108 protein-coding genes and 1 pseudogene are annotated in these 115,343 nt (G+C 45.8%); 17 read left to right on the top strand and 92 right to left on the bottom strand.

Going from position 1 to position 115,343, the window contains the following annotated elements; all coding sequences use genetic code 11:
- Positions 1 to 100: 100 nt before the first annotated feature.
- Positions 101 to 1,465: a DNA glycosylase AlkZ-like family protein gene (locus C3B52_RS16095; RefSeq protein ID WP_103107424.1), complete on the bottom strand. Its 1,365-nt coding sequence runs from the start codon at positions 1,463 to 1,465 to the stop codon at positions 101 to 103.
- Positions 1,466 to 1,527: 62 nt separating this feature from the next.
- Positions 1,528 to 2,070, bottom strand: a complete 543-nt coding sequence (locus tag C3B52_RS16090; protein WP_103107423.1) for a cupin domain-containing protein — start codon at positions 2,068 to 2,070, stop codon at positions 1,528 to 1,530.
- A gap of 405 nt (positions 2,071 to 2,475) precedes the next feature.
- On the opposite strand from C3B52_RS16090, the gene C3B52_RS16085 reads away from it, so the two are divergent.
- The 3 genes from C3B52_RS16085 to C3B52_RS16075 all read left to right on the top strand — a co-directional run bounded on the left by C3B52_RS16085 (position 2,476) and on the right by C3B52_RS16075 (position 4,028).
- Complete coding sequence (locus C3B52_RS16085) at positions 2,476 to 2,853, top strand: YmaF family protein (protein WP_103107422.1); 378 nt, start codon at positions 2,476 to 2,478, stop codon at positions 2,851 to 2,853.
- A 283-nt stretch (positions 2,854 to 3,136) separates the two neighbouring features.
- Positions 3,137 to 3,556, top strand: a complete 420-nt coding sequence (locus C3B52_RS16080) for a DUF1259 domain-containing protein (RefSeq protein ID WP_103107421.1) — start codon at positions 3,137 to 3,139, stop codon at positions 3,554 to 3,556.
- A gap of 43 nt (positions 3,557 to 3,599) precedes the next feature.
- Positions 3,600 to 4,028, top strand: a complete 429-nt coding sequence (locus C3B52_RS16075; protein WP_373419730.1) for a DUF1259 domain-containing protein — start codon at positions 3,600 to 3,602, stop codon at positions 4,026 to 4,028.
- A 180-nt stretch (positions 4,029 to 4,208) separates the two neighbouring features.
- Here the strand turns inward: C3B52_RS16075 and C3B52_RS16070 are convergent, their stop codons facing one another.
- The 29 genes from C3B52_RS16070 to C3B52_RS15935 form a co-directional block, all read right to left on the bottom strand.
- Complete coding sequence (locus C3B52_RS16070; RefSeq protein ID WP_103107419.1) at positions 4,209 to 5,810, bottom strand: GMC family oxidoreductase; 1,602 nt, start codon at positions 5,808 to 5,810, stop codon at positions 4,209 to 4,211.
- Between the two features lie 138 nt (positions 5,811 to 5,948).
- The gene (locus C3B52_RS16065; RefSeq protein WP_103107418.1) at positions 5,949 to 6,782 is read right to left on the bottom strand and encodes a TIM barrel protein; all 834 of its coding nucleotides are present in this window, start codon (positions 6,780 to 6,782) and stop codon (positions 5,949 to 5,951) included.
- A gap of 164 nt (positions 6,783 to 6,946) precedes the next feature.
- Complete coding sequence (locus C3B52_RS16060) at positions 6,947 to 8,710, bottom strand: M28 family peptidase (protein WP_103107417.1); 1,764 nt, start codon at positions 8,708 to 8,710, stop codon at positions 6,947 to 6,949.
- Between the two features lie 22 nt (positions 8,711 to 8,732).
- Entirely contained in the window at positions 8,733 to 9,452 is a 720-nt protein-coding gene (locus C3B52_RS16055; protein ID WP_103107416.1) for an aspartate/glutamate racemase family protein, read from the bottom strand.
- Positions 9,449 to 10,204: an aspartate/glutamate racemase family protein gene (locus C3B52_RS16050; RefSeq protein WP_103107415.1), complete on the bottom strand. Its 756-nt coding sequence runs from the start codon at positions 10,202 to 10,204 to the stop codon at positions 9,449 to 9,451. Before C3B52_RS16050 ends, C3B52_RS16055 begins: the two co-directional genes overlap by 4 nt.
- Positions 10,201 to 11,232, bottom strand: coding sequence for an ABC transporter ATP-binding protein (locus C3B52_RS16045; protein WP_103107414.1), 1,032 nt, complete (start codon positions 11,230 to 11,232; stop codon positions 10,201 to 10,203). The genes C3B52_RS16050 and C3B52_RS16045 overlap by 4 nt, the downstream gene beginning before the upstream one ends.
- Positions 11,211 to 12,233, bottom strand: a complete 1,023-nt coding sequence (locus tag C3B52_RS16040; RefSeq protein ID WP_235615743.1) for an ABC transporter ATP-binding protein — start codon at positions 12,231 to 12,233, stop codon at positions 11,211 to 11,213. Before C3B52_RS16040 ends, C3B52_RS16045 begins: the two co-directional genes overlap by 22 nt.
- Positions 12,234 to 12,240: 7 nt before the next feature.
- Positions 12,241 to 13,176: an ABC transporter permease gene (locus tag C3B52_RS16035; protein ID WP_235615742.1), complete on the bottom strand. Its 936-nt coding sequence runs from the start codon at positions 13,174 to 13,176 to the stop codon at positions 12,241 to 12,243.
- A gap of 5 nt (positions 13,177 to 13,181) precedes the next feature.
- Positions 13,182 to 14,171 (bottom strand): ABC transporter permease, encoded by a 990-nt coding sequence (locus C3B52_RS16030; RefSeq protein ID WP_235615741.1) that lies wholly within the window; start codon positions 14,169 to 14,171, stop codon positions 13,182 to 13,184.
- A gap of 103 nt (positions 14,172 to 14,274) precedes the next feature.
- Positions 14,275 to 15,999, bottom strand: a complete 1,725-nt coding sequence (locus C3B52_RS16025; RefSeq protein ID WP_235615740.1) for an ABC transporter substrate-binding protein — start codon at positions 15,997 to 15,999, stop codon at positions 14,275 to 14,277.
- A gap of 12 nt (positions 16,000 to 16,011) precedes the next feature.
- Entirely contained in the window at positions 16,012 to 17,781 is a 1,770-nt protein-coding gene (locus C3B52_RS16020; RefSeq protein WP_235615739.1) for a M28 family peptidase, read from the bottom strand.
- 270 nt (positions 17,782 to 18,051) lie between these two features.
- A complete protein-coding gene (locus C3B52_RS16015) occupies positions 18,052 to 19,278 on the bottom strand; it encodes a M28 family metallopeptidase (RefSeq protein WP_235615738.1) in 1,227 nt (408 codons plus the stop codon).
- A complete protein-coding gene (locus C3B52_RS37345) occupies positions 19,259 to 19,819 on the bottom strand; it encodes a PA domain-containing protein (RefSeq protein ID WP_235615737.1) in 561 nt (186 codons plus the stop codon). The genes C3B52_RS16015 and C3B52_RS37345 overlap by 20 nt, the downstream gene beginning before the upstream one ends.
- Positions 19,820 to 19,831: 12 nt before the next feature.
- A complete protein-coding gene (locus C3B52_RS16010; protein WP_103107412.1) occupies positions 19,832 to 20,161 on the bottom strand; it encodes a hypothetical protein in 330 nt (109 codons plus the stop codon).
- A 48-nt stretch (positions 20,162 to 20,209) separates the two neighbouring features.
- A complete protein-coding gene (locus C3B52_RS16005) occupies positions 20,210 to 21,640 on the bottom strand; it encodes a M20/M25/M40 family metallo-hydrolase (protein ID WP_103107411.1) in 1,431 nt (476 codons plus the stop codon).
- Between the two features lie 44 nt (positions 21,641 to 21,684).
- Positions 21,685 to 22,512, bottom strand: a complete 828-nt coding sequence (locus tag C3B52_RS16000) for an alpha/beta fold hydrolase (RefSeq protein ID WP_103107410.1) — start codon at positions 22,510 to 22,512, stop codon at positions 21,685 to 21,687.
- A gap of 10 nt (positions 22,513 to 22,522) precedes the next feature.
- Complete coding sequence (locus C3B52_RS15995) at positions 22,523 to 23,683, bottom strand: M24 family metallopeptidase (protein WP_103107409.1); 1,161 nt, start codon at positions 23,681 to 23,683, stop codon at positions 22,523 to 22,525.
- A gap of 19 nt (positions 23,684 to 23,702) precedes the next feature.
- Positions 23,703 to 24,617, bottom strand: a complete 915-nt coding sequence (locus C3B52_RS15990) for an ABC transporter permease (RefSeq protein ID WP_103107408.1) — start codon at positions 24,615 to 24,617, stop codon at positions 23,703 to 23,705.
- A 13-nt stretch (positions 24,618 to 24,630) separates the two neighbouring features.
- The gene (locus tag C3B52_RS15985; RefSeq protein ID WP_103107407.1) at positions 24,631 to 25,590 is read right to left on the bottom strand and encodes an ABC transporter permease; all 960 of its coding nucleotides are present in this window, start codon (positions 25,588 to 25,590) and stop codon (positions 24,631 to 24,633) included.
- A 71-nt stretch (positions 25,591 to 25,661) separates the two neighbouring features.
- Positions 25,662 to 27,374 carry an ABC transporter substrate-binding protein gene (locus tag C3B52_RS15980; RefSeq protein WP_103107406.1) on the bottom strand — a complete coding sequence of 571 codons (1,713 nt, stop codon included), beginning with the start codon at positions 27,372 to 27,374 and terminating at the stop codon, positions 25,662 to 25,664.
- A gap of 47 nt (positions 27,375 to 27,421) precedes the next feature.
- Positions 27,422 to 28,393 carry an ABC transporter ATP-binding protein gene (locus C3B52_RS15975; protein ID WP_103107405.1) on the bottom strand — a complete coding sequence of 324 codons (972 nt, stop codon included), beginning with the start codon at positions 28,391 to 28,393 and terminating at the stop codon, positions 27,422 to 27,424.
- Complete coding sequence (locus tag C3B52_RS15970) at positions 28,390 to 29,385, bottom strand: ABC transporter ATP-binding protein (protein ID WP_103107404.1); 996 nt, start codon at positions 29,383 to 29,385, stop codon at positions 28,390 to 28,392. Before C3B52_RS15970 ends, C3B52_RS15975 begins: the two co-directional genes overlap by 4 nt.
- 264 nt (positions 29,386 to 29,649) lie before the next feature.
- Complete coding sequence (locus C3B52_RS15965) at positions 29,650 to 31,392, bottom strand: M28 family metallopeptidase (protein ID WP_103107403.1); 1,743 nt, start codon at positions 31,390 to 31,392, stop codon at positions 29,650 to 29,652.
- Between the two features lie 46 nt (positions 31,393 to 31,438).
- Entirely contained in the window at positions 31,439 to 32,674 is a 1,236-nt protein-coding gene (locus C3B52_RS15960; RefSeq protein ID WP_103107402.1) for a M20 family metallopeptidase, read from the bottom strand.
- Between the two features lie 120 nt (positions 32,675 to 32,794).
- Entirely contained in the window at positions 32,795 to 33,373 is a 579-nt protein-coding gene (locus C3B52_RS15955) for a nitroreductase family protein (protein ID WP_103107401.1), read from the bottom strand.
- 15 nt (positions 33,374 to 33,388) lie between these two features.
- A complete protein-coding gene (locus tag C3B52_RS15950) occupies positions 33,389 to 33,943 on the bottom strand; it encodes a nitroreductase family protein (RefSeq protein WP_164684801.1) in 555 nt (184 codons plus the stop codon).
- A 67-nt stretch (positions 33,944 to 34,010) separates the two neighbouring features.
- On the bottom strand, positions 34,011 to 36,062 hold the full coding sequence (locus C3B52_RS15945; protein ID WP_164684800.1) for a sigma-54 interaction domain-containing protein: 2,052 nt from the start codon (positions 36,060 to 36,062) through the stop codon (positions 34,011 to 34,013).
- 212 nt (positions 36,063 to 36,274) lie between these two features.
- A complete protein-coding gene (locus C3B52_RS15940) occupies positions 36,275 to 37,540 on the bottom strand; it encodes a dipeptidase (RefSeq protein WP_103107398.1) in 1,266 nt (421 codons plus the stop codon).
- A gap of 350 nt (positions 37,541 to 37,890) precedes the next feature.
- Positions 37,891 to 39,096 (bottom strand): MFS transporter, encoded by a 1,206-nt coding sequence (locus tag C3B52_RS15935; protein WP_103107397.1) that lies wholly within the window; start codon positions 39,094 to 39,096, stop codon positions 37,891 to 37,893.
- Between the two features lie 189 nt (positions 39,097 to 39,285).
- Between C3B52_RS15935 and C3B52_RS15930 the strand changes: the two genes are divergently transcribed.
- Positions 39,286 to 40,104 (top strand): MerR family transcriptional regulator, encoded by an 819-nt coding sequence (locus tag C3B52_RS15930; RefSeq protein WP_103107396.1) that lies wholly within the window; start codon positions 39,286 to 39,288, stop codon positions 40,102 to 40,104.
- 367 nt (positions 40,105 to 40,471) lie between these two features.
- On the opposite strand, the gene C3B52_RS15925 is transcribed toward C3B52_RS15930, so the two are convergent.
- From C3B52_RS15925 to C3B52_RS15900, 8 genes are all read right to left on the bottom strand, one after another.
- Positions 40,472 to 41,557, bottom strand: a complete 1,086-nt coding sequence (locus C3B52_RS15925) for a serine hydrolase domain-containing protein (RefSeq protein ID WP_103107395.1) — start codon at positions 41,555 to 41,557, stop codon at positions 40,472 to 40,474.
- A gap of 88 nt (positions 41,558 to 41,645) precedes the next feature.
- Positions 41,646 to 42,752, bottom strand: a complete 1,107-nt coding sequence (menC, locus tag C3B52_RS15920; RefSeq protein WP_103107394.1) for an o-succinylbenzoate synthase — start codon at positions 42,750 to 42,752, stop codon at positions 41,646 to 41,648.
- Between the two features lie 18 nt (positions 42,753 to 42,770).
- Positions 42,771 to 43,733 carry a MurR/RpiR family transcriptional regulator gene (locus tag C3B52_RS15915; RefSeq protein WP_235615736.1) on the bottom strand — a complete coding sequence of 321 codons (963 nt, stop codon included), beginning with the start codon at positions 43,731 to 43,733 and terminating at the stop codon, positions 42,771 to 42,773.
- On the bottom strand, positions 43,711 to 44,586 hold the full coding sequence (locus tag C3B52_RS15910; protein ID WP_103107393.1) for a GNAT family N-acetyltransferase: 876 nt from the start codon (positions 44,584 to 44,586) through the stop codon (positions 43,711 to 43,713). The genes C3B52_RS15915 and C3B52_RS15910 overlap by 23 nt, the downstream gene beginning before the upstream one ends.
- 304 nt (positions 44,587 to 44,890) lie before the next feature.
- Complete coding sequence (locus C3B52_RS38090; protein ID WP_306418817.1) at positions 44,891 to 45,451, bottom strand: NAD(P)/FAD-dependent oxidoreductase; 561 nt, start codon at positions 45,449 to 45,451, stop codon at positions 44,891 to 44,893.
- 44 nt (positions 45,452 to 45,495) lie between these two features.
- Positions 45,496 to 45,648, bottom strand: coding sequence for a hypothetical protein (locus C3B52_RS38085; protein WP_306418816.1), 153 nt, complete (start codon positions 45,646 to 45,648; stop codon positions 45,496 to 45,498).
- Between the two features lie 140 nt (positions 45,649 to 45,788).
- Positions 45,789 to 45,941 (bottom strand): FAD-dependent oxidoreductase, encoded by a 153-nt coding sequence (locus tag C3B52_RS38080; protein WP_306418815.1) that lies wholly within the window; start codon positions 45,939 to 45,941, stop codon positions 45,789 to 45,791.
- A gap of 93 nt (positions 45,942 to 46,034) precedes the next feature.
- Positions 46,035 to 46,280 (bottom strand): YokU family protein, encoded by a 246-nt coding sequence (locus tag C3B52_RS15900; RefSeq protein ID WP_164684799.1) that lies wholly within the window; start codon positions 46,278 to 46,280, stop codon positions 46,035 to 46,037.
- A gap of 290 nt (positions 46,281 to 46,570) precedes the next feature.
- Here C3B52_RS15900 and C3B52_RS36470 point away from each other — a divergent pair, with 290 nt between their 5' ends.
- Positions 46,571 to 46,729: a hypothetical protein gene (locus C3B52_RS36470; RefSeq protein WP_164684798.1), complete on the top strand. Its 159-nt coding sequence runs from the start codon at positions 46,571 to 46,573 to the stop codon at positions 46,727 to 46,729.
- Between the two features lie 88 nt (positions 46,730 to 46,817).
- Here C3B52_RS36470 and katG read toward each other — a convergent pair whose 3' ends face one another.
- The 28 genes from katG to C3B52_RS15750 form a co-directional block, all read right to left on the bottom strand.
- The gene (gene katG / locus C3B52_RS15895) at positions 46,818 to 49,001 is read right to left on the bottom strand and encodes a catalase/peroxidase HPI (RefSeq protein WP_103107391.1); all 2,184 of its coding nucleotides are present in this window, start codon (positions 48,999 to 49,001) and stop codon (positions 46,818 to 46,820) included.
- Between the two features lie 456 nt (positions 49,002 to 49,457).
- On the bottom strand, positions 49,458 to 50,696 hold the full coding sequence (cntE, locus tag C3B52_RS15885) for a staphylopine family metallophore export MFS transporter CntE (protein ID WP_103107388.1): 1,239 nt from the start codon (positions 50,694 to 50,696) through the stop codon (positions 49,458 to 49,460).
- A gap of 31 nt (positions 50,697 to 50,727) precedes the next feature.
- Positions 50,728 to 51,471 carry an ABC transporter ATP-binding protein gene (locus tag C3B52_RS15880; protein WP_103107542.1) on the bottom strand — a complete coding sequence of 248 codons (744 nt, stop codon included), beginning with the start codon at positions 51,469 to 51,471 and terminating at the stop codon, positions 50,728 to 50,730.
- Positions 51,458 to 52,282: a staphylopine uptake ABC transporter ATP-binding protein CntD gene (cntD, locus tag C3B52_RS15875; RefSeq protein WP_103107386.1), complete on the bottom strand. Its 825-nt coding sequence runs from the start codon at positions 52,280 to 52,282 to the stop codon at positions 51,458 to 51,460. The genes C3B52_RS15880 and cntD overlap by 14 nt, the downstream gene beginning before the upstream one ends.
- A gap of 6 nt (positions 52,283 to 52,288) precedes the next feature.
- On the bottom strand, positions 52,289 to 53,182 hold the full coding sequence (cntC, locus tag C3B52_RS15870) for a staphylopine uptake ABC transporter permease subunit CntC (RefSeq protein WP_103107384.1): 894 nt from the start codon (positions 53,180 to 53,182) through the stop codon (positions 52,289 to 52,291).
- Positions 53,183 to 54,115, bottom strand: coding sequence for a nickel/cobalt ABC transporter permease (opp1B, locus tag C3B52_RS15865; RefSeq protein WP_103107382.1), 933 nt, complete (start codon positions 54,113 to 54,115; stop codon positions 53,183 to 53,185).
- 47 nt (positions 54,116 to 54,162) lie between these two features.
- Positions 54,163 to 55,770: a staphylopine-dependent metal ABC transporter substrate-binding lipoprotein gene (gene cntA, locus C3B52_RS15860; protein WP_103107380.1), complete on the bottom strand. Its 1,608-nt coding sequence runs from the start codon at positions 55,768 to 55,770 to the stop codon at positions 54,163 to 54,165.
- Between the two features lie 626 nt (positions 55,771 to 56,396).
- Complete coding sequence (locus C3B52_RS15855; protein WP_103107378.1) at positions 56,397 to 57,194, bottom strand: fumarylacetoacetate hydrolase family protein; 798 nt, start codon at positions 57,192 to 57,194, stop codon at positions 56,397 to 56,399.
- A gap of 826 nt (positions 57,195 to 58,020) precedes the next feature.
- On the bottom strand, positions 58,021 to 59,400 hold the full coding sequence (lpdA, locus tag C3B52_RS15845) for a dihydrolipoyl dehydrogenase (protein ID WP_103107374.1): 1,380 nt from the start codon (positions 59,398 to 59,400) through the stop codon (positions 58,021 to 58,023).
- 12 nt (positions 59,401 to 59,412) lie between these two features.
- Positions 59,413 to 60,735, bottom strand: a complete 1,323-nt coding sequence (locus tag C3B52_RS15840) for a dihydrolipoamide acetyltransferase family protein (RefSeq protein WP_103107372.1) — start codon at positions 60,733 to 60,735, stop codon at positions 59,413 to 59,415.
- Positions 60,736 to 60,831: 96 nt separating this feature from the next.
- A complete protein-coding gene (locus C3B52_RS15835) occupies positions 60,832 to 61,869 on the bottom strand; it encodes an alpha-ketoacid dehydrogenase subunit beta (RefSeq protein WP_103107370.1) in 1,038 nt (345 codons plus the stop codon).
- A gap of 18 nt (positions 61,870 to 61,887) precedes the next feature.
- Positions 61,888 to 62,880, bottom strand: a complete 993-nt coding sequence (locus C3B52_RS15830) for a thiamine pyrophosphate-dependent dehydrogenase E1 component subunit alpha (protein WP_123058859.1) — start codon at positions 62,878 to 62,880, stop codon at positions 61,888 to 61,890.
- Positions 62,881 to 63,246: 366 nt separating this feature from the next.
- Positions 63,247 to 64,077 carry a lipoate--protein ligase family protein gene (locus C3B52_RS15825; protein ID WP_103107368.1) on the bottom strand — a complete coding sequence of 277 codons (831 nt, stop codon included), beginning with the start codon at positions 64,075 to 64,077 and terminating at the stop codon, positions 63,247 to 63,249.
- A gap of 26 nt (positions 64,078 to 64,103) precedes the next feature.
- The gene (locus C3B52_RS15820) at positions 64,104 to 65,990 is read right to left on the bottom strand and encodes a sigma-54-dependent Fis family transcriptional regulator (RefSeq protein WP_103107366.1); all 1,887 of its coding nucleotides are present in this window, start codon (positions 65,988 to 65,990) and stop codon (positions 64,104 to 64,106) included.
- A gap of 195 nt (positions 65,991 to 66,185) precedes the next feature.
- Positions 66,186 to 67,313, bottom strand: a complete 1,128-nt coding sequence (locus C3B52_RS15815) for a hypothetical protein (protein ID WP_103107364.1) — start codon at positions 67,311 to 67,313, stop codon at positions 66,186 to 66,188.
- A gap of 21 nt (positions 67,314 to 67,334) precedes the next feature.
- Entirely contained in the window at positions 67,335 to 69,140 is a 1,806-nt protein-coding gene (locus C3B52_RS15810; RefSeq protein ID WP_103107362.1) for a vWA domain-containing protein, read from the bottom strand.
- Between the two features lie 3 nt (positions 69,141 to 69,143).
- A complete protein-coding gene (locus tag C3B52_RS15805) occupies positions 69,144 to 70,208 on the bottom strand; it encodes an AAA family ATPase (protein ID WP_103107360.1) in 1,065 nt (354 codons plus the stop codon).
- Positions 70,209 to 70,393: 185 nt separating this feature from the next.
- Positions 70,394 to 71,038, bottom strand: a complete 645-nt coding sequence (locus C3B52_RS15800; protein WP_103107358.1) for a uridine kinase family protein — start codon at positions 71,036 to 71,038, stop codon at positions 70,394 to 70,396.
- Between the two features lie 34 nt (positions 71,039 to 71,072).
- Complete coding sequence (locus tag C3B52_RS15795) at positions 71,073 to 72,050, bottom strand: NADPH:quinone reductase (protein WP_103107356.1); 978 nt, start codon at positions 72,048 to 72,050, stop codon at positions 71,073 to 71,075.
- 178 nt (positions 72,051 to 72,228) lie between these two features.
- Positions 72,229 to 72,882, bottom strand: a complete 654-nt coding sequence (locus tag C3B52_RS15790; protein ID WP_103107354.1) for a YczE/YyaS/YitT family protein — start codon at positions 72,880 to 72,882, stop codon at positions 72,229 to 72,231.
- A gap of 277 nt (positions 72,883 to 73,159) precedes the next feature.
- Positions 73,160 to 74,476 (bottom strand): D-alanyl-D-alanine carboxypeptidase family protein, encoded by a 1,317-nt coding sequence (locus C3B52_RS15785; protein WP_235615734.1) that lies wholly within the window; start codon positions 74,474 to 74,476, stop codon positions 73,160 to 73,162.
- Positions 74,477 to 74,631: 155 nt separating this feature from the next.
- Positions 74,632 to 75,012 (bottom strand): penicillinase repressor BlaI, encoded by a 381-nt coding sequence (blaI, locus tag C3B52_RS15780; protein ID WP_103107352.1) that lies wholly within the window; start codon positions 75,010 to 75,012, stop codon positions 74,632 to 74,634.
- Positions 75,013 to 75,028: 16 nt separating this feature from the next.
- Complete coding sequence (locus C3B52_RS15775) at positions 75,029 to 76,810, bottom strand: BlaR1 family beta-lactam sensor/signal transducer (RefSeq protein WP_103107350.1); 1,782 nt, start codon at positions 76,808 to 76,810, stop codon at positions 75,029 to 75,031.
- 235 nt (positions 76,811 to 77,045) lie between these two features.
- Positions 77,046 to 77,963 carry a class A beta-lactamase gene (gene bla, locus C3B52_RS15770; RefSeq protein ID WP_103107348.1) on the bottom strand — a complete coding sequence of 306 codons (918 nt, stop codon included), beginning with the start codon at positions 77,961 to 77,963 and terminating at the stop codon, positions 77,046 to 77,048.
- 102 nt (positions 77,964 to 78,065) lie between these two features.
- Positions 78,066 to 80,096 (bottom strand): peptidoglycan D,D-transpeptidase FtsI family protein, encoded by a 2,031-nt coding sequence (locus C3B52_RS15765; protein WP_235615733.1) that lies wholly within the window; start codon positions 80,094 to 80,096, stop codon positions 78,066 to 78,068.
- 549 nt (positions 80,097 to 80,645) lie between these two features.
- Entirely contained in the window at positions 80,646 to 81,173 is a 528-nt protein-coding gene (locus C3B52_RS15760; protein WP_103107346.1) for a hypothetical protein, read from the bottom strand.
- A 308-nt stretch (positions 81,174 to 81,481) separates the two neighbouring features.
- Positions 81,482 to 82,369: a YitT family protein gene (locus C3B52_RS15755; RefSeq protein ID WP_103107344.1), complete on the bottom strand. Its 888-nt coding sequence runs from the start codon at positions 82,367 to 82,369 to the stop codon at positions 81,482 to 81,484.
- A 50-nt stretch (positions 82,370 to 82,419) separates the two neighbouring features.
- Entirely contained in the window at positions 82,420 to 82,908 is a 489-nt protein-coding gene (locus C3B52_RS15750; RefSeq protein ID WP_103107342.1) for an Lrp/AsnC family transcriptional regulator, read from the bottom strand.
- A gap of 190 nt (positions 82,909 to 83,098) precedes the next feature.
- Between C3B52_RS15750 and C3B52_RS15745 the strand changes: the two genes are divergently transcribed.
- On the top strand, positions 83,099 to 84,028 hold the full coding sequence (locus C3B52_RS15745; RefSeq protein ID WP_103107340.1) for a DMT family transporter: 930 nt from the start codon (positions 83,099 to 83,101) through the stop codon (positions 84,026 to 84,028).
- Positions 84,029 to 84,101: 73 nt separating this feature from the next.
- Here C3B52_RS15745 and C3B52_RS15740 read toward each other — a convergent pair whose 3' ends face one another.
- The 4 genes and pseudogenes from C3B52_RS15740 to C3B52_RS15730 all read right to left on the bottom strand — a co-directional run bounded on the left by C3B52_RS15740 (position 84,102) and on the right by C3B52_RS15730 (position 86,756).
- A complete protein-coding gene (locus C3B52_RS15740; protein WP_103107338.1) occupies positions 84,102 to 85,214 on the bottom strand; it encodes an NADH:flavin oxidoreductase in 1,113 nt (370 codons plus the stop codon).
- 93 nt (positions 85,215 to 85,307) lie between these two features.
- Positions 85,308 to 85,471 (bottom strand): annotated as a pseudogene (locus C3B52_RS37340) (NADPH dehydrogenase); the annotation flags it as partial.
- A gap of 193 nt (positions 85,472 to 85,664) precedes the next feature.
- Entirely contained in the window at positions 85,665 to 86,114 is a 450-nt protein-coding gene (locus tag C3B52_RS15735; protein ID WP_103107336.1) for a MarR family winged helix-turn-helix transcriptional regulator, read from the bottom strand.
- 75 nt (positions 86,115 to 86,189) lie between these two features.
- Positions 86,190 to 86,756, bottom strand: a complete 567-nt coding sequence (locus C3B52_RS15730; RefSeq protein ID WP_103107334.1) for a sugar O-acetyltransferase — start codon at positions 86,754 to 86,756, stop codon at positions 86,190 to 86,192.
- A gap of 197 nt (positions 86,757 to 86,953) precedes the next feature.
- Here C3B52_RS15730 and C3B52_RS15725 point away from each other — a divergent pair, with 197 nt between their 5' ends.
- Positions 86,954 to 87,529 carry a hypothetical protein gene (locus C3B52_RS15725; protein ID WP_164684797.1) on the top strand — a complete coding sequence of 192 codons (576 nt, stop codon included), beginning with the start codon at positions 86,954 to 86,956 and terminating at the stop codon, positions 87,527 to 87,529.
- A 170-nt stretch (positions 87,530 to 87,699) separates the two neighbouring features.
- Here the strand turns inward: C3B52_RS15725 and C3B52_RS15720 are convergent, their stop codons facing one another.
- Together C3B52_RS15720 and C3B52_RS15715 are read right to left on the bottom strand one after the other, a co-directional pair.
- Positions 87,700 to 88,830 carry a sensor histidine kinase gene (locus C3B52_RS15720; RefSeq protein WP_103107330.1) on the bottom strand — a complete coding sequence of 377 codons (1,131 nt, stop codon included), beginning with the start codon at positions 88,828 to 88,830 and terminating at the stop codon, positions 87,700 to 87,702.
- Positions 88,827 to 89,513 carry a response regulator transcription factor gene (locus C3B52_RS15715; protein WP_103107328.1) on the bottom strand — a complete coding sequence of 229 codons (687 nt, stop codon included), beginning with the start codon at positions 89,511 to 89,513 and terminating at the stop codon, positions 88,827 to 88,829. Before C3B52_RS15715 ends, C3B52_RS15720 begins: the two co-directional genes overlap by 4 nt.
- 198 nt (positions 89,514 to 89,711) lie before the next feature.
- Here C3B52_RS15715 and C3B52_RS15710 point away from each other — a divergent pair, with 198 nt between their 5' ends.
- The 4 genes from C3B52_RS15710 (at position 89,712) to C3B52_RS15695 (ending at position 92,716) form a co-directional block, all read left to right on the top strand.
- On the top strand, positions 89,712 to 90,116 hold the full coding sequence (locus tag C3B52_RS15710; protein WP_103107326.1) for a DUF6223 family protein: 405 nt from the start codon (positions 89,712 to 89,714) through the stop codon (positions 90,114 to 90,116).
- A gap of 1,091 nt (positions 90,117 to 91,207) precedes the next feature.
- A complete protein-coding gene (locus C3B52_RS15705; protein ID WP_235615732.1) occupies positions 91,208 to 91,546 on the top strand; it encodes a hypothetical protein in 339 nt (112 codons plus the stop codon).
- Between the two features lie 463 nt (positions 91,547 to 92,009).
- Positions 92,010 to 92,438: a DUF3888 domain-containing protein gene (locus C3B52_RS15700; RefSeq protein WP_103107322.1), complete on the top strand. Its 429-nt coding sequence runs from the start codon at positions 92,010 to 92,012 to the stop codon at positions 92,436 to 92,438.
- 68 nt (positions 92,439 to 92,506) lie between these two features.
- On the top strand, positions 92,507 to 92,716 hold the full coding sequence (locus C3B52_RS15695; protein WP_103107320.1) for a hypothetical protein: 210 nt from the start codon (positions 92,507 to 92,509) through the stop codon (positions 92,714 to 92,716).
- A 213-nt stretch (positions 92,717 to 92,929) separates the two neighbouring features.
- Here the strand turns inward: C3B52_RS15695 and C3B52_RS15690 are convergent, their stop codons facing one another.
- Positions 92,930 to 93,325: a hypothetical protein gene (locus tag C3B52_RS15690; RefSeq protein ID WP_103107318.1), complete on the bottom strand. Its 396-nt coding sequence runs from the start codon at positions 93,323 to 93,325 to the stop codon at positions 92,930 to 92,932.
- A gap of 202 nt (positions 93,326 to 93,527) precedes the next feature.
- Between C3B52_RS15690 and C3B52_RS15685 the strand changes: the two genes are divergently transcribed.
- Positions 93,528 to 93,815 carry a hypothetical protein gene (locus C3B52_RS15685; protein WP_103107316.1) on the top strand — a complete coding sequence of 96 codons (288 nt, stop codon included), beginning with the start codon at positions 93,528 to 93,530 and terminating at the stop codon, positions 93,813 to 93,815.
- A gap of 108 nt (positions 93,816 to 93,923) precedes the next feature.
- Positions 93,924 to 94,103: a hypothetical protein gene (locus C3B52_RS15680; RefSeq protein WP_103107314.1), complete on the top strand. Its 180-nt coding sequence runs from the start codon at positions 93,924 to 93,926 to the stop codon at positions 94,101 to 94,103.
- A 95-nt stretch (positions 94,104 to 94,198) separates the two neighbouring features.
- Here C3B52_RS15680 and C3B52_RS15675 read toward each other — a convergent pair whose 3' ends face one another.
- Positions 94,199 to 94,429, bottom strand: a complete 231-nt coding sequence (locus C3B52_RS15675) for a YopX family protein (protein WP_103107312.1) — start codon at positions 94,427 to 94,429, stop codon at positions 94,199 to 94,201.
- A 556-nt stretch (positions 94,430 to 94,985) separates the two neighbouring features.
- Here C3B52_RS15675 and C3B52_RS38205 point away from each other — a divergent pair.
- Complete coding sequence (locus C3B52_RS38205; RefSeq protein ID WP_164684819.1) at positions 94,986 to 95,279, top strand: Ig-like domain-containing protein; 294 nt, start codon at positions 94,986 to 94,988, stop codon at positions 95,277 to 95,279.
- A gap of 188 nt (positions 95,280 to 95,467) precedes the next feature.
- Positions 95,468 to 95,791 (top strand): hypothetical protein, encoded by a 324-nt coding sequence (locus tag C3B52_RS15670; RefSeq protein ID WP_103107310.1) that lies wholly within the window; start codon positions 95,468 to 95,470, stop codon positions 95,789 to 95,791.
- Positions 95,792 to 95,798: 7 nt separating this feature from the next.
- Here the strand turns inward: C3B52_RS15670 and C3B52_RS15665 are convergent, their stop codons facing one another.
- Positions 95,799 to 96,068: a hypothetical protein gene (locus tag C3B52_RS15665; protein ID WP_164684796.1), complete on the bottom strand. Its 270-nt coding sequence runs from the start codon at positions 96,066 to 96,068 to the stop codon at positions 95,799 to 95,801.
- A 130-nt stretch (positions 96,069 to 96,198) separates the two neighbouring features.
- On the opposite strand from C3B52_RS15665, the gene C3B52_RS15660 reads away from it, so the two are divergent.
- Positions 96,199 to 97,083 (top strand): alpha/beta hydrolase, encoded by an 885-nt coding sequence (locus C3B52_RS15660; RefSeq protein WP_103107306.1) that lies wholly within the window; start codon positions 96,199 to 96,201, stop codon positions 97,081 to 97,083.
- 525 nt (positions 97,084 to 97,608) lie between these two features.
- Entirely contained in the window at positions 97,609 to 98,112 is a 504-nt protein-coding gene (locus tag C3B52_RS15655) for a hypothetical protein (RefSeq protein ID WP_103107304.1), read from the top strand.
- Between the two features lie 791 nt (positions 98,113 to 98,903).
- Here the strand turns inward: C3B52_RS15655 and C3B52_RS15650 are convergent.
- The 16 genes from C3B52_RS15650 to C3B52_RS15575 all read right to left on the bottom strand — a co-directional run.
- On the bottom strand, positions 98,904 to 100,220 hold the full coding sequence (locus C3B52_RS15650; RefSeq protein ID WP_103107302.1) for an MFS transporter: 1,317 nt from the start codon (positions 100,218 to 100,220) through the stop codon (positions 98,904 to 98,906).
- Between the two features lie 326 nt (positions 100,221 to 100,546).
- Positions 100,547 to 101,530 (bottom strand): TAXI family TRAP transporter solute-binding subunit, encoded by a 984-nt coding sequence (locus C3B52_RS15645; protein ID WP_103107300.1) that lies wholly within the window; start codon positions 101,528 to 101,530, stop codon positions 100,547 to 100,549.
- Complete coding sequence (locus C3B52_RS15640; RefSeq protein ID WP_103107298.1) at positions 101,527 to 102,894, bottom strand: sigma-54-dependent transcriptional regulator; 1,368 nt, start codon at positions 102,892 to 102,894, stop codon at positions 101,527 to 101,529. The genes C3B52_RS15645 and C3B52_RS15640 overlap by 4 nt, the downstream gene beginning before the upstream one ends.
- Positions 102,894 to 104,816: a transporter substrate-binding domain-containing protein gene (locus tag C3B52_RS15635; RefSeq protein ID WP_235615731.1), complete on the bottom strand. Its 1,923-nt coding sequence runs from the start codon at positions 104,814 to 104,816 to the stop codon at positions 102,894 to 102,896. Before C3B52_RS15635 ends, C3B52_RS15640 begins: the two co-directional genes overlap by 1 nt.
- A gap of 199 nt (positions 104,817 to 105,015) precedes the next feature.
- The gene (locus tag C3B52_RS15630; RefSeq protein WP_103107296.1) at positions 105,016 to 106,296 is read right to left on the bottom strand and encodes an erythromycin esterase family protein; all 1,281 of its coding nucleotides are present in this window, start codon (positions 106,294 to 106,296) and stop codon (positions 105,016 to 105,018) included.
- A 186-nt stretch (positions 106,297 to 106,482) separates the two neighbouring features.
- Positions 106,483 to 107,493, bottom strand: a complete 1,011-nt coding sequence (locus C3B52_RS15625; RefSeq protein ID WP_103107294.1) for a S41 family peptidase — start codon at positions 107,491 to 107,493, stop codon at positions 106,483 to 106,485.
- Positions 107,493 to 108,188: a hypothetical protein gene (locus C3B52_RS15620; protein ID WP_103107292.1), complete on the bottom strand. Its 696-nt coding sequence runs from the start codon at positions 108,186 to 108,188 to the stop codon at positions 107,493 to 107,495. The genes C3B52_RS15625 and C3B52_RS15620 overlap by 1 nt, the downstream gene beginning before the upstream one ends.
- A 78-nt stretch (positions 108,189 to 108,266) precedes the next feature.
- A complete protein-coding gene (locus tag C3B52_RS15615) occupies positions 108,267 to 109,619 on the bottom strand; it encodes a HAMP domain-containing sensor histidine kinase (RefSeq protein WP_103107290.1) in 1,353 nt (450 codons plus the stop codon).
- Positions 109,616 to 110,293: a response regulator transcription factor gene (locus C3B52_RS15610; RefSeq protein ID WP_103107288.1), complete on the bottom strand. Its 678-nt coding sequence runs from the start codon at positions 110,291 to 110,293 to the stop codon at positions 109,616 to 109,618. Before C3B52_RS15610 ends, C3B52_RS15615 begins: the two co-directional genes overlap by 4 nt.
- A 117-nt stretch (positions 110,294 to 110,410) precedes the next feature.
- Positions 110,411 to 110,704, bottom strand: coding sequence for a spore coat protein (locus C3B52_RS15605; protein ID WP_103107286.1), 294 nt, complete (start codon positions 110,702 to 110,704; stop codon positions 110,411 to 110,413).
- An 18-nt stretch (positions 110,705 to 110,722) separates the two neighbouring features.
- A complete protein-coding gene (locus C3B52_RS15600; protein ID WP_103107284.1) occupies positions 110,723 to 110,917 on the bottom strand; it encodes a hypothetical protein in 195 nt (64 codons plus the stop codon).
- Between the two features lie 31 nt (positions 110,918 to 110,948).
- The gene (locus C3B52_RS15595; protein WP_103107282.1) at positions 110,949 to 112,085 is read right to left on the bottom strand and encodes a zinc-dependent alcohol dehydrogenase; all 1,137 of its coding nucleotides are present in this window, start codon (positions 112,083 to 112,085) and stop codon (positions 110,949 to 110,951) included.
- An 18-nt stretch (positions 112,086 to 112,103) separates the two neighbouring features.
- On the bottom strand, positions 112,104 to 112,472 hold the full coding sequence (locus tag C3B52_RS15590; protein WP_103107280.1) for a spore coat protein: 369 nt from the start codon (positions 112,470 to 112,472) through the stop codon (positions 112,104 to 112,106).
- Between the two features lie 13 nt (positions 112,473 to 112,485).
- Positions 112,486 to 112,731, bottom strand: coding sequence for a spore gernimation protein GerQ (locus C3B52_RS15585; RefSeq protein WP_103107278.1), 246 nt, complete (start codon positions 112,729 to 112,731; stop codon positions 112,486 to 112,488).
- A 148-nt stretch (positions 112,732 to 112,879) separates the two neighbouring features.
- Positions 112,880 to 114,520, bottom strand: a complete 1,641-nt coding sequence (locus C3B52_RS15580; RefSeq protein WP_103107277.1) for an ABC transporter substrate-binding protein — start codon at positions 114,518 to 114,520, stop codon at positions 112,880 to 112,882.
- Positions 114,521 to 114,633: 113 nt separating this feature from the next.
- Positions 114,634 to 115,343 (bottom strand): dipeptidase (locus tag C3B52_RS15575; RefSeq protein ID WP_103107275.1); only part of this gene is annotated, 710 nt, incomplete at its 5' end.

Here is a 115,343-nt window from a genome sequence, read left to right as displayed (position 1 = left end):
TATTTTCATTTATATTCACATTGTACCATTCCTCAGGCTTTGGAAGTCGGTCAGTGCGAACCTTGCTTCCGCTGTAATTACTTGTTTTTCTTTTTACGAACTACAGCTTAATTGATATCGTTTCAGGTAACTTTACATGATCTGCCCCAAGCTGTTTTGCAAATATATGTAATGCTTCCATGATACGAGTTTTACGATTGTTTGACCAAAAGACATCCGATTCAAAAGAGAGTAATTGAACTTGCAAAGTTCCTTTTCCTCTATCAAAGAGAGGATCAATCCGTCCTATCAAATTCCCATCTTCCAAAATTGGCATTACATATGCCCCATACATTCTTTTTTGTTTGGGCGTATAGATCTCCCAGCGATAATAGAAATCATACAAGTCTTCCAGTCGTTCTCTATACCATAACAGTGAATCAAGAGGCGAAATAAAATGGATTCCTTCTGGTATCTCCAAAGATTGGCATTTTACGAGTTCAGGTAAATCCTCGGTTAATATGGCATACGAGCGTTTAACACCCTCAATACTCACTTCTGTGAAGGTGTTGTTTGCTAGGAATTCCTGATGCATTTTTTTGCGGCTTGCCGCCGTACTTTTGTGTTGCCAACCATACCGAGCATCGTCTGCACTAAATATTCTGTAGGCTCGTGCATACTTTTTTAACAGAGCATGAGAGCGTTCTTCGCTGCTTTGTTCATGCTCTTGCTGTAGTAAGGAAAGAGGGATTGCATCTTCTGTTCGGGCAAAAAAACGAGTTGCTCCTTCTCGCCCCACTACTTGAATTTGTCCGGTTTGAAACAGCATCGCTAGAACATGGGAGGATTCCTTGGTCTTTTCTTCCGTTGTATCCCATCCTGCTCGAACTTTATTTTCACTTGCAAACGCATTTGATGGAAGCGGCCCATCACTTGCTAATTTTGATAAAATATCGGCTGCAGTTGAAGCATACCGATTCAATTCTACTTGAGCTCTCAATCTCATTTGTGTTCGGACGTCTGCAAATAGTGGGTAATCATTCATGGGCAAAATACAAGCTGCCTGTGCAAAGTACTCGAAAGCTTGACCATTCGTAAGTGTATTGTTCAAATCAGGAGGAGTAAATGATGGTAAGCGTAATCCTGCCACCAGATGATGATTGCGCTCAACCGTATTAACTGGATCTAGTTGAATCGCTTCCAAACATTGCAGAAGTTCATAAAAGCTGGCTTGTTTTAATTCTGGATAAATGAGTCGACGTAATAAAAAATGTTTAGCCGTTTGCTTCGTTATTTTTATCATCAAATCAAGCCCCGCTTTTTCAAATTGGTCTGGCAATTTCTTTCGATAAGCTGGAATGGAAAAATCACTCTGTTTTCCTGAGTATAAACCAAAGCTGTCCGACTTAATAGAATGATCAAAAACTGCTAGAGGAATTTCATGACGATTGAGCAACTGCGAGGCAATTAGTGATTCTGTGCTCACAGCAAAAAAACCACCTCAATGGCAAAGTGGTTTTTTTGCTTTATTTTTACCTATCCGTCTTGTTAGGTGTGTTCTGACATCGCATCAGCTTTTGTTACGTGCACCGTTCCAAAAGGATGATGAGGAGGGGCATAGATAACGTATACCTTGAGCGGTGTGTTGCCCGTGTTGATTACATTATGCCAAGTTCCTGCAGGCACCATAATTGCGTATCCATCATATGCCATTTCTTGAAAATTTAAAGAATCCTTTCGAGGTCCCATTTGAACAAGTCCCTGACCTTCTTCAATTCGTATAAATTGATCCGTTTCTGGATGAACTTCCAAGCCAATGTCATCTCCAACATTGATGCTCATAAGGGTAACTTGGAAGTATTTACCTGTCCATAATGTGGTTCTATAGTTGTTGTTCTGCTTAGCAGCTTGGTCGATATCTATCACCAAAGGTTTGGGGCCATAATCCTGTAGAGGAATGTGGGTACTCTCACCCCATCTGTTATTCCAATTTATTTGATAAGGGTTCCAATAATTATCCCAATTGTAGCGAAGCCATTGTCCATACATAGGATGATTCCACTCATAATAATGATTTGTATGTCGATACATGTCGATACTCCCCTCTGTATTGTTTTACAGTGTATCCTATGTAGACGCCTACTTTTGGGGAAGTAAAGTACTCAACAATGGGCAACTCAATATGGTGTCCATAATATAGCACAATAAAAGCAGTGGCAGTCTAGGTGTTTCGGTCCTAGTCCGTCACTGCTTTATTAAAAGAAACTTTCCCGTTCTAGGTTATCCTTTATCCCCTCTTTTCAAAATAGGCTTACCCAACTTTGCTGTTTAGGCTTATGCCTATTTCAAGCAGCTGTTTAAATACATAGGCATACATCATCATGTGAAATCTCCAGAAGTCGAATCTTGGGCAGCTCTTACTTAAAAGGTCCAATTCATTTTTACTCCCCTATCTCCCTAAACTCATGAAAATTCATTTAGAAAAGAGGAGCATCAATGCGAATACCTGTAACAGGATTTGTAATCGAATCAAGTGGATTGGGTTCTGAACACTCTCACACATTGTATATTTCGTCCTGGGACGGTAGACCTGTCCACACTCACGCTTTCTCGGGATGTACTTCATGTGACGATGGTCACTCGCACTATTATGCAGGAATGACGGAGCCAGCCCCGACAGGAGTTCCCCACGTTCATAAGTATTATACAGTGACAGACATAAGTGATGGTCATACTCATCGAATCAAAGGAACAACCGGTCCTGCCATCCCATTACCAAGTGGTGGTCATTATCATTATTTCGAGGGGTACACGACCGTAGATGGAAGGCATCCACACTCCCATATGTATCGGGGAAAAACGAGTGGAGACTAATAGCTTTCTTTAATGCAAACGGCTTCGATGAGAATTCATCAAAGCCGTTTGTTTGCATGTCCATGTGAAAATAGCTGCATCTTCGTTTGCAAGAGATTGCTAGTTTTTATTCCTGATACTTTTATACATGGTTTTCTATGTAATCTAGTGCTATTAAGAACAAGTTAACCAGGAGCTCGAATGAAAACTGGGTCCTTTTCCATTAAAAAAGCAGGTTTTTAACCATGTCCCTTTTTGCCGTTCATCATAAGATAATTCGGAATTGACAAAAAGGAGGATTACTATGGCAAATAACGTGAAGGCTAGCCCGCAATTTAGAAGACTCTGCACCCAATTTGGAAGAATATTAGGTGGCGAATCGGAAATTGACCAAGGACCAGTTTGTTTCGTCATGCGACTTGCGAATCTTCGGGAAACAATCCTGGGAAGACGAACCCTTTCCCCTTTGGTTCGGGCTCAAATGTTTTCGTTTGAATCCTTAGATAAGTCTGGTCGTGCACTTTGTTTGGGCGAGACTGCCGTTCACCAAAATCAGGTGAACCGTTTGATGTCAAATCTTCGTAAACGTGGGATAAAAGTGACGGCAGTTCACAATCACTGGCTGAAAGAAAACCCGCGCTTAATGTATATGCATTGGGAAGCGATAGAGAATCCTATCGTATTCGCCAGGAAAACGAAAGCTTCCATTGCATTCCTAGGTTAACTTGGTGGCGTCACGAAGTTAAATTCTCATCATAATCGAAAGGATGACGGATATGGCCAAAGTGAATACAACTCCTCAATTTAGAAGGCTGTGTAACCGATTTTCAGCCATTTTAGGTGGAACAGAGCATGAAATTACAAAAGGTCCCGTTTGTTTCGTCTCCAGAAATAGAAAATTTAATGCATCCATTTTAGGTAGAAAAACCACCTCCCCATTGGTCCGTTACCAACTATTCTCATTCGAATCGCTAAATAGTTCAGGACGTGCACTATGTTTAGGGGAAACGGCTCTCTTCCAAAACCAAGTAAATCGTTTGCTAACAAATCTTCGAAAAAACGGGATTAAAGTAACAGCAGTCCATAATCACTGGCTCTTTGACAACCCGCGTCTTATGTATATTCACTGGGAGTCAATCGATAATCCCATTGCATTCGCTAGGAAAGTGAAGCGTTCCATCGCTTTCTTGGGTTAATCATTAGGATTTCTGAGTTGAAGTCTGATCCAGAAGCAAAAAGCAGCGGCAGAAGTAGACGTCATAATATCGTCGTCCTAGACTGCCGCTCGGTTTTGACCGCTAACAACTTTCAGGTGATAGTGTTAGAAAATTGGTTTAGGCATTCCCATGGGAATGCCTTGTTTTACCTCTTCTCATTCATGCGCGAGTTTTTTTCATTAGCTGTTGTGCAATTGTATGTCCGATAAGGTAGGCTGGTGCAGACGTGTTACCATCCACCGTGAATGGAATAATCGAATCGTCAGCAACGATTAGATCTTTTACTCCATGGACTTGACCGTGGCTATCAACCACTCCCCCCTTGTTAAGGGGCGCCATGCGAAGCGCACCTTGTTCATGATGATTATGATCAAAATTATTTTTGATAAACTCTTCCAGCTTGCGATTATTATTGATGATGTCTAGTGTCGGAGAAATAAGCTGGTATGATCGGTCGATCAAGGCTAACTGTGCAGCTATCTTCTTGATATAGATTTTATAACAGTTTTTAACTGCTTCAAGATCAGCTGGATTCGTGAGATAGCCTTCATCAGCCAGCACAATTTTCAACGGATCATTGCTTTGTATTTTTATGGAACCACGGCTTTTTGGTTTCAGGAAAAGGATAGCTATTTGCAGTTTCCCTTTGGAGCCGATTCCGATTAGTTGCACGGCACGACGAGTCTTGTTTGAGCCTGGCGTGGGATCTGGTAAAAAGGCCCCACCTGAATAAAGCGCATTTGGATCATCCTCAGGTAATGGGTTATCTTTCGGATTGGCACTGAATACTGCAAAGTTGAGCGTGTGGTTTCTAATGCCTTTGCCCACGTTGGAGTTAGCAAAAACAATAGGAATTTTTGCGTCCTTTAGCATTTTCGCCGGACCGATTCCAGAAAGCATTAAAAGCTGAGAACTGTTGATGCCTGCTGATATGATTACTTTTTTCCGAGTGTAGGCTCGCACGCGTTTACCCTCTTGAAGAAATTCTACGCCAATCGCTCGCTTATTCCTAAATAAAACCCGCAGAGCTGTAGATTTAAAGGAAACACTCAATTTTCGACCATTGACTCCTTGACCTCCAGCAGTCATGATATCTGATGATAGGAAGGCAGTGGAAGCACTCTCGCGCCGTCCATTGGGCTGTTGAAATAATTGCCAACGCGTAAATGGCCCAAGAGGGGTTTTCGGGTCGTTGTAGTCGAGAATTTTTCGAAATCCTGTTGCTTTCTCGATGGCTGACACTAACTTTTTTGACATTGTTGTTGGGTTTTCCGGTGCTTGCCGAATGTCGATCCTTCCCTTATAGCCATGTACATTACTATTATTTGTCTTCCCATTGTAATTTTCCATTTTTCGGAACCCGTTTATTGCGTTCTTTGGTGACCAGAGGGGTCCCAGTAGCTTTTCCCATTGCCGAAAAACGGCTGACGTGGGTCTTACATACTGCTGTGTGTTAATGGAAGAGCCTCCACCCAATAATCGACCGGTCGTCCATTCAAAGGTTCGTTCATTTACTTCTTCCTGTGGTATTCCTTCCCCTTGCCAAAAATATTGAGGAAAATAATGCTCCTCAAGCTCTAAGGCATACGTTGAGTTGCTAATTGGCGTGTCCTTATCATTATTTTCTCCTGCTTCCAATACGAGAACAGATGTTTTTTTATCGTCCGTTAGTTTCTTTGCGATAACAGACCCTGCAGGTCCAGTACCTACAACGATGTAATCATAAATTAATTTCGCATTCTTCTGCTTATTTTCACTCATTCGATACTCCCCTACATGAACAGTTTGGTTCCCATTAAAGACATACTAGAAGGATAGAAATTGGGTTAATGTAGGGTATTATTCATTCGTCTCGGTGGTGAATGTTGGTGGACTCAGGGTACCATTCATGATCGTCTATCAGTTAGCTCCACTAGACATCACCATATTTTTCGTCCAGGTATATCCCTCATAAATGAACTCTCTGCTTGGGTTGCTGTGTGGCGTATGTTCAAAAATGAAATTTACTTCTTTGCACTGTGATAAAAAATGTAGAATAGGTGCTAGCTTGTATTGCTTTCCGTTATTTTCATGACTTGGATGTACCGGAATCCAGATGTATTTATCGCCCTGATACGCTACATTGTGCAAATGGACGATTTTGATGTGTTCCTTCCACTTCTCAACATATTTTACGAATTCCTCACCTGTTGCAATCAGATAATCCCCTATGTCTATGCAGAGCTTCAAGGAATACTTTTCCCATACTTCTAGCGGGAAAGAATCAAGATATTGAATTCCTTTCGGAGAACGTCCAAGTCCTAATTTCGGTTCACAAATAATCGGTATGGCGTATTCGTTTTGTATACGACTCAATTCTTGCAATCCCTCTTCAATTAAGTCGGTTACTTTTTCAGTGGATTCACCTAGGAAGTACGGAAAATGCACCAACATATATTCAGCACCTAAACGTGACAATAACGCGGCTTCTTCCTCTACTTGCTTCCGAGCGGCCAGAGGCTCAAATGAAACCTTTTCGAGCAAGTCGTATTTGCTTCCATTTCGAAGTAACGGTGAATGAACGCCAAAGGGAGTTTGTTTTTCTTTACAAAGATCTAAGAAAGCATGGAAAGCTGATTCACTCGGAAATTCCCCAATTTCAATGAGGTCAATATCGTCCCAAAATAGCTCAAGATACTGCTCGGGATTCGTTAAAATGGTACTTCCAGATACACCAAATCTGTGCTTGTTCAAATTTTAATCCTCCCTAGTCCCAATCCTCTTCCCTGATTCTACCATACCTACCTAATTTTCTTCCCTATCATTCTGAACGGGTAGAGGTCGAAAAGAAAGCAAAAAAGACCCGATCATGAATGCTCTCGGGTCTTCGTTACCTTCTCTTTTCTTGAATCTCGTAATTAGCTGCGAATGATTCGCTTCGCTTCTTTTAAAGCCCACGCCACGCGGTTTTGACCACGTCTTAGGTGATTAATCGTTACATTGTACAGATGAGAATCCGGTGTGAGAGTTTTCAATGTCGCAGCTGGTGCGATATCTGGTAGCTTGGGAACATCCAGAGCCGGGTCATGGCGGAATTTGCCACGACGAGAGAAGTTGATGGTAATCAGCGTCCGTCCAAGCTCCTGCAGCTGTTCATTCACTTTTCTAACCTGTGAATCGCTCACTTCCACATTTAGCAACCCTTCTAACTGTTGGTAATACGAATCGAGCTCTGCACGCAGATTTTGTGCCTCCGAAAGCGCTATTTCAAAGCTGAAATGACTACCTGCTGCTTCCTGATAGGTTTGAATGGTTTCCATAAATTCGTCTATCGTATTGCGGAAATTGTACGGGAGAATCGAGGAATTGACCACACGCAGGATAGAAGCCGTGTATATCTTGATGTCCTTGAGCAAAATGTCTAAATCTGCCACATGCAGCAAATCCTCTTCAGTATGCCACTCGATGTTTGCACCGCAGCCGCCAACAGGGTAATATCCTTTTTCCTTCAGTAGCTCCTCCGGCATGCTTGAGGAGAGCATGTAGAAAGAAGTAATCCCGATGTTATTGAACGAGTAGTCTCCAGCACGAGAAGGTCTGCTGCCTTTCGAGCCCTGTTGCACCGTATCCCGGATTGCTCCCTTGCACAGTTCATCTACCTCGCTCATCCATTCACTGTAGTCGTACGAAGTAGCCCAACGGCAGCCTGGCGAATCGCAGTTTACTTGAGCAACACAATTAGCATCCAGATCGAGACCGTATGTGTCTGCAAACCAAGTAGAACCTGCATAGCGTCCTGTAGAATGACCTGGCCAAATCGCAATACGCAGGCTACGCTTCAGTTTGTCGCGATGCTTGAAGAAAACGCGTGCCATTTCCAGCATCGCTGCGTCCCCGGTGGTATTGTCACCGATCCCAACATGCCACGAATCAAGGTGTCCATGAAGCAAGACGTATTTTTCTGGCTCTTCTGTCCCTTCGATGAAAATGTCGATGAGCGGGCAGGCAAACCAACCTTTTTTGTGAACCGTTTGGAATTCGACCTGGACACTGCCTTGCTTGCACAGTTCGATCAGCTCATCTCCATCTGCTCGGTTGACGGCAAGTGCAGGTATTTTTGGCTCTTGATCAATCGTATCCAGATCAGGGGCTCCCCAAATTGTTGTGCAAATTCCATCATGGATGTTTTTACCCGGATTAACGAAGATTGCACCAAGTACCCCAAGCTTGTCAAATGAGGCTACTTTTCCTGGCATAGCGAGACCTTCAGTAATGACTACTTTCCCTCTCAGATCACTCGAATCTACACTGACCTGGGAGTGAAACACTTCCTGCATGTCTGCTGCATGACCGGATGGGACGTAAACAAGCTCTCCGCTTACCCATTGATCGCCCGTGGAAACAGCGAATGCTGGAGTTTTTGCGCAAATTTCCTTGACCGCAGGGCTTGTCACTTTGACCCCTGCGTGTACTGGAACACTCAGATATAGCTCTGGATGATGAACCTTATGCGGTACTCCCCATTTCTCTAAAAAGCTGACGAGATGACCAAAGGCAGTACGCTCATCTTCACTGGATGATTCACGAACAAGAGTGCTGAATTTCTCCAGGATAACCTTAGAAGCATCCAGATTGATTTCATCTAGGAGTGTTTTTTCCGTATCTTTATAAGTAGTTGTCATTTAACTCTCTCCTAACGTGAATTTATTTACCTGTGGATAGCTTTGGCGGTACGTAAGATGCTGCTTTTGATTGCTTCCAGCCGCAGGAGGCCAGGGATTCAGCGAGCTTTAGTGCAGCTTTTGCCGGATTGATCACAGGGATGCCAAGCAGCTTCTGCATCTCCTCTGCGACTTGCAAAAATGCCATAGACATGCAGCCCAGAACAAGTACGTCCGCAAAGTCTCTATCGATGGCTTCCCGTCCGATGCCAACGAGCTTTTCCAGTGTTTCCTCCCGATTCAAAGCCAGTTCCAATACGGGTATGTTAACCGCACGAACGGACGCGACCTTACTCGCCAGCCCGGATTTGTGAATTAACTCATAGCTGCTGACGATCATGCTGTCGGCTACTGTCAGTAGGGTAAATTTCCGCCCGAGCAGGGCAGCAGCATGGAAACTGCTCATTCCTGGCCCAACAACAAGCATGTTTGTACAAAGCTCTCGATAGGCATCAATGCCCGGGTCACCTGCACAGCCGACGATCGCGGCGTCAAAGCCTTCGCTTTCCAAGCGGACCATGTTCTTCGCATACCCAGAAATCGCGAGGTACTCTTCATACATGGATTCGATCGATGCAGGACCTTCTTTCGCATACGCCATTTCAATCGTTGTGCCGGGAGCTGCCCATTTTTGCAGCAGATTCCTCCGCCTCTCTACCTCTCCTGGCGATTTTGGCGCTGCGCCGACATAGGCTATCTTCACGAACGGCTTACCAACAGCTCATCGAGTGATTTTACTTTTCCGCTGGACAGCTTCGGCGGTAAAGCAAATGCCTTCTTGGAATGAACCAGCTCGATCGATCCCAGGGCTTCTGTCATTTTTAAAGAGATTTTGGCTGGGTTGACCACAGGAATGCCAAGGGCTACTTGCATTTCTTCTGCCACATTCAAAAAGCCCATGGACATGCAGCCGAGAACAAGTACATCAGCATGATCCTTCTCGATGGCCTCCCGTCCGATACGAACGAGCTTTTCCAGTGTCTCTTCCCGATTAGTGGCCAGCTCCAGTACGGGGATGTTGACAGCGCGTACGGAGGCCAGCTTGTCAGTCAATCCTGATCTGGCGACTAACTCATGACTCGAGCCTATCATGCTGTCTGCAACCGTGAGCAAGGTGAATTGATGTCCAAGCATGGCGGCTGCATGAAAGCTGCTTGCAGCAGGACCAACGACAAGCATACGTGTGGTAATCTCCCTAAATGCATCGAGGCCCGGATCTCCTGCACAACCGAGGATGGCGGCATCATACCCTTCCTGTTCTAGCTGATACATGATCTTGGCAACGGGAGGAATGGACAAATATTCCTCATACATCGATTCGATGGACGCTGGTCCCTCTTGTACCGTGACGATTTCCACCTTCGTCCCGGGAGCTGCCCAGAGCCTCAGCAGCTCGCCTCTGCGAGTGGCTTCCGCTTGATCCATCGGGCCAGGCACGACATACATGATCTTCATATCACATGCTCCTCTCTTTCTGCCTTGCTTTCCAAATAAGGCGTAACCATGTGGCAAGCAACGATCTGACCAGTATCAGCTTGTCGTAGCTCAGGTGTCTTCTCTCGGCAGATCGCCTCGGTATACGGGCATCTGTCCTGGAAATGACAACCTTTAGGCATGTTAATCGGGCTTGGCACATGATTTTTTATGCGAACCTCCTCCGGCTCCTCGTCTGGATCGGGAGAGGGTACTGCTGCTAGCAGAGCCTGGGTATACGGATGCTTGGGCTTGTGCAAGACGCTCATGGTATCTCCGATCTCAACGACTTTTCCTAGGTACATAATTGCCGTTTGCTCGCACATATAAGAAATGAGCGATAGATCGTGGGAGATATAGACCGTCGTGAGCTGCAGGCGTTCTGTCAAAGCTTTCATCAAGTTGAGAACGCCCGCACGTACGGAGACATCCAGCATGGATACTGGCTCATCCGCTACAAGAAAGATCGGATCTACGATCAGTGCCCGTGCCAATACGACTCGCTGGAGTTGCCCCCCGCTCATTTGGTGGGGATACTTCTCAAAAAAGGTTTCCGCGGGAATCAAATTGACTTGCTCAAGTGCCTGCTTGATATGGAGTACCCGCTCCTCCTTTGTACCGATGTTGTGGACAATCAGTGGCTCCAGCAAAGAGCGGAAAATCGTGAATCGAGGGTTTAAGGCCTCAAATGGATTTTGAAACATCAATTGCGCTTGCTTGCGGAACAGCTTGAGCTCTTCCCTCCCTTTTAGATGAGTGATGTCTTTGCCGTTGAATAAAAAGGTTCCAGAAGTGGGCTCATACAGCTTCAAGAGCATTTTGGCAGTCGTGGTTTTCCCGCAGCCGCTTTCACCGGCAATGCCTAAGGAATGCCCTTTGGGAATACGAAAGCTCACATCGTCAACTGCCTTTAACACCCCACCCCCCACACCGCTTTTGCCAAACAAATGCTGCCTTGCTTCAAAATGCTTGGAAAGCCCACGGACTTCTACGATGGGATTTTCTGCCATGTAGTCACCTCCTTGGCCATCTCCTGCAAGACTGCGATTTCGTCTAAACGGTGGCAGGCTGCAAGATGTCCATCACCCACCAGAACAAGCGATGGCTCTTCATGAGAACACGCTTCGAGTTTAAATGGACATCGTGCAGCAAATCGGCATCCTTTGGGTGGATCAACCAAATCTGGCGGAGAACCCTCAATCGAAATCAATGTGTTTTCTGTTTTCTTCAAGTTAGGGAATGCATTGGCTAGTCCCATCGTGTACGGATGCATCGAGTTTTTCAGTACTTGGGAAACAGGACCGATCTCAATGATCTTCCCAGCGTACATCACCGCCACATCATCACAGGTCTCCGCTACGACAGAGATATCATGAGTAATCATCACCAGCGTGAGGCCAAGCTCCTTTTTCAAAGTTTTCAGAACCCGGAGCACTTGATTTTGTACAATCACATCAAGTGCAGTAACGGGCTCATCCGCGATGACAAGCTTGGGGCTTAGTGCGAGCGCGAGTGCGATCATCGCCCGCTGCTTCATTCCTCCTGAGAATTCATGCGGATAGTAGCGTAGACGCTTTGTATCCAGGCCAACCATGGTGAACAGTTCATGTGCTCTTTTTGTTGCCTCCGCGCGAGATAGCTTGCCCTTTAGCATTAAAATTTCCAAGAATGAATCGATGACAGGATATACGGGATTGAGTGAGTCCATCGCAGCCTGGGGTATGAGGGATAAATCCTCCCAGCGAACCTGTCGTATGCTGGATTCGGTCATTTGAGTCAAATCATTCCCATCAAAAGTGACGGAACCTCCGGCAATGCTCCCATTTCCAGCGAGCACGCGAATAATTCCTTTCACCAGGGTGCTTTTGCCACAGCCGCTTTCCCCCACAAGCCCTAGGCTTTTGCCTTGATCAACTGCGAAGGAAACGCCATCGACTGCCTTGCTCATTCCACGCGACGTTTTGTAATAAATTTTCAAGTCGTTTACTTCCAATAACGCCAATGATTTCACCCCTTGGTTATTGATTCTTCAACCGAGGATACAAGATTTTTTCAGAGCCTCTTCCGATATAGAATCCTGCCATGACCGTCAGCATGATAAAGATGCCAGACGGAATAATCCACCAGTACGCCTCACGACTCAATGCCTGGGAAGCATACGCATCATTGAGCATGAAGCCCCAGCTCATCATGGCTGGATCACCAAAGCCGAGAAAGCTGACTGCCGCCTCCGTCAAGATTGCCCAGCCCATGGCAAGCGATCCGTACAAAAAGGATAGAGGAAGGATGTTGGGGGCTACTTGTACGAATAAAATACGCAAATCAGAAGCGCCCGAAATTCTTGCGGCTTCCACAAAGCTTCGCTCGCGTACCGTGAGAACCTGAGAGCGTATGACACGAGCCGTGTCCCGCCATAACAGAAGCCCCATCGCTAGGACGATATTCCAGACACTCGGTCCTAAGAAAGCGACCAAGACGATGACGAATGGTTCAAACGGAATTCCGAATGCGATATCCGTAACCCGCATGAGCAAACCGTCAACACGTCCTCTATAGTAGCCTGCGAACAGGCCGACCAGAGTGCCTACGATTACAACAAAGAATGCAGCCGTCAGCCCTACCATCATCGCGGGCTTCGCGCCATAGATGAGCTGGGAAAAAATATCTCGCCCCATATTCGTCGTCCCCAGCCAGTGCTCAGCAGAAGGTGGTTGGTTGAACGCTAGCTTTCCGTTGTGCTTGATCATTTCATGTGGATCATATGGAGCAATGAGTGGCGCGAACAGCGCGATCAAGATAAAAAACAGGTAAATGACTGCACCCGTCATGCTAAATGGATCGTTTTTCAAAAAACGGTAGGTACCCGCAAAATTCTTTGCAAGGATCGTCAGCACACTTGTTTTCCGATAAGCGACTTGTACGGAGCTTTGCCCCATTCTTACGTCCGTGTTCATTCCACTCACCTCCCTTTGCCAAATGTGACCCTCGGATCCAAAAAGCTGTACAGGATATCTGCCACAAAGTTCATCATGACCATGACACCTGCGCTCAAGATAAACGCTCCTTGGGCCAATGCGTAATCACTTGCCGAAACCGCATTGACGAGAAGACGCCCCAACCCCGGCCAGCTAAACACCATTTCAATGACGACATTTCCTCCAAGCGCGTACCCGATTCCCACTGCCATAGCTGTGACAACTGGCAGTGCTGCATTTCGCGCGGCGTATTTAAGCATGATTCTGCGCTCACTTAGTCCCCTCATTCTGGCGACTTCCACGTAGGATTCACCCATCACGTCCAGCATGTTGGACCTCATCAACAGCAGAGGAAGTCCCATCAGATAGATAGCCGCGGTCAACGCTGGCAGAAATAGATGCTTCAGAAATGAAAGCGAAGTAAGCTTCTCCCATTCGGATGCATAGACGACACCAGTCGCGGAAGCTCCCCCTGAAGGAAACCAGTGCAGCTTGAAGGAAAAGATCACAAGCACGATCATACCGACCCACATTTGAGGCGCGGATCTCGTAAACAAAGTGACGATAATGCCGACTGTCTCGAATTTGGTTTTGCGCTTCCACGCGAGTAGTACACCACCGAATATCCCCACGAGGTAGGCGATCACAAATGAAAAGAGCATCAGGTACAGTGTGTTGGGCAGTACGCCCCAGATCACGTCCATGACAGGCGCTCGAAATTTAAATGAATCGCCAAGCTCTCCTTGGACCAGGTTGGCCAGATAGATCAAATATTGCATCCACAGCGGTTTATCCAAGCCAAACTGTGCCATCAAAATGTCTTGCTGCTCCTTGGTAAACGTGGGGTCAATGTAGGCAACCAGCGGATTACCAGGCATCAGTCGAAAGATAAAAAACAGGATCGTCGCTATGATCCAGAGGGTGAGGATCATCTGCGCGAGTCGACTCAAAATGAATTTCGATCGGTTCCCCAATACGTTCTCTCCTTTCTCGGAAGGCTTCAAAGACGAGGAATGCAAGCAGTCACAGTGCAGCCAGCATTCCTCAGACCTGGCACATTTGAAGGAGATTCAGCCCTTATTTTCCGAGCTCTTCTTTTTTGCCTGCCGGATAGAGCAGCTTGCCCGCTGCATCCCATTCGTAACCAGCTTCTTGTAAAAGCTTTTTCGCTTCTTCCACCCCACCTGTGGGATATGGTAGATTTGGATTTTTCCAGATGGATAGGGCTGGCGAGATGACGGAATCGCCCGGCTCTGCGAATTCCTTGTATACGACTTGTGCCATCATGTCCCGGTCGATGGCTGCAGCCAAGGCGCGCCGGAAAGCCACGTCATTGAATGGTGGTCTGCGGTGATTCACTGCAAAGAATTGAAAGCCAAGATCGGTCGTTGTTACCATCGTGAGGTTTGGACTCGCTTCTACCTTTTGCTGGAGCAGCTGTCCATCTCCCGGGAACACTGCCAGGAAGTTGATTTCTCCATTTTCGATCATGCCAAGAGACGCCTCGGTATTGGGAATCTCCTTCATGATCCACTTCTCGATTTTCGGAGGTGAAAAATGCTCTTTGTTGGTCGTTAAGACGACCTCCTCTTTAAATTTCCAGTTCTCGTACTTGAAAGGTCCAGAACCGATAGGCATTTTTTCCTGATAGCTCTCCGCATTCTCCGGTTTGTTCTTCAAATCATCAATGATCGGTCCCCATATATGTTTGGGAACGAGATTCAATTTGGATAAGCTGGCCGTTTCGAATGCTGCCCACGGCCTTTTCAGCGTAAACTCTAGGGTGAGCAGATCTTTGATATCGATCTTATCGATGATTTCGACAAACGGCTTATACATCGGCACTTCACCCGTCATTGGAGCCTCATAGGAGAACTTCACGTCTTCGGCGGTAACAGGCTTGCCGTCATGCCATTTCATGCCTGCACGGAGCTTGATTTCAACCTGCGTATCGGTTTTCCAGGTGACAGATTCGGCAGCCCAAGGCTTCGGAAGACCGTCTTTGTCGATTCGCATCAGACGATCCCAAATCAGCTCGGTTACCCATGAATCAAAGGAGCCGCTAATGTAAAATGGATTGATAGCCTGAACGGAGTCGTTGCTGTTTAAGATCATATTTTTTTGCTGTCCGATCGGCGTTGCATTCAGATAAGTCCAAATGTTGCGGATACCCATTCCCGCCATCTCAACGATGGAGTTTTTATCAAACACTTGGTGGTTGTATACGTATTTTAATTTGGGGTGGACGTTGAAAAGATAGGCGACGTCGCTTGCGATAAGTTCCTGCGCTTTGAAAATCAGATTTTTCCGCTCTTCCCGATCCACTGTGATCCGCTGCTGCTCTGCAATCTTGTCGTACTCAGGGTTGTTGTACCCTACGAAGTTGTAACCGTCCTTTGCCGTGCTGGAATGAAACAGGTTATAAATAAATTCATCCGGATCTAATCTCTCTGGACGTGCTGCCATTTGCCAGCCGGTCATATCCCACTCGTCACGTTTGTACCAGACAATATCGGATTGCTGTTCATAGGGCATCGGCTTTAACTCGACACTGATGCCCAGCTCCTTCATGGCTCCTGCAATCAGGTTGGCCCGCTCGTATTCATCAGGTGAGGAGGCCTGCGGTCTGGTCAGAATTTGCAGAGTGCGAATCTCCCTGCTCTTGGCATCCACAGGCTCTGTTTTCGGCGTATCATTGGTTTTGGGCTGCGTCTGGGTCTCGCTGGTGCATGCAGAAAGCACGCTTCCCAGAAGCACGGTTGTTGCCAACATACCAAACTTCCACTTTCTTGCTTTTTTCACTCGATTTCCCCCCTAAAAGATGGATGATCTGAGAACGAGGTGCTTGGCTTGATGCAACGTCAAGGCAAGTCGATTCTGTCCCCTCATCAAGTGCGTCAGAGTCACCCTGTAATGATGGGAACCTTCCTCGAGCTGAGGCAGTGTCGTGGCAGGCGCGATATCAGGAAGAGGCGGAATATCAATGGCTGGATCATGCCAGAACTTGCCACGGCGTGTAAAATTGATGGGTACGAGCGCCCTACTCAAGTCTCTTAGTACCTGGTTAACCTGCTTCACTTGTGGATCGCTTACGTCCTTCGTGTAAAGCTGTACGTGCTCAATTCGATTGTAGAAATCAATCAATGTCGAACGAAGCTCTCTTGCCTCACCAAGTGCCAGCTCGAAAGAGAAATGCTTGCCTGCTGACTCCTGATACGTCACGATGGTCTGAATAAACTCATCGGCGGTGTTTACAAATTGGAAAGGGTGCAAGGTGGCATTCACGATCCGATAAAGAGAAGCGGTATAGACCCGTATATCTCGCTCTAGGATTTCGTAATCGATGATGTGAATTAGGTCCTCTTCCGTATGCCATTCAATATTTGAGCCGCAGCCGCCAACAGGATAGTAGCCTTTTTCCTGCAGCATCTCATCAGGAATGCTGGAGGATAACATATAGAAGGCAGTCAATCCGATGTTGTGGAACGAATAATCACCTGCACGCGGTGGTCGATGTCCAACGGATTCCTCCCCGATCGCTTCCTGAATGGTTGTTTTACAGAACCGATCGACTTCGCTCATCCAGCTCATCTCGTGGTAGGACGTCGCCCATCGACATCCGGGAGAATCACAGTTGACCTGGGCAATGCAATTTTCATCTAGATCCAAGCCAAACGTATCCGCAAACCACGTCGATCCTGCATAACGACCCGTGGAGTGACCTGGCCATATCGCGATCCGTAGGCTACGTTTTAGCAGGTGACGATTTTGGTAGAAAACTCGTGCCATTTCAATTATGGCGGCATTGCCAGTAGCGTTATCTCCCAAGCCTTGATGCCATGAATCCATGTGCCCGTGCAGCAGTACATATTTATCCGGTTCTTCCGTGCCCTCGATGAAGATGTCGATTAGTGGACAAGTAAACCAGCCTTGATCCAAATGGGTTTGGAATTGCACCTCCACGGTTCCCTCAGCGATTCTATCAATCAGTTCTTGTCCATCCGTGCGATTGATCATCAGTACAGGCAGCTTCGGGACGTTTTCGTGCGTATCCAGGTCTGGCGCTCCCCAGATCGGTGTGCAAATGCTCTCGTGAATGTTTTTGCCTGGGTGGATGAAGATGGCTCCAACAATTCCTTGCTCGTTTAGTTCCCTGATTCTAGCCGGTCTCGGAAAGCCCTCGGTCAAGACGATTTTTCCCGACAGGCTAGATGCTGGATCGAATGACGCATCCTTTTGGTTGTCCCACTTCTTCTTGAAGCCCGTGGGGACATAGACCAGTTCCCCGCCTCTCCATTCATTACCAGTAATCACGGAAAAGGCCGGATTCTTTGCTCGTATTTCTTTTTCCACAGGCAATAGCAGCTTGAGCTTTGCAGGTCTTGGTACACTCAGGTAAAGATTCGGGCGATGCACCTGATGAGGTACACCCCACTGATTCAACAGACTGGATAAAAACTGAGCAGCGATTCTCTCATCTTCACTTCCCGATTCTCTCACCAGGCTGCCAAAGCGCTCCAGGATCGCCTTTGGCGTCTCCATACTGATCTCATCCAGCAGCCTTTTCATGGCTTCCACCAACACTCATCTACCCCCTTTTGTCGTCCAAGTGCGTCGTCTATGGATATACGCAAGTCCCGTGCCACTCACTAAAAGGGCATGCAAAAGCCTATCTTGCTGTCGAATTGTGGAAAACGTCTTGCTTGAAGGTGAATTTAGGGTCGGAATGCCAGGTAGTAAGGACCCTAAAAACCTAAGATTCAGAAAATTGACTCCACTGTGAGATCATGAAATGGAGAACAACAAAAAGGCAGCCACCGACTCGAAAGCTAGTCGTTGACTGCCAAATTGTTACTATTGAACCCGAATGATCTTTTGCGCTTCCTTCATCGTCCATACAACACGATTTTGACCACGAAGCAAGTGATTTTGCGTAACGCGATAGCGGTGAGAGCCTGGCTCTAATCCCGCCAACTGAAGTGCAGGAGCGATATCGGGCAATGCGGGTATTTGAACGGCAGGATCATGGTGGAATTTGCCGCGGCGAGTAAAGTTGATCGGAATAAGTGTCCTGCCTAGTTGCAAAAGCTTTTCATTTGCTTCTCTGACAGCTGGCGAAGATAGGTTTTCCATTTGCAGTAATTGTAATTCACTATAAAATTCCTCTAAAGAACGACGAAGAACCGTGGCCTCGCTTGCAGCTAGTTCAAAGGAAAAATGCGCACCAGCTGCTTCCTGATACTGACGGATCGTTTCCATGAACTCATCGGCAGTCTTGCGGAAATCATACGGAAGTAAATTCGCCTGTAGCACGCGATAGATTGAGGTCATATACACCCGCAAGTCTCTGCGCAAAATCTCGTAATCAGCTACATGCATCAAGTCGTCTTCTGTATGCCACTCAATATTGGAACCGCAGCCGCCTACCGGATAGTAGCCTTTTTCCTTTAACTGCTCTTGCGGAATACTGGAAGATAGCTTATAGAAGGATGTGATCCCGATATTGTGGAACGAATAATCGCCAGCACGATTCGGACGTTTTCCCTTGGCTTCTTCTTGGACGGCATCGTAAATTGCCTGTTTGCAATGATCCTCCACTTCATTCGTCCAGTCCATTTTTTCGTAGGAGGTAGCCTGACGGCAGCCGGGAGAGTCACAATTTACTTGCGCGATGCAATTTGCATCCAGATCCAATGCAAATTGGTCAGCGAACCATGTCGATCCAGCATAGCGTCCAGTTGAATGTCCCGGCCAGATGGCAATTCGCAAGCTCCGTTTCAGCTTGTCGCGATGCTTGTAGAAAATCCGTGCCATTTCCATCAATGCTGCATCACCTGTCGTATTATCACCAATCCCCACATGCCATGAATCCAGATGACCGTGCAAGAGAACATACTTCTCCGGCTCCTCGGTTCCCTCGATAAACACGTCAATCAGAGGGCATTCGAACCAGCCCTTTTCCAGTCTGGTAGACAGTTCTACCATAGTTATTCCAGTCTGGCACATCGCCTTTAGCTCTTCCCCATCTGTTTTGTTGATGGCGACGACAGGAATTTTTGGCTCATTGTCGATCGTATCCAAATCTTGGCGCCCCCCAAATCGTGGTGCAAATCCCATCATGGATGTTCTTGCCTGGATTGATGAATATGGCACCCAGAACTCCTTTGTCGTGGAAGGTAGCAACCTTTTCGGGCATCGCCAGTCCTTCACTGATGACGATTTTTCCAGTGAGATCGTTCACTTCTTCCTTCACCTTGGCGTCGAATATATCGTAGCGGTCCGTTACTTGGGCTGATGGGACATAAACCAGCTCCCCTACCAATGGTATGCCATTTGTCGAGACGGAGAAGGAAGGAGTTTTTGCACGGAACGACTTGGGTTCAGGCGTAACCGTCTTTACTGAAGCTGTTTTGGGAACGCTCAAGTAAATAGTAGGATTGTGTACAGTATGTGGAACACCCCATGCTTTCAAGAGCGATGCTAGAAAGTCGGCGGCAGTGCGTTCGTCCTCACTGCCAGACTCCCGGATCAACCCGCTGAATGTTTGCAAAATCCGTTTGGGGAGCTCCATGCTGATTTCATCAAGCAGCAGCTTTTCATGCTCTTTTACGAGACTCGTCATGGCACCCTCCGATTAGGTTGTGGCTTTTTCTCTTTTAGATAAGTTTATTTTCAGCAACTTACGTACACACGACGGCGTTTTGGCTCTGATTTCTCGAGATACAGGCTCGGTGACGATGAGGGTAGCCTTTTTAGGAACACTTAAGTGAATATTCGGGTAATGGACCTGATGCGGGATTTGCCAATCCTCCAGAAACTGGGCCAAGAAATGAGCAGCGATTCTTTCGTCTTCACTCCCTGATTCACGCGTCAAAGTGACGAATCGGTCCAGAATCGCTTTCGGAACATCCGTTGAGATATCGTTTACTATCGTCTTTTCTACCTGATCTATCTCGAAAGTCACGGATAAGCCTCCTATCCAACGAAGATCTTGTACTCAGACTGGCTTGTATTACTTGGAAATCGTTTCTTCTTGATCCTGTTTACCAGAGACTCGCTGGCAATAGTGGTCAAAAAAGATCGCCATTGACTTCTCAAAATCAAGCACGCCTTGTACCGTGCAGTATTCGTCGCTGGAATGCTGTCTGGCCCCGTGCCCCATGCCTCCTGTCACATATGGAATTTGCAGATAGCGCTCAAATACATAGTAGGGCGCGCTACCAGGGTTCAGCGGCTGTATTTGTGGTTCTTTGCCCATCGTCCGGTAAGTGTCGATCATTGCCTGAACAACATGCTCATCGACAGATACTTTCGACCAATAGTATTTATTGGCGACGTTCATTTCGATGTCAGCAAAGCCGTGTTTATCCAAATGCGCGCGAATGAGGCGAACCACTTCATCCGGCTCCATATGAGGCACCATGCGGACATCGACTTTGGCCGTCGCGATATGTGGCAATAGCGTTTTGGTTCCCGGTCCTGTGTAGCCAGAGTATATCCCGTCGATGTTCAGCTGAGGCCGGCTATACAGCTTCTCCCAAACATCCATCCCTGTACCGTCATACTTCAAGCGTTTCACATCATAGTTTTCGAGAAACACTTTTTCGTCATAGATGCCTTCCTCGATCTGTTGTTCCAAAATGTCTCTCTCTTTTGCAGGAATCTCTGAGACATCATTCAGGAGACCCTCTATTAAAATGTTTTCATCCACATCTACCATGGTTGAGAGTGCTTGGACGAGCCGCCAGGCAGGGTTTTTTACCCAAGCGTTAAAGGAGCCGTGAATACCGCGAGAAGTAGGTCCGCCCCAATCGCCGCCTTGACATACCAGTTCAAAATAGAGCAAGCCTTTCGTACCTAGCACGAGTCCAGGCGTACCTACCTCATCCTGCTCGAAGAAAGGAAATAGCACGGCTTCAGCTTTTTCTAGTTTCTCCTTATACTGCTCGAGGAAAGCAGGGAAATTGCGGCTCCCCATTTCCTCTTCTCCCTCGACAGCAAAGATCAGGTTAACGGGTAGCTTGCCATCGACTTCTTTTATGGCGCGAATCGTATTGAAGAAAGCTCCCAGTGGTCCTTTTGTATTGACTGCACCCCGGTTGATAATGCACGGACCGAATTTGGGCAGTTCTTTGATTTCTGCGCCCCAAGGATCTACTGTCCAGCCCTCTTCGTCCGTCGGCATCACGTCGTACATTCCATAGACCAGAAGAGTATGCTCTTGTCCTTCATCAAACTCTCCAAATACGATCGGATGCCCTTTTGTCGGAACCACTTCCGCTGTTCCTCCCAGCTCTTCGATAACCTCTTTCAACTTGCTTGCTGTCTCTCGTATCCCTTCGCCCGTGTAGCTAATACTCGGCATCCGTAGAAATTCTCGAACACGCTCCAAATCTTCATCGAAGTTTTTCTCCAAATGCGTAAGAACATCATTCAAATTCATTTTGGTACCCTCCTTAAGCTTTTCTCGTTCAGTTGAAAGCTGCACTATTTAGAAAGAAATTGCCTGACGCGGCTCAAGTACTTCTCATTTTCTTCAAGATGTGGCGAGTGTCCGCTATTTTCATAGATAACCAGCTCGGATAGCGGAATCAGGCTGGCGATTTCCTCTGATGCATCTACTGGAGTAATCCAATCGTGTCTGCCAACAGAAACAAGAACAGGCACATCAATGGCTGGCAGCTTGTCACGGAGGTTAAACGTCGGTTGATTCACACGAAAGGCGAAGTTATGCGTTTCATAATGATAGTAGATAGCATCAATTTTTTCTTTCGCTATTACAGGATCGTACTCCACCGTATACAAAGGCTGGAGAGCGAAAAAGACGGATTTTAGCTCTTCGTTTGAACGCATCTCGCCAGCAAACATGCGGACCAGCTCATCTTCTGTAAGCCCGTGAAGATTGGCTTCGAGTGCCCTCTTTGTAGCGCCATCCTGGCGATCTGAGCCGGGCTTTGTATCTCGCAGCATGACTTGTGAGACATGCTGCGGATAGCGAGTGACGTATTCCAATGCCATGTACCCACCATAGGAGCCGCCATGAATCACGATTTTGTCCACCTGCAGCAGCTTGCGCAATTCATCGATATCAGCTGCCCATTGCTCATGCGTATAAGGTGGCTTTTCTTCCGATCTGCCAGAGCCCCGCATATCCAAAAATACGAGCTTATGCGTCTCTTCCAAAGGAGCAAATGCTTTGCGGTCTGCGCGGCAATCTCCCAGACCAGGTGCTCCATGGATGAAGAAAATAGCATCCCCATCCTCTTTTCCATGGACCTCATAGTAAATTTCGCAATCATTTATAGTCGTGTACATGCTATCCCTCCTATACTTTGATGATTAATTGATCGAGTGTCTTTGGAAATTGCGTAACAACAAGTGGCTCGTCGTCTGTGACGATGATCGTATCCGAATGGCGGAAGCCTGAGAATCCCTCGATGTAAATGCCCGGCTCGCTTGAGAGCACCATACCTGGACGCAGTATGGTATGGTCTCCCACCTCGATCCACGGCGCTTCATGCTCCTCCAAGCCTTTTCCATGACCTGTGCGATGGAGCAGGTACTGACCGTAGCCAGCTTTTCGGATGTAATCGAGTGCGATTGCATCAATATCTGCGCATTTATTGCCAGGGCGCATGGCTTCGATCGCCATCTGTTGTGCGGTTGCCATGACTTCCAGCACTTTTGCCTGCTCATCGCTCACATCCCCGATAAAGCAGGTGCGTTCACATTCGGCCCGATAACCGCCTACATTTGCACCGCAGCTAAGAATCAACGTCTCTCCCTTCTCCATGCGCTTCGCACTTGGCAGAGCATGTGGCATCGCCGTGCGGAGGCCGCTAGGCACGAGTCCACCAGCAGGACCACCGGGGACGTACACGACCTCGCCCAAATCTTCAATCATTTTGTTCAAGGTATCCCCCGAGATCGTTTGCAGCATCTCCAGCTCTGACATGCCTGGTGCGGCTACCTCTGTTCCTCGCTTGACGATATAGTCGGAGTAGTATCCAGCCGAACGCAGTAATTCGACCTCGTAGGAATCCTTGGTCAACCGCATTTCGTGAATGAGGTTATTCACTGACAAAGAGGTGGGCGCAATCAATTCTTTCACGCGGAGAAAAAGCTCGCGACTCCCACCATCGATGCTTACCTGTGTTAGATTCGGATAGGTTTGCTTGATGCTGCCTATCATCCAATCGATCGGATGCACGACTCCCGGGTATTCAAAATAGTCGCGTATGTCTTGAAAGATAGTCGCATGCTTTGCCTCTTGTAGCTCCATCACGGGAACGAACAGGATGGATTCGCCTGACGCTGGAACGAACAAGGCAACAGGTCGTTCATTTGGAAAGTGAAACAGCCCAGTCGTGTAAAAAATATTGTACGTATTCGTGACGAGAAGTCCGCTGATGGCGTTCTTTTGCAAATACTCTTGAATACGGGCAATCCTCTCTGTGTAAGCTTCTTTCGGAATCTTGGTCAGCATTTTTCGTCCCTCCAGAAAATTATCTTTTTCTCAAGCGCGGATTTAGTGCTTCATTGATGCCAATTCCAAGGAAGTTAAAGGACAGCACAAGAACCACGATGGCAATGCTCGGAAACAATGCCAGCCACCACGCATGGATAATGACACCGGTGGAATGTGCATTTTGCAAAATGGTTCCCCAGCTCCAGCTCATTGGGTCGCCCAAACCGAGGAAGCTCAGCCCTGCCTCGGAAAGCACGGACGTCCCCATAATGATGGTCATATTGACGAGAATCGGGGGAAAGGCATTTAAGAGCACGTGGCGGAAGATGATTTTAGACTCCTTCGTCCCAATTGCTCTCGCTGCTTCGATGTATTGCTTCTCGCGAATCGCAAGCGCTTCTGCGCGTGTCACCCGTGCAATCTGCGGCCAGCTAAACAAGCCGATGATGATCGCAATATTGCTGATGCCTGTACCAAGTACAGCTGCCATGATAATCATCAGAGGAAGTACAGGCAGCGTCAGAAAAATATCCGTAATCGCCATGCCGATATGCGAGACTCTCCCTCCGTAATAACCGGATATCAGGCCAATTGGCACCCCGATCACGATTGAGATTACGGCAGCAGTCAAGCCAACATACAAAGAAACACGCGTTCCCCAGATGACCTGATCGAAAATACTTAAGCCAACTGAATCCGTGCCAAACCAATACTGGGCACTCGGCGGTTGGAGCATGTTTGCTACGTCGCCGTATCCCGTGGGGCGATCGCTGAAGACTGGGGCGAGTATGGCCAGAAGCAGCAAAACGAGAATGCCATACAGACCGATGACTCCTAAGCGGTTCCGCCGAAAGTACTTGATGAACTCCCGCAAAGGGGATGTTCTCGGCTGTTGGATCGATAAAGGCAACGAACTAGGGACTTTTTCTTCGATCAACGTAGTATTTTCCAATCGCTTTCACCCCCTAGTTGTTCGTAATTTTGGGATCTAGGTACGAATAGACGAGATCAGTCAAAATATTCACTACAACAACGGTTACCGCCAAGATCAAAAAGGTGCCTTGCAGGATCGGGTAATCATGTTCTTTGACTGCTTCATAGATCAGCCTGCCGAGACCTGGATAGGCAAACACGGTTTCAGTCAGGATGGCACCGCCGACAATGGCACCGAGCTGCACCCCCATCATGGTAACGGTAGAGAGCAAGGAATTTCGTACGGCATGCCGCCAGAGTACCACTCTTTCTTTCAAGCCTTTGGCCCGAGCGGTGCGGATGTACTCCTCGTTCAAAACATCAATGGTGCTTGCCCGCATATACAGCACATAGCTGGCCAGATGCACAATCGTCAATGACACGACTGGCAAAACGAGATGATGGGTGGCATCCCAGATATAATCCCAGCCTTCGACACCTACCGTCACAGCTCCACCTATGGGGAACCAGGGAATTTTCAATCCGAGGAAATATAGCAGGATAATCCCCAGCCAAGGAATAAACAGCGCAATCCCCAAGATCGATAAAGCATTGATCGCCTGATCGAGAAATGATCCTTTGCGATAGGCGGCGATGACGCCCAAAGGTATGCCAATCAATGCTGTAATGAGCATGGAGACAGACATCAAAATCAGGGTCCATGGCAGTCTCGATAAAATTACATCCATCACGGGCACCCTCTGCACAAATGAGGTCCCCAGATCGAACTGAAGGAACAGCTGCTTGAGAAAGATGATGTACTGTGTAAACAAATCCTTGTCCAAGCCAAAGTCCTTTAACAACTGCTGCCTTATTTCCTCAGGAACACGATTGTCCAGCATCATCGTTGTCGGGTCGCCGGGCATTACACGCAGGATTAAAAAAGTGGCAGTCACAGCAACGAGCACGGTAACTACGCCGCGCAGCAGCCGAGCAATCAGAAAATGCGTCATGAGCGGCACTCCCTTACGTAGATCACGCTTCCCAAGCAGTCAGGCTGCAACTGCTCGGGAAGATGTCCGATTTACTTTTTGTACACGCCAACGAGAGAGTTCGGATCTACCAAGCCTTGCAGGTCGCCAGGGAACAAGGTGAAGCCAGCAAATTTATCTGCGTTGTAGGCCAGATTGAATTTTTGCACATAGATCGGCACGACCGGGAACTCTTTAACAAACTGCGCTTGGGCTGCTTTTACATCATCTCTGGCAATTTGTTCGGTTTTGGCGTATTTCGCTCCATCTGCCAGGCGATCCATCTCTGGATTGTTGTAGGTAGCCATGTTGTTTTTAGCTTTCGAATGGTACAGATTGGCAAAGGTCTCGCTTGGCTCGTCCAGAACGCCCCATTTTCCGATGTGCATTTGGAAATCGTGCTCGTTAAACACTTTCGCGACCAGCGTGTTGTATTCGACCGGCTTCAAGATCAGCTTCACGCCAATATCGGCTGCATTTTTCTCCAGAATTTTCGCAACCTTTTGGTGAAACACGTTCGATCCGTCGTAGATGACCTCTGGCTCTACGTTTTTCCCGCCGAAGCTGCTTGGTGCATTCAGGATGCCATCACCGTCAGTGTCACTGTAGCCAGCACTCGCGAGGATTTCTTTTGCCTTTGCAGAATCATACGCGGGTGCTTTTGCGTCAGGATTGATCCAATCTGCAAACAGCGGGGAAATTGGCGTGTCTATTTGCATGCCTGCCCCTTCCAATGCCACATTTAGAATGGTGCTGCGGTCAGTCGCAGTCGCCATCGCCAGGCGGAAATTTACATCTTGCGTCGGAGAAATACCTTTGGATGCATCCGTATTAAAGCTGTAGTACGCAAAGCCCAGGCTCGCTGTTTGCTCCACCTTAATGGAAGCATTGGTTTCCAGCAGCTTGGCAGCAGAGGTCGGCAAATCGGACGATGTCACATCCACTTCCCCTTTTTGCAGCGCCAGCGTCATCGTATTGGCGTCCGGGTAAATCTTAAAAATCACCTTATCCAAATAAGCGCGTCCACCTGGTGCTGCAAACCATTTGTCGATCGCAGCAAGCTCGATATACTGGCCTTTTTCATACTTGACGAGCTTAAACGGACCTGCTCCAACAGGATCTTGGTTTTCAAAGGCTTTAGGATCGTCAACCTTTTCCCAAATATGCTTCGGAACGATTCGCACCCAGTAACCAATTGCCCCCGAGAATGCGGGGTATGGACCCTTTAACGTGTACACTACTGTCAGCTTGTCTGGAGTTTCGACCTTTTCAACCTGATCGAAAATCTCCGCTGTCCATTGGAGCTTTTTGTCGTGCAACAGTTGTCCTGTAAAGGCAACGTCCTCCGAGGTAATCGGCTGTCCATCCTGCCAGGTTACCCCATCCCGGAGCTTGATGGTGATTGTAAGACCGTCATCAGATGTCGTGACCGATTCAGCCAAATAAGGCTCTTTTTTCCCACTCGGATTCATCTGCATCAAATGCGGGTACAAATTGTTGACGATCCAGCTGCCAGGTGTAGTATTGGAGACAAGCGGATTCAAGGTATCAGGTCCAGATAGTGTTCCCACCACCAGTGTTCCACCGACAGCAGGCTGCCCGTTCGCTGGTGCTGGCTGAGTGGTCGAGGCTGCAGGAGTGCTGGTGCCAGATGGGCTTGCTGCATTTTGACTACCACTACTCGTCGTCTGTGATGAGCAGGCTGCAAGCATACTGGCAGACAGCAGGAGTGAGAGCATAACATTCTTTCGGTTGATTCGCTTCACGTTGATTTCCCCCTGTACTTGTTTGGTTTGAAACTACCGGTGAGACGCTATTCGTTGTATAAATGGCAGGCAACCGCTTCTCCTGCTGCTGTCTGTTTCAAGGCTGGCCGCACCTGCCTGCACACGTCCATACATGACGGACAACGCGGATGGAACGTGCAGCCTGTCGGAGGATTGGATGGGCTAGGAACATCACCTGTCAGGATGATTCGATCCTTCTTGCGTTTTGGATCGGGGCTTGGGACAGCAGACAAGAGCGCCTGCGAGTACGGATGGAGAGGCTTTTCAAACAAGCTCTTTTTCGTGCTGATTTCGACAACACGCCCCAAATACATGACCAGAATGCGGTCGCAAAAATGATTGACGACACTTAAATCATGGGAGATGAAAATAAAGGTAAGAGAAAATTGCTGTTGCAAATCCTTCAGTAGATTCAATACCTGTGATTGGATGGAGACATCCAAAGCAGACACGGGCTCGTCAGCAATGATCAGCTCGGGACCCAGCATCAAAGCGCGTGCAATGCCGATCCGCTGTCGCTGTCCTCCACTAAACTCGTGTGGGAATCGATGGATCGCTTGCTCTCCTAGCCCCACCACGTGAAGCAGCTCGAGAATCTTACTCTGCCATTCTTTTTTTGGATACAAATGATAGTTTGCGAGTGGTTCCTCAAGAATCTGCCCTACTGTCAATCTGGGGTTCAGTGACGAGTACGGGTCTTGGAATACCATTTGCAATTCCTTTCGCAGCTCCCGCATCTCTTCTTTTTGCGTGTGTAGGATGTTTTTACCCTTGTAGATCACCTCACCTTCTGTTGCTTCCAAGAGGCGAATTAACAGTCTGCCTGTCGTTGATTTTCCGCAGCCTGATTCGCCGACGATTCCCAAGGTTTCTCCTTTAATAACGTGAAAGGATAAATCATCCACTGCCTTCACATAGGAGGTAGTACGCCGCAAAAATCCCTTCTTTATGGGAAAATACTTTTTTAAGCCCTTTGCTTCCAATAAAATCTCATTCATACAGACACCCCACTTGTTTTCGGATATAACCAGCAGCGGCATCTGACATGCTCGGAAATCTCAACCAGTGGCGGCGATTCTCGCATACAGCGCTCTGTCACCTCCGAGCAGCGTGTGGAGAAGCGACATCCGCTTGGCATTGCGGACAGCTGAGGAACGGTTCCCTCGATGGTATGTAAGCGCTCCTTCTCGTCCCCGATTTTTGGCGTAGATGCGATCAAGCCTTTCGTATATGGATGGCTGGGGGTTTCAAACAGGGTGAGAACGGGTGCTTCCTCCACGATTTGTCCTGCGTACATCACAATGACTCGATCACAAACCTCCGCGACGACACCCAAGTCATGTGTAATCAGTAATATCGCCATGTCAAACTGTTCCTGAAGTTTTTTCATCAACTCAAGAATCTGCGCCTGAATCGTCACATCCAATGCCGTTGTGGGTTCATCTGCAATCAAAATATCTGGATTGCAGGCAAGTCCCATGGCAATCATCACCCGTTGCCTCATCCCGCCCGACAGCTGATGTGGATATTCGTTAATCACCTCATGTGGCCTGGGAATTCCAACGGTTTGGAGCATTTCGATCGCTTTCTTTTTTGCCTGTGACTTGCTCATGATCGTGTGCTCTCGTAATAGCTCGATTAATTGAAAGCCAATCGTATACACCGGATTCAGGGAGGACATCGGCTCTTGAAAAATCATCGACATTTCTTTTCCGCGTTTTTTTCGATAAGCGTCTTTACTAATGGATAACAAGTTGGCTCCCTGTAAGCGTATTTCTCCCTCGCTGACAATCGCGTTTTCTGGCAGAAGACCCATAATCGACAGGGCGGTCATGCTTTTCCCGCAACCTGATTCCCCGACAATCCCTACCGTTTCTTTGCTGTCGACGTGGAAATCGATATCCTCGATGATGGCGTACTCTCTGTTCTCCATTTTGATCCGAGTTTTCACGTTTCTGACTTCCAACACTTTTGGTTTGTCTCGTGACATGACTTCCCCCCTGTGAATCGACATCTTCCTTCCTTTACAAGAGTTAGTAGCAAGGACTATGCCAGCTCGGATGAGTGCGTAAAGACAGGAAAATTCCTTATTATTACGCTTCTTGCACAACGCTTCCGGCTCATTAGGTTGGGGCACACCTTATTGGATGACCCCAAGTGACCCTAAGTCATCGTGAGTCGAATCCTGGGAGAAATAGAAAAGAGCTGCCCCCAGGAACCTTTGCAGATGGGAACAGCTTCGTTTTTCACCTATTCATTCTTGCAGGAATTTTAGTGTGTGCTGCACGAGGTGATTTGCCTGTTTGAGCGCATAATTGACTTCATTTCGTTTTCTTTGCAGCGCGGTAATCAGGAAATAGTACTCTTGCTGCTCCGGTGTCGTTTGAACCAACAGCTCGATGTCAGTGAATTTCGGTACGGCTGGTTGCTTTAAAGCCAAATCATGTTCAAAATTGCTGCCCTTCACGTAGTTGAGCGGCACCAGGTAGCTGGACAGCTCCAGCAAGCAGTGATTGATCGCCGTCAGCTTTTCCTCATCTGTTACTGTCCCTATTACATTCTGTAGCTCCACCAAACTGGATTTAAGGCTCCCAATTCGTTCGAGTGTGGACGACAAATCGAAACGATTTCCTGCCTTCTCCTGCCACTGTGTGACGCTTTGCTCAATCTCCTTGATCGCCTCCAGCTGGTCAATCGGATAGATCGGATTCGTCAACGAACGCCAAATAATGGACAGGTAGATTTGGCAATCCCGGACCAAGAGCTCGGGGTCGATTTTATCGATAGTATCTTCCGTTGTGTGCCACCACCAGCCAAACCCTCCCGATTTTCCTGACCCGAAAAGCTGGCTGAATGCTTTTGCTGCAGGATCGTTAGATGGCTCTTGTTCGGATAGACCCATGAAAAGGGAGGGAGTTCCCGTCCCCCAAAACGACTGATCTCCAGAACGTCCGAAACGTGATCCTGTGAATTCCTGTTTAGTTACTGCACATATGACTTCGTTTGCCAGCCTTCTTGTTTCTTGCATCGTGTTGGCTTCAGTCAAGACAGTTGATTCTATTGCCCCTACAGAATCGATATTGATGTGTAAGAGGCAATTCTCCCGTAAATCTTCCCAATGCGTGTCACAATACCAAGCAGAGCCCGCATAGCGACCGTGCGAATGGCCGGACCAAAAAGCGAGGCGCAGCGTCCGTTTTAATAGATGGCGCTGTCCGGAAAGAATGCGCGCAACCTCCAGCATGGCAGCATTTGCTGTACCGTTGTCCATCGCTCCATAATGCCAGGAGTCGATGTGGCCGCTGAACAGCACGAATTTCTCCGGCTCTGCTTGCCCTTTGATTTCCGCGATGAGAGTAGGAATGGTGCGAATTCCTGTTTCTACAACTGTCGAGATCGTACATTCATTTTGTCCGTCTGACAGACTGTTCTTGATTGACTCTCCTGCCTCAATGGTGACAGATACAACTGGAATGCTCGGAAGTAGCCCTTTGTTCTCGAGCGTAGGAGTTCCCCATATGGTCGAGACGATCATTTCATGAGTGTGGGTCGCATTGATAAAGACCGCCCCAATCGCCCCCTGCTCCTCCGCCGTTTTTACTGCAAGCGGTGTAGCCAGTCCATCAAGAAGTACGATTTTACCAACAACCTGCAAGTCTTTGTAATGAAGCGTTTTTCCGGAATCCACATACACCAGCTCTGCCTGCAAATGATTGACGGATTGCCCCATCGAATGCGTAATCGATGGAATCAATTGATCTGCCACGACGAGTTGAGATTTCACTGGCAAGCTGATATAGGCGTCGTGAAAATGCAGCTCGGACTCCACACCGAACTCTGCTAATGTTTCTCGCGCAAATTGAAAAGCGCGCAGCTCTTCTTCCGAGCCGGACAGACGCACCTCTTTGGAAATGGTCTGCGTATACGCCATCAGCTTACTTTTCGACACCTGCTGCAAGAGGTGTTCTTCTGGAACGAGCGTCTGCCATTGGTTCATGTCACGGTCCTCTTTCCTTTTCGTTTTTTGATAGGGGTATGAGCGATTAACCGACGATATTTTTCGTGAGGACAGCCAAGATTTTCGTCGTCTGAATCAAGTCTTCGATCTCCATGCACTCGTTAAAGCCATGGATGTTATTCTCACTAGTGCCAGGCCCGAAATTGATTCCCGGTATCCCATTCCGGATGAACCAGCGTGTGTCTGATTGAGCCAATATTCCTACAACAGGCAAGGTGCGGCCAGTTACCTCCTGTACAGCATCCTGCAGCTCGGAAATGAGCGGTGAGCTTTCATCGACGATCGTCGGTTCCGTCTGAAAATCCTTGATCCGTGTCAGCTTGGCTTTAAATGTGGGGTCCTTTTGCTCCAACCGCTGTAGAATCGACACGACACGGTTATAGATTTGATCGAGGCTGTGCTCGGGTATGACGCGAAAATCCACTTCGATCTCACATGTTGCTGGAACGACATTGACCTTTGTTCCCCCATGTATGGTTCCGACATTGACCGTAGTGTATTTCATCCCTGGAATGGAAGAAGGCTCTCGCTCCAGCTCTTCCTGTAACTCTGCTAATCCTTGCACCACTTTCGCCATCTTCTCTACCGCATTCAAGCCCTTCCATTTGTAGCCTGCATGGGCGGGGATTCCTTCCGTGACGATTCGCAGCTGCAAGACGCCTGCCATCGCCCGTACGATGTGATTGCTGTATCCTTCGACGATCACCATATCGCCATGAACATACCCATTCTGATTGATATAGCCTGCGCCCAGAATACCGCCCGTCTCCTCATCGCATGTGGCGGCAATGATGACGTCTCCCTTCTGTGAAATGGTGGACTGAGCTACTGCCACTGCCGACATGATATATGCGGTTAAACGTCCTTTGGAATCTGTGGCTCCTCTCCCATAAATGCGCCCATCCGCAATCGCCCCAGAAAAGGGCGGATACTTCCACTGATCTGGATCTCCCGCAGGTACCGTATCGAGATGCGAATTGAAAATCAGGTTTCTTCCCCCACCCGATCCCCGCAGAGTTGCTACGACATTTTTTCGCGGGGTCGCAAGTCCTGCTGCATGTGTCATCTCATCCGGTACGGAGATGACCTGCACCTCAAAGCCAAGCTGCGTTAGGCCTTTTTGTAAGAAATCACATATTTCAATGTAGTTTCCCGGCGGATTTTCACTTGGAATTTGAATGAGGCGCTGAAGGAATTCAATGATCTGCGGTCGCATTTCCTCGACCACCAGGAATAGTTCCTGTGTTTTCGTTTCATTCATGAGTTACCCCTCCTCGAGGATGAACAGTAGCAAAGTCTATGCCAATCAAAACACGTGGAAATGTACCTGATTTCGGTCTCTTGGAGGGGGATTATGGTGTCTTAGGGTGTGAGCGACAACCTAATCATAAAAAGGAACGTTATAGGCATTATGATGCGTAACCCATTTCAATGGCAGGCGGCTTTTCGGTGTGGCATCTTCCACTGAATAGCCGATCGGAACCAACCCGATAATCCGAACGTAGTCAGGAATAAGAAGGCTTGCTTTGATCGCCTGTTCATTGATTCCCCCTACCCAGCAGCCTGACAAGCCCAATGCCGTGGCGGTTAGCAGCAGATTTTGGACAGCAGCAGCTGAGTCAATAAGTGCCCATTCTTTTCCTGCGGGGCCATAGCGAGCAACAGTTCGTTTCACGTTGGTGCAAGCGACAATCACGACGGCGGCATCCGCGATCCAATATTGATAGTTCTTTCCTTTAGAAAAGTAGCCACTGTAGGTCGAGCGCACAATTTCTTGTTTCTTGTCGGGCTCGTCAATGACAATAAACTCCCAGGGCTGCATATTGCCACTCGAGGGGGCACGGGTGGCTGCGAGTAAAAGCTGTTCAAGTATTTCGGGTGCAATAGGTTGCTCAGTGAACTTGCGCTTGCTGACCCTTTCAAAAATCGCAGGAATAGCATAGTCGGAGTTTGAATTCATCTTGTCCACCTCCTTTTACGAAATGATCTCGGCCACGGTAAGGCGCGGCGGGATTTCCTTTTCTTCCTCGCTGTAGCCGATGGTAAGAATGGCAACTGGTTTTATGTACCATGGGAGTTCCAGATTTTTTTGTAAAATGTGCGAGTCAAATTCTCGGATGACGGACGTACTGAGTCCATGTAGCGCCGCAGTCAGACGTGCGTTTTGTATGGCACAAAAAGTATCCTGGATCGCAAATATCTCCCCTTGCTCTCCAAGTCGTACCAAAGCTCTTCGCTTTTCAATCAACACGACGACGATGACTGGCGCGCTCTTTATCCATGCTTGTGCACCAAAACTGCCAGGCGACAGAAATGGGTCTAGTGTGGAGGCTGTCAATTTCTCTCTCTCGTCTAATCCTTTCACCATCAGCAGTTCCCAAGGCTGTGTATTTGCAAGTGAAGGTCCCAATGAAAAAGCGTAAAGCACATCCTCTAAGGCTAGCTCTGGGACAGGGGTCTCCTGGTAACTGCGGACATTTATGATCGTATTCATGATTTCTGGCCATTCGGCTCGCTCAGTATGGCTCACGTAACATACTCCCTTTCCAGAATAATGGTAAATCAGCATTTAATCTTTTGAATATTCCGAACTAAATTCACGCGCGTAATTCCATCGTCTGCTTCATCATGGACAGCATGTGCAAACCTTTGTCAGTGATGCGGCTGCCTTGACCACGACGTCCAGAATAGATGTATCCCAAATCTTTTAAGCTATCCATACGGTGTCGAACTTGCTGGTCCGTAATCGGAACGCCTTTTCGTGAGGCAAATTCGACAATTTTCCCCCTGCCGACACATTCCAATCTGGTTTTCGCTTGCTCCAGACATTCCAGGATGACAAAGAAGCTAAATAGCTCTCCTTTTGTCTCTAGTTCCTCCAAATCCCCTTTCTTGGTTTTATGCTGCTGTTGCTCCACCTCCCGAAACTGTTCAGGCAAATCCAGCTCTGTGATTGTGTTTCCGCTCATGACACTAGTCATGTACTGTACGACGCTGTTTAGCTCCCGCACATTTCCTGGCCAGTCGTAAGTGAGTAGCCGATTCATGACAGCGGGCTCCATATTCACCTTGATAACGGTATTCTCTTTTATAAAATGCTCGATGAGTAGAGGTATATCTTCCCTACGCTCCCGCAAGGATGGAACACGCAACGGAAGAACAAACAAGCGATAGTACAAGTCTTGGCGAAACTTCCCTTCCTCGACTAGATCTTTCAAACTGCGATTAGTTGCCGCGATGATCCGAACATCGATGGGGATAATTTGCTGTCCCCCGATTCGCATGACTTGCTTCTCTTGGAGCACACGGAGCAAGAGTGCTTGCAGGGAAGGAGAAGCGTCTCCGATTTCGTCCAGAAAAAGAGTCCCATTATGAGCAAGCTCGAACAAGCCAGGCTTTCCATTCTTTTTCGCTCCGGTAAAGGATCCGCCTTCGTAGCCAAACAGCTCACTTTCTGCTAGCGATTCGGGCAAGCCGGCGAAATTGACAGGCAAAAAAGGACCGTTTCTACGCTTCGACAAGCTATGGATGGAATGCGCAAATAGTTCCTTTCCTGTGCCATTCTCACCAAGGATCAAGACTGTTTTATCGGTAGCAGAAATTTTTTGGAGCACACCGAGTGTTGAAGTAAGGCGCTCGCTTTTTCCAATGATGTCCTTGATTGTGTATTTGGAGGACAGTCCCTTCCCTTGTAACTCTTTTCGTACTTCCTGTTCTACCTTTTGGAGGTTGGTAACATCTTGAAAGGCCGTCACCACACCAATCTTTTCGTCTTCGATGGTGATCGGTATATTATTTACGACCAGATTCAGATGATTGACGGCTTGCACTATATTGACCTCCCCTTGCTCTTTTCCTTCGGGGAGAGCCAGCCAGGGAAGCACTTCGTCAACGGGTTTCCCTACCAGGTCTTTACTTAAACCAGAGATGCCGAGAATGTTCTTTGCAGCCTGGTTGATTTGAATGATCGTTTTGCTCTGATCAGTCGTAATTATACCTTCATGAACGGTATTGAGGATCGTATCCAGATGCTTGTTCAATTCCTTCATTTGATTCAATGTCCGGAAAAAACGTTTGTTGTGCTCGATGATTTCCCGGAGGTACCTTGCGGAATACAGATTGGCCCGATCCACGTTGGCATTCAGTCGGACAGCCAGCTCGATAATCGTAGACACATCGAGTGGCCGTATTCCGATATTCACGACCTTTTGCATACCACGAGGCAGCAATTCTGCTCCTTCTGCGTAAATCGCGGTATGTATGCCATCAATCGGCTGCTTGCATCCCGGATAGTATGGGACCATATCAAACTGAAACCCGAGATTCCGTAATAATTCAATTGTTTCGTACGACGTTTCCAGCATGTTGTTGACGACGAGGCAACGGACGTCCGTGGGGAGGGTCACCAACTCTTCCATTTTGGCGATGTTAATAGCTCTTCTTGCGATGATCAGCTTCTCGCTTGGTATTTTCCATCCCTCAATGACTTTTGCTGATGATGCGAGTACGAAGTCAACCTCATCCGTATTGGAGACTTTCGACTCATGGAGGATCGTAATGCGATTTTGGAAAAAATCATGGATTTGACTAGCAAAAACAGTGTGTGTTCGATGATCTTTTGCCACAACCAGAAGTGTTCGCTTATCCACAGTATCCCTCCCCAGATATTCATACTGATATTTCTCTATCATCTTAGTATGGGAACCCCTCTGGTTAATAGAGGCTAAAATTTTTTTGATCTAGCTGGAATTTATTAGGAATCGATGGTACAGATAAAAAGAAAGATAGGTCTCCTATTAGCGAGAAAAAATGCTAAGCGAGAACTATCTTGAGCGTATCAAATTGCTCTTTTTTGCGTTTTCTAGTTGGGCATGTCGAGATCAGACAGTAGCTTTTTCGTCTTTTTTTCTACACCCATCGTTTTCGGGTGATACCATACTTCATCGAGGACCCGCATGATATTGCCGCCTATCACTTTTGCAATATCTTCATCAGAATAACCGCGTGTGATCAACCAACGGACGATATTCGGAAACGCTTCGGTCGGATTTTCGATCCCCTCGACATAATCGACTTCCTCAAAATCTTTTTTGCCATGAGCCGCTGATATCGATAAGGCACTTGCGAAAACGCGATGGATGCCGACATGGTCACCGAACAATACATCTGGTCCAAAAGCGACATGATCAATACCAACCAGGTTCGCACAATACTCGAAATGCTCCATGAAAGAATCAAGATTGTGCCTCGGCTGATTTTTTGTCATCGTTGTATGGGGAGCTGCCTCAATGCCAATAACACCGCCGCGCTCCGCGCAAGCTCGAATGACGTGATCCGGCTTCAAGCGATTGGAGTCCCAAAGTGCCCTAGCACCTGCATGAGTAATGAAAATCGGTTTTTCGCTCGTCTCAATCGTATCCAGCGAGGTTTTGTCCCCGGAGTGAGAGATATCGATGGCAATTCCGAGCTTGTTCATACGGCGCACAGCCTGTCTGCCGAACTCAGTTAGGCCGCCGTCGTTTTTCTCCTTTAATCCGTATCCGAGTGAATTGCCTTCACTGTAAGCGATCCCCATGCAGCGAACACCGAAGCCATATAGAATATCCAATCGATCAAGCTCATTCTCGATCATCGTAGATGCTTCCAAAGAAGCGACGAAGGCAATCTTTCTATTTTTCTTTGCCTGACGAATATCATCCGTGGTGAGTCCGAGAACAACCATGTCCTGATGAGCGATATCACACAAACGCATGCCCAAGTCAAACAGGATATCATCCCATTTCCACCCCGCGCGAGAGGTGATCATTGCGGTTCCATTCATGAGATTATCAAAAACGCAATCCAGACCAGACTTGCTCAACCCTTCATACCCCATGCTGTCCCTGCCCCACCGACGAAACTCGAAGAATTCATTCAGATTCTCAGGCGCAACAAACATGTGGTCATGAAGAGAGATTACCAAATTTTCTTCAAATAGCCGTTTTGCCCGCTCTTCTTGTGCCTCTGTCAACGGGATCGTGTACGGTGGGAATAAGCCCGTTTCTTTTGATAGCTTAAACTCTTTGAAATCGACACCTGGCTCTAAATACTGATATGCACGATACCCTTTGTAATCCTTTTTTTGCATGAAAATCACACCTTTCTTTGCTTACTCGATTGGACTTCGGGTGGAGTTGTGGGGGCGGACAACATGTGGAAGCTCTAGCATGATCTTTCCCAGATGATCCACTTGCATGTTCGGTGCCAAGATAAGTTGGAGAGAATTTAGAAGAATAAGGACGTTTTATAACGGAATTTACATACATGGACAAAAACAAGAACGGTCGAATTGGAACCAGCTACACCCTAATGGAGTACCCTAAGGAACCTCAAGATTTTTATGAACTCCTGATCGAGAAACGCGGCAGATTGTTTGGGAAAAAGAAAAAATCCCGATACAAGATATCGGGATTTTGCATAGTTTGTCGAATTTTTGTATTAGGCTGCTCCTGCCTTCAGCTGTTTACGCTTCTTACCTCTCAGCGATAAGCCAAAACAGATAAACAGGATGATCGATGCGAGCATGTAAGGTGAGTTGAGATTCACATCAAACATATACCCAGCCACTACTGGCCCGGCAATATTGCCAAGACTAGTAAAGGATGAGTTAAGTCCAGCAACGTATCCTTGTTGATCCTCGGCAACCATCGACATTTGCGTACCGATAGCTGGACGCAAAATATCAATCGCTAAAAAGATAATGAAGGTCACTGCAAAAATAGCCCAGAATTTGTGGACGAACAGCGTCAGGAGAATAAACAAACCTGCAAAAAATAAGCAGACCGAGATGACTCGCTTCTCGCCAAACCTGTTCAAAATCCAGCTAAAGCAAGTAGCTTGAACCACCGCCCCCGCAATCGAGCCGAATGTAATGATAAAGGCAATATCTTTTGGACCGAATCCGAATTTATGATCGACGAACAGTCCGAAGACCGTTTCAAAATTGGCCAGTCCGAAAGACATTACAAACACAATTATCAAGCTTAAAAAATACGGCTCTCGATAGATCTGCCCTAGCTGTGAGAAAAGTCCTGGTCTCTGTTTTACAATTGTTGAAGATTTAGATGGTGCTTCTTTGACCGAGCGCGACTCCGGCAGGAAAAGCAGTGTAAACCCTGCTGCAATCATCCCCGCAACCGCTGCGGAATAAAAGGGTACGCGAATCCCAAATTCGGCGATATATCCGCCAATACCTGGTCCGATAATAAAGCCAGTTGTAATCGCCGCGTTTATATAGCCCATCCCAGCAGCACGTTCTTCATTCGTCGTGACGTCCGCCACACAAGCCATTACAGCTGGCATAATCATGGCTGCACTAATACCTCCGAGCAGCCTCGAGAGGAACAGCAGCTCCGAGTTTGTCGCTATCCCAAACAGCCATTCAGTGAATGCGAATATGATTAAGCCAATGACAATCATTCGTTTTCTTCCAAAAGAATCCGCCAAACGACCCGCAATTGGTGAGAAAAGAAGCTGTGTCAGCGAAAAAGCTGCAACCAATAAGCCGACTGTGCTTCCGCTAATACCCAATTCCGTAATGAACTTAGGCATGATCGGTATGATAAGGCCGATCCCAGTAAAAACGAGGAAAATATTGAACATCAGAATCAATACGGAGCCCCGATTTTTTAATAGTAATGTCATGCTTTTTTCCTCCAAACGCAAACATACGGAATGTTCATTCTAGATCGTAGAGAATTTCACGTTGTTGCTAAATTTTGTACGATTACGAATTTAAACTATCGGGTAACCCTATAGTCAAGGATAAATCATTCATTATATAATTTATTTATCATAAAAGTATGGAATGAAAATTATTGGGAGTGGTAATCCATGTCGAAAATCCAGCAAAAGTATTTTACTACTAGTGAAATGGCCAAAACCTGCGGCGTTACGAAACACACCCTTTTTCACTACGACGAGATCGGGCTTTTAAAGCCTGACTTTGTTAACGAAAAGGGCTATCGATTTTACTCTTTTAAACAATGCTACGCGCTCGATATCATCAATGTACTCAAAAAGGCAGGCAGTTCTTTGCAGGAGATCAAGGATTTTTTTCAGAACCATAATTCAACGATGTTCGTTAACCTGATTCAACAGAAACAACGAGACTTGGAAGTGGAGCATCTTCGAATCCAAAGAATGCAGTATTTTTTGAAGGGCGCTGTCGAGATGACCGAAACAGCCATGAATGACTTGAGGGATACTCCGATGATTGAGGAATGTGAAGCGCAATACTTCATTACTACGCAGATCGAGCATTGTCTGGATGAGCAAGAATATGCCAAAAAGTTGAGTGAGCATCGAGATTATTCCGAAAAACACCTCATCCTTCATGAGTTTCCGCTTTGGTCGATTTTGAGTAAAGAACGTTTTCAATCTGAACATTACTTTCCAAACTATATTGCCTATAAACTTATCGACCCTATTCAAACAGAAAAAATGGTTACAAGACCAAAAGGAAAGTACGCTGTCTTGGATCATATTGGATCGTATGAAAGTATGCCGTCCACATACGCGACGCTGAAAAAGTACATTAACAGCAAGGGATTACATGTCAGTACCGATGTGTATGAAGTGGAAATGCTTAATTACCTTACTGAAAAGGACCCTGATAACTTCATTATTCGGATTTCAGTTGGTGTGTCGTAGCGCCTTCCACTCTTTAGGAGATGTCAGCAGTAAAAAAGGGAGTGTTAGTTTTGAACGAAAAAACGCCCACTACTATCACTTCCCTATATAAGTAGTCCTTTAAAAGGATGTCGTGCAAATGGTCAACAGTATTTGGAAGCTTTATTGGGGTGGAATCACGCAATCAGCGTAAGCGTAGCCTAGAGAATCAAATCATAGAATTTTATTAATATAGCTTTGATAATTTTCCTTATCGTTTATCAAAGCTTTTTTTGTTCGTAACAATCCCCATGGCTAAGTCGTGGGATCGCGCCGCTTACCTACCTTTTCTGAATGAAAATAAGCCGGATTCCCCGGCTATTCTTAAAGAAATAATGGTGTTCTTTCCTTACTCCGGAATCTGATAGGGCCGATTAAAAATAATATTTTCTACAGCTTCAATAGTCGCTTGTGTCCGTGCTTGGTCCTGTTCCATATTTGAAAGATAAATCAGCGTTTTATCTTTATCGATATAACGGCCCAACCAGGTTTGATATCCTGGCCAGCCACCTCCATGGCAAACAACCTTTCCCACACCCGGCTCATTGCGAATCCGCCAGCCATAACCGTAATCATAAGATTGGTGATCTGCCAAGAGAACAGGCGAAAAGGCTTTTTCTAGGGTCTCATTGCTTACCAGCTTTTCTGTATATAAGGCCCTATCCCATTTTCTCAAGTCTTCAAGCGTTGAATTAACGACTCCATCTCCCTGAATTCCATCCAGATAAAACACAAAATCGTGCTCTGCTAAATCGTCTGGCAAACAATATTTATCCAAATGCTCGGAATAAACGTATCCATAAGCGTAATTGTCAATGGACTCCTGAGAATATCTCCTGTTGTATACGCGAGTCTTCTCCATCTCAAGCGGATGAAAAATACGTTGTTTCATAAAATCAGCAAAGCTTGTTCCCGACGCTTGCTCGATGATTAAGGCGAGTAACACATATCCGGTATTACTATATTCATATTTTTCATTCGGACGAAAATAGACGTCCGGCTTATGGAGCATGAGCTGCTCAAGAATATCATGGTTCGTAGCAATTTTGGACCTATCCCAGTATTGCTCAAATAAATCCATGTAATCCGGTAAACCAGACGTATGTGTCAGCAGATTCTGTACAGAAATATCTGCATATGGAAGATCAGGAAGGAATTTTTCGATTGGATCCTCGTAGCTGAGTTTTCCCTGTTCTTGCAAAATCATGATGCCCATAGCGGTAAATGCTTTGGAAACGGACGCAAGCTCAAAAACCGAATCGGTATTCAACCTCGTAGAAGGAGCCAGCTGAGCGAAACCGAATGAACCTGTGTAAATGGGAACGCCTTTATCGAGCACCATAATGTTTCCATTGAATTTCTTTTTATCTGCCAAAGTCGTAAATAGTTCATCAAGCTGGTTTGATTGCCGTTCAATCGAATTGCTTTGTTCCATATTTCATAACTCCTCTCGGGATCAGGCTGAATACAAAAATGGATGTAGCTTGTTAACGGACTATCCTTGACAGTTTTTTTCTAACTCCTTAACCATAAACCTTCTCTTCCAAAGTAACGGCTTTTATTCTATTCATATCAGGTGTGTAGCCGATTCCAACCCCATCTGGAACGGTTATGATTCCGTTATCTACGGTTACTTCCGGGTTAATAATATCAGCATGCCAATAGTTGGAGGAAGCAGCCGTATCTCCAGGCAGCGTAAAATTAGGGAGGGAAGTCATGGCAATATTATGTGCCCTTCCAATTCCGGATTCGAGCATTCCTCCACACCAAACAGGGATATTGTGCTGTTGGCATAGATCATGTATTTTTTTGGCTTCTGTGAGTCCGCCTACTCGACCAATTTTGATATTGATTACCTTTGTACTTCCCAACTTAATCGCTTTCCGTACATCTTCTGCGGAATGGATGCTTTCATCTAAACAAACAGGGGTTTGAATGCGCGCTTGTAATTCAGCGTGATCAATCAAATCGTCGTGTTCCAAAGGCTGCTCAATCATCATTAATTGAAACTCGTCCAGTTGCGCCAAATGATCAATATCCGCTAGGCTGTACGCAGAGTTTGCATCGACCATTAGAGGAATCGCAGGGAATTCTTTACGTACTGAACGTGTTACCTCCACGTCCCACCCTGGTCTAATTTTAATTTTTATCCGTTTATACCCTTCTGACAGACTGCGTTCAATTTTACGTAGCGTCTGATCTATAGAATCCTGGATTCCGATGCTAACCCCTACTTCGATCTGCTTCTTGACTCCTCCTAAAGCAGTTGCCAATGATATATTCTTTTCTCTTGCGTATAAATCCCAAATGGCACCTTCCAGGGCCGATTTCGCCATGTAGTTTCCGCGAATATGTGAAAAGAGCTTCGACACATCATCTGGATGACTGATTTCCTCTCTTTGAAGGATCGGGATAAGAAAATCCTCCATGATATGCAAATTCGTTTTTACTGTTTCTTCTTTATAAAAAGGGTCAGCACTTGCAACCGACTCTGCCCATCCGGATAAGCCATCCTCATTCTGAATCTCGACAAGAAGAAATTCCCGATCTCTTTCTGTTCCCAAACTTGTAGTGAAGGGATGAACCAAATCTAATTTCAACCGTCTAATAATTACGCGATTAATCTTCACAATACGTCCCTCTTTCTGTTATTCGATAAAAATCCCAGTCTGGTTGTAAAGCTGTTCGAGTTTTTCTCGTCGTGCCCGCATATTTTTTGAATCTTTTTCGTGCATACCCTTTACAATTAATTCGGAAATACTAAGGAGTGCCAAGATGTGGTCTGAAAAAATCTCGTGATTTTCCCCAGTAGTCAATGAAATCGTTGCAAGCTGCCCGATTGGTGATAATGGTCGGTCTGTCATTGCAATTAAGGTAGCATTTTGTTCTTTTGCTTGTTCAGCTAAAACGAGAGCTTCTTTCGAGTAGCGCGGCAAGGAAATTAACAGCACAACTGAATTTTCTGTGAAATTTGCCAATGTTTCCGGATGATATCCAGTCGCAGATGAAACGAAGACATGATCACGAAGCTGATTTAGTTTGTAGGATAGCCAGTAAGCAGCAGTATATGATTCCCGAAAGCCTCCAACAAAGATTCGGTCAGCTTTTATCAATAGCTCTACTGTTTTCCAGATATCTTCCTCTCTTACTTGATCAATTAAACAATCCAGTATTTTCTTTTCATGCTGGATAGCATGAGTGAATATGTTCGTTACTTTTCCTTCTTCTTCTTCTGAAGTGGAAAGGGAGTGAGAAGCATGATGTTTATGGCTAAGCATCTCTTCTCTAATCATTTTTTGCATCTCGGAAAAGCTGTTTAAACCCAGCGCATACGCCAATCGAATGACGGTTGTTTCACTGACGCCGACTTCACGTGCAATTTGAGAAATCGTATAGAGAGCGCTCTGTTCCAGGGAAGTTACTAAAAATTCTGCAACCTTCTTTTGTCCAGGAGAAAGATCTTGGTATTTCTCCTTGATTAGCTGTTGGAATGTCTTGACTATCATAAGCATCTCCGCTCGTTGTGTAAAATTAAATACTTCATTAAATGAATGATAGCGAATTTTTATCTCCATATCAACAGCAACCCTAGCTTGAATATCTTGTTTCAACAGTTCTACCTTGGCTTTTTTCCATTAGGTAGTAATGAACAGGTTCTGTTGGATCACCTTTGATAAAATCAGAAACAACCCAATCATTTTGAAAGTAATGCTTGAAAACTCCCCTGGTTGCCATTCGCCAACGGAGTGCCAGATCGTAATTCCTTGCTTTCACCCCCTGAAAGGCTGAGGGTACGGCAACGACTAGTGGACCGTCATGCTGCTCTTGTGTAAGATCAATTGATTGCGGCTCGGGATCGCCTTGCTGGTTGATTTCAAAATGCAAGGCTGTTTTTGTATGAACGTCCGTTTCTCTCTTTTTTTGCGGATTCGCTAGCTTCTCCACTACTTCGGGACGCCTGATCCACCACTCTACCTGAAACCGATCTGAAGGTAAGCCGGCATTCAAAATATCTGGCAGCTCACCGTAACAGTTTTGGATGTAAGTGGAGCAAATCGCTCCTAATTTGCGAATGTTCAAATTTCCGTTAACCGTTTCCAAAGGGTCATACGTCCATAAAACGAGGTCATAGCCTTTTTCAATCGCGGCTTTCTGTTGTGCCCGTTTGATCTTCTCTCCCACTCCACCTTTTTGGTATTGGGGATGGATGCCCATGGTGTGCGAGCAAAGGTATGCCTTCTCGCCGTCAAACCCCGCAAAGCTGTATTGAAAGCCGATTAGGCGCTCTCCCACAAATGCTCCTATGACCATGCCGCCGTGCTTGACTGCTGTCATCGTTTGATGCAAGGGCACTGGGTCATCGGATGCCCAAATCAATTCTTCCAGCTCTTTTACTGCCAGCAGCTCTTCATGGGTGTTCAAAAGTCTAATTGTTATAGACTCTAAAAGTTGTCTGCTCTGCATGAACATTCACCTCCTCATCATGAATCTCTTTCCTGTAACTAACAGGAGAATTATGTACTACATTTTTTAACAAAATAGAATAAAATCCTCCGTTTAATCATTTTATCATAATTGCAAAAAAAATAAATTGTTTTTGAATCAAAAGACCCTTCCACTGAGAAGTTTTAGACCAATGACAATCAGAACGTAACGCATACTAGCCACACAACTTGAAACTCAAGAAAGGGCAAACCAACAAGGTTTACCCTAGACAAAACAAGATAAAGTTTTTAAGCGAAGGAGCTTCAACAGGTATTCCCAGATCTTACACTGAAAACCGCGACAATCGCCAACTGTTTAAATCGTCCATCTGCACATTTTCGATAATCTCCTTTGCTGCCAAACGACTTACGAAAGGGGGTAATGCAATCGCTGCATGCATGACTGCTAGGTAGAGCCCCTGTATCTGGTCGTGAAATCCTACAATTGGATACCCGTCTTCAGGAATTGGTCTCATCCCTACACGGATACTCTCCAGCGTCAAGTTCTCCCCTCCTTTCAAACTATGGCGAAGGGTTTCAAATGCTCGTTTTCCAACTGCCTCCGGCCCATTTTCTTCTGACTCGTCTATATAATCTTCCGCTGCAATTAGCGTGTCGCTCGTTGGCTGTCTCGCTTCAAATTGCTGGTTCGATATGAGCTTGTGAATTAATTTCTCCTTCGAGTTCATGCGAATCAGAATGCAAGGCGAAGGCGCAACCGGCACTTCTATACCAAGTTGTCGACAAAGCTCAGGAACTGCGGTACCAGCTGCAAGTACGATGACATCTGCCTCAATAAAACGATCGGACATTTGTACGCCAACAACCTTTGAACCTTCTTTTATTATTTGTATAACTTTTGAATCAAAAAGAACCGTTACGCCATTCTCTACCGCTTTTTTCTAAACAGGTTTGTTGCGAAAACAGGATCTAATGCGCCCTCTTTATGTGCAAAAATTGCTTCCTCGGGGTATTCTTTCAGGTTTGGCTCCAATTCGATAATCTGGTCTCGATTCAATCTGTGGACATGAGACTCTTCCATGTTTGCACAAACTCCCCAAGTAAGAGCACCATGCCAATTTACGTTTAGATCAGGGAGCTCATTTCTAAAGCATGGTATTCATCTAGAACTGCATCGTATAAAGGTCGGGAATTGCCAAAAACGCGGCCAGACGGGTTGATTCAGGCGAACGATTTTTCTGTTGCCTCACTGGCAGCCCCTACATTGCTATCGATTAAGGTGACATTTTTATTTTGCTTTGATAGGTGGTAGGTCATCGCTGCACCAACAAACCCTGCACCGATAACTAAAATCTTTTCTTTTTTTGTATACATGTCATTCTCCACTCCATAAATTCCATACGAATGCATAATAGCGCTGCAAGCACCATGTGGAAGGAGCAACGGGTACTTCAATAACTTACACCGTTATATCGTAGGTGCTTTCAGAAGTTCTTCATAGGTGAATACATTCGAATAGTGAGTTAGATCGCTAGTATGTAATCTATTTTCGACCTCTTCATTGATCTCGTCTTCGATATATAATCCGCAATCAGCACATTCAAGTGCGGGCACCTGAAGTATCTCTACAGTGCTTGCTCCATCGGGTAGTACCCAGTAGCCATCTTTTGTGGTTTTTCTCGCTTTATCTTCGTTACACCATAAGCATTGCATTAATAATATCCTCCCTGACATTTTGCATGTATTTGTCTAGTGAATATATAGTTAGCAAGGACCATGCCAACTTCAAGCGCAAGGAAAATAAGCGAGTTTCAGTAACGTGATCGAGTTTTTGCCGGAAATTCGGCATTCCTTTCTAAAATCGGTGCATATTTTTGGGCAGTATTTTATCCATTCCATATTTTTGTGCAGCTTCAAGCGAAATCTGCTAAAGTGTCCTGGATAGAAATGGTGTTTTTTTGAAAATAATAAGATTGTTGAACATGAAATGGAGGTGCACTCACATGCAAGAGGATCAACAAGTTAACGAGAATTTGAGTTCTGTTTTGGACCCAGAGTTTGCCGGAACGGATGCACATAAGGTAAAACAAGAAATTCAAAAAGATCTAAGCCAAGGAATAGGTGCAATGACTTCTCGAGAGGCAGGAGCTATGCGCGACTAATGCCAGGCACCAATACAAAGAAGCCATCGACTATGGAAAGGATGCCTTCCTAGTCGATGGCTTCATATGAAAAGGGCTGTCTGAGCTGTTATTTTAAGTCGAAACGGTCTGCATTCATTACCTTGACCCAAGCAGCGATAAAGTCACGAACAAACTTTTCTTTGTTATCGTCTTGGGCATAAACTTCTGCAATTGCGCGTAAAACGGAGTTCGAACCGAAAACAAGGTCAACTCTAGTTGCTGTACGCAAGACTTCACCTGTCTTGCGATCACGTCCTTCGTATGCTCCGCCTTCTACAGGCTTCCACGCTACTCCCATGTCAAGCAGGTTAACGAAAAAGTCATTCGTGAGCGTACCTACACGATCCGTGAATACACCGTGCCCAGTACCACCGTAGTTTGTACCTAGTACACGCATCCCGCCAATAAGCACGGTCATTTCTGGTGCAGTCAGGTTTAACAGCTGTGCCTTGTCTATCAGGAGCTCCTCAGCACTCACACTATACTGCTTCTTCTGATAGTTGCGGAAGCCATCAGCGACGGGCTCTAGAACGGAAAAGCTCTCTACATCGGTTTGCTCTTGAGTTGCATCGCCACGTCCGGGAGCAAAAGGAACGGTTACATCAAAGCCAGCATCACGTGCAGCTTTTTCTACTGCAGCACTACCACCGAGTACAATCAAATCGGCAATGCTGACGTTCTTATCTAGTTCGTTTTGAATGCCTTCTAGTACAGTCAGCACTTTTGTCAATTGTTCTGGCTGATTTACTTCCCACTCCTTCTGTGGAGCAAGACGAATGCGGGCACCATTTGCGCCGCCACGTTTATCTGAGCCACGGAAGGTACTAGCTGAAGCCCAAGCCGTTGTTACAAGCTCGCTAACTGTGAGTCCCGAAGCTAAGATCTTGGCTTTCAGATCTGCTATTTCTGCATCTGATAATTCATAATCTACTGCTGGTATAGGATCTTGCCAGACCAGCACTTCTTCGGGAACTTCTGGGCCTAGATATCTGGCCCGAGGACCCATGTCACGGTGAATTAGCTTGAACCATGCACGAGCGAATGCATCTGCAAACTCTTCTGGGTTCTGATGGAAGCGTCGAGATATTTTCTCGTATTCCGGATCCATCCGCATTGCCATATCCGCAGTGGTCATCATCGTCGGAACACGGATGGATGGATCTTCTGCATCTGGTGCTAGATCCTTCTCAGCAGGATTTACCGCAGCCCACTGATGAGCACCTGCCGGACTCTTTGTAAGCTCCCATTCGTATCCAAACAGAAGATCAAAATAGCCATTATCCCACTGCGTCGGATTCGCAGTCCATGCCCCTTCAACACCACTGGTGATGGCATCACGACCTTTTCCGCTGCCGTGCGTGCTTAGCCAGCCCAAGCCCTGTGCTTCGATAGGAGCAGCCTCTGGCTCTGGACCAACAAGAGCAGCATCTCCTGCACCGTGCGCCTTGCCAAAAGTGTGTCCGCCAGCTGTGAGTGCAACGGTTTCTTCATCATTCATTCCCATACGTGCAAAGGTTTCGCGGATGTCGCGAGCACTTCCAAGCGGATCTGGCTTGCCGTTTGGACCTTCCGGATTCACATAGATCAGACCCATTTGTACGGCAGCCAGAGGATTCTCAAGGTCTCGATCGCCAGTATACCGCTTATCACCCAGCCATTCCGTTTCCGTACCCCAGTAAATGTCTTCTTCTGGATGCCAGATATCTTCGCGTCCTCCACCAAAACCAAAAGTCTTGCCGCCCATGGATTCAATAGCGACATTGCCTGTTAGAACGAGCAAATCTGCCCAGGAGATCTTGTTGCCATACTTTTGCTTAATCGGCCATAGTAGCCGGCGGGCTTTGTCGAGGTTGCCGTTGTCCGGCCAACTATTCAGTGGAGCAAAACGCTGTGAGCCTGCACCAGCTCCACCACGACCGTCACCTGTTCGATAAGTACCTGCTGCGTGCCAAGCCATACGGATAAAGAATGGACCATAATGACCATAATCTGCTGGCCACCAGTCTTGACTGTTTGTCATTAGATCATGTAGATCCTGCTTAAGAGCGAAGTAATCTAACTTTTTAAATTCCTCCGCATAATCAAAGTCTTCTCCCATCGGATTAGATTTTCGGTCATGCTGGTGTAAAATATTCAAGTTCAACTGGTTTGGCCACCAGTCTCTGTTTGACGTACCACTAGATTTATGACTAGCTGCGCTGCCGTGGTGTACCGGGCACTTTCCAGTGTTAGCTGTGTTGTTGGCGTCCATTCATGTCCCTCCTCAGTGTGTAAATGAAGTCGCGAATCATTATGCCTATAGCAGTAAGAAACTTACAAACTGGCTGACAAAAACATCTTTTTTCATGGACGTTTTCAATGAAATATTTCGATCCATCCCCCCCAAAAGGCTCGGGAAAGTCACTAAAATACCAAGCCTCCATTTATTTAGATTAATTCTAAAATGATAATAACTATTTTCAATTAAAATAACAATAGTTTTTTTATATAGATTTTTCTTATGGTCCCCTTCGAATGCAGGATAAACGGATCTCCACAAAAAGTCAGGAGACCTTTGTACTATTTGTATACTATTTGTCTTTTTATAAGGATATGCCTCCACTTTCCTTTGTCTGCCAAACGGCCAAATCAGAAAAAGCCCTTCTCACGATTTTCCTGAAAGAGGGCTACTCTGATCACTTCGTTTACGTTTCGTTCATTTACTTGACTATAGATCCCTTTTCATCTTTGCTACATCGCTTTGCTTTGTTGATGGCCTCTCCATCTCTGAGAGTGAACGGCGGTCATAAGCGACCAGAATCATCGCTGTTCCGAGGATCGTGCAAAGCATATACATCATGGAATAGGAGGTCAAATCAGCCACTGGCCCCATGATTATTCCCCCTAGCGAAACGCCAAGATCTGCCATGGCGATAAACAAACCGATCAGCACATTACGATTCTCTTTTGGTAGTACGAAGCTTAAATAGGTCGTCAGCGTTGGATAAAGGAGTGCTTGTGCGACGCCCATTAATAGCGCCCCGGTATAAAATAGAACCGCTCCAGCAGTTGTTGCCAAGCTGATGCATAGCGAAGCCACGGCCAGCATTAGCATCGTGCCCATCATAAAAAATGAATGCCATCTGCCATCGGAAGGAATTTTTCTTCTAAGCACAAAGCGTGCCGCGACGACAATTGCCGCCTGCAGCATCAAATATACGGCTGCGCTGCCCCTTTCAATCTGCGAAGCGTACAACGGAATAAATGTAGTTACAGCGCCGAAGATTAGCGATGCGCTCAACATTAGTACACTGCTTTTGAACAAATGTGGATTATGTACCAATTGACCAAAGGATTGCAGCATCACAGTCGCCTGGCTATGTTGTTCGGATTTACCTGACGACTCATCTGCCTTGGCGTCCATTTTCGCCGTATAGCCTACCGCCCCAGTCAGAAATGCGATCGCGATCATAATGATTGCAAACAAGTTCATATCACCTGTTTGCCAGATGCCTATTGCAAGCACAGGACCAATCATGCCCGGCAGATAGGAGCACAACGAATACATGGAGATGCCCTGCGACCGATCCTTGTCAGGAAGGGCGTCAATAATGCCAAGCTGCAGAGCCATAGAAAAAAAGGCAGTGCATACCCCCTGCAGTACACGAGCAATAAAATATCCTCCTAGACCGGCAACGGCGTACATGACGAGAGCAACCCCGTTGACAAGTAAGATGACGCGCAGCACCTTAATCGGACCGTGACGTTGAATCAGCCCGCCAGCCCACGGACGGAAAAACATGGTGGTAAAAAGATACGCTCCCATAATGACGCCAATCGAGGTATTGGACGCTCCCAGTGCTTCCCCTTTCAAAGGGATCAAAACATTTAATATCGAATTGCCACTGAAATAAAAAAACGTGAGCAAATAAAGCCGCATAAACGGCCAGGCTAAAGCTCCTTTCACGTTAGTGCTCCTTCCCCGTTTATTGGTTAGGTCATACCATGATCTTTCGCAGCAGCTCCCTAGCATAAGATGATTGGACGCTTCCCAGACGATCGACGTCAACTATTTCCTCAATCCGGCCATTTCTCACAATCATGATCCTGTCGCACACATAGGCAGCTGCCTGGATATCGTGAGTGATAAAGATATAACCCATACCATGCTTGACCCTCAGGCTTTTTAGTAATTCTAGAACCTGCACTTGGACGGAGCCATCGAGAGAGCTAATTGCTTCGTCCAGCACGATGCACGCGGGTTCAGTGGAAACGGCTCTGGCAATGCAGACTCGCTGCGCTTCTCCACCAGACAGCTCGTGGGGATATTTCGAAAGATAGGTTGCATCCAGGCCGACCTGTACTAGCAGGTGCTCCATTTTACTTTTTCGCAGCTCCGGCTTCTCCTTTGCAAGCGTTAACGGTTCAAGCATTGCCTGTTCCACTGTATAGAACGGATTAATAGAGGACTTATAGTCTTGAAATACCGCAGTGATGCCTCCACTCCTCGAACGGTAATCTGATACCGGTTTGCCATCCAGCATGATGCTGCCCCGGTCTGGCTTCTCTATGCCCAGCAGCATTCGTCCCAGCGTCGATTTGCCGCTCCCGCTTTCGCCAATAATGCCAAGGCATTCGCCCCTCTTCCATTCAAAGCTAATGTCGTACAGTACGTGCTGCTGTGTACTACTGAACCAGCCGCCTTTTTTATATGATTTGAATACGCCGTCAACTATCAGCAACATCCATACCTCCCATAAGCTGCTTGAAATGACGCTGCAGAGCCAGCTTTGACGAAACAAGATAACGGGTATACGGATGGTTGGCGCGGGAGAAAATGTCCCCTCTCTCACCTTGCTCAACAATTTCTCCGTCCTTCATAACCAAAACTTTATCAGCAATTCGTTTGACCACGCCCAGATCGTGCGAGACAAAAATCAGTGAGCAGCCAAGACGGTATCGCAGTTGCATGAACTGTTCCACAACCTCGTACTGTGTAATGGCGTCTAGCGCTGTCGTCGGTTCGTCGGCGATGATGATGTCTGGTTCTAGCACGATAGCGAGCGCAATCATGACCCTCTGCAGCATGCCACCGGACAATTCATGCGGATAACGGCCCATTACTGCTATCGGGTCTTTGAAGCCAACGCTCTCCATCGCTCGTTTAACATTTTCGATCATCTCGGTACGGCTCCAATGAGAGGTATGTACCGTAAGCGTTTCACGCAGATGAGCACCGACTGGACGAGACGGATCGAGTGCACGCATGCCATTCTGCATAATCATGCAGAGCCGCTTTCCTCTCAGCCTGCGCATCTGTTTCTCAGGAAGCTCGGACAGATTGATCCCATTCAGGATGATGTCGCCTGACTGACGAAGCCCGGGCCGATTTAGACGCATTAAAGCCCGGCAGGTCAATGACTTTCCGCTTCCACTTTCCCCTACGATAGCAAGGCATTCCCCTTGTTTGATATGGAAAGAGCTATCCCGAACAAGCATGTGACCAGTGAGACGGTTCCATATTTTCAAATGATCGACTTCAAGCACATTCATGGCTGATTAGGCAACCTCCTTCCCTCTTAGCTTCGGCAAAAATGTCCCAATAGGTGCTTTCTTTCCACGATTAGCACTCATCAATTTCGGGTCAAGCACAGTTTGAAGCGAATCGGACAAGAAATTGACCGCTGACACGACTACCATAATCGCTAAGCCAGGAATCACCATCAGCTCTGGACGGGAGAACATGACTGTTCTTGCTTCATTCATCATCATACCCCATTCTGCTTCCGGCGCCTGAATGCCCAGACCAAGAAAGGACAACCCGGATATTTGCAATATCATGGACCCAAAGCTGCTGCTTGATATAACAGCAATTTCCGGAAGTGCGACTGGCATGATATGCTTCGCCATTATGCGAAAATGGCCAGCTCCAAGCGTTTTGGCAAATTTCACGTAATCGGCGTCCGCATATTGCATGACAGCAGTACGAATGATACGGGCGAACCATGCCCATTTCATCAGCACAAACGCGAGCAGTATGTTTTCTAGCCCCGCCCCCAGCATGCCAACAATCGCGAGCGTCATCACGTATCCCGGAAAAGAAAGCATGCAATCGCAAATTCGCATCAGCAGCGCATCCGTTCTCCCCTTGAAATAGCCTGCGATAAAACCGAATAGGGTTCCGATGCATGCAGACGCGACTAATGCGACTAACACCCACAGAACGCTTGGACGAATACCGTAAATGAGCCGAGAAAGAACGCAGCGGCCAAGATGGTCGTTGCCAAGCCAGTATTGCCAGGATGCCTCTGCAAAGCGCAGCTCCATATGTACCTCATTCGGATCATTTGGCGCAAGAAAAGGTGCACATAGGCCGATCAAAAGAGTGGACGTGACAATGGCAAGTGATACAGCCCCTAATTTATCCTTAACCAATTGCTCAACCAGCTTCATTTAAAACTCCTTCCGCAGCTTGGGATTCAGGAACACATTGATAATGTCAGACACGGTATTGAACAACACGAAGGCGGCAGCCAGCACCAGGACATACGCCTGGATTATGGGAAAATCCCTGCTGAGTATCGATTTGACAGTCAATGTACCGAGACCAGGCCATGCAAAGATGTTTTCCACAACAACTGTGCTGCCCAAAATGATGGGTATCGCTAGACCGAACACCGATACAGCGACCTGTAAGGAATTGCGCAAAATGTATAGCGTGATTCTTTTCTCTGACAAGCCGCATGCTCTGCCGTACAGGACGTAGTCTTCATGCAGATTACTCAGCATGGAGCTGCGGATCATTCGGAAATAGATGCCCGCATACCCGACAACAATAACGGTTACTGGCAACACGTAGCTGCTATACGAGTCCATTCCACTGGTAGGAAACCAATCCAGCTTCACGGAAAAATACCAGACCATCAGCGCCGCAAGCCAGTAAGGTGGCATCGAGGTCAGCAAAAAAGAAACACCGCGAACCGATAGATCCATTATTTTTCCCTCTCTCAAAGCACAGACAATTCCCAGCCCAATAGATAGGACGATAATGAATATCGCCGACACCAGTGTCAGCTTGAGCGTATTTAACAAAGCCGGACCGAGCAACGCCCATATCGGTTTTCCCGTCACGTAGGAGCTTCCGAAATCAAGCTGTATGCAGGAAGACAGCCAGTCAAAATACCTGATGAGCAGCGGTCGGTCCATACCGAGCGCGATCCTCGTCTCTGCAATTAGCTCATCGGTTACGATCGGTACTTCCTGTGCACGTAGGATAATCTCAGCTGGCTCCATCGGTGATAGATTGTTCAGCACAAATGCCAGAAATGAAATGACAACAAGCAACGGCAATGCGATAAGAATACGTTTAACGATGTAACCGCCCATAATGCCTTTCTTTCACCCCCATTCTCGGATCATCGCTTTTGCGCCCCCTATTCGAAATGCATTCGTTCAAACGGAAGCTCATATTGAGTTTGCTTGAACGAAACTCCTTGTAGACTAGCCGGAGCGACAACGGTTACGCTGCCGTTTGTCAACGGAATAAATACTGCCTCGTTATGTACGATCGTCAAAATGTCGGCATAAAGCGCCTGCCTCGTTTTTTCGTCTACAGACACCATCACTTCATCAATTTTTCGGTAAAGCTCATTCGCCTGAGGGATGCCGCTTGTTGTATAACGATAGGATGACTCGGCGGCAAAGGCGGCAACCGTGCTCTGCGGATCATAGGCAAGTCCCCATGTTTGGTTGAATAGCAGATCATAGTCGCCCTTTGCTCTCCGATTTGCAATGGAGCTTGATTCCTCACCGATCAATTCTAGCTTCATGCCGATCTTGGATACCTCATTTTGAATCAGCTCAGCCTGTGTTTTCTGGGAAGAGGAATTTACATCGTAATACAGCTTCATCGTGAGCGGGCGGCCCTCTTTCATCCGAACCTCACCATCTTTCACCGCAATCCAGCCAGACTGTATCAGCAAGCGCTTCGCGGCTTCCAGATCGTATTCACGCTTATTCAATCCGATATTGGCGTAGGTTACATTTGTGGAAAAAAGCGTTTCCGCCGCCGTTTCCGTATCGCTGAAGATACTTTTGCTAATCGTCTTTCGATCGATGGAGTGCCAGATTGCTTCGCGTACCGCTTTCTCGCCGACGGGGCTGTCAGACCTGCTGCTATTCGCTACGATCATCTTCGTATTCATCGGTTCGCTGCGGACAATTTGGTATGTTCCCGTATGAGTCAGTCGATTCATCGCTTCCACATCGATACTGTCAGCACCGCGATCGTCTGTGAAAACAAAGTTGACCTCACCCTTTTGCAAAGCTAACAAAGTTGTCTCACCGGCAGGCAGCACTTTGCCTGTTATACGCTTTACCTTTGGCGCCCCATTCCAGTAGTTTTCGTTTGCTTCGAAGCGCGCGTATTGATCGGTCACATGCTCGATCAGTTTATAAGGCCCAGTGCCATTAAAACCCGCGACGCCATCCTTCGTTTCTCCATTATTAAAATCGTTAGGCGACAGAAATACATAGGGACGCGTCATTGATAGCTCGAGCAACGTCGGATAATACGGTTCCGTGAGCGTTAATTGGACCGTATGCTCATCAAGTACACTGACATCCTTCAGTTTCGAGGACAGTTTTATCCAGGCATGCTTATTTGCATTGTGCTGCACCGCTTGGATATTCTTTTTGACCGCTTCTGCGTTAAATGGTGCTCCATCGTGGAAAAAGACATTTTTTCGCAGATGGAATGTGTAGATCTTGCCATCCCCAGAGATGTTCCAAGATTCTGCCAACAGGGGCTTGATCCCGTCCCGAGTGTTCTCGACCAACGATTCGTACACCATTCCCTGTGCGGCCATCGAGCCAGGGTACAAATGTGGGTTCATATCGTTAATATCTTTCGCTGTTGCATAGACGATCTCACGAGTCTTGTCTGGCATTTCCGTGACACTGCCTACGGTGTCGCTACATCCAATCAGCAAGCTGATGGCAAAAATACTCGCCAATAACCCGGTTAAGGTTACTTTGTGCATCTGTTTGTAACACCCCTTAAAAAATAATGATTACGATTTACCTTATATTAGTACATCGTAATGATTACTATTATCGATGTCAATTGTTTTTTTTTATAGGGTGTCAACAAATACAAGAAAAACTAGAAAAAATCGGTCTAAATATACTGTAGTCGGATTTCTGATGCGCATCCTGCCCACGCTGAAACAATTCATCGATCGGAAACCTCTCGTATAACGATTATTCAGCAGGAGGAATTTTTGTAGACGGCGGAAAAGACCTTGTCATTAAACGAAACGATAGCCTTAACAATGGTAGGCATTGAAGTGACAAGTGAGCACGCAGGTCAATATACAAGGGGGTTACCATAAGGAACAATGTGATTTATGGTAGCGCGACGAACGTTTTGACCAAGCCGCGTTGTGGCAGTGGAATAATGTAACTTACGCCGGATTTGCATTTACAGTTTAATTCGCCCACTATTAAGGCAAGAAAAAACGGTAGCCTGTGTATTGGCTACCGTTTTTCCACATAACGGACAGTTCTCATAAAAACTCAATTTTTCTTCACAACAACACAATAGAAAAAGATAGCCAAAACTTGCTCACCTTTAACATACAAATAGAAGCGACCAATTTTCCATCCACTATTTTACATAATTGGTTAGTTTCCCGATATTCTCTACTTCCACATTCACAATATCTCCTGACTTCATTGGACAACTACCAGACGGTGAACCGGTAGCCAAAATATCACCTGGCTCCAGTGTCATAACCTGCGAAATCCAACTAATAAGAAAAGGAATAGAAAGTGACATCTGATTAGTGTTACCATCTTGTACAACTTTACCGTTTAGAGTTGTGATTATTCGCAAATTCGATGGATCTATACCTGTCACAATCCACGGCCCAAGCGGTCCAAAAGTATCAAAACCTTTACCCCGTGTGAACTGGGGATCGGATTTTGTAAGGTCTCTCGCAGTCACATCATTAAAAATTGTACAACCAAAAACATAATCTAATGCATCTTCTTCTTTTATATTTTTACCCCGTTTCCCAATAACGAGTGCTACTTCCCCCTCCATTTCCACCTGCTGGGTTAATTCACTTGACGGGAGAATGATATCCCCCCCATCTGGAATCAATGAAGATGTTGGTTTTAAGAACAAAAACGGTTCCTTGAGGTTGGCTTGTCCCCCAGTCTCTTTTGCGTGTCCAGCGTATGTCCACCCGAAGTTAACCACTTTTGAGGGTACAACAGGCTCTAAAATTTTCACATCAGCATATCTAACTCTTACGCCATCATATTTTAGTTCGTTATTTACAATTTCATTAAAACTACTGGTCAATTGTAAAATTTCGTCACCATCAACAATTCCGTAGTGAATTTTACCATATTCATTCTGATAGCGAACTATTGTTTGTGTTTTTTGTAGTACCAGCATTTCTATGCCCTCCATCTAAAATCGAATAATACATTTCCCCAACAACATCGGGTTAACTCCTTTTCATTATCTAGCAATAAATAAGGTCGCTGAATGTACTAGGTACTATCTTATTATCAACTTCAATCAATAGTAAAACTATTTGTTTTAATTAATTGGATCGGGATAAATAATTAATGTTTAATCAGCATTTCAACTGTACTGTAAACCAATTCTTAGACTTTGCTTTAATAATCTAAACTTGATAATAATAATTTTGAGCATTTCTGTGCAGTTATACTCAGAAATGCTAATGATACAACAGCTTGGAAACTGGCTTCCTTAAATACTCTTCCACTATCAATTTTCTGGGGATGGGGATCTTTACCTCTATTTACTGAAGGGCATTGAAGAATCTCGCAGAACATAAAAGGACCTCTTGGGGTCCTTAGAAACTTTTTGTTCTGCTTTTTTATTTTGATTGTCGGTATTTTTTTGAACAACAATAATGCAGCTCACATGATAAGATTGATGAACGAAGAAACATTACGAAAATATATGATCTTCTACAAAGACGAAAATGCTTACATACTGCGCTTGCTGATTTTTATAAGCAAACAGGAAGTGACTTCCTTAAGCTAGTAATTGGTTGTCAGACAGAAGTTGAAAAGTACAAAAATATCCAAGCCCAGGAAGCTATGCAATTCTGCAATGCCAGAATTGAAGTTCTCCTCGCCTTTTCTTTTTTACTTTAACACAATAAAGACTACATCGACTTTCTCGACAGCATGAAACCAGAATGAATGTCATTCTGGTTTCATGTATGCCAATTCAGTTTTTCGTAAGGTTAACTGTGAATGGCGTGTCCGAGTGCACCTCGAACCGCTTCCAGCAGTGCTTCGGAGAGCGTAGGATGGGGGGCTATGAAGCTCTCCATCGCATCTGCTGTCATTTCCGCATGCAGCAGGAGTGTCGCTTGGCCTATCAGCTCTGTTGCTCTCGGCCCTACGAGCGTAACACCGACAATCTCGTGATAGACTGGCTCTACCAGCACCTTCACTTTTCCTGAAATTTCTTGCACAATCATCGCTTTGCCGTTCGCCGAAAAAGGAAATTCTCCGACAAGTAATCCTTCATATTGTTCCCGAGCCTGGCGTTCCGTCAAACCGACTGAAGCTACCTCTGGCGAAGTGTAGATACAGCGAGGAACAGCCCGAAAGTTGATGGTGACATCCTCTCCACATGCGCCGAGAGCAGCCACTTCGCCTTCGTGGAATGCGACATGGGCGAGCTGGATGCCACCTGCCACATCTCCGACTGCATAAATATGCGGCTGGCTTGTCTGCATCTGCTCATTTACCTCAATTCCTCGTGCTGTGCAACGAATACCTGCCTGTTCTAGGCCAATTCCAGATACACGCGGCTTTCGTCCAATTGCAACCAGTACTGCGTCTGCCATTACTTCACTCATGCCCTCCGCCGTGCGGACACGCGCTGTTTTGCTTGCTCGATCCAGTGATAATACACTGCTCTCGAGATATATCTCAACTCCTGAGTCCCGAAGACTTTTCTCCAGAATACACGCAATATCACTGTCTTCTCCGGGAAGGAGCTGTCCAGCCATTTCGATCAAAATGACTCGGCTTCCCATGCGACTGTATACAGAAGCGAATTCGCAGCCTATCACCCCTCCACCCACGATTAGCATGACAGGCGGGGCAGCGGGAAGTGACAAGCAATGACTGCTGCCTAATACCCATTCTCCGTCAAACGGAGCAAAGGGAAGGGCAATAGGCTCTGCCCCTGTCGCTACGATATACTTTTCTGCCTCAATCACTACGATACCGTCCGGGGTATGGACCTGCAAGGTGTGCTCATCCTGAAAGGACGCGCTACCGCGAATAACCTGCACCTGATTTCGCTTCATCAAATATTGTACGCCACCTGTCAGCTTACGAACGATGCCCTGCTTGTAATCGTGTACCTTCCCCCAATTGATCTGCGCTTGAGCGCCCGCACCCTCAATACCGAAGCGATCGGCATGCAATACGTGCTGATACGTCTCTACGCATTCTAGCAACGCCTTGGTCGGCATGCAGCCCTCGTTCAGGCACGTGCCGCCGAGCTCTTTTTGTTCAATCAGTACTACTTTTTTGCCACGCCGAGCTGCTGTGATCGCAGCTACGTAACCGGCAGGCCCTCCGCCAATGATTGCGATATCATGCATGCTCTCTTCCTCCTAGATCAGCAAGCTGTAGGGCTCTTCGAGATAACGTCTAACCTCGGCCAAAAACGCCGCTGCAGGAGCTCCGTCCAATGCCCGATGATCAAAAGTCAGGGAGAGCGGCAACAAGCTGCGTCGCTGTAGCTCACCGCCGATATATACGGGTGTATCTCTGGCTGCACCGATTCCAAGGATGCCTGTTTCCGGGGGATTCAAGACAGGTGTAAAGGTATCCACGCCATAGCCGCCGAGATTGGTGATCGTAAAGGTGGAGCCTTTCATTTCTTCGGGGGCAAGCTGATTTTGCCGGGCTTTTGTGCTGATCATTTTGATCTCATGTGATAGCTCGGCAAGTGTTTTTGCGTCTGCATGGCGGATCACTGGAACGACAAGGCCCTTTTCCAGAGCCACCGCGATGCCTAAATGAACCTCTTCATATATCTCGATGCGATCCTGGAAAAATGCGCTGTTCATCTGCTTGTGACGCATAAGAGCGAGTACGACGGATCTAGCAATCCAATCTGTGACTGACAGCTTCAGCTGGTGGCGAGCCTCCATTTCTGCAGACAGCTTTTCCTTGAGCTGTAAAAGCTCTGTAATGTCCGCCTGCATGTTGATCGTCAACTGTGCGCTCTGCTGCAAGCTTGTATGCATTCGTTCAGCGATGACCTTACGCATGCCTGTAACCGGGATGCGCTGAGGCGTTTTTGACGGCTCTGTGTCTGGCGAAGCTGCGGTTGTGCCTGCCACGGCGGATTGTCCATTTGCTGCGAACACGAATGACTCCATCTTTGTCTGCTCTGTTTTCACATCTGCGTGTGCTCGAGCCTGAACTGCTCGTTCCACATCTTCCTTTGTAATCCGTCCCTGCGGCCCTGTTCCGATCAGGAGGGTGTAATCAACACCTTCTTCCTCTGCCATTTTTCGGGCAACAGGAGATATTTTGATGCCATTGCGCGACTGTGGTGGAACTGATGCGGCTGCTACCGCTACACTCGTTCGGGCTTCCCGCTGATCTTGTACTGCCAGTGAAGCAGCTGATTCTGCCTGAGCATTTCCCGAAGCCGTAGCAGTGGGCGCAGCGACTGCTACCAGCTCGCCTGGCTGACCGACCACACCAAGGACTGTCCCGTATGGAACAACTCCTCCCTGCGGCACGTCAATACTAAGAAGGACACCATCAGCCGGAGCTTCTACCTCCATCTCGATTTTTTCCGAGCTGATGTCGACGATGCCCTCTCCCTTTTTCACCAATTCGCCCGCTTGCTTCTTCCAGGCGATGACCGTCCCTTCCACCATTGCCATTCCCAGCTTGGGCATGATGATATTCTCTGCCATTTTCCTCTCTCCTCTCCTGCCAACGTTGTCCTTTGATTCATGGGCGAGGCACCCGACGTTCTTTGCTGCTGCCAGTCGGGTGCTCCCCAGGCAACTTTATGAAACGGCTGTGATCGAAGCGTCCCCGATCAACTCGGACACAGCCTGGATCACTTTTTCCGGAGAAGGCAGATACAAGTCCTCCAATACAGGCGAGAACGGAACAGGCGTATGCGGTGCTGTAACCCGCTTGATCGGTGCATCCAGGGTATCAAAGCCTTTGTCTGCCACAAGTGCAGCGATATCAGTAGCAATACTGCAGCGCGGATTGGCCTCATCAATTACGATCAGACGGTTTGTTTTCGCGACAGAAGCGAGGATCGTTTCCTCATCGAGCGGCGACAGCGTCCTCGGATCTACGACCTCTACCTCGATGCCTTTTTTTGCAAGCTGCTCTGCAGCCGTAAGCGCGGTCTGTACTTGCTTGCCGATTGCTACAATCGTGATGTCACTGCCAGTCCGCTTGATATCCGCCTTGCCAAGCGGTATGGTGTAGTATCCTTCTGGCACCTCTCCTGTCGTGTTATACAGTGTCTTGTCTTCAAAGAAAATGACCGGATCATTGTCCTCGATGGAAGCGAGCAGCAAGCCCTTGGCCTCGTATGGAGTGGATGGCACAACCACCTTAATCCCCGGGATGTGCGTAAACATCGCATACAGGCTCTGCGAATGCTGCGCCGCCGCCCTGAATCCAGCACCGTGCATGGTGCGGATCGTGACTGGCACTTGTGCCTTTCCGCCGAACATATAACGGAACTTAGCCCCTTGGTTCATGACCTGGTCGAGGCAGCTGCCGATGAAATCGTTGAACATCAACTCAGCAATCGGCCTCATGCCGGTCGCGGCAGCTGCCATCGCTGCACCGATATAACCCGCTTCGGTAATCGGGGTATCCAGTACGCGATCACGCCCAAATTCCTGTACCAGACCCTTGGTGACTCCTAGTACGCCGCCCCATGCTTCATCATCCTGCAAATGATCCACTTGTGCGCCTCCTGCGACGTCTTCCCCCATCAGAATGACATTCTCATCCGCACGCATGGCTAGCTTCATCGCTTCGTTCACCGCAGCTGAAAAACTAATTTTTCTCGTCATCTCATCCATCCCCCTTTCTTAGTACGACACGTACACGTCGGTCAATAGCTCGCCAGCTTCCGGATAAGGACTCTCCTCAGCGAAGCGAATCGACTCTTGTACCGCTGCTTCAACGTCCTTTTCGATGTCAGTCAATTCCGTCTCATCCAACGTTTGCGAAGACGCCAGATGGGCACGGAAGACAGCGATGGCATCGCGCTCATTCAAATGCTCTTGTTTGTCGTCTTCATTCTTGTATTTCTGTGCGTCGCCCTCGAAATGGCCGTAGTTGCGATATGTGATACATTCAATCAGCGTTGGACCCTCGCCCCGACGCGCACGGGCAACTGCTTCTTCAGCCGCGCGGTATACAGCCAGCACGTCTTTTCCATCTACCTGAACCCCAGGCATGTTGTAACCGTTTGCACGATCAACGATATGTGTGCAGCTTGAGGCGTATGTAAATGGTGTCGCCTCTCCATAGCCGTTGTTTTCAGCCACAAACACGACGGGGAGCTTCCAGATTGCAGCGAGATTCAGTCCCTCGTGGAACGTCCCCTGGTTGTTCGCTCCATCCCCGAAAAAGCAGACGCTGACAGCATTGGTCTTTTTCAGCTTGGCTGTCAAAGCAGAGCCGCACGCTAGTGGATATCCGCCGCCAACGATACCGTTTGCACCCAGCATTCCCTTGTCCAGGTCCGCGATGTGCATCGAGCCGCCCTTGCCTTTGCAAAGACCAGTAGCTTTTCCATATATTTCTGCCATCATTCCGTTCAAGTCACATTCCTTGGCAATGCAGTGACCGTGTCCCCTATGCGTGCTGGTGATGCTGTCCTTCTGATTCAGATGGGCTCCCAGCCCAACAGCAATCGCTTCTTCTCCCGCATACAGATGAACGAATCCCGGCAGCTTGCCCTGGCCAAACAGCACGTGCACTGCATCCTCGAATTTCCGAATTTCCAGCATCTTGCGGTACATCCATCTTGCCTTTTCACGTGACAACACTTGTTCTTCCGCTTGGATGACTTCCATCAGATACGCCCCCTCCATCACTTGGTATGTGAACGACCCGACGATCGCTCTTGCTCGTTGTATTTTGCAATCCCCATGCCAGCTCGCCGTATGCAGGAAAAATGCTGATATGACAGTTTTTTCAGATTATTTACCTTGGATTGTTTTAAGCAAAAAATGAGACAAAATGAGACGATATCCCACTTTGTCTCATTTTGTCTCATCTATGACAGTAGCAGCAGTGTGCAACTGAATTGATAATGCCCCGTCTACCGTGCATTTGCCAGGCTTGTTTGGAGCGCTTTACAAAAAGAGGGGAAATGTAGCGGTGCGAACCTTCGGGGCAGGCAAAGTGTTAGTGACAGGTAATACAAAAAAGCCGATTCCTCATGAACCGACCAACAGATTCCTCCCTTTTAATGTACCCAATGCTTTCTCAGCCTCTTCTTCAAGCCACGTTGGACAATTATTCATCACAGTAATGGCTGATTCTTCGCAGGTCATCAAAGCTTCGCGGATTCTCGCAGCAAATCCACTCACTCCACCAGGCACTCCCAGTTCTGCCAAACTCGCCATCCGTTCGGGCTGCACCTGTGGATAGTTCTGGACATTGGTACCTTTGGCTGCGACTCGGTAAAAGGAGAGCACCTGCTCCCCATACTCACATCCGTGCCCCTCTACATTGACAAACGCCTGGACGGCGACTGCCCGCGTTAAGCGGCGCTGGGCAATCCCGCAAAACTTAAGTCCATCGATAGCCAAATCATAGGAGCCAGGACAATAAGCTCCGACTACCTCACCGCTACTCATCCGAGCGCCATCTGTTCCCAAAGCTGTCCGAATCAGCTCCACCATATGGACAAAAAATGGCTCAGGATTCAAATCGGTAGCACCTGCCGGCATGACAAGCGATAGATTGACGACCCCAGGGCCAAGAGGAACGGCTGCACCGCCCGATTGTCGGACAGCCGTCTCATAGCCTTTCATTCGCAGCTCGCGGATTGCATCTCCAGCATACGGCAGCTTTGCATCACGAGACCCTAGTACCATTGCTCGCTCATGCCGCCATAGATGCACGAGTGGCGGCAGCGTTTTGTTTTTTGCACACTGACGAGCGTATGCCTCATCCAGACTAAATGGAACAAGCACTTCCCTTGTGTATGGTCGGGAGACTGTGTCGAGTAGTTGTACGGAGGTTTTTGTCCAGCTGTTTTGCATCGACTCTATCTCCCATCTTTTATGTGTTAAAGACGATATTTTTTCAGCTTGCGGTAAAAGGTACTGCGTGGAATGCCCAGTAGCTCGGCTGCTACAGAGGCACTACCGCCACTCTTTTCAAGTGCTTGAACAATCGTTTTTCTCTCTAGTTGATCGCGAAAACTCAAATCATCCCGATGCGTATGAGAAGCCTCTACTTTAGCGCTGGAGTCACCTTCGGACACAGAGGAATCTGTTGAACGGGCATCCTGCCAGGCATGTACGGGCAAACCCTTTAGAAAGCGCTTCCAATCCTCTTGAGGAAGAACCCTCATGCGCTCTACCACATTGTACAGCTCGCGAATATTTCCAGGCCAGTCATACGCCATCAAATCTGACAGTGTATCAGCTGGCAGAGATAGCTGGTAGCCATTTTTCAGGCAGTAATGGCGAATGAGCAGTGGAATATCTTCCTTGCGCGAACGAAGCGGCGGCAGAGACACCGGCAGTACATGCAAACGATAAAACAAATCCTCGCGAAACGTTCCTTCCCTCACCTGCTGAAGCAAATTGCGATGGGTGGCAGCGACCACTCGAATATCCAAAGTAAGCTCCTCACTGCTTCCAATCGGTGTAACCTTGCGCTCCTGCAGCACGCGAAGCAAGGCGACCTGCATCGCTAGCGGAATTTCCCCGATCTCATCGAGAAACAGTGTTCCTCCGTTGGCCTGAGCCAGTTTTCCTTGGTAGCCTCGCCGACGAGCACCTGTGAAAGCTCCTTCCACGTATCCGAACAGCTCGCTTTCCATCAGCTCACGAGGAATCGCCCCACAGTTGACCGCCACAAAAGGTCCGTCTTTTCTCGGACTGTTGTCGTGAATAGCCTGCGCCGCAAGCTCTTTGCCTGTACCGCTTTCCCCAAAGATCACAGCATTTGCATCTGTCGGAGCGATTCGGGACAGTTCCAATAGCACGGAGCCAAACGTCTTGCTCGTCCCTGTCTCACCCTTGAACCGGAATGTCGAAGTGCCATTTGCATACGCGCGAGGAAATTGCAAACTGCTTGGCACTAGTTCGAGTGCCCATCCGATAACACCTTGGTGCCGTATGGAAAAGACAGGCGTCCGCCTCACTTCAAGAAAGCCTTGCTCTGTCACTTCCTGGCGTGCCAGTCCCGCCCAGTTGACTATTTGCGTGCGCACTCTTTTACTGGCATAAACCAGTCGCTGCTCGCGATTGCACACAACCGTAAAACTGTCTTTCTCGTCCGCCATCAGCAAGGATCGGTGGAGCAATTCCAGCTCATCTTGCTGCCGCTGCTTGATCCATGCTTGCTCAATGGAATAAGCGAGCGTCATCACGGTTGCCATCGTTTGCGGATGGCTTCTCTCCAGACGGCTGGAAACATCAATCACCCCGAGCAATGCTCCCTTTTCGTCATGGATTGGTGCCGCAAAGCAGCTCCAGCGATGCGAGGCGACCGAATAGTGCTCCGTCCCGTTTATCATAATCGCCTCTTTTGCCTGGATGGCCGTACCAATCGCATTGGTCCCCACTTCATCCTCCGTCCAGCGCACACCCTCGACGAAATTGATCGCGTGAGCATCCGCGAGCGCGTGTTTTTCCCCTTGCATGCTAAGCACATAGCCCTCTGGATCAATGACCAGCGCTATCATCCCTAAATCGTGGATGAATGGGGACAGCCGATTGATCTGGGGCAAGGCAAGCTCAAGCAACAGTCTGCTGTTCTCCTGCTTACTCGCGAGGGCATCTCCGGCGAGCACTATCTGGCCAGTACCCGCATAAGGATTTACGCTGTTTCGCTTGCAGCGGTACCACGATTCACTAATCCGTTTGTTGATTCGCGCTGAGTCAATTACACCTTCATGAACAAAACGTTTCCACATCCTGAGCGAAACGCTCTCCTCGAACATGCATCAACCACCCTCCGCTTTCGAATCAATCCATCTCTTCAAGATTATCCTGAATGTTCGGAAATTTCAAGGGCGTGTCCATTCTCCGGATGATTTCATTTCGAGGCACTTTCCATGCTCAAAATGGAAACGCCAGAGCTGTTGAGCACTCCGTTGCCCAAGTTGAAGTGCTCACACTCTGACTTTGGTAGAATTTCAAGAACGTCTTCCAATCATCTTCCTGATTCTTCTACCTTCCAGTCGCTGTTTTTTCCCATAACGTCTTTTATCTTTCCTGAGCCGCAGTGCCCGGGCGCATTGATGTGCCTTTTTCAGGATCACGTAGCTGTCATTGTTTGTCGCTCTCATCATCTGGTCAGCCCAGCCGTAAGCTTCTTTCGCTAGCGACTCGTTTCCTTCTTTGGCTCCCAAGCTAATATCCAACAGCGTTTCGGTCAAGCTTCTGCCTAGACCAGTACACTTCCATGAGGAAAAGGTTTTCAGCTCCTGCTGGCACTCTTTGACACTGGCAAACGCTTGGTCCCACTCCTGCTTGCTCATGTAAATTTCTGCAAATCTAAGCGAAAGCGATACTTGATCGGATGCGGCTTCCTGGAAGGGAATCAGCTTATTTAAGTAGAACAACGCTTTGTCGTACTCTTCCAGCTCTTTGCAGCGATAGTACAAGTAAGAGTAATCGTTTTTCTCAGACCCTAGTGACGCTTCCAGCTGTTCAAGCAATCGCTTTGCTTCCACAAGCTCTCCAAAAACGATCGCTCTGTCCATCAGGGTGTAGATACTCTCGTCTTCCTGATTCGCCGGATATTTCCTCACCTTTGATTGAAGCCATTTCTCCAGGTATTCCGCTGTAAACAACGTCCTAATTTCATCTTCCAGCTCTTGAAAATAGGAACTGGTCCTGTACAGGTCATTTTCTTCCACATATCGGATCGTTTCCTCAATTCCTGCCGAAAACAAGTACTCGGTATCAACACTGTAGTAGGTATCGAAATTGCATAGCTTTGCCTGCTCAAACAGTGGAATATGATTGACATCCTTAAACTTTGCCAGCAAATACGCCAGGATATCCATCGATTCATAAGCGCCTTGATACGGATGGTTCCTGTGCATGCCGATTTCCTGATGCATCAAAAATTCCAGAAACTCCTTGTCCTCTTCACTCACGGTTTTATCGTGTTGAAGCTGGATGATCAAGGCATATCGTCTCAGCCCGCTGCTATCGTACCCATAGACATCCTTGCATTTTTTATAGGCAAAGGAGCTCCAGAGGGATTTCGTGCGTTTAATCAGCAGCAATTTTTCTGGGATTTCGTATATCTCCATCTACTTCTCCCCTCAGCTTTGCTAGTCAATTCGAAACACTGGCCCTCTCGGAACAAAGGGGAGATTTTTTCCCTTTGGAAGAATGAAGGCATGTTTTCTGGAAACGCGAATACGGTCACAATAACCGTCTGTAATAATCAAGATTGGACCGTTTTTGGGAAAGTCCTCTGCCTTTTCGAGAAGATCAATTCCCGGCTGAAGAACGGTTCCTCCCCGCCCCTTGATCTTCACTCTTTCAGCAATTTCATCCGTTGCCAAATAGCCTGCATCATATGACGCAGCATCGCAAAACACGACACGGACAAACGGAACATCCTTTGATAGACTGTAGCTGGCGATGGCACCCAAAGCTTTTCCCAGCAGCTTTTGATCCATGGAGCCAGACGTATCGAGAACAACACCAAAAGTCCTGCCCTCTAGATCGGTCTCCTGGTACTCCCAGGCAGGTCTTGGAATATCGGGAGTCGACGATTGGCGCCTGCTCATACGGGAGAAGGTTCTTCTCTTTTCCAATGGGGGGAAATGATCATCAAACCATCTTGCTAATTCCACATCCCACGGAATCGGCGGTTGACCCAGGGCGCGAATCTCCTCGATCAGACCCGCGGGAAGCAGTCCTCGCCCCAGATCCTGGTGATAGACCAAGCCTTGTGCCAAAGCCCCTTTGTAAAAGTCATCAAGCGCAGTTCCTTCCTTTATATCCCAAAAGCGTTTATCCCCGTGATCCAGAATATCTCCCTGCCCGATCCCACGAAATGTATACAGCTTTCGATACGTGCGTAAATCGGTCACAATCCGGTCGTAGATCGCTTCTGCGGACAGACCGCTCAGCTCCTGATCAAGCAGAACACCAATCTCTGGCAATCGCCCGACACCCATCTCCACGAGCCAATGATTAATCACATAATCACAGCTGACATTCCAAAAATACGGGTCTCTGCCTAGGCAGCGCTCATGATGCCGCAGTCCTGCGTGCAGCAGCTCATGTGCCATGACAAACTTGCTTTCTTCCTCATCGAGACCAGCAGCAGGATTGAAAAAAATTTCTTGGGTAGTTACATCAATCGCCGCAACGGAAATGTTCAGCCGCTGACAAATTTGCTGATTCTCGATAATCGTAAAGTTAGCTGCCAGAGAGGCAAGCAGCGGATAATGGTTTATGAACCACTGCTTTGCCTTTTGCGCGGGAGACAGCTTGTTTTCATCACCGCCAAGCATTGCCGAATATCCTCCCGCTACACTTACTGCACTTTGCACAGCCTGCGCTAGTCCCTTCCCGAAAAGCTCCTCCCATTTGACATCTCGATTGTACGAATAGCGAACATTTTTTTCTGAAAAAATCAGGTCTGGTTGTTTCTCTCCGCCGGTTCCAAACAGCTTCATTTGCTCAGGAATTCCTTGCGCGAGAAAGTGCAGATATAGCTCCTCCTCGCTTTTTCCAGAAAAGGCAATCCCATAGGATAGTTCCACAGGCGGGCTGCCTAATTTCATATCCTGCAAAAATTTTGCAATAAAACAATCACAGGCGATATTCCACACCGCTGATTGTTCCTTATCTACAAAATGACCGAAGCCAAGATGAAGCAGGTTGTGAGCCAAAACATACACCCATTCGCTTACTTCCGCTCTTCGTGTCGGATGAACATGGACAGTCCCTGCTTTGGTTACAATCGCCCAGCCATTTTCCGGGCAAAGGTTATGCTCTTTGCGAATAAAGTGTACGCGCGCACACAGCGGTGCAAACATCGGATGCTTCTCGAGAAAGTTGACCGCCTGCAAATAGTTTTGAAGAGCAATATCCAGCTGAGCCTGTTTTTTCTTGGACATGCTTTACTTATCCTTTCTTTCCATCGCAAGTCTAGGCAAATCACGAATAACCTCCACAACAAACCAATCCGGAAGCGAGTTGCCTTCGTCGTGCTTCGCAACTACCATTTGCGCCATCTCAAGTGAAATACTGCTCAGGTCCTTCAACAAAGCTTTGGCTCGGTGAGCGAATCTTTTGTGCTGATCGTGGACAGATGCCTTATCCGCTGGAAGCTCCTTGATGATTTGTGCTCGGAACGAATCCGCTAGAAAATAGAGAACATCTCGGTCCTCCGGTGCAGACGGAAACACCGCTTCACCTTCGATAATCCGATTTAGCTGATGCTTGCCATTGACGTTTTTATGAAAAGCTTTAAATTGGGCAGCATGCTGAGGGGTGACACTTCCGCTAGACATAATTCCAATCATTTCGTTTGAAATATCCTGTCCAAGCTCATGTAAGGCATCCGAGAGAATATGCCAGGACCTTGGTGTAGAAAAAGGCTCCTCCGTTTTTGGTGGTTGAGACCACAGGTAGTCTGGTCTGATCTCCAGAAATTGCGTGATCATCGGGTGAATCCCGTTACTGTACGCCCACTCCATCCACTCTTTGTGGGAAACCTTTAATTGCACATGGAACATACGATTGATTAAAGCAGACGACATAGGCTTCACGATCGCACTGTCTTGCACACGATTCCCTGCACCAATCACAATAGAGCCTTCTGGAAGCTTGTAATCGCCAATGCGTTTTTCATGAATCAAGCTGTAAAAGGCTTTCTGGACTTCCTGTGAGCACGCGTTTAATTCATCTAAAAACAAGCAATACGGCTCATCCCGCGCAATCATGGCAGGTGGGCAAAATCTGCTTTTTCCCTCAACAATTTGCGGAACGCCAATTATATCTTCAGGAGCAAGCTGGCTTCCAAGCAAAGAAACGCATGGAAGTCCTACTTGCTCCGCAAAATTTTCGACCAAGGACGATTTTCCAATACCCGGAGCGCCCCAGATAAACACGGGCCGAACCACGGCGACGTTCAATAAAATTTCCATCAATTGTTGCTGTGTAACTGTATACCCTAAATTCATAATACTTCCTTTCATTACTTTGAATTGGAATCTTATGTCATATCATACCATTTCGTCAAACAAAAAAGACACCCATAGAGGTGTCTTGTACTTGAGTGCTGGAAGATGTTAAGTGAAGTAACGTAGTAGCCTAATTTTGTGATTTGGTGCTGTTACCGAGAAAGTAACTACACAAACAGCACATTTTAATAAATACAACCTTTTTCAAGAATATAGTTTTCATTGGAATTTTTTATAACGAAATCAAAATTCCGATGGTAAGGATGCATAAATAACTCATATTGAATTCTACGTTCTTCATGTGATTTTCTTAAATAATTTATATCTGTTCCTCTTTCGGTAACATCACGTATACTCCTTCTCATCAGCTCGGTTTCCCCATCTGAATATAAGTAAATTTTCAAATCATACAATTTCAGATCTGTAAAGGCAACCGTCATGCCTTCTACAATATTTATTTTGTTTTGTGAAGAAATCAACATGCTCTTTGTGTGATTCGTGCTAATCGTATAAAAATCTAAACCATCTTTCATCATATGAATGTCTCTCTCTAAAGCGAATATGTTATGAGCAGCTGGATGACAAGCTGTCATTTTCTCTTGATGGAGTTCATTCTTATAGTCATAGTTGATTAGAGTGTACTTTCTAAGCTGAGAACCGATAATATAGGGGTCCGTATTGATATAATTTACATTGTCACGTTCCAGAAGATTTAAAAGATTATGGGCAAACGTTGTTTTTCCTGATGCACCATGACCCGAAATCCCAATGGTGAATCTTCTATCCTCACGTTTAATCAAACTGGCTATCTCACGCAAAACCCTGTCCATATTTTCCCTCATTTGACTTGTTTGCCCATACACTTTAAATAGATAGGACTATCTTTCCCTGAGCTTTATTATTGATGATTTGTTCATGGGCTTTTTCAGCATCCTCCAAGGCTAATACGTCTCCAATCACCGGATGTAAAATACCAGATTCGAGGAAAGCCTCAACCGCATGTAAACTCTCCTGGTACTCATTGGGCAGGGCATTCCAAAGCGCCAATCCTAGTATATCTGCTTCTTTCATCATCGCTAATCTCGGATTGATTTCAATACTGCCCCGGTTTCCGACGACGACGATACGACCATAAGGGGCGATTACCTTCAGATCAGTCTCTAAATTCACATTTGCCAAAAACTCAATGATCACATCTGGTCCTTTACCATTTGTTAGTGACATAATTTCATCGATAGAATCTTCCGTGATGTGATCGAGTACATGTGCGGCCCCCGATGCTTTCACCAATGCTTTTCCCTCATCTGTACTCGCCGTTCCAATTACCGTCGCTCCGAATCCTTTGGCCATTTGCACTGCCAGCAATCCAACACCACCGCTTGCCCCGTGTATCAATACGTTCTCACCAGGCTTGATCTTTGCCCTATGAAACAATGCGCGATATGCGGTCAATGCTGGAATGCCAAGAGACGCCCCTTTCTCATAGGAAATAGACTCAGGCAAGCGATGGACAGCATTTGCATCGCAAACTACCTTTTGTGCATACGTCCCCGTATTCCGTTTCGCTAGCAGTGCAGCTACGAATACGCGATCGCCCACGTTGAGATGCGTTACACCCTCACCTATTGCATCAACTATTCCGGCTCCATCAAACCCAGGTGTATATGGCAACTCTGGAATATAAAAGGAGTACGTCCCTGTACGAATATAGGTTTCATTTGGGTTCACACCCGCAGCAAATAGTTTCACACGGACTTCGCCCGCAGCTGGGGTCGGTTCGTTTACTTCCGCGCACTTTAAAACCTCAGGTCCACCAAACTCTACTATTTGAATCGCTTTCATCTGTATTCCTCCCATTCATTCTAGAATATAAAAAAGGTAGATTACTGCTTACAAAATAGCTTCTCTTCCCATTTAATTACACGTGATTTGCTATTTCAAGTACTTCTGCCTTTACCAAAGTACTGTGGATGCAAAAAAACCACCACGCGATGTGTTAACGTGGTGGTCATACAGAAATCTATTCAGCTAAATTGGTCACAGGTGCTTTTCCATATGGCTTTGCCATCATTCTCTCCCATAATGGGATAAACTGCTTGATTAACGGTCCGATCGCCAAAGCCGTCACCAGTGTCCCCACCGATACAGGACCTCCGAGTAAAAAACCGAACAATGTCACCGTGCATTCAATCCCGATTCTGACTTTTCCAATACCCCAACCCATTCGTTCATGTAGGGCCAGCATAAAACTGTCTCGTGGTCCCGCCCCTATCCGCGGCGAGATGTACATTCCTGTGCCGAAAGTATAGATTAAAAGCCCAGCAGCGAACAAGACGACTCGCTCTATAATTGTCTCTCCGATCGGAACCCATTTTAGCCACATGAATAAGTCGATGAACAGGCCGAAGAAAATCATGTTCAAAAACATACCCACGGTAGGCTTTATTTTGCCAATGACGTAGGATGCGATGATGATACACGCACCCATGATCTGGGACCACATACCAATGGTCAATCCAAACGTTTTTTGTAATCCGATATGCAGCGTATCCCACGGGGCAACACCCACATTGGCCTCAATCATCATAGCAATCCCAAAACCCATGACTGCCAATCCAAGCATAAACACACTGTATCGAACGGTTAGCGGATGAAAGATAAACTTCTTGTGCATCATTTTTCCCCCTCATGGGGTGTTCAACCCCCTATTTCATTGCCCATTTCAGGTCAAATAAGGGGGAGATTGAGCGAATGCTACGCGTCCTTTTGCCTCAACGACTGCCAAGACTTGACTACGCATACGGTCACCTACTTTCCTGTTACATGAATGTTATGGTTTCATGAACCTCCATTAGGGGGAAATGGGCTTCATGTATTCTTTTGCTTTGATTATTAATCAAGTCGCAGGATTTGTCTATGACACAATCAGATAAACTGCAGGTTAATTATGGTTAAAAGAGACCACTCAAGGCTTCCCATATAGAACGGAACATGAGGCGGAACCATCCTGCTTTTTCAATTTCCTCGGTTGCGACCATGTTAATCGTTTTCTGTTGGACAGTATCCATACCTTCGATTTGGTAGGTGTACGTAATGGTTCCCGCCTTTGTTCCTGCAGGAAGAGGAGCAGTGAGCTCACCTAGTACAAAATCGGTCTTATAAGAAAGCTGAGAGATATCCGAGCCTTTTGGAAGAATAAAATGAACAGCTTGCTCTGTCACTACAGGGACCTCTGTCTTAGTACCCATTTTGACTGGAACGATCTCCCTACCTTTTGGCGTACTCTTAGCGGCTACCACTTGTTTGAGCTCAAAATGATCGAAGCCATAGTCCAATACTTTTTTCGTCTCTGTGAATCGTTTTGCCAACGACTTTGTTCCCATCACAACACTGATCAGCCGCATTCCATCACGCTCTGCAGTACCGGCAAAGCAATAACCAGCACTATCGGTAAAGCCAGTTTTCAATCCGTCAAGCCCCTCATAAGCGTATTGATTATATTTGGTATTTTTATTTGATTCGAGCATCCAATTTGTGTTGACGAGAGGCTCTCTGTCTGACGCACGGAATTGATAGGATGGCAGTGCCGTAACCTCAACTATTTCGGGGTGATCCTGGATAATCGATTTTACCAGTGTTGCAACGTCCATGGCGGACATCACATTCTCCCCTTGTTCCTGAGGCCGAAATCGAATTGGCATATCTGCACGGTCAAGTCCAGATACATTTATATAGTAGGATTTTTCCATTCCCAGTCGTTTGGCTTCCTCATTCATCAAGGTTACGAATTGCTGCTCAGATCCAGATACGTATTCCGCTAGAGCAACAGCAGCATCATTCGCGGAATGGACGAGCATGGCAGTAAATAGCTCTTTTACCGTATGGGTTTCCCCTAGCGCCAGGTAAACGCGAGAACCAATCGTTTTCGAAGCATTTTCCTTGACAGTTACTACATCGTTCCAGGAAACCACTCCTTTTTTGACTTGATCCGCAACAATGTATCCAGTCATCATTTTTGTCATGCTTGCTGGAGCGTACGCTTGCTCTGCATTTATGGATAATAAGACCTGGCCGGTTACTGGTTCAACAAGCACCGCAGATCTGAGTTCTAGATTGAGTGATTGAATAGATGGTATGGTAGCTCCCTCAGCAAAAGCAGATACAGGCACGACAAAAAGGCAAAGCAAAATCATGAGACGAATGATATAGTTTCCACCTTTTGCGTATTTTCTCTTGAGCGTTTTGCTTCCTTCTCTGTTTTTTCTCAAAATAATCTCTCCTCTACCCTTCAGAATGCCTTTGTAGTTTATGTAGTCTTTGATTCCGGCAACTGAGTGACCCGAAGTAATAATAATACCCCTTTTCTCTCCTTGACGGAAAGGTAAAGGGGTATTTGCGTTTTGATGCACATATACTCAAGCATCTATTTTTTAGGCTTCTCATTCAAAATAGAACGCAGCTCGTTCATATCCTCTTCCGTTAACTCTTCCTCTTCAATGAACTGCACCAGCATGGACTTCATCGTGCCTCCATAGATTCGTTTAAGAAAAGTCTGCGCTTCTGCCTTTTGGCATTCTCCTTGCGTGTATAACGGAAAAAAAGTGTACAGCTTTTGATTTTGATTTACCCCGACTACCTTCTTTTTCACTAACCGATCCAAAAGCGTACGAATGGTTTTCGGCTTCCAATCCATTTTTTCTTGTAAGGAGAAAATGACTTCATTTGCTGTTAGCGGCTCCTTCTCCCAGAGCACGTTCATTACTTCCCACTCTGCTTCAGAGATACCAGGCACTTGGTTCGACACTCTCATCCACCTCCTTTTAATAAATGCCTTTTTTCTTTAAGATCGATAAAGTGATTTGTGCTGCCTTACTTCCATAGCTATGATCTTCATTTTGTATGTTCGTTGCAAAGAAATAGGTGTTCCCTTTTTTCTCTACATATCCAATAAACCAGCCGTTTACCGTTTTATCATTTACGGAGCCTGTCCCTGTTTTACCTGAAAGAATTGCGCCATCCTTTTCTTCTAATTGAATGGTCTCTTTGATCGCTTGGATATTTTTTTCTTGAAATCCCAATTGATTGTTATAAAGCGATTTTAGTAGTAAAACCTGCTCCACGGGAGAAATCTTAAGCGTTGACTCTATCCAAGATTGCCCAATCCCACCAGACAAATTTTCGTTGCCATAACCTAGTTGCTTTAGATAGGTCTGTATACTTTTCTGATTCATTCTTTTTTCTAGTTCTTCAAAGTACCAATTCACAGAGCTTTCCATCGCTGATTTTACATTTTGATTTTTATTCCAAGCAGCGTACGGATACACTTCACCGTTCCATGCGAGCGTGGAATCGTCCTTCGTGATGATACCGGTCTCCAAAGCAAATAGCCCGATATAGATCTTGTAAGTGGAATCCGGTGAAACCCGTAGTTCGCTGTTCTTTTGGTTATAAATTTGAAAATGATCGGCTTTCATGTCGTACAAGACAAAGCTGCCGTCGTACCCTTCAAAATAGGAGCTGAGATCCTCATAATCTGTATTCTCTCTCGTAAATGGATAATAAACATTTTCGCTGGCGATGGCCGTTACGAGAGGAATTTGACTGGCAACGAGGAAGCCTGCCAGTGTAAAAATCATGAGGCTGTTTTTCTTCAGCTGCTTAGACTCTGTTTGAAAGGATGCGATTTTTTGAATTCGCTTTTTTAATTGTTCTTTGGAGCTAGCCATTTGACTTTCAAAGACAAAACTCCTTTGCCTGGATACTTTATCTACAAAATGAATAATGGTATGCCCATATTCCCTGTAGTGTTGCTCATCTAATGCTTTTAGTACGTCACTATCGCAAGAGATTTCACGGTCCAAGCGCATTTCTTTAAAGGCAAACCAAACAAGTGGATTGAACCAATACAGAATTTGAAAAATAATGATTAGGTAATTTGTCAAATTGTCCTTATTTTTGTAGTGATTCAGCTCATGAAGCAAAATATACCTGATTTCTTTCATCGTCAGCCATTCTTGAAAGTGTAGAGGAAAGACCACATAAACTTTATGAAGCCCAAGCATCATCGGAGTTTTGACAAGAGGAGACTCCCCCACGACCAAATCTGTTGAGATATGGAGCTGTTGTTTGCACTCCTCAAGCAGCTGTAGGATACCTTCATTTTTTAATGTGGACATATTCCTTTGAATCCGTTTGATTCTAAGCCAAGCAATGACAGCTGGTACTACGAAAAGAATAAGCCCACCAATCCAAATAACGGCGATGAGATCATCCAAATAAGCTGGAGTAGCATGGTGGACAGAGATCGAAAAGTCACCGAGCCAATCTACGCTACTTCTCGTTGGATTTTCTGACAGAGAAGCCACTGCACTACTTTCCTGATAGGAATGGAAGGGTAAAAAAGAAAAGAGATTTCCAGATGGAAAAAAACGGGCTGGTACAAAAGGAAGCAATAGCGCTATGAACAATAGATACCATAGATTGTAATGCCACTTTGCAGACAAGTGCTTTCGAAAGAGCTTTTTCATAAGTAAGATGACAGCAACAGTAAAAGAAGACACGATAAAGCCTGTAATTAATTGAGTAATGAACACTCTACTCATCTCCCTCTTCGAACCGACGGTATCCTCTTTTCCCAATGCATAGCAACTTCAGTTCAGTAGAAAACACTTGAGGACATGAAATGTACTAGCAAAATGAATGGACCTGAAGAGAAAACACGAACAAAACATATCGTACATGCGTATGTCTTTTCATGCAAGCGTTCAGATGCGATCTGCTGCTGGGAAATGCCCACAAACTGACAAATAAGCAGCTTGCGGGCTTTTATTCCCTGCTTTACATGGTTTTACCTAGGGAATCAAGTGCGATCTTGGCAGCTTGTGCGATAAGGGCATTGTCATATTTGGCATCCTTTGTATCGCGACTGGATAAAATTGAAATCACAACAGGTGCGCGATCTGGCGGCCAAACAACAGCAATGTCGTTACGTGTTCCAAAGCTTCCTGCCCCTGACTTATCTCCGACGACCCACCCCGTTGGAGCACCCGCGCGGATTAATTCATCTCCAGTCGTGTTTTCCTTCATCCAATTGATTAGAATGGAACGCTTGTCAGCAGATAGGACTTCGCCGAGTGTAAATGCTTGAAGTGAGGTTGCCAAAGCTTTTGGAGTGCTCGTATCACGTAAGTCACCCGGAGTGGCTTCGTTCAGATCAGGTTCAATCCGGACTGGGTTGGTAACATCATCGCCGATCTCCTTCAGTACTTTTGCAAAGCCTTCTGGTCCACCCAATTCCTTGAACAAAAGATTTGCTGCGGTGTTATCGCTATAGCGTACAGCAGCATCGCAAAGCTCTCTGATAGTCATTCCTTTCCCTACATGATCCTTGGTAATGGGAGAGTAGGAAACCAGATCATCGCTCGTATAAGTAATTCGTTTGTCCAGCTCTTCTACAGGGCTTTGTGCAAGCACTGCGCCGACAGCCAGAGCCTTGGAAGTGGATGCATATGCGAACCGTTCATCTTCACGATAACGGATCGTCAGGCCTGTGGCTGTGTCCAGTGCATAAACACCGAGTCGCGCACCGAAATCGTTTTCTAATTGTTTGAACTGCTGATCTAGTGTACCTTCTGTCTCACGCTGAGTCGGTTCTTTCAACTGGACTGCGGCAAGGTCTTCTCGGATTACTCCACACCCACTCAACATAATGATTGCAAATCCGGCTATCCATTTGCTTGCAAAAAATTTCTTCATACTTTAAACCTCACTTCTCATTTTGAATTTCTTTTTGCAACGTTCAGATTACATGTGTAATACCGACGGCCGCGTTGTACCACACCAGCAATTCTCTCGCCCTTATTTCTGTATGCCAATATATTTGTCATAGATTTCATAGACACTACGCGTAATAACCGCCGCAGAGCGTCCACCATAACCACCTTCTGGGACAACAACAGCAACAGCCAGCTTCGGATCGTTTGCAGGGGCGAACGAAATACTCACACCATTTGTGATACGCCCATGCATTTTCCATTGAGTCTTTTTCTCGCCTGTCTTAGGATCGCTTATCGTAACAGGAACATAAATATCTTGCTCCGATGTGCCTGTTTTGGCCGCAACACTATATGGAAGACCTTCAAATGCACGGACTGCAGTCCCGCCTGGCTTGGTCACCAAAACCATACCGTTTGTCAATATATTCCAGTATGCATCAGGTTGTGGGAATTCACTCAAAACCTGCGGCTGAAAGGATTTCACAATCTTACCGTCAGGCGCAGTAATCTTTTCTACTAATTGGGGCTGTAAACGCACACCCTTGTTCGCTAGAGTCGCTGAATACTGCGCGAGTTGCATCGTAGTTGCTCTGATTTGCTGACCAAAGGAAGCTTGAACCATGGCCGCAAGCGGACCATAATTTTTGTCCATGACCAGATAATCTTGTTTTCCGATGCTCTCGTTTGGCAAATCAACTCCTGTCGGAATGCCCAAGCCAAACGCATGATAATAGCTTTGCAGTAATGGTGCAGATGCGCCCCTCTTGCGTTTAGACAACTCCTCTCCTATTCGGGCCATATATGTATTCGAGGATTTCTGCAGAGCTTTCTCTGGTGATATCATTCCATTTGCTTTACTATTATCATTTTTGATTCGATCCGATCCCCTGCCGTATTGATACACGCCACTATCCTGCCATTGATCATTCGTTCTAATGATTCCTTCCTGTAATCCGAGCAAAACCGTAATCGGTTTGATTACGGAGCCGGATGGCACAATGGAGCGTGGGTGCTTATAGTTTTCCATTTCTGCTGCCTCTCCCGTCAGTGGCCTTGCGTCATACGGTGCCTCGCGAATCGTTCCATTCGTCACTGCATATTTGATTTGATCGTACGTTTTCTGATCAGGACCTTCAATCCAGACGTTTGGATCATACTCTGGATAGCTGACCATCGAGACAATTTTTCCTGTTTTAATTTCGATGGCCACGACGTACGCGCTTTTGGCATATCTTGCCTCGGAGATGGTAGAGCGGAGCTTGGGGAGAAACTCGCGGATAGAGTCGCGTATCGCCAATTGGACACGCTGATCAATCGTCAGGGTAATATCATTGCCTCGCTCTGGCAATATCGTCTCCAGCTCCTTAATAACGGTTTGGTCCGCTGCCACTTCATACAATCGCTGGCCATTCCTCCCCCTCAGCTCGCCTTCATACGAAAGCTCAATCCCATCTAATCCGACAAATTGATTTGGCAAGTATCGCTTCTGCTCTGCTTTGTAATTGCCGATATCCAATTGATCAGCCACGTGGTAAGGGCGCACATACCCGACTGCTTGAACGGCGATTTGATTCGGATTATATTGTCGGATTGGCTTCATCACGACTTCGATCCCTTCCAGCTCTCCGCGTCGCTCTTCTATTTCTGCCATCTCTTTCGGTGAGAGATCACCTTTTAGTTCCTTTTCCATGTATTTTGGCATCTGCCGGGGGACCCTGATGTAATTACCGTCTTCAAAGGCATAGCCAACATCCATCTTCTTCAAAAGGGTGGCTCGGTCGACGGGGCTTAAAATCTTTTCCAATTTTTCGATGATACTGATATATGCTTCTTTATTCATCGTATCCGTTTCTCTGAATACAACGACAAATGAGGGGCGACTTTCCGCAATGATATTCCCGGTGTGGTCATAAATGTTTCCGCGCATTGCAGGAATCGAGTCTGTTTTATACGAACGGATCATCAGCTCGCTGGCAAACTCGTCTCCTTTCATAATTTGCAGCTGCATCAGTCGAATGATGATCGTGGAAAAAAACAAAAATACGAGGAAAAAAAGAATCTGCAACCGATTGACACGTTGTTTTTTTTCCTCATGTATCACTGGTGGATTCATGTTGTTTTCACCTTTACCATTGCCCATTTCGAGCTTATTCTAAATCCCTTATTTAGAGGGCATCCATCTTCATCACAGTCGATGACTAACTGATTCAACTAATTCTCATGTTTCATAGTGATCAACTCCTTTTATAAAAAGGACTACACGCGTAGTACTATACTACACACGTAGTCTGTATGTGTCAAATAGCTGAATCTATGCGTTCAAAAAATGTAATAGACTGGAGTTGTTGACCCTATGCAGCTTTTGGATAACAAATCTCCAGCCTCAGATAAATTAGCTTAACACTGAACCCGAATAGTAAAACAGCAGCGATCTAAGACCTGAAAATAAGTCTTAGACTCGCCGCTGTTTTATTACGCTATCGACCCCGTTAACGCAATGACTCATTGATTTAGAATCTTTCCCCGTAGCCCCAAAATTGAAGCTATCAACAATACCAGTCCACTTAGTAAAAACAATGCACTTGAGTCGTAAGCAATCAAAACAAGTAAGGCTCCAAACAGTAATGAAGTCCCCGCCACACCTTCGTATAATGCCGTGAGGTTACGGAAAGTCCAGCTCGTCATCGATGACGCGGAACATCTCCGTACTCCGCGCTGGATACCGGGCATCCAGCACCTCCCACTGCCTCTTCGGTAATATCAAAAATTCGTGGGTATCGGAAAAATACGAGGCTTCAAACAGACGAATTTCGTATTTGTCCCTGATCAATTCCTGGAACCCACGAATCGTGATATAGCGATCTTTTCCGGAAAACGTGAGCGCAATGGAATGCAGTTGTCCATTGTAGGTAACGTCCAATCCTTTGTCCGTATTCGTCACCTCAACCGATTCATCCGGAAGCCGTTTACCGAACAATCTGACGATCTCCTCGTCAAACTCTCCCCAATCTACGATGACGCTGTATACGTAAGCAAATACAATCGGAATTTGCTTCTCGATCGCAAGCTCGTCCGCCAGCGCAAATCGATGGCGCTCTAATGTTTCACGATGATTTTCAATAAATTGCTTAAGCTGTCGCTCGTCTCCTTCGAATAGAAACGTCAGCTCATTGTCGCTCGGCATTTTCATCCTATTATCCTCCCAGTGTTCATCCAATTTGTATTACTGTACCAACTTTTACTAAAACGAAAAGAAAATAATTCATATGTCATTCATTTCACTCTCTCCCTTTTGTTGAACTAGTGTTCCCGTTAGCACAATATTTCGAAAAGTAAACACCAGAGGATTTACCATAAATACCCTGCTGTATAATAATATAGGATACAAATTAGGGGGTGTCTATATGACAGCGTTTTTTTCACCCGGATCGCAAAAAGTAAAACAGCGGCAGAACGCAAGACTTTTTGCTGGTCTTACGTTTTGCCGCTGTTTTCGGATTAGTGAATATCTCTTTTCTTAAAACGACCGCCGTGTACGGAGGATACATCTGTAGCAATAATAAACGCTTGTGGGTCTAGCTCTTTGATAATATCTTTGAGCTTTGTTTCCTCTAATCTTGTAAAGACGCATAAAATAATTCGCTTATCTTCACCACTATAAGAACCTTCTCCGTGTAAATAGGTTACTCCTCGGCCTAAACGCTCCGTAATCGCATCCGCAATCTCAAGAGTGTTATCACTTATGATATAAACGGATTTCATGTCATCCAATCCTTTAACAACAATGTCAATTGTCTTAAAGGCAACATAATATGTGATCATCGAAAATAGAGCATTTTCCAAAGAGAATACAAACGCTGCGATCGTGAAAATAATCACATTGACAAACATGATAATTTCACCGACAGAAAACGGCAGCCTCTTTTCAACCAAAATCGCCAATGTTTCTGTTCCGTCTAAAACCCCGCCATTTCTAATGGTCAAGCCTACTCCTAGCCCTAATATCAAGCCACCGAAAACAATGGCGAGCAGTTCATTCTCTACCATCGGCTTTACATGATGCATAAAGGAAGTCGCCACGGAAAGTGCCACGATTCCATATAGCATACTAATTGCGAACGTCTTGCCTATTTGCTTATACCCCAAGAAAAAGAAAGGTAAGTTTAACAGGACGAGGAACAAACTGAGGTTGATCGTTGTTACATGACTCAAGATCATGGATAAACCCGTTACTCCACCGTCAATGATATTGTTCGGAATTAATACCGCTTCAAGCCCGTAAGCCATGATCACGGCACCGATCGTAATAAATAGAGCCCTTTTGATAATGTTTCTGATTGATAGTTTTTTATGGTTGGCTTTCTTTTTTTCTTCCGATGTATTCATACATTCCTTCCCTTCATTTTGGTTTTTTCCGGCATTCTATTTTAGCATATCTATGAAAATGGATCATCCCCAATAGGCAAAACAGTAGAATATTTGATTTCCCGCAGAGACAGATTCGTTTGAATGCGTGATACGCCCAGCTTGTTTATTTTTCGAATGAAGCTGTCCAGGCCCTTCCGATCTTTGATGGCTACCTTCAAAAGATAATCGTACTCTCCCGTCAAGCAATGACACTCTAAAACTTCCGGCATCGAACGCATTGCATTCTCCAATACTTCCAACTCGTACGCCTGGTGAATATTTGTACTGATGAACACAAAACACAATAGATCAAATCCGAGCTTCTCGAGATTCAGGATCGCGACCTGCCGATTGATATACCCCTCGCTCTCCAGCCGCTTTACCCTAGCATGCGTCGCGGGTGGCGATAAATTCACGCGCCTGGCAAGCTCCGCATTACTTAGCTGGGCATCTTTTTGCATCAGATCGAGTATTTGGATATCGACATCATCCAGCACCTTGCTAACGAAAGATTCCATGTGATTTTCCCCCTTTCGTTTATTCGAAAAAACGCAACTTCCCAACACACCAACTGAATGAACATGCTTTTTTTCTTGAATTCACTTTACATTATTTCAAATTTCATCAATTATACAAAACGTTCTGTCGAAACTGCAACGTTAATGTTATTTTCATTAATAAGCAGATGTATAAAAGGAGCGTAATGTTATGCCAAGTACTTATGCCATGTTGCTGTTATTAACAAGCTTGTTATGGGGAGGAAACTTTGTCTTGGGAAAATCGCTTGTCGGTCATGCTTCACCGCTGACCTTGACGAGTCTTCGTTGGATTATTGCTGTTCTCTGTTTACTTCCGATGGTATGGTGGAAGGAAAAAAAGCTGCTGCCAAGGCGCGATGCTATACTCCCGTTATTTTGCATGGGACTGACTGGGGTTGTTCTCTTTAACGTTTTTCAATTTTTAGCGTTGGAGAAGACTTCGGCGACGAATGTCGGCTTGATTTCCACGTTAAACATGGTCACGATTTCCCTTTTTTCGTTTGTCTTTTTAAAAGAAAAAATCAGGGTCCTTCAAATCTTTACCATGATGTTTTTGCTCGTGGGAGTCGTTCTCGTTCTGTCCAAGGGAGATTTTTCTTACCTCTTGTCCTTGCAGTTCAACGCCGGGGATTTGTGGATGCTGGCGGCCGTCTGTGTGTGGGGAATCTACTCTGTATGCAGCAAATGGGCCATGAGCAAGACGACTCCACTGATGTCCATTTTGTATTCTGCCATTTTTGGGCTAGTGATCCTTCTGCCTTTCAATCTCACTGACTTTACGGTTACCAACATCAACGCTCCTTTTGTCGGCTCTCTTTTATATACAGGCGTTATCTCTACTGTCGTATGCATGGTGCTTTGGAATATTGGTGTACAAAAGCTAGGGGCTACCACATCAGGTATTTTCCTGAACTTCAATCCGATTTTTACTTCGATTCTCGCGTTTTTTCTCATCGGAGAGCAGATGACGTGGCTACAGGGTGTTGGGGGCATCATTGTTATTTCGGGATGCTTTTTATTTTCGTTTTTTAAAACGAAAGGACTTGCGGATATCAGGGTATGGCGTGCAACTACCAGTAAAGGCAACTCCTCATCGTGAGAAGCTGCCTGGGTTTATCATGGTAAACAAACTTGTTATACTCCCGCTAGCTTGGAATCGGGTGACATTCCTTTTAAGATAAGGTTTTTAGTGCTTCTCGCGTAAATGGTTGAAGTTCTTCGGTGTTGCCTTCACGAATTTTGGCAACCCAGGCCGGATCACTCAGTAGCGCTCTTCCAACTGCTACCAGATCAAACTCTTCCCGCTCAACACGATCGATCAGATTGTCAATGTTATCAGGCTGGCCACCCTTACCCTCGCTAAATAAGCTCAGGAACTCGGAGTCCAATCCAACAGATCCAACCGTAATAGCTGGCTTGCCAGTCAATTTTCGAGTCCAGCCTGCCAGATTGAGATCAGAGCCTTCAAATTCCGCCTCCCAGAAACGACGGGTGGAAGCATGGAAAATATCGACACCAGCCTCGGACAACGGCGCGAGGAAAAGCTTCAGCTCCTCAGGATTTTTCGCAAGTTTGAAATTGTAATCGCTCGGTTTCCATTGCGAAAAGCGGAAAATAATTGGGAAATCAGGACCGACTGCTTCGCGCACCGCCTTAATGATCTCTACAGCAAAACGGGTGCGACCTACCAGATCACCGCCATATTCGTCTGTGCGCTTGTTTGTAACATCCCAGAAGAACTGGTCAATCAGGTAGCCATGCGCTCCGTGGATTTCCACCGCATCGAACCCAATTTTCTTGGCGTTTGCAGCCGCTTCTGCATATGCCTGAATGAGTCCATGAATTTCTTCAACAGTAAGTGGTTCCGATACCTTTTCACCTGTCGCGCTGAGGCCAGATGGTCCGATGGAATTGACATCTGATTCAGGGAAATTCTCTTTTTGACGTGCCGTACCAGTATGCCAGATTTGCGGAGCAATTTTTCCGCCAGCCTCATGTACTTCTTTAACAACGCGTGCCCATCCGTTCAGAGCTTCCTCTCCATAAAAATGCGGCACATTATGATCTGCTCCGGCAGCCGGATGCTCGATCAGCGTACCTTCGGTGATAATTAAGCCAACCCCATGTTCTGCTCGACGACGGTAATATTCTGCCACATCGGGACCTGGAATCCCTTTCGGTGAAAAACTGCGGGTCATCGGTGCCATGACAAACCGATTTTCAAGTTTCAGTTCTTTAAATTGAAAAGGTTTGAATAAAGCTGCTACAGATTTTGTTGATTTCATGATAGATCCTCCTCATAATGCAAATCTTATTAAAAACACTGAATTTTTTTGGTACGACAGCCTTTTTTTCAGTTTAACTCATGTTTCCACCGAATACGGATTATGTAGCATACCTCTCCCACCGACTACAATATCCGCATCCACGTTTCCTATTACAGCATTCGCTAAAATCGGAGCATCCAATCGTCCAACTTCTATATCTGGAATATCTTAGCGTGTTTTATCTCCCTTGCTGATGGAACCTGAAAAGCAGCATTTGCCCACTCCTTTAAGGTCGTTAAAAGGTAATCATTTGCGTTGCGACTTTAGATGTATGCGCGTGCATATAATTTACCATTCCTCTTTTTCACTTGTCAAATGTAAAGTTTAATATTTATCTCGGTTTTACATAACAAAGAAGCCGAACATTACCTAAAACAGGAATGATCGGCTTTTCTGTTAATGAGCTGGTCATTGTTGCTCATTATTTGCAGACATTTTTTGAAGTAATGTTTGTAGCTCCTTTTGTGTAGTGCCATTTGTAAAGGAAGCATGAAGAATTTCATTTACAGTGTCTAAGGCTTTATAGAAGTTCTCTTCGCCTACTTCGGTTAAGGAAGTGTAAATACCTCTTCGGTCAGCTTCGCACACATGCCTTTGAAGGGCCTTACAATTGCTTGCTTCCAGCCTCCCAACCATTCTCGATACCGCACTTTGACTTAACCCAATCATATCCTGTAATTTCTGCAGCCTAAGCTTTTTCTCATTTGTTTGAGATAAAAAGTACAGGACATAGAATTCATTTAAAGATAGATTGTATTTATTTTGTAATTCCCTTTCAAGTTCACCGGTAATACTTGCTTGAATTTGGGTGAGAGACAACCAGTCACTTAACATTTCATTTTTGGGGTTGGTTTTCATACATATTCCACCTGTCTAGTCAAAAAAACGTTCTTTTTCGTCTTATTATAATACAGATGGCTTATATGCTCAAAATTAGCTACACTTTATCTCACGAATGACTTTTGCAGGATTCCCTACCACTACGACATTGTTGGGCACGTTCTTGGTAACGACAGACCCAGAGCCAACCACGACATTATCACCAATAGTTATACCGGGATTAATAATCGCTCCTCCACCGATCCACACACTATTCCCTATCTTAATTGGTTTGCCGTACTCGGCACCCGTATTCCGCTCTCTCGGATCGAGGGGATGTGAAGCAGTATAGATTTGAACATTTGGACCAATGAGACAATAATCCCCAATCGTTACTTCACAGACGTCGAGTATGGTACAGTTGAAATTCGCATAAAAATGGTCGCCTACATGAATATTATACCCGTAGTCACATCGAAAATTAGGTTCGATCCAAATATTTGCACCCGTGGAGCCAAGCAGTTCTTTTAACAGCTCCGTTCGTCTGGCATACTCTGTCTCCACTGATTGATTATACAGCCTGACAATTCTTCTTGCGTTTTCCCGATCAGCAACCAGCTCAGGATCGGAGGAAAAATACAGCTTTCCGCTGACCATCTTCTGTTTTTCTGTTAGACTCATATTCGTCTCCTTTCTGATTTATTTATTCTTGAGCATCACCCTTGCTGCCATCAATTTATTCCTCGTTACCAGCAGGTCCTGAACTCGCGGTTCCATAAACGTAATAAAGGATTTGTTCTTTCATCACGCTCAACGAAACGCGCATAACCCACTCATCGTCAAAAGAGTAACGTACAGAAAGAAGAGGAGTGGGTTCAGTGAGAAGGTTCATCCAAGTTACAATTTTATTTCTTATTACCTTGAATAGCTTTATATTCACAATTCCTTCATCAGTTTATGCTTGTTCCTGCGCAGCACCTCCCCCGGTAAAGGAAGCACTGACTCAAGCAGACGCCGTGTTCGCAGGGAAAGTCACAGAGATAGTGAAACCAAGACCAAATGTGCTAGGAGTTATCTCTTCAGCTGATCCCGTCGATGTTACATTTAATGTTTCGCAAATTTGGAAAGGCATCGAAACAAAACGGGTCACAATCGTTACCGCTTTAAGTTCGGCGAGCTGTGGCTTTGCTTTTGAAAAGGGAAAGGATTATATCGTGTATTCCTACAAGAATCAGGACAATTTTCTCGAAACCAACATTTGCACAAGAACACAAGAGCTAACAGCGGCATCTGAGGACCTTGCCTCCCTTGGAACAGGTATTACCCCCATACAGAATGAACAACCATCAACGAAAGAAAATCAGACTATCGCTGCTCCTTACCTTTGGATATCAGGTATCCTCGTTCTTGTAGGTGTCACTTATTTTTTCGTTAAAAAGATGAAGAAAATCTAAAAAGCCCTGGTATTACGCAATGAAAGTTCCTCGCACATTGCCCCATTAAAAGTCGCTAAAATCGCGGCTTTTTACGTTTTATTGCCTCTTTTTCAGACAGTAAATGTCGGTCTTCCAATGTATCGTTGACTTTATACTGGGGATTCCTGTATGTTTGTGCGCCATCGTTATCAACTTTTTTCATTATCATTGCCTATAGGAAGATAAACAGTAAATATAGTACCTCCATCAGGCTGACTTGCAACGCGGATGAAACCGCCGTGGATCCTTACAAAATGATGGGCGATGGATAATCCAAGCCCCGTACCGCCTGTATGCCGCGAGCGCGCTTTGTCTACGCGGTAAAATCGGTCAAATAGGTGGAGAAGATGTTCCGCCGGAATTCCGATCCCGGTATCAATCACCGAGACCCGTGCAAAAAACGCATTCCCATCAACGACTCGGTCTTCGGTTTCAACCGTAATCTTCCCTCCACGTGGTGTGTAACGAATCGCATTGGTAAGCAAATTAAAGAAAACTTGCGTGATCCGTCTCGCATCGGCCATCACGGTAAGCGGCCTTGAATTTGTATAAAGGCAAATGTCCAATCCATTTTCTTCTGCTTCATATTTTAAGTCGTCGACGATTCGTTCTAGGTGTACCGTCAGATCGAGCGGCTTGCGATCGAGCGATAAGCGGCCAGCTTCTGCCAACGACAAGACATGCAGATCATCCACAAGCAGGCTCATTCGGATCACTTCATCATGAATCCGAAGCAGCCTTTCTGGTGGGACATGAGTACCGGCCTGCTGATAATTCTCCAGTTTAAGCTGCATAATAGACAGCGGCGTGCGAAGCTCGTGAGCAACATCGGCCACCAATCTTCTGCGGGCTTCTTCGGCTTCACGCAGACGAAATGTCATGTCATTGAACGCTTGAGCGACTTTCCCATATTCATCTTTCGTGTCAACAGGTACTTTAACGTCCAGGTCACCCTGCGCTACGCGCTCTATGGCGGCTATAAGCTTTTTAAGCGGGAGGGTCAACACTCCCGATATCCAAAAACTAAAACACAATCCGATCATAAGAAAAATGGACGCTCTAAGGAGCACGTTCATCTCCATTCTGTCAAGGAAATATGATTTTACTATTTCGATTTGCTCTTCGGGCGAGGCGCTCAAATAGATTTCATTGATTTGTTCTCTTTGGAATTGATCGAACAAGCCGGCTGTGTAAACTTGCGTTGTAAGGGAGATAATGTTACCCACTATGAGCAAGAGCAGTCCCATAGCAAATATTTTCATTCGTACAGTCATCTTCATGAACGTTCACCGAATCGATAGCCGAAACCATATACCGTTTGAATATATCGAGGATTGGCAGGATCATCTCCCAGTTTTCGGCGAAGATTCCGAATATGAGAATCCATTGTTCTTTCGTATCCCATGTACTCATCTTCCAAAGCAGCCTTTAACAATTGCAAACGGCTAAAGACAATGCCGGGACGACCAGCCAGTGTGAACAAAATTTTGAATTCAGTAGGTGTCAATTGGATTTCCTGGCCGTCTTTGAATACCTGACATTTGGGCTCGGAAATGATCAAGTTGTCTCTTTCCAGGAACATCGACTTGTCTTCGGGTCCACGTAAGCGGCGAAGTAAAGCTCGAATACGCGAAGCGAGCTCGCGCAAGCTGAACGGCTTTGTCAAATAATCATCTGCACCGATTTCCAGGCCGACAATTTTATCCGATTCTTCAGATCTTGCCGTGACCATAATAATGCCGCATTGCGAAGTTTGCCTAATTTCACGGCATACGTCGATGCCGCTCTTCTCAGGAAGCATCCAATCAAGCACGATGAGATCGGGCCGCTCAGATCGGGCGATCGTTAGCGCTTCCTTGCCAGTTCGGGCGCTCAATACCTGATACCCTTCACGTTGCAGAAAGGTTTGCATCTCCTCAAGCATGCCCGGTTCGTCCTCCACAAGCAACAATTTCGCTTCCATTTCAATCACATCTTTCCATAATAGTCTGCTTCCATTGCGACAACATAGCTCTTACACAAAATTATACCTGTATTTGACAGACTCTTGAATAAATTCACACAAGGAGAGGGAGATCTGCATAAGTTCTCGACATTTGTTGTGTAAACTGGCTGTGAAAATAAAGAAATATTCGAAAAAACAAAGAGGAGTAATTAACAAATGAAAATGAGGCTAGTTTCACTCGTATTACTTTGTACATTTCTACTTGTTCCGACTATTACCTCTGCAGAAGTGACCAACGGTAATGTCGGATACGGATTAACCACCGGGCGACTCTGGGCCACGATGGACGCGGTAGTGGGGCTGATCAGCGCGGTCATCGGTTCACTGTCTCTGGCCCGCTCCGTCGGTCGTTTCGGCTCGGGCTCGGGGAGACGCGGGGCCATCGTAGCAGCGGTGATGGCGTTGATCGGCATAGTCTACGCTGGGCTGCATCTGGCCAACTTCACCGGTGATTTCGGCACCGGCAGCGGGCGAGCCGGGGCTATCGTGGCCATCGTTTTGGGGCTGATCGGAATGGTCCTCGCTGGGCTCACTTTTGCCCGCTCCCGCCGCGCCAGTTGACCCACCATGAGCCTTTACATTCTCTCTTCTTAACAAATCGAGTGTTGTGCTTATTTCCTTTTCCACTCGCTCAGCCTCAACCTTTTCTCAAAAATACGGTTTGCGAGTCTTTTATCCTCTTATCAAATTGCCTGCTGTAAATTTGCCTTCCCTACTGTTGATGCAACACCGAATGCAATGAAAGTGGCCTGTAATTAGTGTAAAATAAGCAAGTGCCCAGGGCGTTACTGGTATCATGTTTATACACTTTGAAACAATTGACAATCCGATCCACTTTGCTCATAAAGTGCGTCACGCCAATTCAGTACTAAAACATTAAGCTTTTGCCCCTTTTAGGGGCGTTTTTTATATGCAGTACTACTTACTTCCCCACACATTGTAAAACTTCTTATGATGCCTAGTCATGGCAAGTAGCTATATCCTCACCATTTTGCCCTCTTAAATAAAGTTGTAGTTTTAGACAATTCTATAATATCAATTAGCACATTTCCGTTTACTGCAGGCTCGTATCAGTTGCCAAGCTTCCCCCATTTGCATTCTCTATATCAGATAGAGAGAAGCGAGGTGATTGATATGACTGACGTGGTAGTGATCTTATTCAGACGTGTCAGAGTGAATGGCGTGCGGAGACGAATTATTCGCGACGTTAGCATCATTGGAAGTGCCGCACCATGTAACCAATTTTTAATGATTGGTAGACGTGTGGGTCCTGCTTCACGTTGCCTTTTGAATAACGGGTTCCAACGTGTGTTTTCAAGAGATAATGTTTTGGTGTTTGTCCGAGTAAGATAAATGGGTCTGTATGAAAACGGTAACTAATTGGGTTACCGTTTTCTATTTTTTCAGAATACCCATTGTGGAATCCCCCCTTTTAGCTTCGTGATATAATATCCATATATTTGAAATGGTGGGATGTTATGGAAAGTCAGCTATTGCTATTACTTTCTGCGATATTATTTTGCTCGTAGCTCAGTGGCTGTTATTTTTATCAAAAAGGCCAATCACAGGCTGAGCAGGGACTTCTCGCTTCTTTGTCAGGCGATTATGGACAATTACGTAATACAAAAAATGAGTTGGACAATATCTTCTCAATGACCAAAGGCGACCAAATCAGGTACGCCATTTATTTACTTCGTAATGTTGAAACAGCAAATGCATCTTTGTTAAACATCAGTAGATTGACTATTAATGACGAAACAGATTTTAGTGTCATTATAGACGAGGTTTCATTGACAGCAGCTGATATTCACACTTACATACACGAATTATCTTTCGACTTGGATACCTCCAAGACTAAAAAGAAATTGCAGAAACATGGTGATGCTCTCCACTTAATTACTGAGACTCTTACGCCAATAGAAATTCGAACGATGGATCTAGAGAAAGTAAGATATAAGCTTTCTCTTTTACAAAACTCACTCCCAAAGTGAATTAACAAAATGAGCAATGTGCTTGGTACATTCGTAGTTGCATGGCGAAGATTTAACGTCATACTATCGGTAACTTCTGGGCTTTGGTTTAGTATGGAATACGTACTGACAGTCTTGTTACTGTTCTTTGTTAGCCTTCTTTTGTACAGAATTCGCTTCCACAAATTTACGAAACTAAATCGAGAAAACATTCGCCTATCAATGATCGAAATAGTTTCAGCCGCGTCACTTTCTTCTCAAATACTATCGATAGTTGGAATGTTAATTTTTGCATGATTATTGGTCATCTTTTTAATCAAGACCTTTACAAGAATTAATTTAACATCATTTCTTTTGTGTTAAATCAAGATTAGCTTTCAAACATTACTCATTTCAGACCGCTAATACTCGAGAGTATAATGTCCACTTAAGAAGGGAAAAAAATGGACAGTATAATTCACATGCTTTTTTGGGTGGTGAGAGTATGAAGAGTATTCTTCTGACAATACTCGCATTTCTTATGTTTAGCGGATTAGTTCATGCAGAAGGTAAATCGTCGGTGCCTTACGAAACTAGAGAAGAAATATACAGCGATATGTTTTTGTTGATGTTAAGTCCTCAAATTGAAGCTGCGATAAACAAATATTATTCAAAAACGTTAACAGAAAACCCGCAAGTTTATCCTTATATGATTGATGTTGTATTAGCGAAAAGGGTTGATACCTCATTTAGTTTTATAGTTACCGTTGATGTGACACCAGTTGTTGGTCCGCATATTTCTGTAGGGAAGGACAGGTTAACCTTTAAGGTTTCACCAGGCATAGCTCCCAGTCAGGCGAAATTGATAAAGTATGAACATCTAGAGACGCATGAACTCCCCTCTCATTGGAAGAGAATAGTAAGAGATACATAAGTAATGATGTGTTAAAAGGAATTTCTTTTTATTTGTTTGGCAAACTACCTCTGAAAGGAGTGAATCGAATGACTCAGTTCGATGTTGGATTAGTTCACAGGCTCGCTGACCAAATGGAGGGCCTTGCTTCAAATATTAAAAAGCATGTAAACTCCCCAAATGAACTAAGCCAGGACATAAAACAGATGGAGAGTATCCTCAACAGTTTTCAAACAATAACCAATTCGTCTGAAAATAGTGGTACCTATCCAATTGCAAATAATAACGATGTAAGATAAGTCCTAAAGCAATTTCATCACGTATCGAAAGAAAACCATCTTCGAAAACTCTATAGGCGGCTGGAAACTATCTGCTTTAGCTCCATTACCTTTGCCGCCCTTCTCCTTTTACAAGCCAATTGTTCTGAATAATAATTATGATTTGAAACTTCCCCCTAACCAGCCATAAAATACTGGTATGAAGGGGTGTTAGAGGGCTCACTGAGCCATTTTTTACTTAACCCAATCTGCTATTCTTTCCCCATTTGTTAAATTCTCTCGGCGATAATGATAGACTGTACAAAATTCTAGATTGAAACCCCTTGCGCAGATATAATATGTGAGATCAAGATCTTCTTCTTCAATACAAAAAGCAATTTCATACTCAATGTCCTTTACTTTCAATCGTTCATTCTCTTCATTTGTAGCCAATCTAAACCTTGGATATTGAAAATACGTAGGGCATTCAATGTATGAGACACCATAAAAAACTACTTCGACACTGTGATAGTACGATAAGTTAAAACTTCCTATCAGCTTTAGAGACTCTTTGTTAAACTGTGACAATTGCCATTCAAAAAGGTTTGTTTGATTGACCGCTTTTTGCAATTTAATTACCTTTTTCTCCATAAAGTCTTCCCCCAGTACAAATGAATCTCCCCTGTAGCTTCTAAAGCTCAATTATTTAACCTCAACGATCATCTTAGCGCTATTTCCATTTATTTGAAACAGTTCAATTGAAACTGCACTTTCACTTTTACTACATCTACTTGAAACATTTGGTTCTTTCGTTTGTACTAACAGTAAAAATATTCCACAAGCAGGTGTATTCATGGTTAAAGCACTTGGATTTGGGGCAATTTTGCAGTCCCTTTTAATAATTGTATTGTTGTCGATTGGGAATTTTGATCAAGTAGGCAATTACTCCGAATATCTTGCTCTTGGATTAATTTCTTTAGGCGGATTAATGGTCTACAATACCCTTAAGGTGCCATCTCCTTACTACCAAGAAGATGACGCGAAAGATCATAAAAGCAGGTGGAGATGGACCATTTATTTCCTTCTGGCATCTGTGCCAAGTGTCACCTTTGCTTTAATCTTTTTCTTCTTTTTTGATTAATTATGCCTTGCTTGGCACACATTTTGTTAATTTAATAGAAACTCTATTGATTTAATTACGTCTTACTAAATACTAGTAAGTTTATGAACCTTGGAGGATTGACTCTTAATGGAAAATGAATTTTTTGTTGGTTGGGGAACTCTATCGCTTATCAATGCTGGACTAGCTCAAGGTAAAAACCGCAGTGGTCTTAACTGGTTCTTCCTTTCATTATTTCTTGGTCCAATCGCGACTCTAATTATTGTTGTTTGGGATAAGCTGCCCGAGCAACAAGACTTATCAAAATGAGTAATTTGTAAACTACCTAATCTCGTGATACATTATTTGGAAAATACAAAATTCAGGTGACTTTCATGGGAAAAAACACTTTGCAAAAAATAGGTTCAATTGTAATCACTCACGACATCACCTTCATAAACTTCATTGCCGTTTTTGTCGTGAAGTCCAGTGTATTGTTGCCTATCTACTAGTTCAAAACCCAAACTATCCCATTTAATTGTTTTCGACCAATCGTTTCGTTCTATATCATCAATTGTGATGATAGCAGTCTGTATTTCTCTTGTTTTGGAGTATTTGAACACATACCTAGACTTAATCTCGCATCCTGCTTTCATCCCGTTCCCCTCCTCAGTCATCTACCACAAAAACCGTTTCCAATCTGGTGTTCATTACTCTTTTGTCTTTTTGTGAAGCCCATCTTTTCGTAATCTACATCGAAAGAGAATCCACTGTATATGATTTCGTTGGCAACGGTGAGAATGGTCACTACCCCTTCATGGTCGAGAGAGCAAAACACTTTTCCGATCCTTCTTCACCAGTTGATGACATCGGGATATATACGATCTAGCTTCTTACTTTACCTGTTTGACTTTTCTTCAAAACCTTTTACAAACGTACAAGGCCCTGACTGCTCTGATAATGCTTTCCTGCTTGAATTTCCATATGGGATCCTCCTCCGAATTAACAAATCGATTGTTGGGACAAATCGAAGTTTTGTGTCGAAAACAAAAACTGTAAATCAAGACATATGAGTTGTACGATTATATTGCCCGTTGTAAATTTCCCTACTTATCCGTTGATGGAACGCCGTGTGCGATGAAAGTCGCTTGCACGGTGTAGGCTCGAACGAAATCCCTCACAAACAGAAGGGAATAAGTCGAGAATAGCAATATCAATCATGCCCCTATCGTAGTTAATCCTATTCCGAATCAAACGATGACCCCTGACGAGCGATTGTTACATGTTCCCCTGGCAGGGATTTTTTCCGACCCTGACCTAGATCCTCTGACCTACTCAGTTACTTCGAGTGAAGCAAGCATCGCTACAGCCTCTGTTATAAATGTATTTGAATACGTAGAAATTGCTAGGCTCACTGACAAAAGTGGTGTCGTTACAGTAACCATCACAGCCACCGATGGCCATGGGGCATCGGAATTTACGACTTTCACAGTCACTTTGAAATAGCCATTTCTGGAGATTAAGGACCATGTAAAAGAAGAACTTCCATTAACGTTCCCTTGGGTTATCCCAGGGGGAATTTTTTTAAGAACTGAGATTGCCGCTTTGCTGACCCTACTTAACAAATCGTGTGTTTTGCAAAATTTGGATCTTTTGCTAAAATACCAATCATAAAATACTGTCCTGGAGGGCTTATGAACACCGAAGAATTGAAGCAGTTTGTTAAAACTCACCGAGTCATTGAACAAACAATTGATGGATTTTGGAATTACATTAACAATTGGAAAACTGACAACCCTGATTCATTTTTAAACGCCTTTGATGTTATTGATCCTGCCTCATTAAAAGTCGGTGTGAAAAAGATATCACTTACCATCAACTATCTTTTTGAGGATGAATACGTTCAGTCTTATGCCAGTATCCATCACAATGGCACTGAGGTAGCTGTATATCACTATCTGATTTCATTCAATGGAGAGTGTATTGATGACGTTCTAAGTTGGGAAATCTTAGATTAGCTTTTTGCTATGCAAAATTACCGATGTGGTAATAGCCGCTGAATTCTGGCATATGATCAAACTGCCATCGCTGCAATGGCTTCACAACGAGTTGGTAATCCTTGAAAATCGTGTATGCTCCATCGATCCAGTCATTTACTTTAAGTCCGTGTTCCCGGATGTCTTTCAAAATTTCCGTAACTGCATCCTCTGCTGTGACTAAAGTGGCTCCCGCACCTGCTGGCAATTGCGGCGTGAATGTCCATATTAATGCGCAATCAAGCATCGTTTTTTCCACTTAACCAATACGTTAAATTTTACAAATGTTCAAAATATTACCTAATTCAACTACCAATTTTATGTTATCCTCAACTCGCAGAACAAAATATTCAAGATTTTTGAAAGGATGAGAAATCATTAAAATAAAATTGATTGAAGATATTCCTTTTTGTACACAAAATGAAAAACCTGTTTGCCTAGATATCATTATGCAAGATGATCCTCCTGAACGTCCTATGCCTGCGATCATCTATATCCATGGAGGCGGTTGGATGAGAGGAGATAAAGCCGCGGAAGGAGGACGCAGTTGGAATGCGCGATTTGCCAAGCACGGTTTTGTATGTGTCAACATTAATCATCGTCTAAGTGGAGAAGCCAGCTTTCCAGCACAAATACATGATGTAAAAGCAGCCGTACGCTGGGTGCGTGCTCATGGTCGTGAATACAGTATTGATCCGTCAAAAATTGGGGTATGGGGTCACTCTTCTGGTGGTCATTTGGCTGCCTTACTTGGGACATCAGCCTCGATCGCTGAGCTTGAGGGAATCGGTGGAAATGAAGAGTATTCAAGTGAAGTACAAGCTGTGTGCACCCTATCTGGACCAACTGATCTTTCCAAAATGGGCGGCTGGCATGATCTCCCGAATTCGCCAGATGCTAGACTGTTTGGCATTAAAACCTTAACAGAAAATATAGAATTAGTATCGCGAGCAAACCCCATGAGGTATATACACAAGAAGACTCCGCCTTTTTTTATTGTCCACGGTGATGCGGATAGCATCGTTCCAATCAATCAGTCCGAGTTATTGTATGAGGCGCTTGATGATGTTAGCTTTCTTCGTATCAAAGGTGCCGATCATGGACTTATCGGTGGAAATATGTCAATGGATGAGATACTGAATTCCATTCTTGCATTTTTTCAAAAACAATTGATGGGAACAAAGGAATCAGAATACATAATCAAACAAAGTCGTAACGATGAAAAGAATCTGATCCAATACTTCCTAAACGACGCGCTTGAATCTAGTAAATAGAGGATTCTAAATGAACTGCTGGAAGCTACGTGAATTGCTCCATTTGGCAGCTCGTTTATTCACTACACAATGTGCCAATCAATCTCCCAATTTGACCAGCTTACCATATGTTAAAGTTGCCCATTGTAAAATCCTTTGTATCCGTTGATGGAACGCCGTGTGCGATGAAAGTCGCCCGCACAGTGTAGGCTCGAACGAAAACCTCAAATACAGAAGGGAATAATTGGAAGTAAAATAACGATTACCGTAACAGCTCACGACGGCAAAGGAGGCACAATCTCCAGCAAGTGGCTTATCATTTGTAGATAACTTCCTTCCATCAACGACCCTCGGGTAATCCGGGGGGTTTTTGCTTCAATCCTCCACTAATTAATACTTCTTCCATTTCTCCTATGCAGCGAAGCACAAAATCTCCCTGAGAAGCAGCATTTTTTAGTTCTCTTCCGCAAGACTTTACAAACTTGTTATTGGAAACATTTTGCATACTTTTTCGTCTTACCTTTTAAACAAGAAGGAGTGGCTCTGATGAAGAAGCTTTACTTTTTGTCGTTTCTTTTACTAGCATCTGGCTGTTCTAATAACTCTCTTGAATTACAATCAACCAAAATTGAGTTAGAACAGGTGAAACAACAAAATACTGAATTGGAGCTTGAATTAAATAAACTCAGTAAGGAACTTGAGTCAAAGCAAAAAGAATATGAATTGAGAAATATACTGGACATCAAAGCAAGAGAAATATTCCGCCTAATGGCCGAAAACAAGGAAACAGAATTGCGTGCACATCTTTCAAAAAAGCTGACAGCTATGAATAAAACCATCACATATTTTGTTGATGATCAACAAGTATCTGTACCTTTTGTAACTGACAGAGGCACTTTTCGACAACGGTTCTATTCATTGGACAAAGAAGATTCCTTCATTACCGGTTATGAGGTTTGGCATCCAGGTGGTAGACAGTCTATTCTTATCCTTCATTTTGTTCTCAAAGACAACGACTGGATGCTAGATGAAATCAATACTGACATTTGACTATTTTGACAAACTGAGCATTTTGTATAGTCACATTCATATGCTTTTGGTTAAGTAGCCAACCAAATGAGTTAACTTTAGTTAGCAGACAGCAACGATGACGTGACGTATGTTAAAGTTGCCCGTTGTAAAATCCTTTTTATCCGTTGATGGAACGCCGTGTGCGATGAAAGTCGCCCGCACGGTGTAGGCTCGTTCGAATACCTTTGATTAGAGAAGGGAATAAGACGAGAATAGCGAAAAGAAACCAATTAATGATGTTGTAAATGCTGGGGATGGTTGGCATATATCTCATGGTAGATTTATTGATTTTTACTACACCGCCCCCCAGAACGCCACATCTGAGAAAATCGTGCAGTCTACAGACAATGGAGAAACTTGGGAGGATTCTTATCTACCATTAGGGATTAAATCCGTCTCCGTTAATGGGATTCCCAAGCATACTGTACGTGCCGCACAGTTAATGGCAGGAAAAACCTATCTATTTAAAGTTGTCATTATCGGTGGTAAGAACGAAGGCGAATCAAATGTTATTACTCACACAGTAAGTTAATCCATCAACGGCCCTCGGAGATAGTCCGGGGGTTATTTTCTCTGTGAACATTTTGAGCATTTGGTTCAACTGCCTTGACCAATGACGGTACCTTCACTCCTCTCCTCGCTTCTTACCACAAAAGCTGGTCAATCCATCGTCAACTGGTATCAAGCATGTGTTTACTCATAAAAAAAGACGCAGTTCGCGTCTTTTCTGTCTTACCTATTCTATTTCTTTTGTCAAATCACCAATCAGCTTACGCTTTATTTTTCGAATGCAGCTCAGCTTCAATTCGGGATTCCTTCGAAGTTTCTCCCATGCGCCAGTAAGTGATCAAGCTAATGGCGATACAGCCAGCTACGTAGTAATAAAACAGAGATTCGGAGCCGATGTTTTTGAGCCCAAGCGCAATGAACTCAGCTGTACCACCGAATACGGCTACTGTAATTGCGTAAGGGAACCCTACCCCAAGTGCACGAATTTCAGTCGGGAATAGCTCGGCTTTTACAATGGCATTAATGGAGGTGTAGCCTGTGACAATGATCAGTCCAACCATCATCAGCAGGAATGCAACCATCGGGCTCTTCGTTTGCTCCATCAAGAGAAACATTGGTACCGTAAACAGTGTTCCCAGAATACCGAACGCCATCAAGAGCGGGCGGCGGCCGATTCGGTCAGACAGCATGCCAGCGATCGGCTGGAGCACTACGAATACCAGCAAGGCAGTAAAATTGATCCAGCTTACCGTTTCCTTAGGAAGGCCGACGGTATTAACCATGAATTTTTGCAAATACGTCGTGTACGTATTAAAGGCGATCGTTCCACCAAGCGTCAGTCCAACGACGGTCAGAACCGCTTTTGGATACTTCATCAATGCACGAAGAGTTCCCGCGCTTTCACGTGTCTTATTCTCCATTTTCGTGAATTGCTCCGATTCATCCATTGAACGGCGCAGCCACAATACAGCCAATGCTCCGAGAGCACCGATTACGAACGGAATACGCCAGCCCCATGTGTGCATATCGGCTTCACTGAGTACTTGCTGGAGAATGATCTGAACACCGAGTGCCAGAAGCTGACCAGCAATTAGGGTCACGTACTGAAAGCTGGAATAGAAACCACGGCGACCACTACTGGCCATCTCAGACAGGTACGTAGCGGAAGTTCCATACTCTCCACCAAGCGATAAACCTTGCAATAGCCGTGCGAGAACGAGAATAATAGGAGCAAAAATACCAATTGTGCTATACCCCGGTGTTAATGCAATAATCAACGATCCACTAGCCATGACCGTGATGGATAGAGTCAAGGCTGCGCGTCTACCGTGACGGTCTGCGTAACGACCCATCAACAGACTTCCCAGTGGTCGCATCAGAAATCCGATGGCGAAGATAGCAGCTGTGTTAAGAAGCTGGCTCGTCGTGTCTCCCTTTGGGAAAAACTCTGACGAGAAGTACACAGCAAAAGCAGAATAGACGTACCAGTCGTACCATTCGATCAGGTTACCGATCGAACCCTTGAAAATGTTGCCCGTAATGCGTCGCGTATTCGCGCGATCATTCGTCTGATTCACTCTGAATCCTCCTTGTTGTCGACTCTGTTTCGAAACCTTACCTCTTTTCTGCAAGAATGTAACCGGTTTCAACTTGTGCTCGTATAAACATAAAAGCAAATTGCATGCCAACTCGTCCCACTGGGAATCAATACTAATGTCTCACATACGATGGAACCCTATTTTACAAAGAATTTTTAGACGCGCCCGAATATTTTTGCAAAAGCAGGAGAGTTGCTAAAACAATCCTTGGCACAAAAAACCGGCAAAAAAATCCGCTTGATACGGAAGTTTTTGCCGGGTCTATTGATTAAAGCGGACTTTTTATCCTCTATTGGCAGATAAAACTATGGATTCGCCTTTTCTGTGTAAAATTTTGCTGCTCCCGGATGGAGCGGTACCACCAGATCCTTCCCCGCTTCCTTCCTGTCAATTTGATTGGCAGCCTCATGTGCTTCTTGCAAGACATCCAGATTTTCGAAGAAAGCCTTGGTTAGCTTGTAAACTTGATCTTCTGTTAAATCTGAGCGAACGAGAAGAATATTGCGGATTGCCACAGTCGGAATGGGCTGGTTGTTTTTGTAAATACCTGCAGGGAGCTGCGCTTTTTCAAAAAACGGAAACTGCTTCGTGAGCTTCTCAATGGTATCCGACTGTATGGGAACAATCACGACTTCATTTGTGCTTTGCAAATCCAGGACAGCAGAATTAGGAAGGCCCGAGGTGACAAAAGCAGCGTCAATGGCATTATTCTTCAACTGATCAATCGCTTCCGCGTATGAGAGGTATTCAGGCCGGATGTCTTTGTAAGTGATACCATGCTCCCCTAGAATCATGCGTGCATTCACCTCTACACCGCTGTTCGGAGCACCTACCCCGACTCGCTTGCCTTTCAGATCGTTTACCGAGTGTATCGAGCGATCTTTTAACGTTACGATTTGCACATAGTTCAAATAAAGTCCAGCCATTGAACTCAGATGCTTAGCAGCGCCGCTCGCTTGAAAGCTTTCCTGCCCGCCAAGCGCAAAAGCAGCGACATCCGACATAGCGAACGCCACGTCGGCCTTATTATTTTCCAGAAGGCGAACATTTTCCACCGAGCCGTCAGTAGAACGCACCGCAGCATTATATCCGAGCTTATCTTTATACACCTTGGCCAACGCACTGCCAATTGTGTAATACGGCCCGGGAGCTCCACCTGTTGCGATCGTTACAAATGCTTGCTCGCTGCCCTGACCGACTGGAGCCAGGTCCGTTTTTTTCATACACCCACTCATCAAAAATGCCAGGACGAAGCTGGACAGTGCAATCCAAATCATGATTGTTCTCATTCTGGGCCTCTCAAATATTGCTTCAGCTTTTCGCGTAGTCCCCGCTCACTAATGGATAATTGTTTAGCTGTGTTCAAACGATGACCTTCATTCTGCTCAAGTGTGAAGAGAATATACATTCTTTCAGCCTCAGCAAGCGTTAGCCCTTCTGGAATCAAAAGACCACGCTGTGTCTCTTCTTCTCCTGCTGCGCCGCTTCTAGCTTTGCGTAGGGATTCGGGAAGTTCCTCAGGCTGAATCACATCATTTTCCGAAAGCGCTACGGCGTATTCCACCATATTAGACAGCTCGCGGACATTTCCGGGATATGCATAATCATACAGCCTGCGTTTGGCATCAGGACTAAACGTTTTCGTGCGGACGCCCATATTCGCCGAGTACAGGGCTAAAAAATGCTCGATAAGCAGTGGTACATCCTCTTTGCGCTCACGCAGCGGCGGAAGATGCAGGGGGATCACATTCAGGCGATAGTAGAGGTCCTCGCGAAAATTCCCCTTGGCAACTTCTGTTTGCAGATTCCTATTGGTCGCGGAAATTATCCGAACATCTACTTCCTTTGGCTGCTGGGAGCCGATCGGGGTAACTACCTTTTCCTGAATCACTCGCAATATTTTGGCTTGCAGCGAAAGCGGCATCTCGCCAATTTCGTCCAGAAAGATGGTGCCCCCATCTGATCGTTCAAATAAGCCCTGCTGCTTTTGATAGGCACCCGTAAAAGCACCCTTTTCGTGTCCGAACAGCTCACTTTCCAGCAAAGGCTCGGGGATTGCCGCACAATTGATGACGGAAAAAGCACCTCTCTGCCGAAATCCTTGAAAATGGATAGCGCGGGCCACTAACTCCTTACCCGTACCGCTTTCTCCTGTGATCAATACATTGGAATTAATGTCCTTTACCTTTTCGATCAATTGGAATACCTTCTGGATGCCACTGCTCTTGCCGATGATGCCTGCATAGGTTTCCTGCTGCCGAACCGCTTGGCTGAGTACCTGAACCTGACGATGGAGCTGTTGAAACGTGAGGGCCTTGGTCAGAAGCAGCTTGACCTCGTCCAAATTGAGTGGCTTGGACAGGTAATGATAGGCACCGGCTTTCATCGCTTCGACGGACGATTCAATTGAACCATACGCCGTCATGATAATCACCACTACCTCCGGCTTTCTTTCTTTGATCACACGGAGAAGATCGATACCATTTGCCACGCGTAAATTCAGATCGAGCAAGACACCGTCGATATGCTCCTCGTCCAGCAGTCTCAAGCCTTCCTCAGGTTCCGAAGCAGTAAGCACACGGTATTCATCCTCAAGTGCAAAGGAAAGCGAGGAACAAATAGCCCGCTCGTCATCAATGATCAATATGTTCATCAGCAATCTCCTCCCTTTGAAAATCGTAGTAGGAAGGTTGTCCCTATACCCACATCACTTTTCACTTCAATTCCTCCGCCATGATCGTTCATGATTTTCTCGCAAATATACAGGCCAAGTCCAATCCCTTGGCTTTTTGTCGTATAGAAAGGCTGGAACATTTGTTGCATTTCATCCGTCTCAATGCCGGAGCCCGAATCGGAAATAGCCAGGTAGACCATTCTCTCATCCTGCAGGGTAGATATAGTCAATCGCTTGTCCTGTGAGTGAGCCATAGCCTCGATCGCATTGAGAATCAGATTGATCAGCACCTGCTTGATGCGATCACGATCTACAAGCACTTCCAATTCGGGAGATATATCAATGGCAGTCCTAATCCCCTCGTTTTCGATTCGTTTCGTAAATAAGCCCAACACCGACTGAACCAGGTCGAATAGCTTCACCCATTTTTTCTGGACAGGCTTTTCTCGTGAATAATCTAACAAATCCTCAATGATCCGGTTCATCCTAGCTACTTCTTCTGGAACATGCTCCAGGAGTTCTGCCCGAAAACGGGAATCATCAAGCTTTTTGGGAAGCAATTCGGTAAAGGTTTTGATGGCTGTCAGCGGATTGCGGATTTCATGGGCAATCCCTGCAACGAGCTCTCCCAAGGCACGCATTTTTTCCTGTGCGATCAATCGTGCTTGCAGATGCTTCTGCTCTGTCCGATCCTGCAGACAAAGAATTCCGCCTACCTGCTCCCCCACTGAATTAACTAAGGATGCGGTATAGTAGTAAACGATCCGGCCTGTTCCATCCCCGAGGTGGAGCTCTCCTTCTAGATAGTGCCGATTCCCCGAACCCAGTACCTGTTGAACCGGTAGCTGGGGTAAGCAGTCCAACACATAAATCTCTGCTGGCTGTTTATTCAATCCCAGCAATTTTCGTGCTGCCCGATTAATCAGTGTTATTCTCCCTGCTTGGTCAAAAGACAGAATCCCATTGTCCACGCTGTCCAGCACTTTCGTTTGAAAAGCAAAGCTGTCCGCCAATGCAGCTGTCTGAAGCTTAACCTCTCTTTGCAAACGTTTATTCCATAGAAAGCTTGCTGCCAGAACGAACACAACCAGCCCCATCACGATAAGCAAGCCGTACACAAGCTTGCGCCACCATTCGATCGCCAAAGCATTATAGGGTTCGAGGTACTGGGAGTATAAAGACTCATAGGTGCCGTTTTGATGCAGCTCTGCCAAGCCTTCATTCAGCTTGTTCAACAGCTCATAATTGCCCTCTCGCACAGCAAAAGCATAATCGGATGGCGGAATCAGCCCCGTACGAATCCGGTAGTCTTGCTGGTTTCCAGCTTTTTGCAGAACGTATTCAGCGGTCCACCGGTTTCCCAGAAAAACATCGGCTCTCCCTACAAACAGCATCTCCATCGCATCAGGTTGGTTAAAGGCGACCAGCAGCTTGCCACCTCTGATGCTTTCTAATTGGGAGATTCCTGCGTCGTCTCGTTGAACTGCAACCACTTTCCCTCTCAGATCATTGATCCCAGATATATCGCGGGTTGCTAAAGGGACGACCAGAGCGTCAGCCATCGTCAAATAGGAATCACTAAAGTCAAAAAAGGTATCGCGCGTGCTCGTATATTTCATCCCGACAACCAGATCCAGCTGTCCCGCTTTTAACTGGATTACGGTATCCTCCCATTCCAGAGGAACGAATTGAATCTGATAGCCGTGAAGCGTAGCCATTTTCCGAATCAGATCGATATCAAAACCGGCTGGCTCGCCGTACTTATCCAAATAAGATAAAGGTGGTAAGCTTTTGTCGAAGCCAACTCTAATCAGGCGTTCTTCTTGCGCTTCCGCCAGTCCGGGCAGAAAGGAGTAGAGCGTTATCGTTAGTAAAATCATGAGCATACCTACCTGCCGCAAAAATAACCACCCCCAACATATGAACATCAGCACATAGCATTTCAAATTCCTATTATGGACGATATGAGCAGCCTTGAAAAGAACTCTCCCCCTGGCAGCTGGTTAAAAAGGCTGTGGAAATAGAAAAGAGAATGCCTTCATCCGTAAAGAAAGGAGGGGCATTCTCTTTGTAGTGGCATTGGCAGCGGCACCAACCGTATCACCGATTCGTTAACATCGTCGAAGGTGTAGCTGTCCTCACGAAAATGAGAGCGTCAAAAGCTTTTGCCGGTATCATTTGCAAGGTGTACATCTTTTCTATTGATCCATACCATCCACTAAAGACGGCACCAATCGCACTAACGGGCTGAGGACGATTCAGATAAGCCGTAACTGCTTCATCATGTTTTGCCTTGGTAAAATCCAGGAATCCATCTGTCCATTTTGTATTTGCAAACAGAGTAGCTAAACGATGATTCCCGCTATTTTTGACATAAAATTCTTTTTGTTCGTTGGTCGTTGCGTCATTTGCAAGAAACTTGCTTTCGTAAAATTCGCTTCCGATCGCGTAGTATTCGTCCCCGAACGCTTTTGCTAGATGCGCTCCCATGCAGGTAACGATTCCCATGGTTGTGGAAGTTTTTTCAATATGTCCGTTATGTCCGGCGATGAACAGGTTTTGTCGTCCATCATACTTCTTTTCAAAGGATAAAATCCATTTCACTTTCTCAGCCATATAGTAATCGCGCGTGCTGCTATAATTTATATTCATTCCACGCAATGTAGCATTTTGCTTGATCGACTCGGCAAAGGCTACTGCCAGATCGAAATCTTTCTCAGAGCTTTTTGCGATATAAGCAGATTTGTTTTCATGCATTTGCTTCATCAGGCTGCTAATATGAGAGAGCCCCTCCTGCACGATGGCTGGCTTCTGATCATATACCGTTTTATCATTCAGATTCGCCAGCGCTGACTCATATTTTGCAGCAAGTGGCGGGTCCACCTTTTTCATGTACGTGAATAGCCCGTTTTTGTTCTGGTCATAGCGCTGCATATCAAAGCCGTAAAAATGAACTTTATTTCCTGCAGTCGCTTGCTCATTATAGGAGCGCATCCAGGAGAGCAGCTCAGCCATTTCTTTCGTATTGTAAATCGTAAAGCCGATCGCCCTCGCAGCTTCCTCGGCTGTCCCACTTCCTCCTCCTATGTATTCATTCACCTTCTGTCCTCCACCGAAATCTCCCTCGATGGCAAAGACGCGAAAGCCTTGTTGTTCCACCAAATGCTTAAAAACATCTAATTTCAGCGTGGTAAACTGCTTGTTTCCATGTGTAGCCTCTCCAAATCCTATGATGGTTTTCTTTGGCAGTTCCATTTTTGCAACGGGAACTAGACTTGATTGCAGAGACTGTTGTAGTGGGTTCGCCTGCTGAGAATGGAAGCCAGTCAGCATACTCATCATGAGGAGCGAGCATATTGCAATCAGGAGCTTTTTCTTCATATCGATCTCTCTTTCTTGAGCTGCATTGGTACAACATCTCACGTTTTGGTTTTTCTTACCATTTACACCATTATACACTCGATCAATGCTGTTTACCTATATCAAATTTTTTCAAGTCAGTGAGTCTGATCGCAATAACAAAAAAACCACCCGCAAAAGGTGGTCAACATGGTTTGGTAGAGTCTATTAACGCGTGGATGGGACAGACATTGCAGCTAATGCTTTCAGCGCATACTCTAATTCGACATCTTTTCCTTGTACATATTTTGCATGAAAGGTTTCCTCATTTAATGGGATAAGCACATCGGGAACTCCCCCACCTTGTCCCTGACCATTACTGTCACCTTGAATAATATAGTCTTGATTTAACGACCTTCCATCAGGGAAATGGACGATGTAGCCCTCTGGCATCTCAGCTTCAATCGGACTGCTAACCACACCAAATGAACCATTCGTCGTCGTAAAACCTACGCTTTTTACGTGGGGCAAGCCCTTTAGCAGGATTGGCAGCCCTTCTCCTGAACTAGCAGTTTTGTTGTTCATGATAATGGCAATGTTTCCATCGTATTGAGGTGCGGTGGGCACGACTATACGCGTCTCAAAAGGATTGAGCTCAAAGCTACCCGTTACTCGATTGTAATAGCTGACATGCTCATAGGTGGTTTCCTTAGGAACAAATAAACCTGCAATGGCTGCAACCAAATCATCACTACCGCCTGGATTATCCCGAACATCAATAATTAAGCCCTTGGTGTTCTGACTGTGAAACCAATTCAATATTTCCTTCACTTTTTTTACAGGATCTGGAACTGTCTCGTTAGGCAGAAAGTATCTGATTTTCAAGTAACCGTATCCGTCCCCGACGATTTCGGCATCAATGGGATTATCTTCTTTTTTCCATTTTACTCTCGTTTTCTTTAAGGTTTCATAATTGTCGTCATACGCTTTTAAAATGAGCTTGGTGCGCTTACGATCGTCTACATTCTGATATTCAACAGGAATCTCTTTTCCAATGGGGGCGCGAACCATAAACCTGCCTCGATTATAGTTTATATCTCCCTCAGTTCCCATCGGATTTTCGCTCCAGGTGGCTTGTTGATAAGCGTCCTTCGTTGCTTTCCCATCCCATGTAATGATTTCTGCGCCTACCTTTATTCCATGTTGTTCAGCAGGGCTTCCTTCCACAACCAAATTCACTAAAACCTTGCCATTATCCAGCTGAATCGTGCTGATGCCAAGCCGCCACCAGCTTCTCTTTTAAATACTGGATTATCCTCATACAGATTTTCGTTCCTGATTTTGATATGACCATCTCGAAAGGAAAATAGATATTCCCGCAAAGTTTGGTAGTAAAGGTCTTTGTTTTTTTCTTCCTCTGCCTTTTTAAAAAGGGGTTCGTACTTTTCCTTCAAACCCTGCCAGTTAACCTGCTTCCACTCGCCAAATGGGTATTCTCTGGATAATCGCTCATTTAACAAAACAAATGCTTGCGAATAGCTCATTTCACTAAATTCACTGACTGGATTGTACCTGAGTTCTCCAGCATACGTAGGCGTGCTTAGCAGAACGATAATGCCGGCTACGCAAAACAATGCCCTCACGATTTTAAACCTAGGCTCAGACGAGGAACGCTTGAATACGCTCTTAATCGTGCACAAGAAAACAATCAAGGTTACGGCATAGAATACGAGCGCCAGTAAGGTGGTATCACCATATAGAAAACTGACAATGGCAATCAGCAGAGCTACGCTCGGTAAAAAATCGAGCAAACGGTGAGGTTTTCGAAAAGGAAGACCATACCTGAAGAAAACCAGTACATTCGTGAAAAAAAGTATCGTTTCAAAAACTGTGAACCAAGTAAACGATGTAACGAAATGGATCAAGAAACTCATGCTACCGTTCCTCCCTCAAAATTTCAAGCCTGTGCAAAGCGTAGAGGAGAAATATGAACGGAGCATGAACAAAAAATTTTACTTTGAAGTTGTATAGTTTGCGGGAAGTGTAACGGTTATCGTCGTTCCTTTGCCAACCGTGCTTTTTACTTCAATGGTTCCATGATGGATCGTAATGATTTGCTTCACGATAGCGAGACCTAGACCGTTACCTTTGCTGCTTCGCGATCGATCCGTTTTGTAAAAGCGTACGAAGATATGATTAAGCTCTTCTGGAGGAATTCCGATACCCGTATCTGTGATTGTGACAGCATATTCATTGCGGTTTGCTGTAAGCTCGATTTGAATCTGCCCTCCTTGTGGCGTGAATTTGATGCTGTTACCGAGCAGATTCATCCATACCTGGTTGAGCTGATCCTGGTCCGCATTTATTTTGACAGCTTCTGGCAGCATCAAGTCAATCAGGATGTTCTTGGATGACCATAACGGCTCACTCCTGACCACTACCTGCCTGATTTGCTCGTCAAGATGAAACGTCGTAGCTGTAAAAGGATGATGGTTTGATTCGAGGGATACGAGGCTCAGCAGTTGATCACTCAGCCTGGAGAGCCGCTCACTTTCTGTCAAAATGATATCGATATAACGCTCCCGATTGTCAGCGGCTGCCAGATGCTCGCATTTCAACGCTTTGGCAAAACCAGTGATGGATGTTAGCGGAGATTGAATTTCATGAGAAACATTGGATACAAAATCTTGTCGCATCTGCTCCAGCTGTCTCAGCTCACCTGCCATTTGCCTAAAGCTATGAGCGAGCGCGCCCAGCTCATCTGAACGATTTATGTTCACATCAACCTCGAAATTGCCCTTTGCCAGCTGATTCGTCGCTTCCGTCAGTGTTTTGAGCGGCTTCACGAGATATCTGGCGGCTATGAGATAGCAAATGCTACCGGTGACCAGCACCAGTGCTAGAACCGTTAAAAATAGCTGAGTAATCGTTTCTTCATTTTTGGAGGAAGGTAGTAGAAACAAAGCATATGGTTTATCCTGCATCGGCAGTGGCATTCCGATAAACTCAAGGTCCGAGCCATCCGGCGGCAAATAACGCTGACCTCCCAATACGGTTTGAATCGCGTCTTGAGGGATTGTATGTGGACCTTTGTCGTCTGTAATCAACTGCCCAGCTTCGTTGAAGAGAAGAATAGGGTTTGCAGTTAACGCTTCCATATTCCTCGTAAATGAGTTCAATTCAGGATACTTGCTCTGTTCATAAACGCGTATAATATTCTCGCCAATGGCAGTTATTTCACTTCTTTGCAATTCATCTAGCTCTTTCTCGTAAACAGCAAGACTGATAAGGGAGGAAGTGAGAATGGCTATAAGTATGACGGCTAAAAAAGTCAACACGAGACGCAAATACAGTGTCTTTATCATGCGTTCACCACTAACCGATATCCGAGACTGCGGGCAGTTTCAATGCGAAAGTGCTCGGAGTCGCCTGCGAACCTTTCACGCAGCCTTTTGATATGCACATCGACTGTCCGATCATCACCTTCATAATCCCTGCCCCAAATCTGCACAATCAGCTGTTCGCGGGTGAAAATTTGTCCTGGATGACTGGCTAGCTTAAAAAGCAGCTCGAATTCTTTGAGTGGCAGTGTCAGTTCTTCATCACCACGCGTTAGCTTGTAGGTTAACCGATCCAGTACAATACCACCAAGACGGATTTTTTGGGAAAAGGCAATGCGATACCGCTTCAATAGGGCTTTGACGCGCATAACTAGCTCCAATGGATCAAATGGCTTTGTGACATAATCATCGGTTCCAAGCTGGAAGCCTTTCACCTTTTGCAACGACTCACCTATGGCTGTCACCATGAGAATGGGGATGTCAGGATAGTCATTCTTAATGCGCTTGCACAGCTCCCAGCCATCCAAGTTCGGAAGCATTATATCCAGGATGACGAGATCAATTGGTAAATGCTCTACAATCGCAAGCGCCTCGGTTCCGTTCGTTGCCTCTTCTATTTCAAATCCTTCGCTTCGTAAAAACAGACTGATCAGCTCACGGATGTGTGCTTCGTCGTCTACAATCAGTATTTTGCTCATGCTATCGTTGCACTCCTTCAAGAATTCCCTGAACTTTACAATAATAAAAACGGATATGTTCTGTAAACCGTTACCGTCAGGTTTGCAACAATAAAAAAAGCACCCATGTCGGATGCTCTAAGGCAGTTTTAATGAGGTTTGGATATTTTGTTGATCCAGCTTAATTTGCTCATTAACATTCCACGGATGATACCAGCCTCGTTCAATCATATACATGCTGATTTTCTCTTGTAGGTCAATCGCTTCCTCCAATTGCTTTGTAAGTATTTCTTTTATCTCAGGAGTACCGGTTTCCGTTAGGGCCATGGCGTAATTTCTCACTCCACTCTTGGCAGAAATCAACAAGTCCATGGCGACTACTTGATCAGTCATGCCGCCCATTCCTACTAAGCTTTGAATGATGTGGTTCATGTACTGCGCGCGCCTCCCTTATGTATTTGCTTTTGTCAGTAGTAAATTTAATTCCTGGAGCTGTCTTGTCGAAACTTCTACATCCTCTGCCAAAAGCTGTTTCAGTGTTTCGTCTGTAACCAAGCCCTGCATGGTTTTGGACTTTGTCATACATACGGATTTAAAAGCAGCAATCTCATGCAATTCTAGTTGCTCGTGTAAAGCATACGCCATCGCAGCTTGCTCCTCCATTCATAGTGAACGATCAGGGTTTTAAAATAACCTTGATGCAATTGTCCGTTTTGGTATCGAACACTTCATATCCGCGCTTCGCTTCGCTCAAAGGGATGACATGTGTAATGATGTCTCCAGGGTCCACTTTTCCCGTTGCAATCAGCTCGTACATATACGGCATATAGTGGATTACTGGTGCTTGTCCTGAGCGAATCGTGATGTTTCTTTGCATGATATCACCGAGAGGGAATGCATTATATCGTCCACCGTAGGCGCCGGTAATTTGTATCGTGCCACCCTTTCGTACCGCTTGCGACGCAATTACCACTGCACCAAGTGCGCCACCTTGTAATTTTAGGCCACTCGCAATAAACTCCAGATCAGTCATCTTTCCGTCCATTCCAACTGCATCGATGACAATATCAGCCCCGCCCTGCGTAATCTCTTTTAGGTGGTTTCCAATGTTTTGCTCTTGCTCGAAGTTTATCGTTTCTACGTTATTCGTACGTTTTGCGTGCTGCAACCGATAATCAACATAGTCAACCGCGATCACACGCTTGGCGCCCTTTAACCAGCAAAACTTTTGTGCAAGTAGGCCAACGGGTCCACATCCCAATACAATTACTGTATCTCCATTCTTCACACCTGCATTATCTACGGTCCAGTATGCGGTCGACATCGCATCGGAAATCAGACAAAGCTTCTCATCTTCCACTTCACAGTCCTCAGGAAGTTTGAAATGAGTAAAATTAGCAAAGGGCACACGCAAATACTCCGCTTGTCCCCCTGGATACCCTCCAGTAGTACCCGAATATCCAAAGAATGCCCCCATGTCTCCGTGTTCGTTTGAATTGTCACATTGGCTTTCTAACTGATTTTTGCAGTAATAGCACTCTCCACATGCAATGGTGAACGGAATGATGACGCGATCGCCTTTTTTGAGTTTAGTCACTCCGGGGCCTACCTCTTCCACGATCCCCATCGGTTCATGACCAATGATGTAGTCTTCCTGCAAATTAGGAATCATTCCATGGATTAAATGCAGGTCGGACCCGCAAATGGCGGTGCTTGTCAGCTTGACTATCATATCGTCAGGCTTCATAATTTTTGGATCAGGAACATCCTTCACGACAATATTTTTAATGCCTTGATACGTCACTGCTTTCATCCATAGTTCCTCCAAATATTAATGTTCATCTGGCGTTCGATCGAACATGCCTTTACGCGAGGTATCCCCGGGGAAAAGCTTCATTTGCCCGATTTGGATGGTATTTATTGCCGAAAGTTGATCCAATTGATACTGTTCATTGAGTTCATAAGGATGAAACCATTTTTTACTGATCATGAGCTGGGCTATTTCTTGGTGCAGGGAAATTGCTTGATGGAGTTGCTTGCGCAGCACAGCTCTCGCCTCAGGCGTTACGGTTTCAGTCAATGCTACCGCAGTGTTTCTGACCCCCTCCTTGGCACGAATGAGAAAGTCCATGGCAAATGTCATATCAGCCAGCTCCGGCATGTTTAATGAATTAATCGGGTCTAGATAATCATGGTTCATTCGAATCTCACCTTCAATTTATTATAGGAGTGGGACGATTTTGTGGAACTGGAGCTTGGAAAGGTGCTTTTTTATAGATAGCCTGAAGCTCGGCAATCGCTTGCGTAGATTGTTCGACGTCCTTTTGCATTAATGCCTTTAACTCCTGATCAAACACAATTCCTTGCATCAATTTTGACTTGGCTAGGCAGAGTGTCTTGAAGTTAAGAGCTTCATGAATTTCTAACGATTCATGAGCAGCAAGCGTGAGTTTGTTCATTCAGCAATCTTCCTCCTTTCGAAGCATGAACAGTAGTATTCTCTCCTTTGCTGGTTTTGATATTCTGTTGTAAAAGGGAGAAAACGCAAAAAAGACCACCAATCGGCGGCCATTTTTCCTGCTTCTACTTATGCAATTCTATTTCAAGTCATTCGTTCACCCACATATCCTGGACATTAAGTGTCGCGAGCGGGTTTGGCTTGACACCTTGAATGCGATTGTTGATGACCTGGAATGTCTTTGCAGAATACAACGGAATCCAGTAAGCTTCATCAACTATCAATTTCTGGATGTCAGCATACACTTTCTGTCTTTCCCCGCTATCCGTTGTTGTGGCACCTTTTTCCAGCAGGCTGTCCAGCTCTTTATTGCTGATGCGGAAAAAGTTTAAACCGCCGATTTGATTGGAATTAAAGAGCAGATCCAAAATATGCGGGTCATTGCTTCCGTGATCAGTTGCCAATAAATCGAATGCCCCTTTTACTGCTTGCGCTGAGGCCGTGGCCATTTCATAGCTTTGAAGCTTCAGATCGATGCCAATTTCTTTCAGCATACTTTGCACAAGCTGATTTCCTGGCTTCGGATTGTCGATGATCATCAGAAGGCTGAGCTCTTTGCCGTCCTTTTCCCTAATTCCTTGCCCTCCTATCTTCCAGCCTGCCTCTTCCAGCAATCGCATCGCTTCCTCTTTGTTGTATTTGTAGCCGTACTGCTCCACTGCTGGGTCGTATCCAAACATTGTAGCTGGGATCGGTCCGTAGACAGGTACTCCCTCTCCTTGCACGTCTGCGATGATTAGCGCTTCTTTGTTGATTGCCAGATTAAGAGCTTTGCGCACGTTGATATCTTGTAAAATCTCATTTTGCAAATTCATGCCGATAAAGTTCTCAACTGGCTGCATCCCTTCCAAGACCGTGAAGTCCTTATCATCCTTGTACTTCTTTACGTCTTTTGCAGGTACATTCGCGATATCAATCGTTCCACTGTCCAGCGCTGCCATCAGCGTTTGATTGTCTTTAATAAATTTGATGACAAGCTTGTCAGGCCGCACTGGCCCTTGATTCTCCACGAACGGAGCTGCCCACTGATAATCTTCGTTTCGAGTCAGCGTAATGGATTCCCCTGTCTTCCAGCTCTCAAACTTCCACGGGCCTACGCCGACGGGATTTCGTCCAAAATCATTTCCGTACTTTTTCAGCGCCTCCATTGCTACTGGCTGCTGGTATCCTCCATAGGCCAAGGCACTTAGCAGTGGAGCAGATGGTTGACTCAACTGAAGAATCAGGGTGGAGTCATCGGGAGCAGAAATGGACTGGATCGCAGTTAGCTCTTGTCCAGAAAGTGGTGAGGCCGTCTTTGGATCCATTGCTCGCTCCATGCTTTGCTTGAAGGAGGATGCCGTCAGCGGTGTTCCATCGTGAAACTTCACGCCCTGGCGCAGTTTAAACGTCCAGGTCTTCCCATCCTCTGAGATTTTGTACGATTCAGCCAGATGAGGCTTCAGCTCAAAGGTGTATGGGTCTTGAACCACCAAGCCTCCTCCCAGAAAGCCGCCTACGAAGTTTCCGGCTGATAGAGCCGTTTTTTGCGGGTCTAATGTATCCGGCTCTGCTTGGTACCCGATTGTAATTGTTCCTCCTCTTTTCGGCGTCAGGCTGTCAGGTGATTTTGACTGTTGATTCTGTGTTTTTACTGATGGAGGCGCAGACGCACATCCTGCTGCAATAAAAGCGAGCATGCAAGTGAACAGTAAGTATTTGATGCGGTGATCCAAGTGCTTTCGTAACACGGCGAGCCTCCTTCTTCTTGGCGTATTCTTTTATCCGCCAATAGTCGTTATCCAGTCGCTAATCCCGTTCTCTCTTGGCAGAAATGATGCGTAAACAGCCATTTCGAGCATGTTTAGCACTTCCAGGCTTCCTTATATACACGGATGAAGTTTTTGCCCATAATCAGCCGGATGGCTTCATCTGTGTACCCCCTCTTGGCTAGTGCCTTAGCAATCTCAGGAACCTGAATATGTCCCTTCACGACGTCAAAATCTTTGCGTTCTGCCTCCGTCATGGCGACTGGTGAATCGTATTTCATAAACGGCTCGATAATATCCAGACCGATTCCCACGTGTTCTACTCCAACGAGAGCGGCGATGTGATCCACATGGTTCAGCAGATGCTCCAGATCGGACTTGTCATCCGAATCCGCTACGAAAATATTGACGCCATTGATCCCAATCACCCCATTGGTTGAAGCGATTGCCTTGATCTGCTCATCCGTCAGATTGCGCATGGAACTGGCGAGTGACCGACAATTGGAATGGGAAGCGATAATGGGCTTTTTAGCAATCTCCATGACATCCCAGAAGCCTTCGTCGTTTAGATGGCTGACGTCGATTATCATCCCCATCGCTTCCGCCGCTTCGATCAATTGCACGCCGAACTCGGTAATTCCGCCCTTCTTCCCCTCACGTACCGGAGAAAAGTGGCTACCGTCTCCTACGAAATTGCGCCTGCTCCAGACGAGTCCCATAAAACGCACGCCCAGTTCATAGAAAATTCGGAGCAAGCTAAGGTCGTTGTACAGCGGGTCGGCTCCTTCAAGAGAGAGAACAAACC

The organism is Brevibacillus reuszeri (assembly GCF_002897295.1).
In the GTDB taxonomy this organism is placed as follows: Bacteria; Bacillota; Bacilli; order Brevibacillales; family Brevibacillaceae; genus Brevibacillus; species Brevibacillus reuszeri_A.
Note: the sequence above shows the minus strand (reverse complement) of the source record. Positions and strands in the feature narration are given on the sequence as shown.

What these genes read in the sequence shown, in the direction of transcription:
- C3B52_RS15965 (WP_103107403.1), bottom strand. Translation starts at nt 31,392, where the DNA reads ATGAACCAATGGCAGACGCTCGTTCCAGAAGAACACCTCTTGCAGCAG.
- C3B52_RS15960 (WP_103107402.1), bottom strand. Translation starts at nt 32,674, where the DNA reads ATGAATGAAACGAAAACACAGGAACTATTCCTGGTGGTCGAGGAAATG.
- cntC (WP_103107384.1), bottom strand. Translation starts at nt 53,182, where the DNA reads ATGAAGCTGGTTGAGCAATTGGTTAAGGATAAATTAGGGGCTGTATCA.
- C3B52_RS15805 (WP_103107360.1), bottom strand. Translation starts at nt 70,208, where the DNA reads ATGAATTTAGGGTATACAGTTACACAGCAACAATTGATGGAAATTTTA.
- C3B52_RS36470 (WP_164684798.1), top strand. Translation starts at nt 46,571, where the DNA reads ATGCAAGAGGATCAACAAGTTAACGAGAATTTGAGTTCTGTTTTGGAC.
- C3B52_RS15930 (WP_103107396.1), top strand. Translation starts at nt 39,286, where the DNA reads ATGTCGAAAATCCAGCAAAAGTATTTTACTACTAGTGAAATGGCCAAA.
- C3B52_RS15910 (WP_103107393.1), bottom strand. Translation starts at nt 44,586, where the DNA reads ATGCAGAGCAGACAACTTTTAGAGTCTATAACAATTAGACTTTTGAAC.
- C3B52_RS15655 (WP_103107304.1), top strand. Translation starts at nt 97,609, where the DNA reads ATGAAGAAGCTTTACTTTTTGTCGTTTCTTTTACTAGCATCTGGCTGT.
- C3B52_RS15630 (WP_103107296.1), bottom strand. Translation starts at nt 106,296, where the DNA reads ATGAAGAAAAAGCTCCTGATTGCAATATGCTCGCTCCTCATGATGAGT.
- C3B52_RS15745 (WP_103107340.1), top strand. Translation starts at nt 83,099, where the DNA reads ATGCCAAGTACTTATGCCATGTTGCTGTTATTAACAAGCTTGTTATGG.
- C3B52_RS15720 (WP_103107330.1), bottom strand. Translation starts at nt 88,830, where the DNA reads ATGAAGATGACTGTACGAATGAAAATATTTGCTATGGGACTGCTCTTG.
- C3B52_RS15610 (WP_103107288.1), bottom strand. Translation starts at nt 110,293, where the DNA reads ATGAGCAAAATACTGATTGTAGACGACGAAGCACACATCCGTGAGCTG.
- C3B52_RS15815 (WP_103107364.1), bottom strand. Translation starts at nt 67,313, where the DNA reads ATGGAGATATACGAAATCCCAGAAAAATTGCTGCTGATTAAACGCACG.
- C3B52_RS16005 (WP_103107411.1), bottom strand. Translation starts at nt 21,640, where the DNA reads ATGAATTTGAATGATGTTCTTACGCATTTGGAGAAAAACTTCGATGAA.
- C3B52_RS15900 (WP_164684799.1), bottom strand. Translation starts at nt 46,280, where the DNA reads ATGCAATGCTTATGGTGTAACGAAGATAAAGCGAGAAAAACCACAAAA.
- C3B52_RS15670 (WP_103107310.1), top strand. Translation starts at nt 95,468, where the DNA reads ATGAACACCGAAGAATTGAAGCAGTTTGTTAAAACTCACCGAGTCATT.
- C3B52_RS15645 (WP_103107300.1), bottom strand. Translation starts at nt 101,530, where the DNA reads ATGAGAACAATCATGATTTGGATTGCACTGTCCAGCTTCGTCCTGGCA.
- C3B52_RS15700 (WP_103107322.1), top strand. Translation starts at nt 92,010, where the DNA reads ATGAAGAGTATTCTTCTGACAATACTCGCATTTCTTATGTTTAGCGGA.
- C3B52_RS15935 (WP_103107397.1), bottom strand. Translation starts at nt 39,096, where the DNA reads ATGACATTACTATTAAAAAATCGGGGCTCCGTATTGATTCTGATGTTC.
- C3B52_RS15925 (WP_103107395.1), bottom strand. Translation starts at nt 41,557, where the DNA reads ATGGAACAAAGCAATTCGATTGAACGGCAATCAAACCAGCTTGATGAA.
- C3B52_RS16045 (WP_103107414.1), bottom strand. Translation starts at nt 11,232, where the DNA reads ATGGCAGAAAATCCCATCGTAGAAGTCCGTGGGCTTTCCAAGCATTTT.
- C3B52_RS15735 (WP_103107336.1), bottom strand. Translation starts at nt 86,114, where the DNA reads ATGAAAACCAACCCCAAAAATGAAATGTTAAGTGACTGGTTGTCTCTC.
- C3B52_RS15765 (WP_235615733.1), bottom strand. Translation starts at nt 80,096, where the DNA reads ATGAATCCACCAGTGATACATGAGGAAAAAAAACAACGTGTCAATCGG.
- C3B52_RS15790 (WP_103107354.1), bottom strand. Translation starts at nt 72,882, where the DNA reads ATGCACAAGAAGTTTATCTTTCATCCGCTAACCGTTCGATACAGTGTG.
- C3B52_RS15775 (WP_103107350.1), bottom strand. Translation starts at nt 76,810, where the DNA reads ATGAGTAGAGTGTTCATTACTCAATTAATTACAGGCTTTATCGTGTCT.
- C3B52_RS15825 (WP_103107368.1), bottom strand. Translation starts at nt 64,077, where the DNA reads ATGCAAAACAGCTGGACAAAAACCTCCGTACAACTACTCGACACAGTC.
- C3B52_RS16090 (WP_103107423.1), bottom strand. Translation starts at nt 2,070, where the DNA reads ATGTATCGACATACAAATCATTATTATGAGTGGAATCATCCTATGTAT.
- C3B52_RS16085 (WP_103107422.1), top strand. Translation starts at nt 2,476, where the DNA reads ATGCGAATACCTGTAACAGGATTTGTAATCGAATCAAGTGGATTGGGT.
- C3B52_RS15995 (WP_103107409.1), bottom strand. Translation starts at nt 23,683, where the DNA reads ATGCTGACCAAGATTCCGAAAGAAGCTTACACAGAGAGGATTGCCCGT.
- opp1B (WP_103107382.1), bottom strand. Translation starts at nt 54,115, where the DNA reads ATGGGCGGTTACATCGTTAAACGTATTCTTATCGCATTGCCGTTGCTT.
- C3B52_RS15855 (WP_103107378.1), bottom strand. Translation starts at nt 57,194, where the DNA reads ATGCTGGTACTACAAAAAACACAAACAATAGTTCGCTATCAGAATGAA.
- C3B52_RS38080 (WP_306418815.1), bottom strand. Translation starts at nt 45,941, where the DNA reads ATGTATACAAAAAAAGAAAAGATTTTAGTTATCGGTGCAGGGTTTGTT.
- C3B52_RS15795 (WP_103107356.1), bottom strand. Translation starts at nt 72,050, where the DNA reads ATGAAAGCGATTCAAATAGTAGAGTTTGGTGGACCTGAGGTTTTAAAG.
- C3B52_RS16080 (WP_103107421.1), top strand. Translation starts at nt 3,137, where the DNA reads ATGGCAAATAACGTGAAGGCTAGCCCGCAATTTAGAAGACTCTGCACC.
- C3B52_RS15740 (WP_103107338.1), bottom strand. Translation starts at nt 85,214, where the DNA reads ATGAAATCAACAAAATCTGTAGCAGCTTTATTCAAACCTTTTCAATTT.
- C3B52_RS15685 (WP_103107316.1), top strand. Translation starts at nt 93,528, where the DNA reads ATGGTTAAAGCACTTGGATTTGGGGCAATTTTGCAGTCCCTTTTAATA.
- C3B52_RS15820 (WP_103107366.1), bottom strand. Translation starts at nt 65,990, where the DNA reads ATGTTCGAGGAGAGCGTTTCGCTCAGGATGTGGAAACGTTTTGTTCAT.
- C3B52_RS16060 (WP_103107417.1), bottom strand. Translation starts at nt 8,710, where the DNA reads ATGACAACTACTTATAAAGATACGGAAAAAACACTCCTAGATGAAATC.
- C3B52_RS15940 (WP_103107398.1), bottom strand. Translation starts at nt 37,540, where the DNA reads ATGCAAAAAAAGGATTACAAAGGGTATCGTGCATATCAGTATTTAGAG.
- C3B52_RS15710 (WP_103107326.1), top strand. Translation starts at nt 89,712, where the DNA reads ATGAAAATGAGGCTAGTTTCACTCGTATTACTTTGTACATTTCTACTT.
- C3B52_RS15715 (WP_103107328.1), bottom strand. Translation starts at nt 89,513, where the DNA reads ATGGAAGCGAAATTGTTGCTTGTGGAGGACGAACCGGGCATGCTTGAG.
- C3B52_RS15640 (WP_103107298.1), bottom strand. Translation starts at nt 102,894, where the DNA reads ATGAACATATTGATCATTGATGACGAGCGGGCTATTTGTTCCTCGCTT.
- C3B52_RS16050 (WP_103107415.1), bottom strand. Translation starts at nt 10,204, where the DNA reads ATGAAGATCATGTATGTCGTGCCTGGCCCGATGGATCAAGCGGAAGCC.
- C3B52_RS15590 (WP_103107280.1), bottom strand. Translation starts at nt 112,472, where the DNA reads ATGAACCATGATTATCTAGACCCGATTAATTCATTAAACATGCCGGAG.
- C3B52_RS15600 (WP_103107284.1), bottom strand. Translation starts at nt 110,917, where the DNA reads ATGGCGTATGCTTTACACGAGCAACTAGAATTGCATGAGATTGCTGCT.
- C3B52_RS15585 (WP_103107278.1), bottom strand. Translation starts at nt 112,731, where the DNA reads ATGAACAAACTCACGCTTGCTGCTCATGAATCGTTAGAAATTCATGAA.
- C3B52_RS16070 (WP_103107419.1), bottom strand. Translation starts at nt 5,810, where the DNA reads ATGAGTGAAAATAAGCAGAAGAATGCGAAATTAATTTATGATTACATC.
- C3B52_RS15750 (WP_103107342.1), bottom strand. Translation starts at nt 82,908, where the DNA reads ATGGAATCTTTCGTTAGCAAGGTGCTGGATGATGTCGATATCCAAATA.
- C3B52_RS15760 (WP_103107346.1), bottom strand. Translation starts at nt 81,173, where the DNA reads ATGAAAATGCCGAGCGACAATGAGCTGACGTTTCTATTCGAAGGAGAC.
- cntA (WP_103107380.1), bottom strand. Translation starts at nt 55,770, where the DNA reads ATGCACAAAGTAACCTTAACCGGGTTATTGGCGAGTATTTTTGCCATC.
- C3B52_RS38085 (WP_306418816.1), bottom strand. Translation starts at nt 45,648, where the DNA reads ATGGAAGAGTCTCATGTCCACAGATTGAATCGAGACCAGATTATCGAA.
- C3B52_RS15705 (WP_235615732.1), top strand. Translation starts at nt 91,208, where the DNA reads ATGACCAAAGGCGACCAAATCAGGTACGCCATTTATTTACTTCGTAAT.
- C3B52_RS16035 (WP_235615742.1), bottom strand. Translation starts at nt 13,176, where the DNA reads ATGAACACGGACGTAAGAATGGGGCAAAGCTCCGTACAAGTCGCTTAT.
- C3B52_RS15830 (WP_123058859.1), bottom strand. Translation starts at nt 62,880, where the DNA reads ATGGAAGTCATCCAAGCGGAAGAACAAGTGTTGTCACGTGAAAAGGCA.
- C3B52_RS15810 (WP_103107362.1), bottom strand. Translation starts at nt 69,140, where the DNA reads ATGTCCAAGAAAAAACAGGCTCAGCTGGATATTGCTCTTCAAAACTAT.
- C3B52_RS15675 (WP_103107312.1), bottom strand. Translation starts at nt 94,429, where the DNA reads ATGAAAGCAGGATGCGAGATTAAGTCTAGGTATGTGTTCAAATACTCC.
- lpdA (WP_103107374.1), bottom strand. Translation starts at nt 59,400, where the DNA reads ATGCATGATATCGCAATCATTGGCGGAGGGCCTGCCGGTTACGTAGCT.
- C3B52_RS15800 (WP_103107358.1), bottom strand. Translation starts at nt 71,038, where the DNA reads ATGGACAGGGTTTTGCGTGAGATAGCCAGTTTGATTAAACGTGAGGAT.
- C3B52_RS37345 (WP_235615737.1), bottom strand. Translation starts at nt 19,819, where the DNA reads ATGACGAGTCTCGTAAAAGAGCATGAAAAGCTGCTGCTTGATGAAATC.
- C3B52_RS15595 (WP_103107282.1), bottom strand. Translation starts at nt 112,085, where the DNA reads ATGAAAGCAGTGACGTATCAAGGCATTAAAAATATTGTCGTGAAGGAT.
- C3B52_RS15695 (WP_103107320.1), top strand. Translation starts at nt 92,507, where the DNA reads ATGACTCAGTTCGATGTTGGATTAGTTCACAGGCTCGCTGACCAAATG.
- C3B52_RS15620 (WP_103107292.1), bottom strand. Translation starts at nt 108,188, where the DNA reads ATGAGTTTCTTGATCCATTTCGTTACATCGTTTACTTGGTTCACAGTT.
- C3B52_RS15970 (WP_103107404.1), bottom strand. Translation starts at nt 29,385, where the DNA reads ATGTCACGAGACAAACCAAAAGTGTTGGAAGTCAGAAACGTGAAAACT.
- C3B52_RS15615 (WP_103107290.1), bottom strand. Translation starts at nt 109,619, where the DNA reads ATGATAAAGACACTGTATTTGCGTCTCGTGTTGACTTTTTTAGCCGTC.
- bla (WP_103107348.1), bottom strand. Translation starts at nt 77,963, where the DNA reads ATGAAGAAATTTTTTGCAAGCAAATGGATAGCCGGATTTGCAATCATT.
- C3B52_RS15985 (WP_103107407.1), bottom strand. Translation starts at nt 25,590, where the DNA reads ATGACGCATTTTCTGATTGCTCGGCTGCTGCGCGGCGTAGTTACCGTG.
- katG (WP_103107391.1), bottom strand. Translation starts at nt 49,001, where the DNA reads ATGGACGCCAACAACACAGCTAACACTGGAAAGTGCCCGGTACACCAC.
- C3B52_RS15755 (WP_103107344.1), bottom strand. Translation starts at nt 82,369, where the DNA reads ATGAATACATCGGAAGAAAAAAAGAAAGCCAACCATAAAAAACTATCA.
- C3B52_RS15730 (WP_103107334.1), bottom strand. Translation starts at nt 86,756, where the DNA reads ATGAGTCTAACAGAAAAACAGAAGATGGTCAGCGGAAAGCTGTATTTT.
- C3B52_RS15840 (WP_103107372.1), bottom strand. Translation starts at nt 60,735, where the DNA reads ATGGCAGAGAATATCATCATGCCCAAGCTGGGAATGGCAATGGTGGAA.
- C3B52_RS15680 (WP_103107314.1), top strand. Translation starts at nt 93,924, where the DNA reads ATGGAAAATGAATTTTTTGTTGGTTGGGGAACTCTATCGCTTATCAAT.
- C3B52_RS16000 (WP_103107410.1), bottom strand. Translation starts at nt 22,512, where the DNA reads ATGTACACGACTATAAATGATTGCGAAATTTACTATGAGGTCCATGGA.
- C3B52_RS15955 (WP_103107401.1), bottom strand. Translation starts at nt 33,373, where the DNA reads ATGAATTCAAACTCCGACTATGCTATTCCTGCGATTTTTGAAAGGGTC.
- C3B52_RS16075 (WP_373419730.1), top strand. Translation starts at nt 3,600, where the DNA reads ATGACGGATATGGCCAAAGTGAATACAACTCCTCAATTTAGAAGGCTG.
- C3B52_RS15975 (WP_103107405.1), bottom strand. Translation starts at nt 28,393, where the DNA reads ATGAATGAGATTTTATTGGAAGCAAAGGGCTTAAAAAAGTATTTTCCC.
- C3B52_RS15605 (WP_103107286.1), bottom strand. Translation starts at nt 110,704, where the DNA reads ATGAACCACATCATTCAAAGCTTAGTAGGAATGGGCGGCATGACTGAT.
- cntD (WP_103107386.1), bottom strand. Translation starts at nt 52,282, where the DNA reads ATGAATGTGCTTGAAGTCGATCATTTGAAAATATGGAACCGTCTCACT.
- C3B52_RS15690 (WP_103107318.1), bottom strand. Translation starts at nt 93,325, where the DNA reads ATGGAGAAAAAGGTAATTAAATTGCAAAAAGCGGTCAATCAAACAAAC.
- C3B52_RS15835 (WP_103107370.1), bottom strand. Translation starts at nt 61,869, where the DNA reads ATGACGAGAAAAATTAGTTTTTCAGCTGCGGTGAACGAAGCGATGAAG.